The sequence below is a fragment of the Vreelandella halophila genome (assembly GCF_019903425.1).
GTDB lineage: Bacteria > Pseudomonadota > Gammaproteobacteria > Pseudomonadales > Oleiphilaceae > Halospina > Halospina halophila.
In genome coordinates this window covers 616,415-729,627 of record NZ_JACHUZ010000013.1, presented here as the reverse complement: position 1 = coordinate 729,627, position 113,213 = coordinate 616,415, and the positions used below count along the sequence as shown (strand labels likewise).

Genomic DNA, 113,213 nt, shown 5'->3' with positions numbered 1-113,213 from the left:
CGGGCACTGCCTGGCCACGCAGATTGCGCGGACTGGCAACATCACCGGGGTCAATGGAGTCGGTGGCCACCACGACCATGTAGCGCTTCTCGCTCTCCCCGGAGGTGTATTGCTCCCGGAGTTCAGCCTCTTTCTGGTCGAGATAGACCTTCGTCAGTCCGAGCGCCACGATTCCGGCCACGCCGGCGAGAATCAGGACCGTCCAGGACCCGAAAGCGTTGACTCCTTTCATGTACTGCTCCATTTAAAAAAATCGAAATTTGAAGTTGGTTACAGCGGTAAGGACGTTGCATGCATGTAGGCCGCATGCTGTTCCTTTATGGCATTCACCAGCATTTCGAACGCGCTATTACCATCATTGATGGGCGTCATGATTACCAACACAAAGAACGTCAGTCCCACGACGTATTCTGCGGTAACCGAGCCTCTTTGCCTTATTCTCTTAAAAGCCATGTTGATCCTCCCTATTCAACGAAAACCATAACCGTATAGGTCTTTCCTTCTTTGCGGGAAAACGCCATATCCAGACGCCGGCTACCCTTTTGAAAGCCAAGCGCCCGGACATCCACTTGCCCGATGCCAGGCACAAGATCACCGACGTTACTCAAGGTCCTGTTCCAGCCCTGACGTTCATATAACGCGCTATAGTAATCTGCCGTTCTCTGAACGCTGTCCGGATGCTCCAGCACCAGCGTCCTGCTGCTTTTACCGCCATCCACTGATTGGATATCGTTGATCACCTTGGCACCGGGCATCGTATCCACGCCCCGTCCCAGCTCTTCGTCAAGTTCGGGGGAATCCGAAAAGACCGGCGCAATGGACAGGGTGCCGTGGGTCGCAAGCTCCTGTTCCTTACGGATCTGAACCGTCAGCAGGAAATCGCCCTCACGGTGAGAAAGAATCTTCCATCTCTCAACATCCTTTTCGGCAATCTCACCTTCCCACTCATCGTTATAGAAAGCCCTAACTGCCTCCACCGATTGGCCGCTGCGGAAATTGAAAATGCGCATGGGGAGATGGTTGTACTGGATGTTCTCGGCCACGACCTTCACTTCCATGAAGTCCGCCGCGGGAAACTCCGGGTATTCAAAAGCCCAGAGACTGTGGTACGGCAGTAACAACGCCACACCAACCATCATTCGTGTAAATACAGACATCTTCAAAGCAGCCACTCCATGGCGTTTATCGCGCTAACCGGTTACTTGTTCTCCAGGTATTGTTCCGGGACAGGCTCCACGTCCACATGCCCCGGTTCATAATCATCGAGGATTTCAGCAGGCGGATAAAAAAAGCTAAGGCCGCTTGCTGCACCAGTCGTTATCGCATCGACAATGTCATTATCCATGATGCTGGTAGGCACCAGCCCCTTCACTCGACGCTCGTTATGCTCGGGACCGCCAACATTCCAGCCATCCGCCACGAGCATATTGTGCCGGCTCAGATCCAGATCCAGGTTTTCAAACTCATCAATACCCCCAGGTGTACGCAACGAGACAGTTACCCGGCCTTCATGGGAACCACTGTGTGCGCCAACATCAAAGTTCCCGCCAACAGGCAGGTTGCTGACGATCCTGAATGCATCCTCGACATCTCCGCCAATTCCCGGCGTTTGCGTCCCGTCGACCTCGGTGGCCACGTGTCTAGTCGAGTTATTGTCGGAATCGCGCTCCTCGAGCACAGGCCCGTATTCGCTATAATCCGCGTAAGCATACATCAGCAGCGGGTCCAGGTCCGGATCATCCCCAGCCTGGCCCGTATAGACCGGTGCCTCGCGACGATTGAAGACGCGATACTGGACCTCATCACGGATCACATTCCGATTCTTCACGGCGCCGAAACCACCAGTGCGTTCACTGGGAAACCAGGCAGTGCGTTCCCAGGCGGCATACCGGGCGCCGACTTCCACCTTGTGCTTCGCATCCAGGTACTTGCCCAACGTTGGCAGCAGGATCATAAGTGGCAGCACCACAAACAGCACAGTGATCACAAACTCGGTGGTCACCTGGCCCTCGCTTCCCCTGTTCGCACGGTCGCCGTTAATCATCATTCCCTGTCCCCACTCCATGGTGGGTTACTCCTTCTTTTTCTCCGGGTTCGGTTTCTTACCTGGAAAGACATAAAACGGATCGTATTCCTGACACTTTTCCCAGACAAGTTTTCCCACTTCCTCCGCCGATTTACCCGCCACGGTTGCATCAGTGGCAAGCATATTCAGCACATAGCCCACGCTACCCTCCGGAAAGTGCATGCGAATAGACTTCTTATACGATTCAGGTGTCTGCCCCCCCTCATCCGTAAATTTCTTATAAATCCCTCGGGCCTCATGGAGCCACTGAAGGCAAATATGATCCTCTGGCGTTTTCTGCTCCCACTTTATAAGCTCCCAAGAATCCATTATTAATTCGTACGGTTCTTTTCCCTGCAATGATGGCGCACTCTCCGCTACAACGCTTCCAGAAAAAAGCCCCAGCATCAGCGCTGTGGCCAGACATTGCCTCATTCGCTTGACCCCCCGCGGCATCGGCTCAATGACCATCCTGTATCCTCCTCTTCTCGCAACTGCGTAATTAAGAGCCCGGGAAGTTTTCCTTCACAAAGCGCCCTATAGATTCCTCGCCTTCATTAAACTTTTTCTTTCGCTCCCAGGACACGAACACGCCGTCCAGGAAAAAACCGGACTGTTCAAAGGCGATCTTGATGGTGTTGCCATCTTCCGCGGTTATATGAACCTCACCATCAATGGGATTAGTATCCGTTGTTTCAGTTTCCGCATAACGAATGGGCTCCTTGGTTTCAACGATCCAGTGCCCATACCAGCCGTTGTCCGGTATCTCCGCGGGCGGCGTAGCCTGGATGTCGACCTCCATCCGACCGCTGACCTTGGTTCCTTCGAGCCCATCGGGCTGCCATGCCACATCCACATTTGTATAGTCCCGAAAGGTGAGTTCCGTGGGCGCCTTTGTATTAACTGACCTATTCGGCTTTGTATTTGTAAGAACCGGCAATAAAACGCCTGCTCTCAGGGAGCCCTCAAACTCAATGTCATTGATAGCATTGTATCGAACCATCATCCCCCCCCCATCGAACACCATAAACGGGGTATCCGCGCCCTCGACGGAAAACGTCATATTGTCATGTTCTATTGCGTAAACGCGCTTCCAATCGGGGGTATTCAATTGACGCTCAAAGCGCTGGGTCCCGTTCCAGACCTGGGGCTGATCAAGACCCAGTTCCATAAGGGCACCCCCTATGCCCGGTGCCGTTACGTCCGGGGCAGGGATACGACAGTCTGTATAGACGGCCTCGAAGCTCTTACTTGAATCGGCAAAGTCAACCGATCCCTCACTGCAGTCCGGTTTCACGGGACCGCCCTCGGGCGCGATAGTGTCAACCCCTTCCGGTGCAAGGAGCTGCCGCCAAAAAAACCATTCAATGGGCTCTTCTCCCATATGTCCGAGAGCCACTGCCTGCATCGGAATCGAAAACACCTCAACAGAAACATCGAACCAAATGGAGCGACTGGCCAGGCTCACAGCCGACTCGTGATCACTGACCGTATTGGCCTCACTCTGTTCGGATCCGGCGCCCTCGCCCCCCCCACTCGATGACCCCAGACACCCCGCCACCAAAACCATGCCGCCCAGAACCGCCGGCCGGATCAGAATCTTGTTCCATTTCATCATTACACCTCCCTTGCGTGTTGGATTAAAAGCGGTTCTGGGCACCGCACGACTGAGTCAGTTGTTCATGAAAGAAAGATTGCTCAGTCCGAAAGCTCGGGCCACAGCAACTGCCCGCTGTACCGAGGTGGGCTCCGTGAGGCGAACCTGCCAATAGGGGTTGTAAAGGTTACCGTGTTCGCGCTTTCCTACGTAGCGGCCCTCCCGGGTTCCGCGTTTCGGCCAGAGGTTGCTCGGTCGCTTGAAATACAATTCCGCGCGCGAGAGGGCACCAATCATGTTGCTGGCCGCCCCGCCCTGCTCTTCGACATCAAGGGCAGCGCTGTCCGGGAATCCCTCGTGCTTGTCAGCCAGGGTTCTGGTGGTGGTTATGTCGCTGGCACGCTTGTGAGCAAATACCCCTAGCGAAGGGCCATCGCTGGTATCGCCAGGCTCCAGGTCAGCGTTGTATTTCGGGTCTTTATCGCGGGCAAAATCATAATAACCCTTGAGGCCACTAATCTTACGAATGTTGTTCGTGGCAAACTGGACGCTCGCGAGTCCTGCTGAGGTCGAGTTGTGCCACGCATCGCCCCATTTATTGGAGGGCCGATAAATAAAACGCCTGCTGAAGGTTTCATGGTCCTTGCCATGGGCCGCTCCCCAACCAACGGGAAGGATTTCATTGTAACCGCACCAGCTGAAACCAAGCATGCCGCACCCTTTGTGATCGATCCAGAAGCTTTCGGTATCCATGGCGCTCCAGTTCCATTCCAGGCGATTCCGGGCACGATTATCCCGCATCTCGAACTCGTTGCCACCACGCTTGTCCATTCTGCCCCTGACACCTAAAAACCCCGTAGGAGGATCCAACCATCTTTTATTTCGTTCATGAGTGAAATCATCGGTCGAGTGGTTCACGATTTCGGTGAATTCCTCGAAACGTTCGACCATAAAGTCTCTTCTTTCGCCCCTTCTTGGAAGACCACGGTCATGCTTGTTGTGGCTGACATACCCCTCCCAGGCTTCAAAAAAATTCTCCCAGAACAGCGCATTGCCCGCCAGACCGAGCCGTGCGTCCGGGTCATTCTCCTGAAGGACTGCGCTCAGTGTATTGGGGGCAGTAGCAAGCGTCGCACCATGGTGACCCAACTGGGCACGGGAAAGCCCGAAATTGACAGCATCAAGGCCGCTGATCAGCACGGCGCCGACCCTTTCCACGACCCGATTGAGTATGTCCGTGACTTGATCGAGCACTTGAGCTGCTCCCCTGACAATCGGCCCAACAACCGGAATGGCGGCAGCAACGTTGGAAACGCGCCGGATATTCTCAGTGGTCTTGTCGATCTGCGCTGTCCACGAAGCCATGCCAATCACCTGCCCAATAGCGGCCTGATTGGCGACCATCGCCCTATTGGTGTAGGCCATAAAATTAAAGTCACGGGCCATCATATTGGCGCCGCTATAGGCAGCTGCATCGGCAGCATTCTGAAGACGAACCTTGTCAGTATTGGTCTGGCCGACGTCGTAGATGGAGAAAACGACAAGCGCTACCGCAACAAAAAGCAGCAGCGTAAAAATCGTAGCGTAACCACGCTGTCGACTTGAGGGAGGGTTTTTAATGGTCAGCAACCTGGCACGCATCTTTCTTCATCCTTGTGCGGTTCGTCCGTTTACCCCAGAACGCTCCCTCCCGGCACAAGCCGGAAGGCGAGCGCCACCCGTTGCGGATGGAATTATCTGTCAGTCTGCGGCGCTTGACCCTGTATCGTTATAGTCGCCGAGATCAACTGTTGTGTCGGCCGTATCTGTGGCGTCATCAGCAGCATCCCCTGCCGCATCAATTTCGTCCTGCGCGTCTTCACCGCGCATCTCCTGCGCCATACCGGCAACCTGGTTCCGAACGGTTTCGCCGAACATGCTGTAGACGCCGATTGCCGCGATCGCGATCAGGGCGGTGATGATAATGTACTCAGTCATGCCCTGACCCAGATTGCGCTTCCTTGTCAGGATGGATTGTCTCATGCCTAGATCTCCTTTTCGTCGCTATCATGGGGCTCCGCCCCTGTATTAGCCCGGCGCCGTGTATACAGCGCCGTGCTGCTCCCTAGCCGATCACAAACAAAAACGCTCGGCATGCAGTAAAAGGATGATTTAATAGAAGGATGGGGAGGGTTAAGCGGCGAGCGGTATGACTCTCACGCTCTGAAAGCCGGTCTGTAGTGACCGACCGCCCAGCATCCTGCCAAGCTAAACCGTTTTCTTCCTTTTCGCCAAGCACTCCTTGTTTGCCGGGCCGACGCTGATCGTACAGATCAACATGCTAATTTTATTAAGGTGGTGTTCGAACCATCTATCCTCAAAAGAGGATAAGTGAAAGACGTTATCACTTGCTTAAAGCTGATTGCAAACCAGCAGTCCACTTTTGAGAATCGGACCAAATCCTACCAAACCATTCATAAAACTCAATCTGCGCCCAAACCTCCCTCTTCAGCTCGCTATCCTAGACTTCCTTCAGAACACAGGCCTCTCTACGCCTCAAAAGCCCGTGATCTGATGGGCTGGCGCGACTGAGAGCGGCGCCTCAGCCGTGCTTCTGCTTCAGGCTCTCCAGCAGATCCACGTACTGCTGCATGGCATCCTCGGAGCTGGTGCCTTTGACCTTTTCCCAGGCGCTGTACTTGGCACGGCCCACCTGGTCCAGCATGCCGGGCTTCTTGCCCTTAACATCGCCTTCGGTGGCCTGCTTATACAGGGCATAGAACTGGAGCTTGAGGTCATTGGAAGGTTTGAAGTCACCCTCCGCTGTCTGGACGTAGTTGACGGCTTCGTCGAACTGCTGTTTCAGGTCACTCATGCGCTACCTCTTTGTTATCGGTCGTTTTCCCGGAAACTACCAGAAAAACCCATGAATGACACTGGCTGTTACTCCCGCACCTGTGTGCTGGTTGTGGAACCTGGATCATAGGCTCGGTTCTGGAAACCGGGATACTGGACCTGCGGTGGTGTTGCGGGCCTGTCCAAATTGGGCCCGATCAACTGCTCGCGCTGGCGCTCCAGTTGGCTCCGTTCCAGGTCGAGAGAGCGACGCAGTTCATCACTCAGGTAAACGGGTTCCACCAGGACCTCCGTATCCGGGCCCACCAGGCCCGCGGAGGGCGGCCCCAGTGCGCCCTGGATGGTAGTGTCGCCCAGCTGTTCCTCGCCCACCGGCGCGAACTGGATGCTTTCGGGAGTCGAGCGCTCGCGCGGGGAGGCAAAGCTGTTTTCCCCGTCCTCAACCGCCTCCTGTGCACACAGCGCCCCCGTAAACGCCATCATGAGGGCGCTGAGCCAGTAAGCGCGACTGCGGTGTTGGGCCGGCATACCGGATACTCCCTATCCAGCGGATTCACCCCATGATAGCGCGCCTGCGTTCAGAAAATCGCCAACACTCTCGCATTCCCGGCATTCAGGGGTAATCGATCGCTGTGATGATCCACAGCCGTTCGCCTTCACTGGTGTTCTGGACCACTTCGTCGTCCACACGTTTCCGCAGCATGGCCCTGGCAAAGGGCGCATCCACACTCAGCAGCCCCTGGCTCACATCGAACTCATCGGGCCCGACAAGGCGGTAGCGTACCTCAGCGCCGGTTTCATCATCCTCCAGGGTCACCCAGGCGCCGAAGAAGACGCGGCTGGCGTCCCGGGGGGATTCACGCACCACGGTAAGCTCATCCAGGCGTTTACTGAGAAAGCGTACCCGGCTGTCGATCTCGCGCAGCTGCTTCTTGCCATAAATGTACTCGGCATTCTCGGAACGGTCCCCCTGGGCGGCCGCCTCCTTGACGGCCTGGGTCACCGCCGGGCGTTTCTCCTTCCAGAGATAGCGCAGCTCCTCTCTCAGGGCCCGCTCCCCTTCGGGTGTGATATAGCGGGAACCGCGCTCGCGCGGTGGTCGATAGCGTCCCATGGCTTCTCCCGTGGATCACTGATCCGTAACGGCGGTTGTTATAGGTTGTGCACTCTAATCATTGGCAGTAATCTTTCGCCAGACTGAAGCAGGAACCCAATAAGAGGTGATTCCCATGGATACCAAGAAACTGACCGCAGTGGCGCTGAACGGCCTTGATCGTGTCGGCTACGAACTCGAAAACTTCGGCATCACCAACCGGGTTAACCGTCATACGCTGGCGGCTTTCATGATGGCTGAAAAGAACCGGTTTGAGGGAGAGATGGACAGCCTGAACGCCCGCACGGCACGCTACCGGGCCATTGCCGAGAATGCGGCCGAACTGGCGTTCCGCCCGGCCCGCGCTGCAACCGAGACGGTACGCAGCCTGATCAGCGGCAAGAGCGCCTGAACCAGCGCCCTTTACTGCTCCCGTTCGCTGCTGTCCTCGGACGGCGGTTGGGCCGGAAGATAGAGTGTGACCTTCAGCCCGGGCCTCTCGGCGTCGGGTTCGGCATCCGAGAGGCCAATATGGCCCTCGTGCAGCTCCACCACGGCACTCACCAGGCTGAGCCCGAGCCCGTTACCCGGCTGTGACCGGCTCTTGCCCACCCGGTAAAAGCGGCCGAAGATGTTTTCCTTTTCGTGGTCCGGTACACCATCGCCGCTGTCCGCCACTTCCAGAACCGCCTGACCGCCTTCACGCCGCACGGCCACACCGATGCGCCCACCTTCGTCGGTGTACTTGATGGCGTTGTCGATAAGGTTACTGACCGCCTGGAACAGAAGGTCCCGGTCGCCAAGCAGTGGCACATCTTCCTCAGCCTGGTAATCCAGAACCTGGTCCTTCTCCTCGGCCAGCGCCTCGTAGAGTTCAACCGCGTCTGTTACCAGTGTGCCCAGCTCCAGAGGTTCACTCTGCAGCGTCTTGCCACCGGTCTCCAGCCGGGCGATGCGAAGCAGGGCGTTGAAGGTCCCCAGCAACTGGTCCGCTTCGGCCACCGCCTCGCCCACCTGTTCCTGGGCATCCGTATCCTTCAGATTGATCAGGGTATTCTCGAGCTGGCTGCGGAGCCGGGTCAGCGGGGTCCGCAGGTCATGGGCAATGCTGTCTGATACATGGCGGATACCTTCCATCAGGTACTCGATGCGGTCGAGCATCTGGTTGAGGTTGTCCGCCAGCTGGTCAAAGTCGTCCTGGGTCCCGCGTGTGGGCACACGCTGGGAAAGATCACCGTGCATGATCCGGTAGGCGGTCTGGTTGATGACCTCGATCCGTCGGGTGGTACTCCGGCTCATGAGAAAGCCGCCGATCAGTGCCAGCCCCAGGGAAATGCCCATGCCCCAGTTCATGGCCGTCTCGATCAGGCTTTTCACCCGGTTGAGTTCACTGATGTCCTGCCCCACAAGCAGGCGCAGCCCGCCCTGGACCTCGAACACCCTTGCCCGGGCCCGCCGCTCTTCGCCTTCATAGCCCATGGAGTCATCGAGGGTGAAGTCGATCCAGCCGTTGTCCGTGCGCGCGCTCTCCGGCCACTCGGGCAGGTTACCGGCAAGCTTGAGGTAGTCTTCAGTGGCGAACAGATACAGGGACTGACCGTCCGGATCACGTGCCACCCGCTCGCGCACCACGTTCATAAGGCCATTGATGCCCCGCGAGCGGTACTGCTCCGCCAGGCCGGCGATTTCCGCCTCGATGGTCTGGTCGGTCTGCTCCATCATGAACCCGGCAGTACGCCAGTAGATGAACGCCAGCAGTATGAACACGGAGGTGGCGAACACCACCATGTAGAGCATCGCGACCTGGAACGTGGAGGTTCGGAGCTGGCTAAGAATCGTCACGAAGCATGTACCCGGCGCCACGGATGGTCTGCAGCAACGGTTTCTCGAACCCTTTGTCGATCTTGGAACGCAGGCGACTGATATGCACGTCGATGACGTTGGTCTGCGGATCGAAGTGATAATCCCAGACTTTCTCCAGCAGCATGGTGCGCGTCACCACCTGATCGGCATGGCGCATCAGGTATTCCAGGAGCCGGAACTCACGGGGCTGGACGTCGATGTTCATGCCATTGCGCTTAACGGTGCGTGCCAGAAGGTCCATTTCCAGATCCGCGACCTTCAGCACCGTCTCGGTCTCCCCGCCGCTGCGCGCCCGCCGTGCGAGCACATCCAGCCGCGCCAGCAGCTCTGTGAAGGAAAACGGCTTGGTGAGGTAGTCATCACCGCCACCACGCAGGCCTTCCACCCGCGCATCCACATCACCCAGCGCGCTCAGGATCAGCACCGGGGTCTGGTTGCCGGTAGCACGGATGGTCTTGATGATGTTGAGACCGTCCATTCCCGGCAGCATACGGTCGATGATCATCACGTCGTAGTCCCCCGACGCCGCCATAGTCATGCCCTCCTTGCCATCGGTGGCATGATCGACCACATAATCGCTCTCGCGGAGCCCCTTGTTGAGGTAATCCGCCACATCCTGATCGTCTTCAATCACCAGTACACGCACCCTGAAATCCCCCTTTCCAAAAGGCCATGATAAACATTAACAGATCGCCGGCAGGTTACGGGCGAGGCACCTTACCGGCAAAGTTACCATGTTTTAAGGCTGATGAGCCCCAAACAAGAAGGCCGCTCCCGGGGGAGCGGCCTTCTTGCGGATGCGCGACTGGCGGCGGCGTTCAGGCCACCATGCTGGTACGAATCTTCTTCATGGCGTTTTTCTCCAGCTGGCGGATCCTTTCGGCGGAAACGCCATACTCATCGGCCAGCTCATGCAGGGTGGCCTTGTTCTCACCAAGCCAGCGCCGGCGCAGGATGTCCTGGCTGCGTTCGTCCAGTTCCGACAGGGCATGGCCAAGGCGTTCGCTGGAATCCTGGCTCCAGTCTGCCTGCTCGAGCTGGCTGGCCGGATCGTAGCGCTTGTCGTCCAGATAATGGACGGGCGACTGCCAGCCGGTTTCGTCGTCGTCATCCGTTGGCGCATCAAAGGCCATATCGTGGGAGGCCATACGACCTTCCATTTCACGGACAACCTTCGGCTCAACGCCCAGATCCTTCGCCACGGCCTCGGTCTCGTCGTTGTTGAGCCAGGCCAGGCGCTTCTTGGAGCTGCGCAGGTTAAAGAACAGCTTGCGCTGGGCCTTGGTGGTGGCCACTTTCACAATGCGCCAGTTGCGCAGAATGAACTCGTGGATCTCCGCCTTGATCCAGTGTACGGCAAAGGAAACCAGGCGCACGCCATAGCCCGGATCAAAGCGCTTGACCGCCTTCATCAGGCCAACGTTGCCTTCCTGGATCAGGTCCGCCTGGGCCAGACCATAGCCGGAATAGCTGCGTGCAATGTGCACCACAAACCGCAGATGCGACAGAACCATCTGCCGTGCGGCTTCGATATCCCCGTGCTCCTGGAAACGCTGGGCCAGGTTCTGTTCCTCGTCCACACTCAGGACCGGAATCTGACTGACAGTCTGGATGTAGCTCTCCAGGTTGGCACCCGGCACCAGATTGTGGCTGAGCTGAAGTTCTGTACCCATGGTGCTCCCCCTCTGTTCATTGTCTCCCGACAAAGAGTCTGAATCCAATATATGATCATTTATTACGTTTTCAAGCCCTGTATGTCCATACGGACTATCCCTTACAGGGGATCATTCCGGCTCCACGGCCCGGAGGTGGCGGTGCACGGCCCACCAGGCCCCAAGCCATCCCAGCACCAGGGCGCAGCCGAGCAGCAGGACCACTTCATCAATGCCCGGCCTCTGGAGTTCAAACCCACTGTTGTAGAGCTCCGCCAGGCGGCCAACCGGGCCGCTCAGCCACCAGAATGCCACTTCCACCAGCCACCACGCCAGCAGCCCACCAAGAGCACCGTACCAGAGGCCTGTGTAGAGGAAGGGCCGGCGGACAAAACTGTCTGTTCCTCCCACCAGGCGCGCCACGATGATCTCGCGGCGGCGGCTCTCGATGGCCAGCCGCACGGTATTGGCAATGACCAGAACCACGCCGATAACCAGCAGTAGCGCCAGTGCCTGCGTCGCTCGGCCGAGCACCTCCGCCATGGCGTTGAGACGCTGCAGCCAGGCCAGGTCCAGCTTCACTTCGCTTACCCCTTCCGCCTGGCGCAGGCGCTCTGCCAGATCCTCAAGGGCGGCGGCTTCCCGGTAGGCTCTGTCCGGCGTCAGCACCAGGGTGTGCGGCAGCGGGTTCCCATCCAGAAAGTCCAGCGTGCCGCTGAGTCCTTCGCTGGAGCGCATGGTTGCCATGGCCTCATCCCGGGGGATGACCGTCACATCCCCCACTGCTGCGTTCTCAATCCAGCGCCCGGCCAACTCTTCCACCCGTGCCATGCCGGTCTCGGGCGTGAGATAGACGCTCAGGCGACCGGCCTGCTCCCAGCCGCCACCAATCTGCTGGATGCTGCCCATGATCAGGAACAGGGCCGTGGGCAGGGCCAGGGCAATGCCCATCACCAGCCCCGTCATCAGGCTGGAAAGCGGCGCATTACGCAGGCGTGCCGCACTGTCCCGAGCGGAACGCCGGTGGTGACTGAACCAGCTCCGGAGCTGGTCCCGCCAGGGCGTGCGGGCCCGGGCGGCGCCGCGTGAGGCCTGCTGCCGTGTTTCAGCCATGCCCGATCTCCACCCCGGCCGGCAAGCCGTCGTGCACCAGTTCGCCCTGCGCAAGTTCCAGGGTGCGCTGGCCCATGGTCTCGATCAGCCCGATGTCGTGGGTTGCCACCATCACGCAGACGCCCACGCGGCTGAACTCCCGGAACAGGTCCATGATCTCGGACGACAGCGCCGGATCCAGGTTCCCCGTGGGCTCGTCCGCCAGCAGCAGTGGTGGCTTGTTCACCACCGCCCGGGCAATCCCCACGCGCTGCTGCTCCCCGCCGGAGAGGCTGATGGGGTTGAGCTGCTCCTTTTTCAGCAGGCCCACCTTGTCCAACGCCGCGCGTACCCGCCGGCCGATCTCATTGGGCGGCACGCCCGTCACCTGCAGGGGCATGGCCACGTTATCGAAAACGGTGCGATCAAAAAGGAGCTGGTGATCCTGGAAGACAACCCCGATATGACGACGGATGTAGGGAATGCGCCGGCGCGGGGTCTTCTCCAGCGCCTGGCCGCCAACCAGAACCTGCCCGGCGGTAGCGCGCTCCATCAGCATGATGAGCTTGAGGAGGGTACTCTTGCCAGCGCCGGAGTGGCCGGTAAGGAACGCCATCTCACCACGCCCGAGCGCGAAGTTCACCCCCCTCAGGGCGGTGAACTGCTGTCCGTAGCGCTTGGTTACCTGGCGGAATTCAATCATCGCGCCTCATCTCTGGAAGCCGGGTCATTCCCGACCGTCGAACAGGGCCTGGACAAACTCATCCGCGGCGAAGGGGCGCAGGTCGTCGGCCGTCTCACCCACGCCAATGTAGCGTATCGGCAGCCCCAGCTGACGCGCAATGGCGAAGATGATGCCGCCCTTGGCGGTGCCGTCGAGCTTGGTCAGGGTCACGCCGCTCACGCCCACCGCCTCCTGGAAGGTCTGGGCCTGGCTGAGCGCGTTCTGGCCGGTGCCCGCATCCAGCACCAACATGATCTCGTGTGGGGCCTCGGGGTCGAGCTTCTTCATCACCCGCACCACCTTGGCCAGCTCGTTCATCAGGTTGTCCTTGTTCTGGAGCCGCCCGGCGGTATCGGCGATCAGCACGTCCGTGCCCTTGGACTGGGCGGACTCCAGCGCATCGTAGATGACGGAGGCGCTGTCGGAGCCGGTGTGCTGGGCCACCACCGGCACGTTGTTGCGCTCGCCCCAGACCTGGAGCTGTTCCACCGCCGCAGCGCGGAAGGTATCGCCGGCTGCCAGCATCACGCTCTTGCCATCCCTCTGGTAGCGCTGTGCCAGCTTACCGATAGTGGTGGTCTTGCCCACGCCGTTGACGCCCACCATCAGGATGACGAAGGGTTTGTTCTCCGTTTCCGGCTCCAGCGGCGTGGTGCAGGGTTCCAGGATGCCGTGCAGTTCCTCGCGCAGGGCTTGGAACAGGGCATCCGAATCCCTGAGTTCACTGCGCTCGAGCTTTTCCTTCAGGCTGTCGATGATCTCCGTGGTCGCCGTCATGCCCACGTCGGCAGTGAGCAGCAGGTTCTCGATCTCTTCCAGCAGGTCCTGGTCAATCTTCTTATTGCTGGCGAACAGGCCGGCCAGGCCATCCGCCAGTTGGCCCCGGGTACGGCCCAGACCCTCGCGCATGCGCTGGAAGAAGCTGACCGGCTCTTCGGGTTCCGGCTCAGGGGCCGGGGCCGGCTCAGCCTCGGCGGGCGCCTGCTTCGAGGGTGCTTCCGCCTCGGGGGCCTGTGCCTCTGCCCCCGATTCGCGCTGCTGGCGCTCGGGCGGTTTGGGGGGCCTCGGGATCTGCTGCCGGCCTCGCACCAGGTCCACCACAAACCAGGCAACAAGAAGCACGAAGAGGGCGTTGAAAATCAGTTCTGCGTTCATGGCGATCAATCCTGCCCATGGTTCATCGGTGCCATTGGCCGACCATCAGGGAAACTGGTCGGGCGCGGTCAAGGCGGGTTATTCTACCGGCCCGCAACAGGGCCGTCCAAAAAGCGAACACAGCATGGCAATACGCAACCAGCGCCGGGGCCGGCGTAACGACCAGGGCCAGGTCCGCCTGATCGGCGGTGACTGGCGGCGCCGCACACTCAGCTTCCCCGCTGTCGACGGCGTGCGCCCCACGCCGGACCGAGTGCGCGAGACCCTGTTCAACTGGCTGATGCCGGTGCTTCCTGGCACTCACTGCCTGGACCTGTTCGCCGGCAGCGGCGCCCTTGGGCTGGAAGCCCTGTCGCGCGGAGCGGACCGCGTTACCTTTGTAGAGCACAGCGCGGAGCTGGCCCGCGCGCTCTCGCAGAACCTGGCCACCCTCAACGCCAACGGTGGGGCCGTGGTCAAACAGGATGTCCTGAACTGGCTCAAGGCGCGGGAACCAACCGGACCCTTCCGGATCGTCTTCATGGATCCGCCCTTCCGGGCCGGCCTGGTGGAACCGGTCTGCGACGCATTGGCGGCCTCCGGCCTGCTCGCGGACAATGCCCGCGTCTATGTGGAACACGAAAGCGATCACGAGCCCTCGATGCCGCCGGGCTGGGCACTGGCCCGGCGCAAGCAGGCGGGGCAGGTCGCCTACAGCCTGTTCGAGGTGGCCTGAACCCCATGCCAGAACTCCCTGAAGTTGAGACCACGCGCCGCGGCATCGCGCCCTGGCTGGAAGGCGTATCGCCCCGCGAGGTCCGTCTGCACAACCCGTCCCTGCGCTGGCCCATCCCGCCGGAGCTGCCGGAGCGCCTGACCGGCACGCCCATCACCGCCGTGGACCGGCGCGCCAAGTACCTGCTGCTGCGGAATGAACGCGGCACGGCCCTGGTGCACCTGGGCATGTCCGGGAGCCTGCGCCTGAGCCCGCCGGACGAGCCCCGCCGTCCCCACGACCATGTGGAGATCCCGCTGGCGGAACGGATTCTTCGGTTCAATGACCCGCGCCGCTTCGGCGCCTGGCTCTGGAGCACGGACCCGGAACAGCATCCGCTTCTCGCGCCTCTTGGCCCGGAGCCCCTGGGTCCGGACTTTGACGGCGATTTTCTCTACCGGCGGAGCCGGGGTCGCCGGGCCTCGGTCAAGGCCTTCATCATGGACGCGAAGATCGTGGTGGGCGTGGGCAACATCTACGCCTCCGAGGCCCTGTTCATGGCCGGCATCCACCCCCAGCGCCCGGCCGGCCGAGTGGGCCGGGCCCGCTACCGCCGGCTCGCGGAGGCCATCCGGGAGGTCCTGGCGAACGCCATCGAGCTTGGCGGCACCACCCTGCGCGATTTCACGGACAGCCAGGGCAACCCCGGCTACTTCCGCCAGTCACTGACCGTCTACGGCCGCGAGGGGGAACCCTGCCACCACTGCGGCCAGCCACTGCGCCACCGTGTCATCGGCCAGCGCGGCACCGTGTTCTGCAGCCGTTGTCAGCGTTGAGCCCGCTTCCGGTAGCGCCGGGGCTTGAAAAAACGCGCATCTGGGCCATAGTGAAGGCAGTATCACACAGTCCCGGAGACACCTGATGAAAAAGCTGAGCACACTGGTTACCGTTGCCCTCCTGAGCGGTTTCATGGCGTTTGCCGGTCCCGCACAGGCCCAGCGCGTTGAGGAAAAGCCCTCCGCCCTGGCCATGGTCGGTGATGCCGTCATCGCTCGCCCGCTGCTGCTGGGCGCCACCGTGGTGGGCAGTGTCGTGCACACCGTCACGCTGCCGTTCTCGGCACTGGGCGGCAATGCCGATGAAGTGGGCGAGACCCTGGTGGTCGGCCCGGCCAAGGCCACCTTCGTGCGCTGCCTGGGCTGCACCCAGTCCGGCCGCAATGCCAGTGAGGTCGTCAACGAACCCAATGATTGACTGGGGGCGGGTCCAGACCGTCCTGCTGGATATGGACGGCACCCTTCTGGACCTCCACTACGACACGCACTTCTGGCTCACCCACCTCCCGGCCCGTTATGCCGAGACCCGGGGCGTTGATCCGGAGCAGGCCAGCCGGGAGATCCACGAGACCATCCAGAGCCTCAAGGGCTCCCTGGACTGGTACTGCCTGGATTTCTGGAGTGACCGCCTGGGCATGGACGTGAGCGGGCTCAAGCATGAAGTGGGCGACCGCATCCGCTTCCGGGCGGATGCGGTCGCCTTCCTGCGCGCCCTGAAAGCGTCCCACTGCCGCACCGTGATCGTCACCAACGCCCACCCGGGCGGACTGGATCTTAAGCGCGAACGTACCGGCCTGGACCAGTGGGTGGACGCCATCCACAGTACCCACAGCTTCGGGCGCCCCAAGGAGGACCCGGCGTTCTGGCCGGCCCTTCATGCCAAGGACCCCTTCGATCCGGCCACCACTGTGCTGATCGACGACAACCACACCGCCCTCAGCGCCGCCGAGACTTTCGGCATCAACCACCTGCTGAGCATCCACCAGCCGGACAGCCAGCGCGAGCCCGTCCCGGCGGGCCGCTGGCCGGCGCTGGAGCGCTTCGAGACGCTCCTTCCGATCACGCCGCCCCAGACGGTACAATGAGCCCATGAGCAAAAAGGGCGACCAATCCGACTCCGGCTCCGAGCGCGTGCGCCTCGACAAATGGCTCTGGGCCGCGCGCTTCTTCAAGACCCGCACCCTGGCCCGCGAGGCCATTGAAGGCGGCAAGGTCCGCTACGAGGGGCAGCGCCCCAAGGCGGGCAAGTTCGTGACCCAGGGCGCGAAAGTGCAGGTGCACAAGGGCTCGACCACTTTTGAGGTCATCATCGATGAGCTCAGCGAAAAGCGTGGCAGCGCCCCCCAGGCCGAGATGCTCTACACCGAGACCGAGGCCAGCAAGGAGAAGCGCGAGGAGAACGCCTGGCGCCGCCGCATGATGGTGGCCGCCGAGCATCCGCCAGCGCGCCGCCCGAACAAGAAGCAGCGCCGCGAACTGCAGCGCGTAAAGAACCAGATGTCCCACTAGCGAGCCAACATGACCGATACCCTGCAGCGTTTTGTCTTCAACGAGGGCGAGGTCCGTGGTGAGCTCGTGCTGATCGAGGAGACCCTCAAGACCGCCCTTGAAGGACGCGACTACCCTGAGCCCGCCCAGCAGCTGCTGGCCCAGAGCCTCAGCGCCGCCGTACTGCTCGGGGGCGTGCTCAAGATGAAGGGCCGCATCAGCCTCCAGGCCAAGGGGCAGGGCCCGGTGACCCTGCTGATGGCGGACTGCAGCGATGAGCGTGGCGCGCGCGGGCTCATCCACACCGAGGACAGCATCCAGCACGGCTCCATTGGCGATCAGCTCGGTCACGGCCAGCTCGTCATCACCATCGAGCCGGAACAGGGTCAGCGCTACCAGGGCATCGTGCCGCTGGAATCCGACACCCTCCAGGAATGCCTGCAGGACTACTTCACCCGCTCGGAACAGCTCGACACCCTCATCCTGCTCTTTGCGGACAGCGAGCGCGCCGGTGGGCTGATGCTGCAGAAGATGCCCGGCTACGAGACCACCGAGGACGATGACCTCTGGAACCGGCTCACCCAGCTGGCCAGCACCACCGGCCAGGACGAACTGCTTTCAGTGGCGCCGGAAACGCTGCTGCACCGCCTCTTCCATGAGGAGTCCATCAGCCTCTACCCCGAGGAGCCGGTGTTCTTCCATTGCCACTGCACCCGCGAGCGCACCGCCAACGCCCTGGAGACCCTGGGCGCCCAGGAATGCTACGACCTGCTGGCGGAACAGGGCGAGATCAGCGTGGACTGCCAGTTCTGCAACCAGCAGTACCGCTTCGGCCAGGAAGACCTGGAAGCCCTCTTCGGCCCCCACCAGCGCCACTGACACTGGCCCGGACACCGCCCGGCACGCTAGAGTAACGCCCTCACTGAACAGCGGCCCCACTCAACAGCGGAGCAAACCATGGAATACCTGGAATGCGTGGAAAAGACCACCGGCGAGAACCCGGATGCCAGCGTCATCTGGCTGCACGGCCTGGGCGCCAGCGGGCATGACTTCGAGCCCGTGATCCCGCACCTGGGGCTACCGCAGGATGCCAGCGTACGCTTTGTCTTCCCCCATGCCCCGGAGATTCCGGTTACCCTCAACGGCGGCATGGTCATGCCCGCCTGGTACGACATCCGTTCCCTGGACCGCCACAACGACACGGACGAGCAGGGCATCCTCGCCTCCGCTGGCCGCACCCGGGACCTGATCCAACGCGAGATGGAACGCGGCGTGCCCAGCAACCGCATCGTCATCGCCGGCTTCTCCCAGGGCGGCGCCGTGGCCTACCACACCGCGTTGACCTTCGAGAAGCCGCTGGCCGGGCTCATGGTCCTCTCCAGCTACTTCGCCACCATGAAGCTGACCACGCCCTCCGAGGCCAACAAACAGCTGCCCATCTTCATGGCCCACGGCACCAACGACTCCATGCTGCCCGAATTCCTCGGGCAGGAAGCGCTGCAACACCTTCGCAAGCTGGGCTATGAGCCGGAGTACCGCACCTACCCCATGGAGCATGAGGTGTGCCTGGAAGAGATCCAGGCGATCGGGGCCTGGTTGCGGTCGGTGATCTGAACTGGGCCACACAGGCACTAAAGTGGAATCAGGGCCCCAGTAATAATCATGACGGCCTTATGGCCAGTATGTAGAAGCAGCCCAGATTAAGGGGCGGCGGCAACCTGATGGATCAGGCCCGTACTATCACTTCCGACAGATTGCGGAAAACCACTGCCAGGCTCAGAATACCGCCCCAGCCAGATTACTCAGATGCAACAGGGACCCGTTTCATGACCCACCTCTGCTCCCACCCCGGGCGTTACCTCTGGATACCGGTCATCCTGCTGCTGCTCGGCGGCTGTGACGGCAATTCAGGCAGTACCCCGGCCACGAACGACGAAAAGCCCATCCGGCCTGCCCGGATGATGACCCTCGAGACCCCCTCTGAACTGGCCTCACGCCGTTTCAGTGGCCGCGTTGAGCCCGCCGAGACCACAACCCTGAGCTTCCGGGTGCCCGGCCAGATTGAGACGCTCAACGCGGACGTTGGCGATGAAGTCAGTGAAGGGGACACCCTCGGCCAACTGGACCAGAGGGACTTCCGCCTGCAGGTGCGTGAGACCGAGAGCCAACTGGACTCGGTCCGGGCCACACTGGAAGAAGCCCGCAAGAACTGGCAGCGCGGGAAAGAACTGGTGGACACCGGCGCGATCAGCGATGCCGAATTCGACCGACTCGAAAGCGCCTATGAACAGGCCCGCGCCAAACGCAATGCCACCCGGGAAGCGCTTGAAACCGCCCGTTCAGCCCTTGATGACACCGTACTCGAAGCCCCGTTTGATGGGGTGATCAACCGCCGCATGGTGGAGCCGTTCGAGCAGGTCAGCCCGCAACGCCCGGTATTCTCGATTGACAATATCGAGACCGTGGAAGTCGAGGTCAGCATCCCGGAGCGCCTGATGCAGTTCCGCAATCACCTGGAGGACGTCCACGTCTACATGCCCGTCCTGGATAACCGGATCTTTGACGCTCGGGTCGAGAACGTCCGCCTGGATGTCTCGCCGGACACCCAGGCCTATCCGGTCCGGGTTGCTGTGAACAATCCCGAGCGCGAACTGCTGCCGGGTATGACCGCCGAAGTCTCGTTCAAGGCCAGCCTCACGGACACCCCCTGGGATGACAGTTTCCTGATCCCGGTGGAGGCCCTGTTCGAGAAAGAGGATCAACCCCATGTCTGGGTCTGGGATCCGGACTCCGGCGAGGTGGCGTCCCGCCCGGTCACCACGGAATCCCTGGAAGCGGACAGTGTCAGGATTACCGGCAAGATCAGTGCCGGCGAACAGATCGTTGTCGCTGGTGCCCAGCACCTGGAGGAAGGCCAGAAGGTCAGCCGCCTTGAAGGCGGGGTGGTCCAGTGATGCTGGGGCAACTGGTGCGCGGTGCGATCAGCCGCAATCGCTTTGTCGGATTTCTGGTCCTTCTGGTAACCCTTCTGGGAATCATTGCATTCACCCGGCTGGGGCAGCTTGAGGATCCCGAATTCACGATCCGCACGGCTATCGTTATGACCGGCTATCCGGGAGCGGATGCGGAACGGGTGGAACAGCAGGTCACCGAACCCCTTGAAAAACAGATCCAGCAACTCGGTGAGCTGGAAAGCATTGAATCGATGAGCCGGAACGGAACCTCCATCATCTACGTTGAGGTGAAGGACCAGTACGGTGGCGAGGAACTGCGCCAGATCTGGGATGAACTCAACAAGAAGGTCCTCACGGCCCGCGCCAGCCTGCCCGATTCCGTGAAAGGCCCGCGCGTGAATGACGACTACGGCGATGTCTACAGCATGCTGCTGTCCGTGGAAGGAGCCGATTACAGCTACGCCGAGCTCAATGACATTGCCGATCATCTCCGGCAGCGCCTGCTGCGTGTTGATGACGTGGCCAAGGTCGACCTGTTCGGCGACCAGGGTGAGCGTGTCTACATCGAAACCAGCCGCGCCAAGATTGCGGAACTGGGGCTGACCCCGGCCCTGGTGGTGAATGCCCTCAACAAGCAGAACGTGGTGGCGCCCAGCGGCTTCACTGAGATGGGCTCCCGGCGGCTGCAGATCAACGCCACCGGCACCTTTGAGTCCGTGGACGAGCTGGCCAGACTGAACATCCGCAGCCCGGTGACCGGCGGGCTCGTTCAGCTGCGCGATTTTGCGGAGGTCAGGCGCGGTTACGCCGACCCACCGGACGCCAGCCTGCGGCATGAGGGTGAGTCCGCTCTCGCGCTTGGCGTGGTTCCGGCCGAAGGCGCCAACGTGGTGGAGCTGACCGAACGGGTCCAGAAGGAGCTTGAGCGGATCGAAGCTCGGATGCCCGTCGGCATTGAGTTTGGCGGCATCGCACTGCAGTCCGAAGAAGTTGAACAGGCCGTTGGCGAATTCCTGATCAATCTCGCCACTGCCGTAGCCATTGTCCTGGCCGTACTGATGGTCTCACTGGGTCTGCGCACCGGCTTTGTGGTCGGGCTCGGGGTCCCGTTGACCATTCTCGCCACCTTCATGGGCATGTACATGATGGGCATTGAGCTTCACCGGGTATCCCTTGGGGCCCTGGTGATCGTCCTCGGCATGATTGTGGACAACGCCATCGTCATCTCCGAGCTGATGCAGGTGAAGATGCAGCGCGGCACTGAGCGCCTGAAAGCCGCCGTCGAGTCCGTCCAGGAAACCGCCTGGCCCCTGCTGGCAGCCACCGCGATCGCGGTTCTGGCATTCGCACCCATTGCCCTGACCAACACCGCGACGGGCGAGTTCACGCGCTCCCTGTTCTGGGTCATCGCCATCAGCCTCGCCATATCCTGGCTTCTGGCGGTCTTTGCCACACCGTTGATGAACTACTGGCTCCTGGACAGCAAGAGCAGGCTTGGCGACCCGGCGGATCGGCCCTTCTATCAATGGGCCCACAGCCTTATCGGGGGCTCGATCCAGCGACCCTGGATCCTCACAACCGGCGCTCTCGTGGTCTTTGCCGCCAGTGCCGTTGCCTTCAGTTTCGTGCCACAGACCTTTTTCCCTCCGGCCGAGCGCTCCCAGTTCATGGTCGATTACTGGCTCCCGGAAGGCAGTCGCATCGAGCAGACCAGCGAGGACATGGCTCGGATTGAGGAACACCTTCTGGAAATGGACGCGGTGACCGACGTAACCGCCTTCATCGGAGAGGGCGCTCCGAGGTTTTACCTGCCCATGATTCCTCGAACACCCAACCCGGCGTTCGGCCAGATCCTGGTCAATGTTGAGACCAAGGTAGATGTCGATCCGGTCATGGCCAGGGTCCGGGATCACCTGGCCAAGGGCTACCCCGAAGCCGAACCAAGGGTGCGGCCGATGCAGCTTGGCGAGCCCGTGCGATTCCCGCTCCAGCTGCGGGTCACCGGACCGGATCGGGAGCAGCTGCTCGATACGGCCGGAACGCTGCAGGGCATCATGGCTGAGCACCCGGGCGTCACGAACCTCCGGCACAACTGGCGCCAGAGTCAGCCCCGGGTGACCGTTGATGTGGACCAGGATCGGGCCCGGCGTGCCGGGGTCACCACGGAGAGTATCAACCAGGCCCTGAACACGGCCTTTGCGGGGCAGGGTGTCGGCATCTTCCGCGAGGACGACAAGCAGATCCCCATTGTATGGCGCTTCCCGCTGCCCGAGCGGACGGACCCGTCCGAGCTTGAAACCATGGTCGTCTGGCCTGAGAGCGGCGGTAAGCCCGTGCCCATCACCCAGGTCGCCGATATCGAACTCAACTGGGAGCGCCCGGTGATCTGGCGGCACAACCGGGAACGGGCCATTACGCTCCAGGCGGACCTGGCCCCCGGCACTACCGCGTCCGGCGTGCGGGCATCACTGGCCTCCGAAATCGAGGACGTAGAGCTGCCCTCGGGCTACGAGACACAGTGGGACGGCGAGGTGCACCAGTCCGCCGAGGCGCGTGCGAGTGTTCTGAAACCCGTCCCCGTGATCCTTGGCCTGATGGTGCTTGTGCTCATGGCCCAGTTCAATTCATTCCGGCGCACCCTGCTGGTCATGCTGATGGTGCCTCTGGGGCTGGTTGGTGTCAGCATCGGGTTGCTCCTGTTCCAGCAGCCGTTCGGCTTCATGGCCCTTCTGGGAACCATGAGTCTCTCCGGCATGATCATCCGCAATGCTGTGGTCATGATCCAGAAAATGGACATGGCGCTGGCCGAAAGCGGTACGCTGGAGGCCATTGGCGAGGCCGCAACCAGCCGCGTGCGGCCCATCCTCCTGACCGCCGCCACGACCATGCTCGGCATGCTCCCGCTGGCGCTTTCCGGCCCCTTCTGGGCCCCCATGGCGCTGGCGATCATGTTCGGGCTGGCCTTCGCCGCGGTTCTGACCATCCTGGTGCTGCCGGCGGGCTATGTGCGGCTCATGGGTATCCGCGCCAAGGAGTAGTGGGGCCTTAATGGCCCCTCAGCACACCCGATAGGTGCACATCTTGCAGGTGTTGCCTTCCTCGATCTGGTAGGGCGTGTCGTAGAAGCTCACCAGCTCCCAGGTGCCCTGCACTTCCAGATCCAGCATCTTCTTCCGGTAACCGTATTCCTCGTAGGCGCCCTCGCGCACGGTGAACACGATCATGCCGCCCGGGCGGGTAACGCGGATCTGATTACTTCTGTCGGTGTGATCTACCCCAAAGCTTTCCCGCGGGTTTCTGACGGGGTTTCACCAAAGAGCTGCTTGTAATCCTTAGCAAACTGACCTCCATGCCAGAATCCCCAATAAGCTGCTATGTCTGCAACAGACACGTGGGGCTCATGGGTGAGGGAGCGGCGAACGCGATTAAGTCGGGTCATCCGCAAAAACTGCATCGGGCTGATACCAATAATGGATTCGAAACTGTATTGGAGCGTTCGACGACTCACATTCGTGAGCTTGCACAGGTCGGTCATGGTGATTGGCGCATCGTTATATTCGTTGATGTACTCTTTCACCCTACTGACCACGAATTTGCGGTGGCGATAGCTCGGGACTGCTTTCATGTTGGGAGCTTTCTCATGCAAAAGCTCCATGAGGGCAAGTATTACCATTTCCTGTTGAAGCTCGGGCAGAACAGGCGACTCTTTTGCATTCAGAATCTGGTCCAGCAGCAACCGAATCCTTCCCAGAGTTCTAGCTGGCACAGCCAGACGCGGGCATTGGTGCTCCGCAGCCTCCCAGAGTTTGATGCCTTGAATCTCTGCTGTACGGTTCAGCACTTGTTGGTCAATAACAATGCCGAAGATATCGAATCCAACGGGAGTAACCAACTCAAAGTCATATCCCCCAGGGCGGCAGAAGATATCATTAGTATCAATGACAAGGCCGTTGATCCGACTGCTTTCCTTTCCTTGGAAGGCAGGAATCCCCAGCCAGAGTCCATTCGGCCAGACGCTGCACTGTTGGCGCAAAGCTTGGCTGGTGTGTTCCTTGAAAACCTGAACATGTGACAGCTCGAGTTCATCCAGACGGCCATAGAAATGGCCACAACTGATCTGGTCATATTCCTGGCGCCAGTGGGTCAGGTTGCGGGCGTGCCTGTCCGCATCATGGGCTTTCATTGTGCAAAGGCCCGTTTCAGCCGCCTCATTATCGGGTTGCATCAACACAGCCTCCTTTTCCTAGGGCCACACCCCAACCCAACATAGCAGAATCTCAGCCCGGTCAACGCCCCTTTCGATGCCGATCCTCACGCCCGGTCATTAATTTGCCAAATCTTGATACCACCCAGGATGTCGAGCTCTTTAGGGTCGTTTCCAAGGGCATTCAGATTGACGTCCAAAGGTGATCTCACAATGAGCAGGACATACAGCTATACGCTCGGACGAAAAGCTTACCGGTTCGATGGACTTGCGCAACTCATGGCGAAAGCAACGCCCGGGCGCTCCGGTGATCGCCTGGCAGGCGTTATCGCACTGACAGCCGAGGAGCGTGTTGCAGCTCAGATGGCGCTTTCAGACGTGCCACTCAAGACCTTTCTTGAGGACCTTCTGATCCCCTACGAAGACGACGAGATAACGCGGATGATCATTGACGGGCATGACCCCGAGGCTTTCGCCCCCATTTCACACCTGACGGTGGGCGACTTCCGCAACTGGCTGCTCAGCGACCAGGCAACGCCTGATGTGCTGGCATCAATAAGGCCCGGCATCACGCCAGAGATGGCAGCCGCGGTCAGCAAGGTTATGCGCAATCAGGACCTGATCATGGTCGCCAGCAAGTGCCAAATCCAGACGGCATTTCGAAATACCATCGGCTTGCCCGGCCATCTCTCAACCCGGCTTCAACCCAATCACCCCACTGATGACGCCACCGGAATAGCCGCCAGCATTCTGGATGGGCTGCTGTACGGCAGTGGTGATGCGGTCATCGGTATTAACCCGGCCCGGGATAACGTGCCCCAGGCTATGAAGCTCATGCAACTCATGGACGAGGTGATCCAGAAGTACCAGATACCAACCCAATCCTGTGTTCTGACTCACGTCACCAACACTCTCGAAGCAATTGAGCAGGGAGCACCGGTTGACCTGGTCTTCCAGTCCATCGGTGGAACGGAAGCCATCAACAGCAGTTTCGGCTTCAATCTGAACACACTGGCGGAAGCCGAAGATGCCGCACTGTCGCTCAACCGTGGTACCGCCGGCAACAACGTTATGTACTTTGAAACCGGCCAGGGCAGCTGCCTCTCCGCCAATGCCCATCACGGACTGGACCAGCAAACGTGCGAAGCGCGCGCCTACGCCGTGGCCCGCAAGTTCAATCCATTACTCGTCAATACCGTGGTTGGCTTCATCGGACCCGAATACCTGTTCGATGGCAAGGAAATCATCCGGGCGGGGCTTGAAGACCACTTCTGCGGCAAGCTCCTGGGCGTTCCGATGGGGTGCGACGTGTGCTACACCAATCACGCCGAGGCCGACCAGGATGACATGGATAACCTGCTGACCCTGCTGGGTGTAGCTGGCTGCACCTTCATCATGGGGATTCCCGGCTCCGACGACATCATGCTCAATTACCAGACCACGTCATTCCACGATGCGCTCTACGCTCGTCGGGCTCTCGGTCTCCGCCCCGCCCCTGAATTCGAGCGCTGGCTCACCGAAATGGGCATCTTCACGGATGCCAACGGCCCCCACCTTAACGATCTGATACCGGAACAGTTCGCGCGCTCATTGGGCAATGTTCCAGGAGTTACCTCAAATGACTGAAGGCAATCATTCTCCCAGTACTGACAGCCTCTGGGACCGTTTACAGGCGTTCACGGATGCGCGCATCGGCTTGGGCTGCACCGGGGTAAGCCTGCCGACGCATCAGCTTCTGGCGTTCCAGATGGCCCACGCCCAGGCGCGCGATGCCGTCCATTGGCCGCTGAACGTGGAAGCGCTCTGTGAGCAGGTTATGGCGATTGAGTCGCCCTTCACCATTGAGCCGCCTTTACAGCTGCAAACGCAGGCCGCCGACCGGATGACCTACGTGCAACGTCCTGACCTGGGCCGAGTGCTGTCTTCCGAATCCCGACAACGCCTACACCAACAGACTGAGCAACCAGCAACCGCCTCTGACCTGGCCATAGTCATGGTGGATGGGCTTTCGGCACTGGCGGTACAGACGCATGCACCGCCATTTCTGGAGGCTCTGCTTGGGGAGCTAGAGGCGGATGAGCATCGCGACTGGCAATTGGCTCCCCTGACCGTGGTCCAGCAGGGGCGGGTCGCGATCGGAGATGACGTGGGCGAGCTACTGAATGCCAGGGCGGTGCTGGTGCTCATCGGTGAACGCCCGGGCCTGAGCAGCCCGGATAGCCTCGGGCTTTATTTGACCTGGGGGCCTTGTCGCGGGCTGACCGATGCCGACCGGAACTGTGTCTCCAACGTCCGACCGGCCGGCCTTCGATATCCGGAAGCGAGCAGCAGAGTCGTGCACCTGCTGAGTGAGTCTTTCCGGCGGCAACTGAGTGGCGTCCAACTGAAGGAGAGGACTGACGATGATGTGATAGAGCATAAGGCCGGGTCCAAGAACTTCCTTGTCTCCTAGTTATTTTTCCAAAAACAACAAGAGGTTTGAAAATGTCTGAACAATCGGTTGATCAGGAATACCTTGCCCAACGTCAATTGAAACGCGGCAGCGCCGGATGGATTCTTTTGGCAGGCTTGGGCGTCTCGTACGTTATCTCCGGTGACTTTGCTGGTTGGAACTTTGGAATTGCTCAGGCGGGTTGGGGCGGTTACGCCATCGCTGCGGCCCTTATGGGCACAATGTACTTCACCCTGGTTTTATCCCTCGCTGAAATGTCAGCGGCAATTCCCACAGCTGGCGGCGGTTACAGCTTCGCAAGGCAAGTCATGGGCCCCGCAGGTGGCTACCTGACTGGTCTTGCAGTGCTGATTGAATACGCACTTGCGCCGGCGGCAATAGTGACCTTTATCGGCGCTGCTGTTGAAGAGCTTCTTGGCATTAATGGCCCCTGGGTTTACGCCGCGTTTTACGGTGTTTTCATAGGCATCCACATCATTGGTGTCGGTGAAGCCCTGAAGGTCATGATGGCCATCAGTGGACTGGCAGTTTTTGCGATTCTCGCCACGGCTGTCGCATTGGTGGGTGATTTTGACACCGCCAACCTGTTCAACATCCCGGTCACCGATGCCGCCGGTGCCTCGGCGTTCCTCCCGTTTGGCTGGTATGGCATCTGGGCCGCCTTGCCATTTGCGATGTGGCTGTTCCTCGCGGTGGAAGGCGTACCGCTTGGCGCCGAAGAGGCCAAGAACCCAGCCAAAGACGTGCCCAAGGGGATCATTGGAGCCATGGGGTTCCTGGTGTTCACAGCCCTGCTCGTCGTCTTCCTGTTGGCCGGTGCGGCCGGCGCCGACATGATCGGCGAAAGCGGGGTGCCGCTTGTTCATGCCCTCCAGGCCACCGGTAACGAGACGCTGGCAATGGTAGTCAATGTCCTCGGGCTGGCCGGTCTGATCGCGTCCTTTTTCTCGATCATATTCGGTTACAGCCGCATGATCTTTGCTCTCTCACGTGCAGGGTATCTCCCCAAAACTCTCTCACTGACTGGTAAGCGCAAGACGCCCTACTGGGCTCTGATCGTGCCCGGCCTCCTGGGCTTTTTGGTATCACTGAGCGGCAAAGGGGATCTGATCCTGGCCATGGCTGTAGTTGGCGCAACCATGTCCTACGGACTTATGGCACTGAGTCATATCCTGCTGCGTGTTCAACAGCCTGACCTCGAGCGGCCCTACAGGACACCTGGCGGTGTCTTTACGTCAGGGGTGGCATTGGTGCTATCGCTGGTAGCGTTTACCGGCGTCTACGCCTTCGACCCGAAAGCGTTCTACTACACGATGGTGCTCTACGCACTCGGGGCGCTGTATTACTTCCTCCACAGCAGAAATCACCTGGTGGCCAACACGGCCCAGGAAGAGTTCGAACTCCTTGAACATGCAGAGCATGACCTAGAAAGCGAGTTAACAGCCGGCACTGTTTCATAGGAACCGGAGCCGCCAACGGATCAGGAAAAACATTCCGTGCACCGGTCATTCGAGCCAGCACTCTTGCAAGGCTGGAATGACATCTTCCCCAAAACCGCCCCGCCGCGAATGGCGGGGTCAAACAATAAGGATGAGACATGATCTATAAAAATCCAGGCGAACAAGGTTCGACCGTCTCTTTCCAATCACGCTATGGCAACTTCATTGGTGGTGAATGGGTTGCTCCCGTTAAAGGCGCCTATTTCGAGAACATCACACCAGTCACCGGTAAGACCATCTGTGAGATACCACGCTCGACGGCGGAAGACATAGAGCTTGCCCTCGACGCCGCCCACAAGGCCGCGCCGCAATGGGGAAAGACTTCGACCACCGAACGCTCGAACCTGCTCCTTAAGATTGCGGACCGCATCGAGCAGAACACCGAAATGCTGGCCGTTGCCGATACCTGGGATAACGGCAAGGCTGTACGCGAAACCCTAAACGCCGATGTGCCTCTGGCTGTGGATCACTTTCGCTATTTCGCCGGCTGCATCCGGGCCCAGGAAGATACCTCCAGCGCGATCGATGCTAATACGGTGGCGTATCACTACCATGAGCCGCTCGGGGTTGTAGGCCAGATCATCCCCTGGAACTTCCCTTTGCTGATGGCGGCCTGGAAGTTGGCACCCTGCCTGGCTGCGGGCAACTGCACCGTCATGAAACCGGCAGAGCAGACACCGGCCAGTATCCTGATCCTGATGGAACTGATTGCTGACCTGCTGCCCCCGGGCGTACTCAACATCGTCAACGGCTACGGTTCGGAAGCGGGGCAGGCCCTGGCCACAAGCCCACGCATCGCCAAGATTGCCTTTACCGGCTCCACACCGGTGGGCGCTCATATCATGAAAGCCGCCGCCCAGAACATTATTCCCTCCACTGTCGAGCTGGGCGGCAAGTCCCCCAACATCTACTTCTCTGATGTGATGAAGGCTGAGCCGGAGTTCATCGACAAATGTGTGGAAGGTCTCGCGCTGGCCTTCTTTAACCAGGGAGAGGTCTGCACCTGCCCATCACGGGCGCTTATCCAGGAAGACATGTATGACGAATTCATGGCAATGGTGATCGAACGCGTCAAGAACATCAAACGGGGTAACCCGTTGGATACGGACGTTCAGGTGGGTGCACAAGTAAGTCGCGAGCAGTTTGACCAGATCATGTCCTACCTAGAGATTGGCAAACAGGAAGGCGCCGAAGTGCTGACCGGAGGCTGGCATGAAGAACTGGGCGGCGAGTACGCCAACGGTTTCTACATTCAGCCAACATTGCTCAAGGGCAGCAACCAAATGCGCACCTTCCAGGAAGAAATCTTTGGACCCGTGGTCGGTGTAACAACCTTCAAGGATGAGGAAGAAGCGCTGAAGATCGCCAATGATACCGAGTTTGGACTAGGTGCAGGCCTCTGGACCCGGGACATCAACCGGGCGTACCGCTTGGGTCGAGCCATTCAGGCCGGGCGTGTCTGGACTAACTGTTACCACCAGTACCCTGCTCACGCCGCCTTTGGCGGTTATAAGAAATCCGGGGTGGGTCGGGAAAACCATAAGATGACCCTGGACCACTACCAACAGACCAAGAATCTGCTGGTGAGTTACGATACGGACCCCATGGGTTTCTTCTAGGACAAGTGGCGTTGAAAGGGCTCTTGGGCCAGCCAAGGGCCCTTTCACTCTGCCCCTTTGGTCGCCACATCAGGCGGGATCGCACACCCGGTAAGTGCACATCTTGCAGGTGTTGCCTTCCTCGATCTGGTAGGGCGTGTCGTAGAAGCTCACCAGCTCCCAGGTGCCCTGAACCTCCAGGTCCAGCATCTTCTTCCGGTAGCCGTATTCCTCGTAGGCGCCCTCGCGCACGGTGAACACGATCATGCCGCCCGGGCGGGTAACACGGATCAGCTCGTCGAAGCCATCCGCGGTAATGTGGCCGTAGGTAAAGGTGCCGGTGCAGACGACGGCATCGTAAGCACTGTCTTCCAGCGGCAGGGGTTCCTTCATGTCCGCCTGGATCAGCTTGCGGTAAACGTTCTTGGTCTCCGCCTGGTCCAGCATGTCCTGGGAATAGTCCAGCGCATCCGTGGTGCGATAGCCCAGCTTGCCCAGCTCTTCGCCCACCAGCCCCGTACCGCTGCCGGCGTCCAGGATCACTGCATCATGATTCCCGCCAAGCGCCTGATCCAGGGCCTTGGCGCTGGTGATGTGAGCCACGTAGCCCAGCTCTTCCAGGTCGCTGTCGTAATCGGCCGCCCAGTCCTTGTAGGCGTCCATCAGCTTTTCGTGGTCATCCGCCGTGTAGACCTTGTTGAGGATCTCGGTCTTGGTGATGGTCCTGTCCGTCATGGCATTCGAGTCCTTTTCCGGTTGTTCTGCGTTTGTTGGTTGGCGCCACTATACCAATGATCGATGCCCTGCCATTGATTCCATGCTTGCGATTTAATCGCGCGCTATCTAAAATGCGATCTATGACTGACAGCAACGACTCACAGGAAAGCCTTCTGGCGCTGGACCGACAGGTCTGCTTTGCCCTGTATTCCGCGCAGCTGGCCATGAGCAAGGTCTATCGGAAGCTGCTGCGGGAGCTGGACCTGACTTACCCGCAGTACCTGGTCATGCTCGTGCTTTGGGAACAGGACGGCCAGACCGTCTCGGGCATCGGCGAGCGGCTCTTCCTGGATTCGGCCACGCTCACCCCATTGCTCAAGCGGCTGGAAGGGGCGGGCCTGCTGCAACGCCAGCGCAGCCGCCAGGATGAGCGCCAGGTCGCCGTGGTGCTCACGGAGCAGGGCCACAAGCTCCGCGAGAAGGCCGAGGCCGTGCCGGAGTCCGTCATGTGTGCCGCGCAGTGCAGCCCGGACGAGCTGGAACGGCTGCGGGACGACCTGCACAACCTGCGGGAGCGGCTGGCCAGCTGAGGCATTTTTTGGATTATTTAAATCGTGCGCGATTTAATCGCGTACAATCGAAGCGAAAGAGAGAGGAGAAATCATCATGGGTGCAGAAAAAATCCTTTATCAGGCCCAGGCAACCGCCAGCGGCGGCCGTGACGGCAAGGCAGCCAGTGACGACGGTCAGCTCAGCGTCAAGCTCACCACACCCAAGGAGCTCGGTGGCGCCGGCGGGGAAGGCACCAACCCCGAACAGCTCTTCGCCGCCGGCTATTCCGCCTGCTTCCTCGGCGCGCTGAAGCTGGTCGCCAGCAAGGCCAAGGCTGAGCTGCCGGAGGAAACCGCCATCACCGGCCAGGTGGGCATCGGGCCGGAAGGCGAAGGCTTTGGCCTGGCCGTGACCCTGAACGTGCACATCCCCGGACTTGAGCAGCAACAGGCCGAAGAGCTCGTACACAAGGCGCACCAGGTGTGCCCATACTCCAACGCCACCCGGAACAACGTGCCGGTGGAGCTGGTGGTGACGGTCTGAAGCGCCGATTCCACAGGACTGGGTCGCCGGGCGGCGGCCCTAGTCTCCCCTTGCCACCAGCATCTCCGTAGCGCCCTTCTGGAAGCGGTAATCCACCGGCTCAAGCGACGTACGGATTCCCTCATCAGCCAGCGCCGCCATGACGGCCTCCAGATGCCTGGAGTGGTTCCCGTTCAGCGCCACCAACGGAAAGACCCTCACCTCTTTCGCAACCCGACAGAGCTCCCGCATGCCCTGAAGATGCCCTTCTTCATCCAGGTGGTCGCTGTAGAGGAACAGGTAATGGGAACAGAGCGCGAGGTCGAAGGCCGCATCCTCAAACGGCAGATCAGGCAGCGCCGCATCCCGGTAACGCCCCTGTTCACACCCCTCGGGAAAATCCGCAAGGAAGTCCGTCATCGCCGCCATCCGGACCTCGCCAAGCTGCTCCACAGTACCGAGTTCATCCCACAGGTAACTCGAAGCGTTGGCCCCCACCTTCGCGAGGATCTCCGGATAGACCGCATTCACCCGGCGGCGGATCGCTTCCGCGCTGAAACGGTAGACGGGGTCGCAGGACACCACCCGGCCACCGCGGGCCGTGAGCGTGGCATTGAAGCTGGCGGGGCCATCACCGCAGCCCAGGATGCGCTTATCCAGGTCGGCGGGCGCCAGGTTAAACATCCGCTGGTATTCCGCGAAGGACCGCCCCCAGGGGACGACATGATCCAGTTCCACAACAATGCTCCCTGTTTCCGACCAACATGAATAGGATCAGGTCTCTTCCTCCCAGATATCCACCAGGAACCGCCCGATGGAGCCTATCAGCATGAGAAAGGAACCAATGATGAACAGCCAGACGCCCAGCACTTTGTACTCTTCCAGGGACGGGAGGAAGAGGGCACTGCCAATGAAAAACGTCAGGTTGCCGAGCAGGCCCAGCGTCAGGTGGATCCAGCTGTAGTCCTGCACCAGGACCTTGATGACGTTTCGCGTATCACGTTCGATATCCAAGAATCCGCCTCCTGCCTCGTCTAACTGGCGCCAATCATGCCTAAAACCGTGCCCTCACCGCCAACGGTTCATGGCTTCCAGCTGGGCTCGCATCCGCCGCACATGGCTGCCCTCCCAGAACAGCTGGCAGCAACTCGAACAGGCCCAGACACTCTGCCCATCCAGCCGGATGGAACCGGGGTAGTAATGCGCCACTTCCCAATCGCTGGCCTCGTGCAAAAGGGCGTTGCAGTTCTTGCAGCGCGTGAAGGGCGCCCGGCACCAATCCAGGTCCAGCCTCTGGGTCAGCTCCCGCAAACGCGCCTCGTCATCGCCGCCCTGCAGATAGATGACATAATCGGCCGCCTCCGAAAACCCCAGCAGATCGGAATCAGCAGTCACCAGCCAGCGCCCCTCGGCACGGGCGCGATTCATCAGTTGATCGTCTGGGAGCCCGGGCGTGGGCACCGTGGTGTCATACCCTGCAACACGCAGCCACTGGGCGATGCCGTTGAGCATTTCGTCGCAGAGTATTCGCACGGATACCAGCTCCGACCTCTAAACACCCAAAGCTTTACTCTAACGCATAGCGAGCAGGTTTGGCGCCTGAGGGGCAACTGGACTACCCCGTTGCTGCGTACTCCCTGATCTTCGCGGCAAGCGCTCCCAGTACATCGTCATCAGCACGCCTGTAATCATGCGAGGAAATGTACCCCTCATAGCGCTCAAAGTACTTGTCGACATTGGATTCAACGGGCCTGAACGCCGAACTGTCCCCCGTACCATGCATCGGGAACAGCTTCGCGTGCAGATGATCAACGCCATAACCCTCAAAGATCAGACCCGTTCGCGCAACGCCCTCCAGGGCCTGATCAAGCAGACGCCCCACCCGCTTTGAGGCCAGGACCAACCCGGAAACCACCTCATCTTCCTGATCAAACAGGTAGCTGGAGACATGACGTTTCGGGATAACCACGGAAAAGCCGGGCGTATTCGGAAAAATCGAGAGGAAGGCCATATGCTCCGCGTCTTCCCATATCTTGTGGCACGGGGCTTGGCCCGCTGCGATCTCGCAGAATGGACAGGTCACAGCTCACTCCTTGTTAACCGGGCCTCGGATAACGAATGGATCATCTCCACATCGTCCACCGGCGTCGCTTTCTCCCGGTTCAGCCAGATACCGCGAACACCCGCTGACAGGGCACCTTGTGCATCCTTATCCAAACGGTCACCGATGTGGCAGGCCTCAGAAGGAGGAACACCGACCTGATCACACGCCGACTCGAAAAGACGGGCATCCGGTTTGCCAACACCAACCCTTTCCGCCGTAACCACTGCCTGGAAGAAATGCCGGATACCAGTCTTCTCCAGCTTCCGCTCCTGTTGGGCCTGGGAGCCATCCGAAAGGGCCACAAGAACTTTCCTATGTGACCAATACTCAAGAAACGGCAACACGTCCGGAAACAGCTCCCAAGCGGCCTCGTAGAAGGCCAGATATCGGCTGAAGGCCGCATCCACATCGCGCTCTGATAGCGATGGGTCATCAAGCACCGTCCGGATCCGCCTGGCCCTTTGCTCGGCAAAACTGATGTCACCGGCCAGGAACTCAGCCATGTGCTTTTCCGACGCCCCCCGCCAGACCCCAGGAAACGTAGCGGCCGAGTATCCCGGAATCGCATCGGCATAGAAGGCGCCGAATTCCCGGGCGGCCTGCTCTTCAGCGGAGTCGTGGTCGATCAGGGTTCCGTCGATATCCAGAATGATCATCCCTATCTTGCTCCAAATCTCCCTGACTCAAACCGGTTTATCCATCATAATCCTGAGCCGCTAAGGCTGAACGATAGGCTGTTATTCCATTCATGCAGGCAGGGATACCCGCATAGACTGCCATCTGGATAATGACCTCAAGCAGCTCCTCTTTGGCCACGCCTACGTTCAGGGCACCACGTATATGGAACTCCAACTGTCCCTGAGCTGTTCCCATAGCCGTAAGGGCCGCAACCGTGAGCATCTCGCGTGTCTTGAGGTCCAGCCCTGGCCGGCCCACCACATCCGCGAACGCATAGTCAGTAATCAGCCTGGGTAAGTCCGGATCCAGTTCAGCCAGCCGATTGGTAACACGCTCACCTGCTCCCGCTTCGAGCCGATCCATGATCCGTTTACCCTCGGCGGTCTTGCCGTTCGTCGTGCTATTCCCCTGCTCACTCATGGTTCGCGGAAACCCGAGGGATGAAGACAGCATGCATGATCATGATTTACCTCCTTGCATTAACCTTGCAACCAACGTTTCCACGCAATAGTAGGCTTTCTCCGTTAACCGCAGAATTGCGGATTCTGTAATACGTTTATTGCATCGCAAATGAAGGGGAAACCAGAAGTGAGCAGGTCAGAATGTGTGATCTTGAGGAAAGCGGACAATATCAAGCGGGCGTGACACACTACTGGCCTCCACGGGGTTGTCACTGATTTGGAAGGAGCCTCTCTATGGCAATTCTCTCTCGCCGAATGCCAACCATTAAGCAGCTACAGTGTTTTGTCGCCGTAGCCCAGGAGCTTAACTTTCGCCGTGCGGCGGAACGCCTGAATATGTCTCAGCCACCGCTATCCAGGCAGATAAGCAGCCTGGAGAACCTGCTCAGAGTAAAGCTCATTGAGCGTGATACCCATAAAGTAAGTTTGACCTCGGCAGGCGAAGCCTTTGAGCGTGAGGCACATGCGATACTGTCACGAGTCGACGCAGCCACTAATTCGCTACGCCTGAAAGAGAGCGGTGAGGAGGCGGATGTTCGGCTGGGTTTAACCAGTGTGATCGATTTCAGCCTATTACCAGGCATTCAGGAAGCTCTGACTTCCCCGAGGGGATCAGCTCAGATTCGCACGGAATATGCGTATTCAAAACAACTTCTTAAACGATTGCGGAACGGAGAAATCGACCTTGCTATTGTCGGGAACATCCCAAGCCAGGGAAGAGAGCTGGAGGTACGACAGATCGCGGGCGATCCACTGATGGTTGCGCTTCCGGAAGCGCATAGCGCGAGCCGAAAGGAGCAGGTCTCATTTGAAGACCTGGCCGGGACCACCTTGTTTTGGTTCCCTCGAAACGATAACCCTGCCTTTTACGATAAATGCGAGCAGGTTTTTACCGATTTTGAGTATGAACCACCCCGAAAGCCGGAACCCAGCGAGCATATGACGTTGCTATCGAAGGTCGCTGCCGGGGAAGGAATAGCCTTCTTCCCCGCCTCCATGCGTGCGGCAAGCCGCCTTGGGGTGGTCTATCGGCCATTTGTCCCTGACATTGAAGACCGGTTGAATATTGAGCTTCAGTTAACATGGCGCTCAAGCGAGACGCGCTCCGAAGTCCTTCGGACAGCTGACCGGTTCATCAATGTAGCCTCAGCCCTATAGCGTGCCTCGACTCTATCCACACCCTAGGCATTAACACCCTTCATGCCTTCCTGGGTGTACCGTTCCCCATGGGTAGCATTGATCGGCAGAGATGCCTCGAGACCCGCCAGGTCAGAGGCTTCCAGTTCCAGGTCAATGGCCCCCAGGTTTTCCTGCAGGTAGCGCGAACGACGCGTGCCTGGAATCGGCACAATGCCGTCATCCTTGGCCAGAAGCCATGCGAGAGCGACCTGACCTGGCGTAGCGTTATGTCGATCAGCGACCTGATGCACCTTTTCCAGAAGGGTCAGGTTGTGTTCCAAATTCCTGCCCTGAAACCGCGGATTGCTGCGCCGGAAGTCGCCTTCCGCCAATGTCTCGGTTGAAGTGATCCGACCGGTCAGGAAGCCGCGGCCCAATGGGGAGTACGCCACGAGCCCAACGCCCAGCTCGCGCGCCATGGGCAGGATTTCAGGCTCTATATCACGGGTCCAGAGCGAATACTCGGTCTGCAGAGCGGTAACAGGATAAACATTGTGGGCCTTGGCAAGAGTCTGCGCAGAAACTTCGCACAAGCCTACGCGGTCAATCTTGCCTTCCCTGGCGAGCTCGCCGAGACATTCCATGGTTTCAGAGATGTCTGCGTCGGGATCGACACGGTGGATATAGTACAGATCGATACGGTCAACACCCAGTCGCTTAAGTGACGCTTCACAGGAAGCTCGGATGTATTCCGGCCGGTTATTGATTGACCTCCCGGAGCTACCATCGCTTCTGTCAATTCCACACTTGGTGGCAACCTTAAGGCTTTCAACACCAGGTTCTCCACGCCGCTCCTTGAGAAACTTTCCAATCAACGCCTCATTATGGCCTTGCCCATACATGTCCGCGGTATCGAGTAAGGTTATCCCACTGGCAGCCACTTGTGAAAGGATATCAAGCGAGGTTGCATCATCTGATGGGCCATAGAACTCACTAATCCCCATTGCCCCGTAGCCCAATGCAGAAACCGTAAAGTCTTTGCCCAGGGTTCGCTGCGGAATGGTTGAGGCTACTGTTTCGTCCCAGGTCATTATCAATCCCCAATTGTCAGCTTATTAAATGGCTGGGCAACTTTGTGCCTGTCGCCCCATTGGGGAGAGTGGACTGCGGGGAGGGCTCAGGGAATAACGCTTACGGTAATACCATTAGGGTATCAGGAAATCAGAACATGCCTGTGCTGATAAACCCGGTTTCCCCTTCACCACATCAGACTAAGGGTTAACGTCATGATCCATTTATTTGGTGGTCGTATTGGGAAGAAGTTGTGCTCCAGGAAAACGCGGTTCACTTGATTTCCAACTCATCGGCGCACGGAGCCATTCACCGGCCCCCGCTCAAGCAACGCGGCTGTTCCAGAAACCACACTCTCAACTACCTCCTGTGCCGTCTGCACACGGTCAATCAGATCCACCGCCTCACCTACAATAAGCGGAGCGAGGTCGAAATCCGCATCCCGTATCGCGGCCTGGAACCGTTCGCGTTCATCGGTAAGGTTTTCCTCCAGATCGGGCAGATGGCCGTGCCATTGGTCGGTCATGCGATTACGCACGCTGCGCAGCGTGTAGGGCTCCGGCCAACCGTAGCCCCTTAACCGATCAAATACGGAACTGCGAACCGTATCGTCACCATGGGCGTCAGCCGCGCCCGCCTTGGCGGTGGGATGCGCCAGGGATTCCTCGGTGGCGTAGAAACGGCTTCCCATCAGAACCCCACTTGCCCCGAGCATCATCGCCGCCGCTGCGCCGCGCCCATCCGCGATACCGCCGGCGGCGACCACGGGGACGGAACCAACGGCATCCACCACGGCGGGAACCAGGGGCAGCGTGGCCCGGTTCGCACCGTGCCCGCCGGCCTCGGTGCCCTGGGCGATGATGACGTCCGCCCCTTCATCCACGGCCTTCTTTGCCTGCTCCACGGTCTGGACCTGGGCCAGCAGGCAGCAGCCGGCTTCCCTGATCTGCTGGGCAAACCCAGCCAGCTCCCCGAACGACAGCATCATGGCCCGGGGGTGATGTGCCAGAACCTGGTCAAGCAGTTCCGGCTTCTGCTTCAGGCTCCAGGTGATGAAACCAACGCCGACGGGCGTGTCACCCGCGTTGGCCAACTCCCGCTCGAGCCATTCCGCATCACCGTAGCCACCTCCGATCAGGCCCAGCCCGCCGGCTTCCGAGACTGCAGAGGCCAGCTGCCCACCTGCAACCCAGGCCATCGGGGCCGAAAGAATCGGGTGGCGGATGCCCAGAAGGCGCGTAAGCGGTGTTTCGAGAGACTCTTCGTTCATGCCCATGTCAGTCATCAGTGGATTCAACCAACCTCACAGCGACACCAGTATGATGCGTCCCCGCATCACTTTCATTACGCGAGCCATAAAGCTGGACCCATTCACCTTTAACCAAGGCCGCTTTCCCCTGGGCCGTACTCCAGTCACTACTCCGTGAGTAGCTGCTGGCCCAGGTCAGCTTGAAGGTTCCCGGTTCGTCCGCAACAGGGCTAACCCTGTAACCCAAGGAAAACGCATCGAACGCCACGAACCCTTCATCCTCACTGGCAACCCCGACCTTCAGGGAATTCGACGCTTCCAGAAAACCTGGCAGCAACTCACTCGATGGGCTGTCCAGCTTAGTGGCTTGACACTCGCAGTATCGGACTTCCAGCAGCATCGGCTTGCTGGCAATATCGTCGGCTGGATTCGGTTGGCTGGCCAAGGCCAGACCCGGAAGCAGGCATAAAAAGAAAAGCGCAGATTGCCGGAAAAACTGAAATATCGTCCCTGGCATGTTGCCTCCTCTCAATCAGTTCATCAGTCGGATGTCACAGGGGAATGTTCCCGAAGCGCGACGACTGCCAGAACCGCCATGACAACTTCCGCCGCCAGCAACAGGACCATAAACGCATTGGGGGAGCCATCAATGACTATCCCCAGCAACCGGGATAGCGCTAGGAAAACCATCACGCCCAGCACCCCGCGAATACCGATAGAGACACCCTGCTCATCCCGGGCGCAGAGCCAGAACAGGGTAGCCAGACCGAGCGCCATACCACCGTACGTCGCCCGCATATCAATCACCGCACTCGGCGTTGCCGGCTCTGCCCCGGTCACCACAGAAGCCAGAAACGCAGGGGCAAACGTGAAACCCAGCCCGAAGGCAATAAACAGGGCGCAATTAATCCAGACCAGCGTTCTTGCGAATGTCATCGTTATCCCTCTTCCTTGTGGATTTTTACCATAGCCACCGCCCCTGAATCGTCCCTATCTTTTATCTCAAATCCCAACGATTGATAAAGCCGAACTGCCGCTCTGTTCGATTCATACACATTAAGCGTGACGTATTCGGCAGGCTGGCTCGCGGAACCAATATCCATGAGAGCCGCGCAAAGGTCCCGGCCGACACCCTGGCCCCGAAGCCTGGGCTCAACAATCAGGCGCGCCAGATGAAGGGCGCTGCCTCCACTGGATAGAATCTGGCCAAATCCAACGACTTTGGAAGCAGGATCAACCAGAACATAAGCGTTCCCCTCGGAGGCCTCCATATCCCGCCATGCCGTCTCAGGCGTTGCGGGATACTGTATATTGGGCCCTGCCCACATAAGGCATTCATGTTCACCATTGACCCAGCTAAGCACCGTTAAAAGATCTGATTGCTGAGCAGGGTGTAACTCCATTTGAACTGCTCCCTCGTAATCCCCTCTAGATAAAGGGCGAACCGACACCCAACTAACCCTGTTCAGATACGATAACAGGCTTAAAATCCTGAACGCCCCTGAAAGCAGCGGTGGCAAGTGCGCCGATGGCCAGTAGAACTGCTGCGGAGAGGAAAGCAGGAGCGTAGGTACCTGTTGCTTCCCTCACGGCACCGCCCACATAGACGCCCATGGCGGCAAGGATTTGATGGGCAAACCACGCGGATCCAAGAATAGCGCCCAGCCCCGCCGCTCCGAACCTGTCCCCGATAAGCCCTGTCTTGAGCGGAATAATAGGGATCGAAGAGACACCATAGACAACCGCGAAGACATAGAGCTGCCAGATCTGCCCCGACATGGCCAACCAGGCAAGCGCAAGCGCGCGGACCACATACAGCCCGATCAACACTGGTTTCTTCCCGATACGAGGCGCTACCTGGCCAAGCGTCCACATGCTCACAGCACTGGCACATGCGGCTACGCCCAACAGGTTGCCACCCAGTGCCTTGGTGCCACCAAGATCAACAGCGAAGCCGGGAAGGTGCATCGCGACCATGTAGAGCGAGTAGCCACAGGTCACAAAGCCAATCGTCGCACAATAGAAATCGAATGAGCGGATCGCTTCTGAAAAGGTGGCATTTCTGGATTGGGTTCCACCACCTGCCTGGGCGGTATCCCCATCAGGCAGCTGCCCAACCTCATGCGGGTTGTTCCGAACACCGAAGAACACGATGGGAGCCACAATGAACAGCATCCCGGCCCCCAGAACGGCAAACGCCATTTGGGAACCTCCGAGATAGATCAGCCAGCCTGCAAGGGGAAGAAGCAGTAACTGACCTATATTGATCCCCATTGAGCTGCGGGCAAGCATCCTGCCCCTGCCCTTCACATACCAGCGGGATACCAGAACCGCATTTGCCATGGAGCCACAGCCGGCAAACCCGATCGCGGTTAGAACCCCGTAATACAGAAAGAACTGCCACTGGTACTCAATGGTCGCGGACATCAGGAACGCAAATCCCATCAACGCGGCCGATGCGGTAATGACGGGCCGGGGCCCGATCCGGTCAACGAGCCTCCCAAGGAACGGCTGTAGCACGCCCCATACAATCATGTTCACCGAAACAGCCATGCTGAGCGTCGACAGAGACCAGCCGTGAACCTCATGCAGTTCCGCGAAGAACTGCCCGGCTGAAAGGTTCAGTCCAAACGCGCCCATCAGCACCAGGAATGAAATCGTGACCATCCGGCCACCGATGAATTGGCTTCCTGCCCCCATTACTTAACCTCCATAAAAGTTAAAGATGGTTAGATTCAATCAGGGTCCATATAACCTGTCAAATGTGCGATGATGGTTATATGACAGAGACGCCTTTACAGAGCAGACCTCTTGAGGGCGAGCCAATCGCCCTGGACCTGGTGAATACACAGTGGAACGAACGCGGCAGTCGTATGGACCTGTTGGCAATGGAGGGCGGCGTGGCGCAATGGCTTTCTGAGCACGGCCTGCAGCAGCCGCGGGATTCAAGTACGACCCAGGCAACGCTCATTGAAGCGCGAACAGCGCTACGGCAGTGCCTTGAAGCGGATGACGGGGACGACAGTGCCAGGGAGGCCCTGAATCAGGTTCTGGAATACGGCCGAATCGTTCCCCGACTGGGAAGCGAAGGACCTGGCGAGAGAGTCGAGGTTGACGAGGTACAGTATCCGGCGTGGGTCGCTGCCAGAAACTATCTTGAACTCAGGAACAAGTGGTCACGCAAGCGTATCCGCGCCTGTGCCCATCCCGATTGTATTCTCTATTTCCTGGATGCAACCCGCAGCGGCACACGCCGTTGGTGTGACATGCAGACCTGCGGAAACAGGGCCAAGGCCAAGCGGCACTACAACCGCCATGGCTGATCAGAACTTGAAGAAATAATGCGCCACCCCAAACACCAACGCCCCCAACAGGGTCGGCAATGCGATGCCCCCGAAATACCTTTTATAGAGTGCAATGGAAAGCAGCGCCGCACAGGCACCCAGGCCTTTTGTCCCCAAAGGGGACGTGGATACCATCGGGACCAGCGATACGGTCAGCAGTGCCGCGATAGCGGCAGGCCCGATAGCAAGCAATACCTTCTGAAGAGTGGGTGGTAAAGGCTTTCGCTCGTCACCCTGGTACCGGAAGGGTAGCCACCGCAGGAGGAAGGTAATCAGGCCTGCAAGGAGTATGGTCAGCGTCAGCTCCGAACTCATGGCCTCCCTCCCAGCAGGTTGAACGCACCGCCCGCGAGCATTCCCAGCACGAGGGCGTGATAGCCCGGCAGCACCGTCATCAGGGCCGCTGAAACCAGAGCCGTGGTCAGGATGGTGCCGAGCCACTGCCGCACGCCGACCTCGAGCAGCAGCACAAAGAACAGCGCCGGCAGAATGAACTCCAGCGCCGCATCCACGGCCGGCGGCAATGCGTCCATGCCAGCCCCCAGTGTTACCCCCAGAAGCGTACCGCCAACCCACGCCGAATAGGCACCTGCCTCAAGGCCCAGAAGCCAGGTCTCCCGCGCTTCCGGGGTGAGTTTTTCAAGGTGGCCCGATGCGGTGGCAAAGACCTCGTCGGTCAAGCCGAAGGCCAGTAGCGGCGTTGGCAGCCCGCGTCCGGCAGCCTTCAACCTGGGCAGGATGGCCGGCCCATAGAACAGGTGGCGCGCGTTCATCATCAGCACGGTACCCAGCGTACTGACAATTCCCGCCCCCGACGCCAGTAACGCAACAAGTATGAACTGGCTGGCGCCGGCAAACACAGCGATGGACACCAGCAACGTAAGCTCGGGCGACAGCCCAGCCTCCATGGCCGTAAGGGCAAACCCGAAGGCAATGGGAATATACCCGGCGGCAATGGAAAGGCTGCTGACAACGCCCTGAAACAGGCTTTTCATCAATGAGCTTCCGGCTTTCTCAGGGTGATCACATGGGTGCCGCCCTGCCAGTCATCCGTGCCTGACGTCGCGAATACCCGCCTGTGCTCCAGAAGCTGGAAGCCATTCATCCGGGCCATCTCCAGAAACCGCCGGGTATAGGTCTTGCGCTCCACCTCGTAATCAAACCCGGCCACCATGGCCTGGATTTCGAGGCGGAAAAAGCGCACGTAGGCATCAAGCGGGCTGCTGGCAGAGGCACTCCATCCCCCCTCATTCAACCGTAAGTACAGCGCCCTGCAACGGGTGACGGCTTCCTCAATCAAGCCGCGCTGTGCTTCCAGTACCGCCAGGCTCAGAGACTGCTTGATGTCCTCGTAATCATCCAGAAGATCGGGGTTCGTATCCGTGAGATCGCAGCGATCCAGAAAGGCGGCCGTGGTCAGTATGTAGGCACTGTGATGACGAACCAGGGCCCGCAGACGCGTCTGCCGATCATGGAACTCCGGAAGGAATTCATCGGCAACACAGAGTATCCCTCCGGGCTTCAGCAGCTCATGGCTTTTCTTCAGCATGAAGGCCGTATTGAAGTGATGGGAGGCACCGACCGAGGTCAGCAGATCCTGGGACGCCGCTGGCGTATCAAAGGCCAGAAAATCGCCCTTCTGAGGCAGGATTCGAGGCTGGATCCCGGCAACAGCTTCAAGGTGAGCTATAGCGACACCATCAGGCTCGACAGCATTTACCCGCAATTCAGGAATCAGCTCACACAGCATCAGCAACGCCGTACCCGGGCCGGTGCCAATATCAATCACCTCGCCCGAAACCCTATCCTGGCCATGCGCCAGAATACCCTCCGCCATTGCCACAACCTGGCGGGCATAAGCCGGGTGCAGCAGCTCATAAGCAGCGTACTGATCAACATCAATCCGGCTTGAAAAGGCTTCTGCATCTTCGGAAGCAAGATGCTGCCCGGGTGAGATCAAGCCGGAAACACCGGAGGCCCGGATAACGCCATGATGGAGCGAAATTTCACTGAGCAGGCAATCCAGGGTCCGGCTCCCGGACTGACCGACCTCGGTCATTGCGGTTGGAGCCGGTAGAAAAGGAGATTCAGCCAGCGCTGCCAACCGCATGGCCTCACTCAGAACGCCACTTTCAATCTCGCCAGTGTCACCCGTAAACGCGGCAGTGGATGTGAGCGGAAGCGCCGCCCAGAAAGCCCCGCCTGCGTCCTGCCCAACGACGGAGACAATGGGCCAGGGGCCGTCCAGGCAGTGGCCGATCTGTTCGGTGATCGAGTTATGCAGGACACCTGGGTCAGCCGGCGCGTGCCGCAGGCCCAGCAGCGTCCCGTTCAGGCCGGTGGCCACTTCTACGGCCATGCGCTGCACAAGACTTCGAACGCCCTCCCACTGTTCGGATGAATCAGGCCAGTCGACGACCTGATCCGCCAGCTGCTGGGACGTCGCCTGACTGGGATACTCGATGAACACCATGGCCACGGCGGACGCATCCATAGCGCCGTAAAGGTGTTCCACATCAGCAGGGTATTCGCAGGACTCCCCCGGATTCAGCCGTTGAGGGCGTGCCGCACTGCCTGCCAGCAGGCAGCCCTCCAGTACGACCACCCGTTCCCGCACACCGGGCGCGTGAGCGTTTGAACGCCGGATATGGCCGGCGGGAAGCTCCATGCGATAGGTTTCGATGAGTCTCTCGCCAAACGTTCGTTCCATTAAACGAACAAGCGCACCATGGTCATCGGAAGACTGAGATTCAGAAAGGCTACCCTCTCCGCCCGCTACCAGCTCCCCGAAAGGCACCTTGAGCGCATTGGCCAGAGCCCAGAGCGTATCGATCGTCGGGTTGCCCTCGCCTGTTTCCAGGCGGGAAAGCGTCGATTTTGCGATACCACTCTGCTGGGCCAGGCCTGATAGGGTCAGCCCTTGGAGGAGTCGTGTGCGCTTTAGATTGCTGGCCAGAGAGGTGAGGTAATCCATGCCCGAATTGTTCCATAAAAAGAACGGATTCGTTTTATAGCACTCCAAGAAGACGCGATCAACAGACTCTCGAGAAAGGCCCAGAGCTGACCACATCCCCGGAGGCAAACAGGCGGCCGCCTATACTGACTTCAACGCGGCAAGTGCGCTATCCACTACCTGGTCCGGATCCGCATTGGGGTTGGCAGCCACCGAGCGGAACCAGTACTCGCCACCTACCTGCGTGAGCGACACAAAGGCATCCTGCATACGCGCCCGAACCGCCTCGGCCGAACCATGGCGCGGGCGCCACAGCACAACCCCGGTTTCAGGCTGCCCGAAAAGCGCCAGCTCCGGTTCCTCAGCGACACGGGACGCCAGCCGTTCCGCCAGTGCCATACAATGCTCAATCCGCTCCGCGATGCCTTTCCTGCCCCACGACAGCAGGGTCGCCGCCAGTGGCAGTGCCGTTGCCCCGTGTGAGCCCAGCAGGCCTACATTGGGCACAGCCAGGTAACCGCCACCGAAGCTCATCGCCTCATGTGCCTCGCCGGGTTTCTGAAACAGCACGAGCGCGCTTTCCTTTGGCTGAAAAAGCCATTTGTGGGCAGACACCGCTACGGAATCAGCATCCTGGATACCTTCAAGCAGCCCCGCATGACGCGTCAGGCGAAGCGGACCGGCCCAGGCAGCATCCACATGGCGCCACGCCGCCTCCGGGAACGCATCCAGCGGATCAATCGCCCCGGCCGCAGCAGTACCAGCGGTAATAACCACGGCAGCCTCACCCAGGTCGATCCCGTTGAGCGCCTCCGGCCGCAACCGCTGCTCAGTGTCCACAGGCACTTCATGGAAAGCCAGGTTCAGCAGCGACGCCGCCTTCCGGATGCTCAGGTGCGCCACCTCACTGGCAACAACCCGGCGCACCCCCTTGAGTTCGCGTGCCGCCCACAGGGCCGTCAGATTGGCCAGGGTTGAGCCGGGAACCAGATGCCCGCCGCTCATGCCGAAAAAGGTAGCGAGCCATCCAACCACTGTCTCTTCCAGGTCGCGCGCACCACTGCCGGTATCCTGATGCAGAAGATTCTGGTTGCAGGACGCGGCCCAGAGCGCCCCTACCCAGGACACCCAGGGCGTGGGCGGATCCATATGCGCGAAATAACCCGAATGCCCCAGGCGGGCTGCCGAAGGGAAGAAGCCATCCGCCAGTTGCTTCAACGCGACGGTTCCCCCGAGGCCCTCAACGGGAATCTCCGCTGGAATATGGAACGCAGGCTGTTCCGGCAACACATTGTTTTCATCCGCGAGATGCCTCGCACACGAAGATAGGGCGTCTACAAGTTTCTCGGATTGGAACAGGAAGTCGTCGTCTTTCGACATGGTCACCATCTCCCCAGACCTCACATTTCGACGATTATCACCATATATGGAACCGCTGGGCATGGGCACGCATCCCTGCAGACAGTGCTTGCATATTTAATGTTACTCGTTATCATTCGTATTAATTTTTAATTACCAACTGTGGTATTTCATGGACAGTGTACAGACCAGTATTACCGCCCTATATCGGGAACATCATGGCTGGTTGCACCACTGGCTGTGCGGGAAGCTCGATTGCTCGCAAAATGCTGCGGACCTGGCTCAGGATACCTTCGTCCGGCTATTGCGCCGCAAACGGAACGCATCTCCCTTGGAGCTGGAGCAACCCAGGGCTTACTTGCAGGTAATAGCTAATGGGCTAGTGGTGGATCACTATCGCCGCAAATCCCTGGAGCGAGCGTATCTGGACGCGCTGATACACATGCCCGAGCGCGAGGCCGTTTCGCCTCAGGAAAAGGAGGCGCTGCTGGAAACTCTCGACCAGATTGATGGAATGCTGGACCGGTTGCCTGCACGTGTGCGCCGGGTTTTTCTGATGTCGCAGCTGGATGGCACCCCCTACGCCGAAATAGCGCTAATGCTGGAGATTTCCACCCGGACGGTAAAACGCGACATGAGACACGCATTTTCCAGATGCCTGGCATTGATGGTTGAAGAATAAACCATGTCAAAACCAAATAATCGGATTCTCGAAGAGGCCGCAGAATGGCTTGTCAGGGCTGATTCTGGTGATCTGGATGACGATTCCGGGCGAGATCTCGCTGAATGGCGGCGACAAAGCCGCGAGCATGAGCAAGCCTGGCAGGCTGCCAGTAAACTCAGGTCGATGCTGGATTCTGTACCTCAGGAGCTGGGCTCATCTACTCTGGGTCGTGAACGGATAGACCGGCGTACCCTACTGAAGTCCTTTGCGGCGGCTGCCATCGTGCCAGCCGCTGGCTGGCTCGGCTACACCAGGCTACCTTGGGAGCTTTGGCAAGCTGACATCCGCACTGCGAAAGGCGAGCAACGGACGGTTCCTCTTCCCGACGGCGGTGAACTCGTATTGAACACCAATACCGCCGTAGACGTTTTTTTCAGCGAGCATGCCCGGATTGTAAGACTACACCGAGGGGAGATCCAGGTCACCACTGCATCGCATCCAACGATCACCCCAAAGCCTTTGCTTGTGGAGACTGGACAGGGGCGCATTCGTGCATTGGGAACACAGTTCATCGTTCGCACTGGCGCTTTTGGCTACCCTCAAGGCAAGAGTCACACCGACGTTACTGTCCTACGCGATACCATAGCCATTCGCCCCAAAAACAGACGATCGGAAACGTTTCTCGAAACCAACTTCAGGGCCGCGTTTTCTGCAGCCAAGGTTTACCCACCAACACCAGCCTCAGATAACGCCGAAGCCTGGGTCAAAGGGCAATTGATTGCGGATAACCAACGCCTTGAGGAATTCCTTATGGAGTTGGCGCGTTACCGACCGGGCGTCTTGCGCGTGGATCCGGAGGTGGCTGATCTAAGGATTTCCGGTGTGTTTCAGCTGCAAAACACCGATCAGGTGCTCGCCACTATTGAGGGTACCCTCCCCGTCCATATCAGCCGGATGACGGATTATTGGATCACTGTTGTACCGGCATAAAGACCCGCCAAGCTATTGTCTCCACTCCGCAAACTTTCTTTTTTGTCCCCTTTCCCCTGGGCGTACGGCATACCTTATACAAACGTTAATCATTCTTGATTTAGTCATACGGAGATTCAGGGTATGCCATCAACACCCAAGACACTATCCCGGCTCGCTGACCCCAGCCCAGACCACTGTCGCCCTAGCCTCCTGGCTTCTGTCCTCAGGGTAAGCCTGTTGGGAATAAGCCTGTCGCTGGTTTCTACCCCACTGCAACTGGCTCAGGCCCAGCAACAGGCTGAGACACAGAAACACTACACCATCCCCGCTGGCCCCCTGAATCAATCCCTCAGCCGCTTTGCCAGTCAAGCAGGGATCACCCTGTCTTTTGAACCTGACTTGGTTAAAGGTAAACAGGCCCCGTCACTCACCGGAAACTACTCAGTGGAGCAGGGGCTGAAGACACTTCTGGTGGGCACCGGGATCAATACACGGTTTGTAAACCCCAACACCGTGGCGCTGCAGGGCGGTCAAACCGGTACCAATAACATGGCGCTGGATACTCTGGATGTGACGGCAAGTCACTTTGGAGCAAGCACCGAACAGACAGGTGCGTACACCAGTGAGCTGACCAGTACCGCGACCAAACTACAGATGACACCCAAGAATACCCCAAGGATTGTTAATTCCGTTACCCACAAGGTGATCGATGATTTTGCCATGCAGGATATGGAAGACATCCTGAGCGTAGCGCCCGGTGTCAGCGTGAGCCATACGGATGATGACAGGAGGAACTATACCGCCAGAGGGTATCCCATGGCCATTCAGTACAACGGGATGCCATCAACATCAGGAATTGATGGCGGTGTTGTTGCTGGTCCGGACAGTGCGGTGATCGACCATGTTGATGTGCTTCTTGGGCCATCTGGCCTGATGAGTGGAGCCGGGGAGCCCGGTGGTGTGATCAACATGGTATACAAGCAGCCCACCAAAGAGTTTCAGGCGTCCGCCAAAGCAAGTGTGGGTTCCTGGAATATGCAACGGATGGTCGGCGATATTTCAGGCCCCCTGAGTGATTCAGGCGATGTCAGGACCCGTCTCATTGCTGTTGACCAGTCCAGTGATTCATTCCGTGATTATGAGAAGCAAAAGAAGTCATTTTTCTATGGCGTTGTTGAGGGCGACATAACCGACACCACAACGCTGTCTCTGAGCATGCAGAGGCAGGACATCTATGACAACGTCACGGATCGTAGCGGCCTCCCCACGGACAACGATGGAAACGACATGGGCTGGGACCGCTCGACATTTCTTGCCCCTGCCTGGAACCGCTGGGACAAATACGGCACTACCTACAAGCTGCGACTGGAACAGCAACTGGCAGCTGACTGGCAGCTTATCACCCAGGCGTCGCGCATGAAGTCCGAAGCCGACTGGCTTTTCGGGACCTATTCGGATTTTGACTCAACCACGGGTGATGCGACGTTTAGACGGTGGGCTCAATACAACAAAGAAACCAGTGAAGACCTTGAGCTGTTTCTGAGGGGACCGTTGCAACTCTTCGGGCGTGAACACGACCTCGTCCTCGGTGGCAATTGGACAGAACGGGTCTGGGGCGGCAGAGAGGGTGAAGGAACTGACGTTGTCGCCAATCTTTACGACTTCGATCCGCGGACCAGCGTACCCAGACCCGAGATCGTCGTTGATACCGAACTCAACGACCAGATCACCGAGCAGTTTGGCGGGTATCTTGCTGGTCGTTTTAACGTAACCGATCCGCTTGACGTCATTATCGGCAGTCGTCTGAGTTGGTATCACTATGAGTTTGGCGACACCGTTCGCGATGAAGATGCCGTTTTCACCCCTTATGGAGCTCTCGTCTATGAACTGAACAACTGGTCATCCGCTTACGCCACGTACTCCGAGATTTTCAATCCGCAGTCCAACAAGGGGGTCGATGGCAACACCCTTGAGCCGGAGGTTGGCTCCAACTACGAGGTGGGCGTTAAAGGTGAGTTTTACGATGGTGCCCTGAATACCTCCCTGGCTTTGTTCCGAATCCGTAAAGACAACGAGGCCCAATTGCTGCAGCCCTACGACGCCAACAACATCTGCGGCGGATGGTGTTACGAGGCCAAGGGCGAAACCATCACCAAAGGCGTTGATCTGGGTCTCTCGGGAGAGGTTGTGGAAGGCGTTCAGGTCATGGCCGGCTTCACCCAGTACAAAAAAGATGACAACGACGAAACGGTCCGCATCACCAAGCTCTCGGGCAGCTATTCGCCGGAAGGCGCGAGGTGGAGCCTTGGCGCCAGCATTGATGACAGCACCAAAAGCTATGGGCAATGGGGGATGTCCCAGGATGCCCGAACCCTGGTTGGCCTCTTTGGCAAGTATCAGATCAACCCGCGGGTAAAGGTTGCCCTGAATGTCAAGAATGCCCTGGACGAAGAATACTATGCCAACGCGATTGACTCCGGTTATGGCAACCAATATTGGGGTGAACCCCGTTCCGGGACTCTCTCGGTGACGGCGGAATGGTAGCCGCCATGCAAATGATCATAATTCACCGACTATTGGAACCCCTGAATATGCCCGTATCGCACCAACACCAGACGGAATACAGCGACCGACATTCGAAGCCGTGTATGCCAACCCCCCTCACCTTTTCCCTTCGGGCAGGCCTGCTCGGACTGGGCCTTTCTCTGATTTCCGCCCCGTTAGCCCTGGCTCAAGCCCAGGAACGGGAACAAGAAGGGACAGGGAAACACTACACCCTGCCAGAACTGATGATAAGCGGCGATGATGTGCCTGGCTCCTCCGGAGCCGGTTACCGGGCACAAGCCGCGCCAGTCGGCGTGCTGGGCGACAAGAGCCTGCAGAACACGCCCTACAGTATTGATGTCTATTCCAGGGAATTGATGGACAACCTGCAGGCCCGGTCCATTTCCGATGTGACCAAACTGGATGCTTCCGTGAGTCCTTCATCAGGAGATCTGGTTACGGAAAACAATGCCCTTGCGATTCGAGGGCTCTCACCGGATTCTGAAACAGGCCAGAAACTGGATGGCATGAACTTTCGCAGCAGGGCAAAAGACCTGCCCCTGGAGCACATCGAGAGCGTGGATATCCTCAAGGGGGCTGGCGGCTTCCTCTACGGGTTCGGGGCCCCGGGAGGCATCATCAACTACAACCTGAAGCGCCCCACGGAGCAACCGACACGCACCCTCAACCTCCAGCTCATGGACAGCGGACTTCCGCTGGTACACGGGGATCTGGGTGGCCGCTTCGGTGGCAATGACCAGTTCGGGTACCGGATCAACGCCGTCCATGAATCCGGCGATACCTATATTAATGATGGCAAATCGCGACGACGCTCAGCGTCCATCGCATTGGACTGGCGCATAACACCGGACCTCGTTTGGCAGGTGGACGCCCTGAAAGCGAATCACAACCGCAAGGGCGGCCAATGGTCGGTAATACCCAATGCCGACGGAGAGAGCAGTAACTTTACGCCCGCTGCCCCCCTCGATGCCATCGATGGAGACAAGCGTCTGGCACCTGAGTGGACCAGCTACGAGTCGATCCAGGAAACCTGGGGCACCGACCTTAACTGGCAAATCTCGGAACGCTGGAGCCTGCAACTGGCCCACCGGCAATCCGACAACTATCGCCTGTTCCACCTCCCCGGCATTTTCGCCAATGCTGAAGGTGACTACTCGGCGTACCTTTACAACTACAACAACCTCTTTGAAAGCGAACAATCGCAGCTAAAGCTCTCTGGCAAGGTAAACACCGGATTCATCCGCCATGAACTGGTGGCGGGGGTCTCCCATACCGAAACCGTGTCATCAAACAGTGGCCCCCTGAACCAGTTTGTCGACCTGGGTTCCGGCAACCTGTCCGACCCTGAGGAATTCACAGAACCATTGGGTCGCCTTCCTAAAAGCGCCGCTGAAACTGAGGAGTATTCCCGGGTCAAACGGCGGGAACTCTTCCTGTCCGACACCCTGAAAGTGGGCCAGAACTGGGACCTGATCATTGGTGCACGCCACGGAAACCTGAAAGACGAGTTTGGCGATTACGACGAGTCCGAGATTACGCCAAGCCTGGCGGTTATCCATCGTCCCGTTGAGTGGCTTTCCCTTTACGCCAGTTATATCGAAGCGTTCGAGCAGGGCGAAGTCGCTCCGGAAACGGCTGCAAACGCCGGGGAGGTTTTCGACCCACTTGTCAGCGAACAGCAGGAGCTGGGCATCAAGATCGAGCGGAACGACTGGTCCGCGAATGCCGCGATTTTCCAGTTACGGAGGGGGTTGTCCTATACAGACTCCAACAATGTCTTTACCCAGGACGGGGAGGCCCACTACGAGGGCGTGGAGCTATCGACCAAAGCCCGCTTAACCCCTCAGTGGATGCTCTCGGCGAGCGCCTTGTGGCTTGATGCCCAAAATGAACAAACCGGGGACACCAGCCGTGACGGTGAGCGCATCCAGGGTGTCGCCAGTGAGCAATTCAAGCTCTACGGGGAATACCGGGTATCGGGTATGCCGCTGACGCTCACCGCTGGCGCGCAGTATGTGGGTGAACGCCCCGTGGACCCGCAGGGCCAATGGGAGGTTGACGCCTACACGCTCGTCGATGCCGGCGCGCGGTACGACGTAAAGCCGGGCGGGGTTCCTGTCACGCTGCGCCTGAATGTTGAGAACCTCGCTGATGAAGCCTACTGGTTAACGTCATCCGGCAGCGGCTCACTGGCCCAGGGAGCCCCGCGCACAGTCAAGCTGGGAGCACAGATTGATTTTTAATGCCTGGCTGAGCCAACCACGACCGGTTGGCTTGCCCTCAACATTCGCAACTTCAGGAAACTGACCCATGGGATTGTCTGGATGGCGCCTTTTTTCACTGATCTGTGCGGCGCTGATCGGCGGATACGCCCTGGCCGCCGCTTCTGGCATCTTTCTCGGTGGTGCGTTGCCTGCTTCACGCGGGCCCGCGGCACTGACCGGCACCATGGCCAGCTTTGCGGTTTATGCCGGTGCCATCATCTGGGTGTTTGCCATGCGTCGGCCTGCGCGAGCCTGGGCGAGTCTTATCCTGGCCAGCCTGGTGCTGGCCACCACCGGCTTGATGCTGAGAGGACATGGTCTGTGAGTAAACGTATCCCTCGCCCGGGAAAAGCGGCGGATAACGACGCTCCCAAAGGCGGTTTTCGACAATCCATGGCCTGGCTGCATACCTGGGCCGGGCTGACCCTGGGTTGGCTGTTGTTCCTGATGTTCCTCACTGGAACCGCAGGGTACTTTGATACCGAGATCGACCGCTGGATGCAGCCGGAGTTGCCCCGCGCACAGACGGACCTGGAAGCCACGGACACTGCCAGGGTCTTGTTGGCCCGGCTGGAAAAGGAGGCGCCCGAAGCAGAGCGCTGGTTCCTGCGGCTGCCAACCGGCCGCAACCAACCCTATCCAGAAGTCTTCTGGCAGGGCGCCTCCGTTGATGCCGGCGCCAGTGCAGCCAGCGACAGCCTGCAACTGAATGGTAAAACCGGCGAGACCTTCCAGGCACGGGACACCGGCGGCGGCCAGTTGCTTTATCAGATGCACTGGCGGCTGCATTACCTGTCCAGGACCCAGTCGGATGTCATCGTGGGTTTCGCAACGCTGTTCATGCTGGTGGCGTTGATCAGCGGTGTGATTATCCATAAGAAGATCTTCAAGGATTTCTTTACCTTCCGGCCAGGTAAAGGTCAGCGCTCCTGGCTGGACGCCCACAATGTGCTCAGCGTGCTCGCCCTGCCGTTTCATCTGATGATCACCTACTCGGGGCTGGTTTTCATGGCCTTCTCCTACATGCCGCTGGTGGTGGCAGCGCATTACGGCATTGACGGTGACGCCCGCAGCCAGTTCATCGCGGATGTCTTCGAGCCGCCCGGCCTGGTTGAAGCCGCCAATGAACCCGCTGCACTGGTGCCGCTCACTGGCCTTATCGCCAGAGCAGAACGCCAATGGGGTGACGGCCGGGTCCGCAGCATTGACATCCGTCACCCGGGGGATCGCAATGCCCGCATCATCCTGAGCGAAAACACCGAACAGTCGGTAGCCAGCAATGCCGGGCGACTGGTGTTCAACGGCGTCAACGGGGAACTATTGCATACAGTCCCGTCTGCGTCCTCAACGGCCAGGGGGGCGCGGGATCTGTTCATCGGCCTGCATGAAGGATTGTTTGCAGGGCCGGTATTGCGCGGGCTGTATTTCTTTTCCGGGTTGCTGGGGACCGGCATGATCGCCACCGGCCTGCTGCTGTGGGCAGTCAAGCGACGCCAACGCGCCGAAACGGCAGCGGGCTCGGAGAACCGGGGATTACGTCTGGTTGAGAAACTGAACGTGGGCACCATCGTCGGACTACCGATCGGGATTGCCGCCTATTTCTGGGCCAATCGGTTGCTGCCGGTTGGCATTGATGGCCGTGCGGACTGGGAAGTACACATTCTCTTTATCACATGGGCCACGATGTTGCTGTATGGAACGTTTCGACCAACCAACCGGGCCTGGATCGAAGCGCTTTCGCTGGCAGCCACCGCCTTCGCATTGCTTCCGTTGGTGAATGCATTGACCACGGATCGCCACCTCGGAGTCTCTCTGAGTCAGGGCGACCTGGTGATGGCCGGGTTTGATCTGGCGATGTTGGTCATCGGTGCGCTATGGGCGGTTATTGCCTGGCGTCTGATGCGCAAATGGTTCCCCGAATCCAGCGACCAAAGAACACCGCGGCATTGGTTCAAATCACAGGGCCTGGTGAGGTCAACCAAATGATGCCGTTAATGGCCTCCACTATTGCGTTCGCCGGCTTTCTCGCACTGTCACTGTCAATGAACCGGCACTATCGCCAGGTTTTCCATCGCTCGGTTCCCCGGAAGGCCAGCCTTTGGTTTCGCGCCCTGGGTTGGTCCGGGCTGGGGGCGGCGTTGACGATCTGCGTGGCCCATTCAGGCTGGGCCCTGGGCATACTGCTCTGGCTGGGGATATTGAGTGTTGCGGGCCTGATCAACGTTCTGTTGCTTGCCTATCGTTGAGTCATGCGAGGCGCATTTTCCGGACCAGTGGATTCACTCCCTCGTCCCGTATCGGCAACGATGGTGCGCCCCCATAAGCCACCCCACGCCCCGCCCGATGGTCGTAATTACCGAAACGTTCTGGCATACTGTCGCGCCTGTAGACGACAGGAATGCTTTCCCGCACCCCGTCACATCGCGAACGTGGCGGGATGCTACCGCTTAGAGGGGTGCGCCCCGAACAACCATCCGCACCCCGGGCCGCCGCGCTGCCCTTTCATCCCGGCAGCCGCGCGCCGCAACCGATTTGAAACATCTGAAAGTGAGGTCATCGTGAGTAAAACCTACACGGATCTGTGCCCGGCCCGGCTTGTTGAGCTGGCGCTGGAAAGGAATGAGGGCAAACTCGCCTCCAATGGCTCACTGGTGGTGACCACCGGCGAACGCACCGGTCGCTCCCCGGTGGACCGCTTCATTGTTGAAGAGCCCAGCACCGTTAACCAGATCGACTGGGGCAAGATCAATCACCCCTTCGACGCGGACCGATTCGATGCGCTCTGGGAGCGCGTGAAGACGTACATGGGTGAGCGCGAGCACTTCACCTCCCACGTGCACGTGGGCTCGGACCCGAACTACTACCTGCCGGTGAAGATGACCACCGAGACGGCCTGGCAGAACCTGTTCGGCCTCAACCTCTTCATCCGCCCGGATCAGTACAACCCCATCGATAACCCGGAATGGGAGATCCTGAACGCGGCGAACTTCGAGTGCGTGCCCGAGCGCGATGGCACCAACAGCAACGGCACCGTCATCATCAACTTCGCGCGCAAGCGCGTGCTGATCGCGGGCATGCACTACGCCGGCGAGATGAAGAAGGCCATGTTCTCGGTGCAGAACTTCCTGCTGCCGGACCATGACGTGCTGCCCATGCACTGCTCCGCCAACGTGGGCGATGACGGCGATGTCTGCCTGTTCTTCGGTCTTTCCGGTACCGGCAAGACCACCCTCTCCGCGGACCAGAGCCGTTACCTGATCGGCGACGACGAGCACGGCTGGGGCGAGGACACCGTCTTCAATCTCGAGGGCGGCTGCTACGCCAAGACCATCGACCTGACACGCAAGAACGAGCCCATCATCTGGGATGCCATCAAGTTCGGCGCCCTGGTCGAGAACGTGGTGGTGGATGAGGAGACCCGCGAGCCGGACTACACGGACACCTCCCTCACAGAGAACGGTCGCTGCGCCTACCCGCTGGACCATGTTGAGAAGCGGGTGGTGGAGAACCGTGCCGGCGAGCCCAAGCACATCATCTTTCTGACCTGCGACATGACTGGCGTGCTGCCGCCCGTGTCCATCCTCTCGCGCGAGTCTGCGGCCTACCACTTCCTGAGTGGTTACACCGCGCTGGTGGGCTCCACGGAGATGGGCTCCGGCGAGGGTCTGAAGTCGACCTTCTCCACCTGCTTCGGCGCCCCCTTCTTCCCACGCCCGGCCGGCGTCTACGCCGAGCTGCTGATGAAGCGGATGGATGCGTTCGACAGCAAGGTCTTCCTGGTGAACACCGGCTGGACCGGCGGCCCCTACGGCGTGGGCACCCGCTTCTCGATCCCGACCACGCGGGCCATCATCAACGGCATCCAGGACGGGGAGCTGGACGACGTCGAGACCGAACACCTGGAAGACCTGAACCTGGACGTGCCAACCTCGGTGCCCGGCGTTGAGACCAAGCTGCTCAACCCCCGCAACACCTGGGACGACCCGGCCGAGTACGATAAGAAGGCCCAGGAGCTGATCCGCCAGTTCGTGGAGAACTTCAGCAAGTTCGACGTGCCGGATTCGATCGTCAATGCCGGCCCGAAACTGCGGCAGTAACACCGCTCAGGCGCCCTGCGGGGCGCGTCCAGAAAAAGGCCCCGGTCGTGTCATCACGCCGGGGTCGTTCCGGTTCAGCTTTTCACTGGGATCCTTGGCCACCCCTGCGAACCGACTTTCCTGAATCCCAATACCCCCTACAGAACAGCCCCCATCACTGATCTTTACAAAAAGCACGCGCGACCCCAGACATCTCGGTTTATCATTATTCCTTTCGGCTACTTTTACCCTTATTTTTAGACGATAAAAGAATACCACTTTCTGGACCCAGTGCCGAAGTAACGACCACTGCGTTCAGAAAGTATGACGTTGCTTAAGATGGAGTTGTGAATGAGCTTGAAATTAAAAATGGCGTCGGCTTTCGCCGTCGTTATTGCGATCAATGCGATTGTTGCCGTATTGGTCATCTGGATCATGTCGATCGTTCGCGATGAGGCGGCTCAAGTGCCCCAGGAGGAATTACCTCTTTTGGCGGAATTTGACAGAGCAACCAGCTCCATCGAAACGTTGTATCTCCTGTCGCAGCAGTATCGCTACTCGGAGGATCCAAACTACAGGGAACGATTCCGGGAGGTGCAGGAAGACTGGCAGAAAGTTGCGGATAACATTCAGTCATCGTTCAAAAGATTGAACCATAGCGAACTTTTGGGTGATTTCGGGGAGGTGGTCAAAGCCGAAGAGAAGTTTGCCAGCACTTTCAAGCGTCTGGTGAAACTCAATTCGGATTCCCGGAAAGCTGTTGAGAATTTCGAGGCAATGGAAGATACCATCAACGGCCTGCTGGCCGATGCCCGCATTGGGGATTTTGCTAATGACGCTGATGAGCAGGCCCTTTCCACCCTGTTATCGCGCCAACTCAGCGTTGGTGCCCTGACTGCCGAGTATGGAAACGTTGCCGAAACGATCAGCTTCGCACTGATGGAAGGCAATGTGGAAGCGCTTAAATCAAGTTCGGAGACTCTTGAAAGGCTCCGTGACAGCATTGATGGACGAAAGCTTGGGATGTCCGCGCAAGAGCAGGAGACACTACAGGCGAACCTGCAGGGGATGAAGCAGAACGTGAATGAGCTTGCTGCGGTAACTGATGCACGGCAGGCCCTCAACGAAGAAATGGTGGCTTCATACCAACAGTTTATAGGCAAAATGAGTGACTTAGGCAAACGGGTTGAGTCCCGAGTCGCTGAAGATGCCACGGCAATCTATAACGACGCGCGGGCAGCAGGCCGTATTTCGGGGGCAGGGACACTTGCCGGTTTACTGGTCGCAGTGATCATGGGGATATGGATCACGCGAACGGTGATGCAGCAGTTGGGTCGTGATCCGGCTGAACTGAACGACTTGGCGAACCGTCAGGCCAAGGGTTATCTGGATGAAACGACCGGAGAAGACCGGGGCGTGGCAGGTGCCATGCAAACGGTTAGCCGCAAGCTGCGTGAAACCGTTGGAGTGGTCCAGGAAAGTGCGCAGGGCGTCGCCTCCATTGGGGATCAGCTGAGCACTTCTTCTCAGCAACTGCGAGAAGGAATGTCAAACCAAGCCGAGCGCGCTTCCATGATAGCCACCGCGTCCACACAGATGTCGCAAACAACAAACGAGATCGCCCAGAACGTAAATACGGTTGAGCAGAAAGCAGGAGAAACCCTGGAGGTGGCCCAGTCAGGCGGATCGAAAGTTCAGGAGTCCGCCCGGTCGACACAAGAGATACTCAGTCATGCGACGGAAGCGTCGGAGCAGGCCAATGCTCTGGAGGCAAAAGCCAAGGAGGTTCAGGGTGTGGTCGATATCATTTCCAACATTGCCGACCAGACGAATCTGTTGGCCCTGAATGCGGCCATTGAGGCGGCCAGAGCCGGTGAAACAGGACGAGGTTTTGCTGTCGTCGCCGATGAGGTGAGAAACCTTTCTGTAAGAAGTGCCGAATCAACTAAGCAGATCAATGACATTATCGGGGGCATGCAGGAAGGAGTCTCGAATGTAGTGGGGTCTATGACCCGAGTAACCTCCAGCGCTCAGGAAGGCCACGAGATTGCAAAGGATACGGCTACATCATTCGAGGGAATCGTAGACGCTATGCGGGGCTTGCAGGAGCATGTAGCCCAGAACGCGGCGGCCATTGATGAGATGTCGTCGACAGCCGAACAGATGTCCAGCGATATCGAATCAGTGTCGAATATTGCCACAGAGTCGTTGAAGTCAGCGTCCCATATAGAGGATGCCTCGAGTCAGTTGGTGAGAAACACTCAGATACTTTCGGACAGCGTCTCTTTTTTCAAGTTATGAAAAAAGAGCTCTCCAGTGTGTGAGTCTTGAGAGTTTGAGTGACTCTAGTGGCGCATTGAAGTAAAAACGCACGGAACGCAACCGAGGGGGTATCCCGCTCCAAAATCTTCAGAGGGCGTACACCAGAAGCGGCACAAAGGCCACCAGCACCAGCGCCGTGCCCATCACCACCATGGGCATCACGATACGCTCATGGCGTTGATAGAAGCTGCCCCCGCTGGCCTCCGTGCGCGCCAGGCGGACCTCCTCGTCGCCCACTACCTGTCGTGTAAGGAGGTGGTTGAGGGAGACGGGCGGCGTCAGGTAGCCCAGCTCGAACGCCACCAGCGTCACCATCCAGAAGTGTACCGGGTCGATGCCGCTCTGGTAGGCGAAGCTGGCCACGGTGGCGCTCACCAGGATGACAGCGCCGAAGGCATCCATGATCATGCCCAGCCCCACCAGCAACAGCACCATCAGGCCCATGGCCAGCCAGGGGCTCGCCACGCTCTCCGGGAACAGCTCCATGAGTTCCGCGCGCTCGATTACGCCGCCCAGGCTGATGGAGAGCCCGAACAGCAGCAGCAGTGCCCCGATCTCGATGGTGGTGTCACTCGTGGCGTGGCGCAGGCTGGGCTCGAAGCCGCTGTGGGCCTCACCACCGGCGGTTTGGGGCAGCTCACGGCCCCGGAAGCGGATGGCCTCAAACACCAGGATACTGATCAGCATCACCGGAAGGATCCGCGGCGCGGAGAATTCGTCCAGCCCCACGCCCAGCCCCCAGCTGTAGGCCAGGACCACCGCTGCCACCACCAGCGCATAGGGAATCAGCGGCCGCAGGGCCTGGAGCATCTCCGGGATGGCCTCACCCATTGGCGCCAGCTTCATCTCGCTCTGGCGGTTGAACAGCATGGTCACCAGGAAGAACAGCACGGCCGAGAGCGCGAAGACAATCGCCCCCCAGCTGAAGAGTTCATCCGTTGTGACCTCGCGGTTGAGCATGGCAATAACCACCACCAGCAGGCAGGGTCGCAGCACCACGCCCATGGAGCCGGACATGGCGGTGGCCGCCAGCGCCAGCTGCCGCCGGGCACCGGCGGCGCGCAGCTCGTGATAGATCACGGCGCCGGCGGCAATCACGAAGATACCGGAGGCCCCCGTATAGGCGGTCGGGATGGCGGCCACCACAACGGCCACGGTCGCCAGCAGTTCCGGCGGCATGCGCAGAGGTCGCAAAACGTCGAAAACCAGGGTCGCCACCCGGGTCTGCTTGAGCATCATGCCCGCCCAGACGTAGAGCGCTACGTTCACGAAGATCTCCGCGTGCTCCATGAGTGCGCCCAGGTACACACCAATGCCCTGCATATAGCCGAAGCTCAGGAAATAGGCCCCGGAGATAAAGCACATCACCGAATACAGCGGAATGGTGGCCAGAGCCTGCAGGATGCCCCCACCGGTGCGCAGGTCCGCCGGCTCACGCAGCAGTCGGTAAATGCTGACAGCGCTCAGCACGGCAAAACACAGCACCCAGAGCAGGTTCAGCATGTCCCGGCCCGCCGGCACCACATCCATGGCCTGGTGCACGTGGTTGCGGTAGATCCAGCTGGAGGCCAGCAGCATCATGTTGGCGATGGTCTGGGCGCTGTAGGAGACCCGGTAGTCCGTACGGGTCTCGATGCCCCGGATGGCGATCTGGTGCCGCCCCAGGGTGGCCGTGGCCGCGCAGATGGTCACCAGCAGGATCAGCAGCGGGCGCTGCCAGTTGAGCCCGACTGCCGTCAGCTCCGCCAGGCCCTGCTCCATGCTCCGGTAGACGCGCACCGGGGTGGTGATCCGCTCCTTTGTCGCCTGGTACTGGAGATGGCTGGCTTCGCAGGCGCGCTGGGCAGCGATCACGGAACGGCGTATGGCCTCACGGTCCACCTCGGATTCCCCGAGCAGGCCCGCGATCTCGTCGTCCATCTTGCGTTCCGCCACCCGGTCCACTTCGGACTCGATGTCCACCATGGGGTTGCAGTCCGGGCGCTCCGGGTCCTCCCGAAGCTGGTAGTAGCCGGACCAGAAGTGTTCCCCGAGCTGGAGCGCCTTGTTATGGAAGTCCGTGGTCGTGGCGAGGAACACGAACAGCAGCAGAATCAGGCAGGCCGGCAGCGAAGAGAGCCATTCGGTGCCGGTACGGCGTGGCAGACCCATACAACAACCCTGGTCAGTTGGTGGCTTCAGCCCTCAGAACGGGCGCATTCGGCCCGCGAGGGATCCACCCGGCAGCGGATGCCGCGCATCAGCTTCAGGGCCGTCTCGTCGAACTCGCCTTCCGCGCGCAGCTGCTGGCGCACCTCGCGCAGCATGGCGTTGTACTCCTGGCGTTCCTGCTCGGTCGGGCGCATCCAGTACTTTTCCTTCACCTTGGACTCGGCGTCCTCGATGATCCCGTAGGCCTGGTCCACACGGCTGAAGGCATAGTCGCGCACCTGGTTCACGTATTCCTCAGGGAAGCGGTCGCGCCGTACGATGATCTGGAAGTTCATCTGCGCCAGGGTGTAGTCGAGGATGGCCCCGTTCTCGCCCAGGCCCTTGTAGAGCTCCAGCGGTTCATAGGCCACGGCCGGGGCGTAGGCGGCATCCACACTGCCGTTATTGAAGCGCCCGGAGAAGTTCGAGGTACTGGAGCCGACCACCGAGGCCCCCACGTGCCGGACCATGGTGATGGAGGCCTTGTCGTGATCCAGAGTGGCGATGCGCTTGCCCTGGAGGTCCTCGACGGTGTCGATGGAACGGTCATCCAGGAACAGGTAGACCGCGCCCGCCGGCAGCACGCCCACCACTTCGTACTTTTCGGTCTGGAGATACTGGCGGGCGTTGTCCTGGCTGAGCACCTGCATCAGCATGCGCATCTCCTCCTCGCCGGGAATGGCGCCCATGGCCTCCAGCGAGCCGGTGAAGCGGTTGAAGTCCCGGGCCATGGTGCCGGTCAGCAGCACGGAATCGCACTGGCCGTTGCGGAATTCCTCGGCGGCGATCTTCTCACTGGTGTAGGCGCGCATATCCAGCTCCACGCCGCGCTCCAGCGCCATGGGACGGGCGGACTGCATCAGCTCGAACAGCGGGCCGTTAGCCCCCACGGGATCGAACACGCAGAAGCTGCGCTTGATCACCTCCTCTTCCTGGGCCGTGGCGTTGACGGCGACTCCAAGGGTCAGGGCGGCCAGCGCACTCATCAGTGTGCGTTTCAGGGTCTTCATAGCCATTCCTCCGGCGCCCGTTACATCAGTTCATTCAGGTCAATGGTTTCGGATTCGGGTTCCGGGTCATCCCAGAACTCGCCCAGCCGGCCGGTGGGGGTCCGATGGCCGGTGGCCCGCGTCCACATCCGGTCCGAGATGGCACGAATGTGCTGCGTGGCGGTCTCATCGAGCATGACCCAGTCCTTGGCGGCGGGCTTGTTCTCGATGGCGCGGGCATGGCGGCGGATCACATCACGCACCATTGCCTCGTCATCCGCGTTCAGGGCGGCCACGGCGTGGAAGACGTGGGCAAGCCGCACCCCGGCCTTTTCACCCATGCGGCTGGCCGCTTCCAGGCGCTTGAAGGGCTGGACATCCTCGGGCGCTGCGGAAGGAAGCATCGCCCAGACCGCAGCCTGCATGGCATGGGGTGTGCCCCACCAGCGCTCGTTGTCCAGGCATTCGGTTCCACGAGCCACACGGGAGCCGATATTGTTGGGCACGCCGATCTGCTCGCCGGCTTTCACCTGGGTACTCATGGCCTGGAGCCCGGAAACCAGCCCGGCCAGGTACATGAACTGGTCGGTCTCCGTTTCGAGCCAGCCGGTGGGACATTCGCCATTGCCAACGTCACCGTAGTAGGCGTTCATGCGTTTCCAGGCGGCGTGGAAGCGCTCGGCGGCGATCCGATACTGGCGCTGGGCGGCAAAACGGGCATCGCGCGCGGCATCGGTCCGCCGGTTGCGCATGTGCTGTTCGTACTCGAGATCAAGCTCACGCGCCCGGCTCTCGGCACAACCGGCGGCGGAAAGGTGCATCATGATGCCGAGCTGGTTGGGTTCGTCCGTCACCCGCCCGAACGACATCATCAGGGGTGTGTTGGACTCGCTCATGGCGCAGGACATGCCGATATCGGACTGCTGCAGCACGTAGGGGGTGGTGTGCTCCTTGGCCAGGCCCTGCATCACGCTGCCGCTGGTGGCGTACATGTGATGGCGGATCATGGAGCAGCCGCCGAGCATGGCCATCAGTGCCAGCAGCATAATGGCCCGCCCCCAGAACCGTGGCCGGGCCACGGAGGAGAGGATTGCGGTCATGGTTGGTCCTCAACCTTTCTTGTGGTTGTTGTTCAGTTGTGTGCAGCGAATCCTCGCCGCGCCGTCAAAGCCTGTCAAATCCAGGGCGGCATTATGCGCAACCCTTCGCCCAATTTGTGAGATCAGTACCACAAAGCCCGGTATGCGGCTGCCTGGCGGAGGAAGCAATTTCATTACAGGGTTTGACAGCGGAGTCTGGTGGGCTATATCTGAACGGTGTCGACCGCGACCATCAAAAGGAGAACCAGCTATGCGCAAACCGGAACTGGCAGCAGCCGTTGCCGAGGAAACGGGCCTCTCAAAGAGTAAGGCCCAGGAAGTCCTGAATGCCTTCACGGATCAGATCAGTGCGGCACTGGCGAAGAACGAAGGCGTGACTCTGCCGGGCTTCGGCAGCTTCAACGTGCGTGAGCGCAGCGCACGCACCGGGCGCAACCCGCAGACGGGCGCCTCCATCCAGATTCCGGCGAGCAAGTCGGTGGGCTTCAAGGCGGGCAAGCCTCTGCGCGAGGCCATCAAGTAAGATCCGGACCCCGGGGTCTCACCCGGGGTTCTCCTCCTTCCCCGCCTCAAGCCGTGCCAGCCGCCGCTCAATGGAAGTCAGCTCCGTCTGCATCGCGGCCTGGCGATCCAGTGCATCCCCGGTATTACGGGCAATCCGCCACAGCAGCCAGACGATAACGGCAAGCAGCAGTGTCGCGATCCAGCTCATGATCCGTCTCCTTTGTGCTCGTGCCGGATGCGCCCATCCACCGCCGTCAGCATGACCACGCCGGGCAGTTCCCGTTCCATGACCGGCAGGTGTGGGCCCGCGGAATACAGACTCCGGGCGGCCGGCATCCAGTGCTGTTCCGGCGCCACCAGGGTGAGATCCGCAACGCGGTCCTCGGCAATGGTCGGCGCCTCCAGGCCCAGAACCCGCGCCGGCCCGCAGGTGAGCGCCCGCAGCAGAGCCCTGCGGGAGAGTTCCCCGGCGGCGACCCGCTCCAGCCCCAGCGAGAGCGTGGACTCCACCGTTGAGAGCCCGGGCTGGGTCTCCGGGAAGGGCGCCAGCTTGGCGGCTTTGTCCGAAGGCCGGTGCTGGCTGACGATGGCGTCAATCACGCCACTTTCCACGCCCTCGAGCAGGGCACGCCGGTCCGCTTCCGTGCGCAGCGGCGGACGGCTGTGGAAGGTGCCGTTGTAGCCCTCAATAGCCGCCTCCGTTGCCTCCAGATGGGCGATACCCACCTCGGCAGTAACATTGTGCCCGGCTTCCTTGGCGGCACGGACCAGGGTGACCGAGCGGGCACAGCTGAGCGGCCCGATATGAAGGTTCGCCCCGGTCTCCTCCGCCAGCATCAGCAGTTCGTTCACAGCGGTGGTCTCCGCCACTTCGGGGATCCCAGGCAGGCCAAGGCGGGCGGCCACGAGGCCGTCATGGGCACAGCCATCCGAGGCCAGCGAGGCGTTCTCCGGCTGCAGGAAGAGCCGGACGCCAAAGGTATGGGCATAGGCCATGCAGCGGCGCAGTACCCTTGAGCTGGCGGTGGTGTGGCCGCCATTGCCCAGCGCCACGCAGCCGGCACGGGTCAACCCGGCCATATCGCTCAGGCGTTCGCCTTCCAGGCCCCGGGTCAGCGCCCCCACCGGCAGCACCCGCGTATGGCCGTTGCGCTCGGCGACATCCAGGATCAGATGGGTTACGGCGCCGGAATCATTGATCGGGCTGGTATCCGGCGTGGTGCAGACGGTGGTGAAGCCGCCACGGGCGGCGGCCCGGGTTTCACTCTCGATGCTGCCACCGCGGTCACTGCCCGGCTCCGGAAGATGGCAGTTGAGGTCAATAAGCCCGGGCAGCAGCCACTGGCCGGCCCCATCCACCTCACGTTCCACCCGTTCGCCCGAAAAATCCGCCCCGAGTGCGGCGATGCGGCCATCGACCACCAGTACTGAGGTGGGGTTTGCCGATGGTTCACCATCAATGACGGGATGAATGTTGTCGACACGCCACTTCACGATGAAGCCACTCCCTCGCTGGTTCCCGACTGGCGCTCATTGAGCTGGCCACCCATGGCCATGGACATGACGGCCATGCGCACGGCGATGCCATTGGTCACCTGCCCCAGGATCACGGACTGGGGCCCGTCCGCCACGGCAGACTCAATCTCCACGCCCCGGTTGATCGGCCCCGGATGCATCACCAGCGCCCCCGGGTTGGCATAGGCCAGCTTCTCACGGGTCAGGCCGTACATGCGGTAGAACTCGCTCTCGCTCGGCAGCAGGGCGCCTTCCATGCGCTCGTGCTGGAGCCGCAGCATGATGATCACATCCACATTGCGCAGCCCCTCCTCCATGCGATGGAAGACCCGGGCGCCCAGTGCTTCGGGCTCATGGGGCAGCAGCGTATCCGGCGCGATCAGCCGCACCTCGTCCACGCCCAGGGTGTTCAGTGCCCGGATCTGGGAGCGCGCCACCCGCGAGTGCTGGACGTCACCGACGATGGCCACCCGCAGGCCACTGAAGGTCTTCATGTGCTGGCGGATGGTCAGCATGTCGAGCATGGCCTGGGTGGGGTGTTCATGGCGGCCGTCACCAGCGTTGATGATGGCCACGTCCGGCGTGACGGACTGGGCCACGAAGTGCGGCGCCCCGCTCTGGGAGTGGCGCATCACGAACATGTCGCTGGCCATGGCGCGCAGGTTGAGCAGGGTGTCCGAGAGGGATTCGCCCTTGGAGGTGGCGGAGGTGCCGATGTCCAGGTTGAGCACGTCCGCCGAGAGGCGCTTGGCGGCCAGTTCAAAGGTGCTGCGGGTGCGGGTGCTGGGCTCAAAGAACAGGTTCACGACGGTGCGCCCGCGCAGCAGCGGCACCTTCTTGATGGTGCGCTCGCCCACCTCGATAAAGGAGTCGGCGGTGTCCAGGATGCGGGTGAGCAGGGGCTCGTCCAGCCCCTCGATGGCCAGGAAGTGGCGCAGTTCACCGTCGGCGGTCAGCTGCAGGCGGCGGCTGCTGTCAGGCATCGGGCACCTCCTCCACCGTCAGTTCCAGTGGCTCCGGCCCCCTCAGCTTGATGCGCTGGCGCGCTCCCAGGCTCTGGTGGGTGCCGGTCACGTCCGGCTGTATCGGCAGCTCGCGCCGGCCCAGATCCACCAGCGCCGCCAGGGTTATGGACTCGGGCCGGCCGTAATCGAAAAGCTCGTTCATCGCCGCACGGATGGTGCGCCCGCTCATGATGACGTCGTCCACCAGCAGCAGGTGCTGGCCCTCGGTCTCGAACGGCAGCCGCGAGGGGCTGACCCGGGGATGGAGCCCGATACGGCTGAAGTCGTCCCGGTAGAAGGTGATGTCCAGTTCGCCGCACTCGGTTTCAATGCCGAGGCGGCGGCGCAGTGCCTGCGCGACCCAGACACCCCCGGTGCGAATGCCCACGGGGCACAGGCTGGAAAGACCCCGCGCACTGATGTGCGCGCGCAGGTCGTCGGTCATCCGGTCCAGAAGCTGTTCAATATCCTGCACGGAGGCTCCTGTAGTCAGTCACTGGCCGAGGCGCACCAGGTCTCGAGGATCAGCTCCGCCGCGCGCCGGTCCACGCCTTCATCCGCGTGATCCGGCACCCGACCCTGTGCCAGCGATTCCTGCTTGGCCTCATGGGTGGTCAGGCGTTCATCCACCATGGTTGCGGGGCGATGATAGCGCCCTTCGAGCCGTCGTGCGAACTTGCGCGCCAGATGGCAGAGCCAGGTCTCGGTACCGTCCATATTCAGGGGCAGCCCCACCAGGAACAGGTCCGGCTGCCAGGTCTCGACCAGCTCGGCCACCTGGTTCCAGTCCGGGATCCCGTCCCGCGCCTTCAGCCGCGCCTTGCCGGAGCCATGCCCGAGCATCTCCTGCCCCACCGCCACACCGATCCACTTCTCACCGAAGTCGAAGGCCATCAGGCTGCGACTCTCAGGCATGCCCCACACCCCCGGTGAGGTGCCCCGGGCTCACGCCCAGTTTCTCCAGGGCGGCATTGAGGCGCTGGGCCGGCTCACGCTCGAACAGGATGGTTTCGTCCGCCGGGCAGGTAAGCCAAGCGTCTCCGGCCAGCTCTTCCTCCAGCTGCCCCGGCGACCAGCCGGCATACCCCAGCAGCATCAGGAAGTCCGCCGGGCCTTCGCCCACGGCGATGGCACTGAGAATGTCCCGGGAGGTGGACAGCGCCAGGGTGTCGGTCAGTGCCAGCGAACTCTGCCAGTGGCCCACCGGCCGGTGCAGGACAAAGCCGCGTTCGGGCTGGACCGGCCCACCCTGGTAGACGGGGGCATGGGGAGGCTCGCCCTCCATCGACAGCTGCGAGAGAAGATCCCCCAGGTCGAGATCCAGGGGGTGGTTGATGGTCAGGCCCATGGCGCCCTCATCACTGTGCTCACAGATGTAGGTGAGCGTCCCCTCGAAGCGTGGATCCGCCAGATAAGGGGTAGCGATGAGAAACTGGTTGGTCAAGAATGCCGGCTGCGTGCTCATGGCCGCAGTATTCCTTGCCTGCGGCGTGCGTACAAGAGGGGTTATCCCCTATCCGGGGCGCTGCCGCTGAGACCACGGGGCTGGAACGACCAGGTACGAATGATCTCAAGCACATCCTGCTCCTTGGCCATCCGTCCACTGAAGGCCTCGAACGGGCTTGCCTGGCGCACGATGCGCCGGGCTGCATCGTCCAGGACCGCGTATCCCGAGGACTGCAGGACCTCCAGCTCGCGCAGGCTGCCGTCTTTGTTAATGGCAACCAGCATCCGGACCTCACCATGCAGGCCCCGCCGGCGCGCCTCCTCGGGATAGTTGAGGTTGCCCGTGCGCTCAATGGTCTGCTGCCAGTTGCGGACATAGGCGGCACCGGCATCCTGCATGGTGGACACGGAGGTTACCCGGTTCACCCTGGGGCGTTTGGCGTACTGGTTCTGCTGCTGGCTGAGACGGGCCTCCAGGCTGGCGATGTCCCGGCTGCGTTCCCTGAGAGTCTCATGGGGGTTATCCCGTTCCGGGGCCTCCCGGTCCTCCTCGCTGTCCTCCGGCACCTCGCGGGAGGATTCGGCTTCCGTGGTGACACGGTTGGTGGTACCCCCGCTTTCTGGTCGGGGCTCAGGCCGGGGCGGCGTGGCCTGCTGCGTCTCGGAGGCGGAAAGCGGGGCCGGCTCGGTGGTGGTCATCTCCTGGACCGATTCGGCCTCGCCACTGCCCTTCTGATCCGCCTCGGCGAGAAAGTCCGCGTCCTCCGGAGCCTCGGCGCTCGGCTGTGTCGCCAGGGTGACGTCCATGCTGGGATCCGTGGTACTCGGGTCTTCGGGCGCAAACCCCACGCCGAGGATCAGCACCCCGTGGAACACCAGGGCGGCGAACAGGGTCAGCCCCAGGCGGTCCGCGTGCGTTACCTCGGCCACGACTGCCCTCCTCAGAGCCCGCGCTGGGCATCCAGGCGGGTGGCGATGGCGTCCATCAGGCGCCCGCCGATGTCATCGTCAAAGGCCTGATCAAGCTCGCGCACACAGGTGGGGCTGGTCACATTCACTTCCGTCAGGTAGTCGCCAATCACGTCAATGCCCACGAACAGCAGTCCACGCGCCTTCAGGGCCGGGCCCACCTGCTGGCAGATCCAGCGGTCCCGGTCAGTGAGTTCGCGGCCTTCGCCGCGCCCGCCGGCGGCCAGATTGCCCCGGCTCTCGCCCGCCCCCGGGATACGCGCAAGAGAGTATGGCAGAGGTCCGCCGTCAATCATCAGGATGCGTTTGTCGCCGTCGCGGATCTCGGGCAGGTAACGCTGGGCCATGGCGGTGCGTGTGCCCTCCTCCGTCAGGGTCTCGAGGATGACGCTCAGGTTCTCGTCGTCCGGGCGCACCCGGAAGATGGACTTGCCGCCCATGCCGTTCATGGGCTTCATGATGACGTCGCCGTGCTCCCGGTGGAATTCGCGCAGCCGCTGCGGGTCCTGGCTAACCACCAGCGGCGGGATGCACTGGGGGAAGCGCGTTGCGAAGAGTTTTTCGTTGCAATCCCGTAATGTATGCGGCGGATTGAGCACCAACGCGCCCTGGCCTTCCGCCATCTCGAGGATCCAGGTGGCCATGGTGAAGGCATCGTCCACCGGCGGGTCCTTGCGCATCAGGATGACATCCAGCTCGCCCAGATCCTGGTCCCGGGTGTCGCCGAATTCATGCCAGTGCTGCGGGTCGTCGAACACCTCCAGACCGCGCGTCCGCGCCCGTGCCCGGCCATCGCGCACATAGAGATCGTCCAGCTCCATATAGCGCAGAGCCCAGCCACGGCGCCTGGCCGCCAGCAGCAGCGCCAGCGTGGTGTCTTTCTTGAAACTGATCCGTTCGATCGGATCCATGACCACACCCAGGGTCACACTCATCAGGGGGCCTCCCGGAGACGGATTAACGAACTGGCAATGTGCCGGAAATGCGTGCCAGAGAATACCTGCTATGCTGGAAAAAGGGCAGCCGTTCTGCAAGCGGGTTTTACAGGCTGCTGCATAGCGCCCATACAGTGAGACTGATCACAATCAGTGACACGGCACTGGTGGAGGCCGGGCCCAGGGTTCGCTATAACAGTAGGGCAATATAGAACACGCACGGGATCTATGTTAAAACGGCGCCTCATTGCTGAAGCACGGGCACGGAACGCCATCCGGGGCGCCGACGACAATAACGATCTCTATCTCCAGCGCAGGGCTTTTGGACAATGGACGAGAACTTCGAAAACCTCAAAGTCATGGTGATCGACGACAGTAAGACCATCCGTCGCACCGCTGAAACCCTTCTCAAGAAAGTGGGCTGCGAAGTCATCACTGCCACCGATGGTTTTGACGCACTCGCCAAGATCGCGGACTCCCAGCCGGACATCATCTTTGTGGACATCATGATGCCGCGGCTCGACGGCTATCAGACCTGCGCCCTGATCAAGAACAACGATGCCTTCAAGCAGACACCCGTGATCATGCTTTCGAGCAAGGACGGCCTCTTCGACAAGGCCAAGGGCCGCATCGTGGGTTCAGACCAGTACCTGACGAAGCCCTTCAGCAAGGATGAACTGCTCGGCACCATCCGCGACCACATGCCCGCACGCCAGGAATAACCGCGACGGCATGACCCATCATTTGACGACCCAGAGTAGAGGAACCCATGGCTCGCATCCTGATCGTTGACGACTCACCCACAGAGGTGAAGAAGATCTCCGGACTGCTGACCAAAAACGGCCACGAAGCGCTCAGTGCCGATAACGGCTCCGACGGCGTCGCCATCGCCCGTTCGGAACAGCCGGATCTGGTCCTGATGGACGTGGTTATGCCCGGGCTGAACGGCTTCCAGGCAACCCGTCAGCTGACCCGCAGCTCGGAAACCCAGCACATCCCGGTGGTCATCGTGACCACCAAGGACCAGGAAACGGACCGTGTCTGGGGCACTCGTCAGGGCGCCCGCGGCTATCTGGTGAAGCCGGTGCCCGAGGACGAGCTGCTCAAGACCATCGACGACCTGCTGAGCTGAACGGGAGCTCCGGATGTCCGCGCAGGCCACCTCCCCTGAAGTCGATCCGTTCAGCGTCCTTACGGATATCGCCCAACGCAGTCTTGAACAGGCCGCCGGCCTGCCCAAGCAGGAAGAAGCGGTTGAATTGTTCAGCGGCATCGGGTTCACCCTGGCCGGCCAGCGGTATGTGGCGCCCATGGGTGAGGTGGTCGAAATCCTGGATGTACCCCGATTCACTCCGGTCCCCGGTGTCCGCACGTTCATGCTCGGGGTCGCCAACGTCCGCGGCCGACTGCTCCCGATCATTGATCTCGCCGTCTTCTTTGGCCTTCCCAGGCCCACTGGCACCCTGCGTGAGCGCCGGGTGCTGGTCATCGAACAGGGCAACCTGTTCAGTGGGCTGGTGGTTGATGACGTGCTCGGAATGCAGTATTTCAGCGTCGACAGCCATGTGCCGGACCCGGAGGATCCTCCCGCGGCGGTGAAACCCTTCCTGCGGGGGGCTTACCAGCGCAGTGACGAGGTGTGGAACGTGTTTTCCACACTGGCGCTGGCCGAGAATGAACAGTTTCTGGATGTGGCGCACTGGTAGTGCGCGTGTGATAGCCACCGAATCCATCAATCAAAAACATCAGTCAGAGTGACAGGCCAGGAGCCGAAAATGCAGAACCGTGCCGGAAAATTCATCTCAGCGCAGAGCGCCAACCGGCCCATTGTTGGGCTGATTGGTCTGCTCGGGGTGCTGACCATTGCGCTGGTGGTGGTGCTGTTCCTGATCAACCGCAACAGCAGCCATGATGCCCAGTACATCGACTACGCGGGTGACCTCCGGGTGCTCTCCCAGGAGATCGCCAAGAATGCCACCGAGGCGGCCGGCGGCACCGAGGCGGCTTTCGACCAGCTCCAGAGCTCCCGCGACCGTTTTGATGAACTCTGGGGCTATCTGCGCGAAGGCAATCCGGACACTGGCCTGCGCCCGCTCGAGCTCACTGGGGAAACCGAGGTACAGCAACGCTGGAACGAGGTGCGCACCAACGCGGATGAGATCCTCGCCACCCGCGGTGCCGTTCTGGAGCTTCACCAGGTGGCGGGCGAGCTCAACAGCATCATTCCGGACCTGCAGGTGGAATACGAGGACGTGGTGGACATCCTCATCAACACCGAGGCGGCCCCCCAGCAGATCTCGCTGGCCCAGCGCCAGTCGCTTCTCGCTGAACGTATCGCCCGGAGCGTGAACAATATCCTCAGCGGTGACGAGGACGCGGTGGTGGCCGCCAACCAGTTCGGCCAGGACGCCCAGCGCTTCGGCCGGGTGCTCAATGCCCAGCTGCGTGGCGACGAATCCATGGATGTGAGCGCACTGGAGGATCCGGATGCGCAGTTCATCCTTGAGTACGTTGAGAACGAACTCTTCAGCGTGGTGGACGAAAACGTCGATCGGATCCTCAATTTCTCCCCGGATCTGTTCCAGGCGCGGGAATCCGCCAACACCATCTTCAACCAGAGCCCTGAACTGCTGAGCGAAACCTCGGAGCTGGTCTCCCTGGTCCAGAACCGTAGCCACCTCGTCACGCCGCTGTGGGCCTACGTGATTCTGCTCGCCATCCTGGCCAACATCATCGCCATCGGTGTAGCCCTCTATCAGGCATCCCAGCGCCGCCTGCGCGAAACTCAGGAGCAGAACGAACAGAACCAGAACGCCATCCTGCGACTGCTGGACGAACTGGCCGACCTGGCGGATGGTGACCTGACGACGGAGGCCACGGTCACCGAGGACTTCACCGGCGCCATCGCCGACTCCATCAACTACGCCATCGACCAGATGCGGACCCTGGTGCAGTCAATCCGCGATACGGCCGTGAATGTGGCCTCCTCTGCCGAGCAGACCCAGGCCACGGCCAAACAGCTGGCCGAGGCCTCGGAGCACCAGGCCCAGGAGATTGCCGGTGCCTCGGCGGCCGTGAACGAAATGGCAGTCTCCATCGATCAGGTGTCGTCCAACGCCTCCGAATCCTCCTCGGTTGCCGAGCGCTCGGTATCCATCGCCAAGAAGGGCGCCGAGGTGGTTCAGAACACCATCAAGGGCATGGACGACATCCGCGAGCAGATCCAGGAAACCTCCAAACGGATCAAGCGCCTGGGTGAATCCTCCCAGGAGATCGGCGACATCGTCTCGCTGATCAACGACATCGCCGACCAGACCAACATCCTGTCGCTGAACGCCGCCATCCAGGCCTCCATGGCCGGGGACGCGGGACGCGGCTTCGCGGTGGTCGCGGACGAGGTCCAGCGACTGGCGGAGCGTTCCTCGGCGGCTACCAAGCAGATCGAAGCCCTGGTCAAGACGATCCAGTCGGACACCAACGAGGCCGTGATCTCCATGGAACACACCACCTCCGAGGTGGTCCGTGGTGCCCGCCTGGCCCAGGACGCCGGCGTGGCGCTGGAGGAGATCGAGAACGTATCCACCAACCTGGCGGAACTGATCCAGAACATTTCCAACGCGGCGCGCCAGCAGTCGTCCTCGGCGGCCCACATCTCGAACACCATGAACGTGATCCAGGAGATCACCTCGCAGACCTCTTCGGGCACCAATCAGACCGCCGAATCCATCGGCAACCTGGCGGCGATGGCCGCCGAGCTGCGTGAGTCCGTAGCCGGCTTCAAGCTGCCGGAGACGGCCGGCGAGGTTGAGGACGAACAGCCTGCGCAGGAAATCCCGCAGGCTCCCGAACAGAATGATTCCATGGATGATGGAGATGACAGCGACCAGGATGTCCCGACAGTCCGTTAATCAGAACCACCGCTCAGGTGCGGGCGTACCATGGTCAATGCTGAAAACGACAATCCATCCACAGCGGCCATGCCCGGCTTCGCCCCGGGTATGGCCATGGATGACGCCCAGTTCGAGCAATGGCGGGACCTGCTTGAGTCGCGTACCGGCATGACACTCACCTCCGGGCGGCGCTCTTTCCTGGAGGCCAATGTGGGAACCCGGGTCCGGGAACTCGGGTTCCCCAGCTACCAGGCCTACTACGAGAAGGTCATGTACGGGCCTGGAGCCATTGCCGAATGGGCGACCCTGGTCGACCGGCTGACCGTCCAGGAAACGCGCTTCTTCCGCGATGGGGACGCTTTTGTGCTGGTTGCCGGTTACGCCCGTGACCGTTACCGGGAACAGGACTGCAGAACACTTGAGGCCTGGAGTCTGGGCTGTGCCACCGGAGAGGAAGCCTACACCCTGGCCATGATCCTGCACCAGGCGGCCAGTGAAGCCCCGGGGCGCCGCTATTTCGGCGTCACTGGTACTGACATCAGCCTGGTAGCGCTGGAGAAGGCTCGCCGCGGTGTTTACGGACCTAGACGGTTGGCGGGCACGGACCCTTACTGGCAGTCACACTATTTCGAGACCCTGGCGGACAACAGTGTTTCCGTGATCCCGGAGCTCAGGAAACGGGTCAGCTTCTCACAGCTCAATATTCTTGAACTGCGACACGCACCCATGCACGGCATTGACATTATTTTCTGCCAGAATGTGCTTATCTACTTCCGCCGCTGGCGGCGGCGGGACATCGCCAACCGACTGGCCGAGCTGCTCGCCCCCGGCGGACTCCTGATCCTGGGGCAGGGCGAACTGACAGACTGGCAGCACCCGGAGCTGACCCCTGTGGCAGCCCGCAAGGTTCTCGCCTGGCAGCGGTCGGACCCCCAGCATGGCAACCGGAGTGATCATGGCCCAGCACGATGACAGCCTTTCCCTCCACTGGGTGAGGGGTGAAATCCAGGAGACACTCAGACAGAGCCAGCAAGCGCTGGAGGCCTTTGCCGAGAACCGCGAAGATCTGGCGCAGCTCCGGTTCTGCCTGAACCATCTGCACCAGGTCCACGGCACGCTCCGGATGGTCCAGCTCGAAGGCGCCAGCCTGGTCGCGGCGGAAATGGAAGCCCTGGCTGAAGCCCTGCTCAACCGTGAGCCGGGGAACAACGAAACGGCTATCGGCAGCCTGATGCAAAGCATCCTGCAACTGCCGGATTACCTCAGCACCCTGCAATCCCGCAGTGAGGATGTGCCGCTGCGGCTGCTGCCACTGCTCAATGAACTGCGGGCCGCGCGCGGCGAAACCTTCCTCTCCGCCAGCGCCCTGTTCAACCCGGACCTGAGCCCCGCACGTTTCGAGGCTCCGGCCCAGGCCAACCAGCGCCTCACCGCCTCCGGCGTGCTCGACAAGGTGCGCAAGCTCCAGCAGATGTTCCAGTTCGCCCGCGCGGGGCTGGAGCGCGGCGTGGATGTGGATACACACCTGGATTACCTCGACAAGGTCATCACCCGCCTGATCAAGCTCTGCCAGAGAACCCCCCAGGGTGAGATCTGGCAGGCCGCGGGCGCCCTCGTTGATACCCTGAATTCCGGCCACAACGCCATGGGCGCAGCCACCCTGGCCCTGATCAGCGATCTCGATGGCGAACTGGAACGGCTGATCAGCGAAAGCGACACCACCCTCAGTCAGTCCGTGCCCGAGGACACCCTCAAGAACCTGCTCTATTACGTCGCCCGTGGCGCGGACTGCGAGAGCGAACGCGTCAGCACCATGGTGGAGCGCTACCGCCTGCGCGAAGCCCTCCCGGACGACACCGGCGATCACGGCCAGAGCCAGGCGCCGGCGCGGGCAGCCATGGCCTCCGTAGTGGATGTGCTCACCGAGGAACTCAACACCATCAAGGACCGGCTCGACCTGTTCGTGCGTGCCCATCAGCGCAGCAATGCCGATCTTGCGGAACTGCTGCCGGGGCTCCGGCAGGTGGCCAACACCCTCGCCATGCTGCGCCAGGGCACCAGCCAGCGAGTCATCAACGACCAGATCGATCGGGTCAACCAGCTGGCAGCCAGCACGAATACCGTGGACGACGGTACCCTGATGGACATCGCCGGGGCACTGCTCTATGTGGAAGCCTCCATTTCCGGACTTTCTGACCACGACGGCGCTCAGGAGGACCAGCAGCCCACCGGCAGCGGCGAAGACGCCCACCGGATAACCGGTCTCCAGGCCACCGAGGCGGGCAGCGCGGTGCTGCGCGAATCCCGCAACGCGCTGGAGCAGGTGAAGACGGGAGTGGTCAACTTCATTGCCTCCCAGTGGAATACTGAGGCCATCAGTGGCGTGCCGGAACTGCTCTACAGCATCCGCGGTAGTCTGCACCTGATCCCGCTGGAGCGCACCGCCACCGCGCTGGCAGCCTGCGAGCGCTTCATCCAGGACGTACTGATCGACGGCGTCTGGACCCCCAACTGGGAGCAGCTCGATACCCTCGCGGACGCCATCACCAGCATCGAATACCACCTTGAGCGGCTGATGGAGGGCATCGACGACAACGATGCCATCCTGGCCATGGCCGAGGAGCGGCTGGAAAGCCTTGGGTTCCCGCCCGGGCGCGAACCCACCTGGCAGGCCCCCGAACCGGAAGCTGATGAAGCCACCCAGACGGCGCCCGCCGACAGCGCTGCCGCCGCGACCGCGGAACCGCTCAAGGAACGCGATTCCGAGCTGCTGGATGACGATATCCTTGAGATCTTTGGGGAAGAGGCCGACGAGGTGCTGGAGACCATCCAGCAGCACTACCCGACCTTCCGGGCCGACCACGACAACCATCAGGCGCTCGGCGAAGTACGCCGCGCCTTCCATACCCTCAAGGGCAGCGGCCGCCTCGTGGGCGCAACCAGCATCGGTGAGCTGGCCTGGTCGGTCGAGAATCTTCTGAACCGTGTCCTCGACCGCTCCATCCAACCCGCCGAACGCATCATGAACCTGCTCGACCGGGTGATCGAGCGACTCCCGGGTCTGATCCAGTCCTTCCGCGATGGTGAAACCAAAGGCAACGTGGACGATCTCATGACCGAGGCGCACGGCCTTGCGGATAGCCGCAACGCCGAAGAGCCCGAGGATACGGACTCGGAACGCGCTGTACGCGAAGAGCCTGAAACGTCGGCAGGACCCGAACCTGAATCAGAACCTGAACCCAAAGGCGGCCACACGGTACCCGAGCCGCAGGCTGAAACAAACGCCGCGCCGGCTCCGGAGACCGAGACGGAAACCGCCGACGAGCCGCTTGTAGACCAGGAGATCCTCGACATCTTCATCGAGGAGGCGGAGGAAGTTCTGGAAACCATCCATGAATACCTGCCGCGGCTGCTGGAAAGCTACGAGAATACCAACGCGCTCACCGAGGTCCGCCGGGCTTTCCATACCCTCAAGGGCAGCGGGCGCATGGTGGAGGCGCAACGCATCGGCGAGTTGGCCTGGGCGGTGGAAAATGCTCTCAACCGCATCCTCGACGGTACTCTTTTCATGAGCGATGACATGGCATCAGTGCTGCAGCAGGTGACCGATGCCATCCCCACCCTTGTGGAAGACTTCCGCCACCAGCGTGCACCCTCCCTGGACACAGCACGGCTTGAGGAGCGTGCCAATGCCCTGGCCCGTGGCGAGGTTCTGGACGCCGAGCCCATGCCGGAGGCCGAGCCTGGAACCCAGCCTCCCGAGGCAGCGCCGGAGGACGTGGACAAAACCGCGGATTCTGAGCTCGACCCGATGCTCATGGACATCTTCCGTTCCGAGGCCGACAGCCACCTGGATTCACTGAACGACTTCCTCGCGAACGCCGAAGGTCAGGAGACAACGGACTATACCGACGACCTTTCCCGCGCGCTGCATACTCTCAAGGGCAGCGCACACACCGCCGGCATCGAGCCCATCGCCCGGGTCACAGCCCCCATGGAGAAGTTCGTCAAACGGGCGCGGGCGGCGGGCGACCCGGCCGACCCCAAGGTGATCGGCCTCATCCGGCGGGTGCGCGATTTCGTACACGCGGGGCTGGAGCATCTGACCAGCGACCCCCTAACCACCCTTGAAGGGACGGATGAGTTCCTGGCCGATCTGCGCACCCTGCACCAGGAGCGTTATCCCGACGAGGCACCCCCGGCCGGCACCACCACGCCCGAGACCGGCGCGGCCAGCGACAACAGCCTGATCAGCATCTTCCTCAATGAAGGCATTGAACAGCTGCTCGACGCCGATCAGACCCTGGAAGAATGGCTGGAAGGCAACACCGGCGAAGCACCCCTGCAGGCCCTGATCGACAGCCTGGGCACGCTCAGCGCCAGTGCCGACCGCGCCCAGGTGCAGCACGTCAGTGAACTCGCCGGGGCGCTGCAGCACCTCTACGAGGAAGTCATCGAAACCACGGATCTGCCCGTGGATCGGCTGACGCCGCTACTGCGGGAAGCTCACGAGGCCATGATCAACCTCATGGACCAGCTGGCTGCCGGGCTCGCCACCGAATCCCCGGCCGGCCTCGTCACCCGCCTCAACGAACAGGCTGCCGACCTGCGTCAGGCTCGAAGTGACGCCGAGCAGCAGGTCTTCGAGGAACGCTTTGGCGGTGACCTGGCGTCCATGGACGAAGCCCTGGACGAAGACATCGAAGCTGAGCCTGAGCCTGTAGAACAGCATGGGACCGGGAGCGCAGAAGCAGAAGAAGCCAGCGCGGATATCGATCCGGAGCTGGCGGAAATCTTCCTCGAGGAAGCCCATGAACTGATCGACAGCACCGGCGAGGCCCTGCACCAGTACATCTCGGAACCGGACAACACCGAGCTGGCCAAAACGCTCCAGCGCGAGCTGCATACCCTCAAGGGCGGCGCCAGAATGGCCGAAATCGCGCCCATTGCGGACCTGTCGCACTCACTGGAGGACCTGTTCGAACGCGTGGCCCAAGGCCGTCTGGCGCTGGGGGAGGCCACCGGCGACACCCTTCTCGCCTGCCATGACGCGCTGGCACGCATGGTGGATCAGACCAGTGCCTTCCAGCCCTGTGAACCGGCGGACGAACTGATCGAAAGGGTGCAGGCCCTGATGCGCGGCGAAACAGCTCCCCCGGCGGCGGAGACCGAAGCCAAAGAGCCCGAGTCCGAAACATCAGAGCAGGCATCAGAACCGCAGGCGGAAACCACCGCCGAACCCGAAGCGGAGCCCACAAGCGCGCCCGAGAGTGAACTCAGTGTCCTTTTCCTGGACGAGGCCCGCGAGATCGAGAATGCCCTTGAGCAGGCCGTCCAGGACTGGGAAAGCGACCCCGAACAGGGTGAGCCCATGGCGCGGATGCGCGAAGAGCTCCACACCCTCAAGGGCGGCGCCCGCCTGTCCGAGCTCGAACCCATTGCGGAGCTCGCGGATACCTGGGAAAGCACCCTCGACAGCGTCATCGAAGGCGCCGGCGACAGCCACCAGGCCCTGAGCTTCAGCCAGCAGAGCCTGACCCGTCTGGGCGGAATGCTGGACCGTGTCGAGGCCGGTGAACCACTGGAGGCCGTTGCGCCCGGTGCGGAAGCCAGCGAGGCCACAGCGGGCGACGACGCGGAAGACGACCCCAGCAACGTGGATCCGGAAGTCCTCGAGATCTTCCTGGAGGAAGCCGGCGAGCTGGTGGACACCCTGGATCACACCCTGGCCGCCTGGCAGAGAGCCGAGGACGGCGACGAAGCCACCCATAGCCAGGAGGCGCAGCGCGCCCTTCACACCATCAAGGGCGGAGCCCGGCTGGCCGAACTGACCACCCTGGGTGAAAAGGCCCACCGTTTCGAGAGCCTGCTCTCGCGCATTGAATCCGAAGGCAACCAGCCCTCGGAAGCCCAGTGGGAGGAAATCCACGGCCTCCACGACGAGATCATCAGCCGCGTGGAACAGGTCCGCCGCACCTGGCAGGGGGATGCCGGGGAAGAGCGGCCCGAAGCGGCGGCCGAAGCCCCGCCGGCACAGGAGCCGGAAACACCCGCGGGAACCGCTGAGTCGCCGCAGGAGCCCACGCAGCCCGAGGCACAGACCACGCCGGAACCGGATCCCGCCGCCCAGGAAACCCAGCCCCAGCAGCAGGCGCGCGACCAGCGCCGGGCGGAGCTGGCCCGCAGTGCCCAGGAGACCCTGCGGGTCAACGCCCAGCTCATGGACGAGATGGTCAACCTCGCTGGCGAGACCAGCATCACCCGTGGCCGGCTGGAACAGCAGATCAGCGACTTCAGCCACACGCTGGACGAAATGGCCGCCACCACCGACCGCCTGCGCGAGCAGCTGCGGCGGATGGAGATCGAGACCGAGGCCCAGATCCTGCATCGCGCCGAACAGGAGTTCGGTCCGGACTACGAGCAGGACTTCGACCCGCTGGAAATGGACCGCTACTCATCCATCCAGCAGCTTTCCCGGGCCCTGTCGGAATCCGCCTCGGACCTTGCTGATCTGCGCGAAACCATGAGTGACAAGGTGCGCGATGCCGAGACCCTGCTGCTGCAGCAACAGCGCACCAACACCGAGCTCCAGGAGGGGCTCATGAAGACGCGCATGGTGCCCTTCTCCTCCATGGTGCCGCGCCTGCGCCGGATCGTGCGCCAGATCTCCGGCGAAACCGGCAAGAAGGCCCACTTCGAGGTGAACAACGCCGAGGGCGAGCTGGACCGGACGGTACTCGACCGGATGGTGGCGCCACTGGAGCACATGCTGCGCAACGCCATCGACCACGGCATCGAGGATGCTGGCGAGCGTGAGCAGGCCGGCAAGCCCGCCACCGGCAACGTGCGCCTGGATCTCAACCGCGAGGGTGGCGAAGTGGTGCTGCGTCTGAAAGACGACGGCGGCGGGATCGATACCGAGAAGGTCCGCCAGAAAGCCATCAAGCAGGGCCTGCTCGACAGCGGCGAGGACCTGACCGACCACGAGATCCTGCAGTTCATCCTGCAGCCCGGCTTCTCCACCGCCGCTTCCGTGACCCAGATCTCCGGGCGCGGTGTGGGCATGGATGTGGTCGCAAGCGAGATCAAGCAGCTCGGCGGCAGCCTGGACATCGACTCCACCCTGGGAACGGGCACCATCTTCACCGTACGGCTGCCGTTCACCGTCTCGGTGAACCGGGCGCTGATGGTCACCATCGGCGAGGACTACTACGCCATTCCGCTGAACACCATCGAGGGCATCGTGCGGGTCTCCACTTACGAGCTGGAGGAGTACTACCAGCCCGACGCCCCCCTGTACGAATACGCCGGCCAGCAGTACCGCCTGCAGTACCTGGGCGCGCTGCTCAACTCCGAGAGCCAGCCCAAGCTCCAGGGCCAGGCCCTGCCGCTCCCAGTGATGCTGGTGCGCGGGGCCGACCAGCCCATGGCCCTGCAGGTCGACAGCCTCATGGGCAGCCGCGAGATCGTGGTAAAATCCCTGGGACAGCAGTTCGGCAGCGTGCGTGGCGTCTCCGGCGCCACCATTCTGGGCGACGGCAACGTGGTGGTGATCCTCGACCTCCCGGCCATGATCCGTGGCGACATCCTGGCCCAGCGTCAGCGCATGCTGGCCCAGGTCGAGACCCGCGAGACCCCTCGCGAGCAGCGGCCCACCCAGGTCATGGTGGTGGACGACTCGGTCACGGTCCGCAAGGTCACCTCGCGCCTGCTGGAGCGCCACGGCATGGAGGCGCTGCTGGCCAAGGACGGGCTCGACGCCGTCGGCCAGCTCCAAGACCGGCGTCCGGATATCGTCCTGCTGGACATCGAGATGCCGCGCATGGACGGCTTCGAGGTGGCCAGCTTCATCCGGCATGACAGCAAGCTCAACGACGTGCCCATCATCATGATCACCTCTCGGACCGGTGATAAGCACCGGGAGCGGGCCGAGGCCATTGGCGTCAACCACTACCTCGGCAAGCCGTTCCAGGAGCAGGAGCTGCTGGACACCATCATGGAGCATGCAAGCGTCGGAGCGGAGCAATGAGCACGGACAGGGGCGTGACCGTCATCGCCGACGACGTGCTCCAGCGTCACCGTTTGCAGCAGGCGCTGGACCGGCACGGCCTGCCCGTTGCATTCATCGGGGACCCGGAGCGTTTTGCCGCCCTGGATCAGGCCCCCGAGGCGGACCTCTGTCTGGTGGAGCTCACTGATGAGGAGGAATACCCAGAGCTGGTCGAGGCGCTGCTGGCGGAGGAGGAACAGCCCATGCTGTTCGGGCCGGGGGCTGCACCGGAGCCCGGCCGCCAGGAATACGTGCGCTGGGAGCGGCGCCTGGTCGCCAAACTGGAGGACCAACTGGGGCGCCTGGAAGCGCTTGAGGATGAAGGCAGCCTGGATGCGCTGGCGGTGCAACCGGAAACCCGGGAACGCCTGCCCATGCCCAACTGGCTGGGACCCGCGGGGGAAGACGACCCCGCCCGGGAAATCTGGATTCTGGGGGCATCACTGGGTGGCCCGGCCGCCGTCAAGGCATTCCTCGATGCCCTGCCCGGCCGTCTGCCCATTGCCTTCGTCTACGCCCAGCACATCGATGCCCATTTCAGCAGCGTGCTCAGCCGGGTGCTGACCCGCGACTCGGAATGGTCCCTGGTCACCGCCGAACAGGATCGCACACTGCGGTGCGGTGAAATCCTGCAGGTGCCCGTGGAACAGGAATTCTGGCTGGACGCGGAGGCCCGGATCCAGCTCCGCGACGAACCCTGGTCCGGCCCCTACGGCCCCTCCATCGACCAGGTGATGACCAATATCGCCCGGGTTCACAGCGGCCACTGTCACAGCATCATCTTCAGCGGCATGGGCAACGACGGCGCCCTGGCCGCACCGGCGCTCCACCAGGCGGGCGGCCACATCTGGGTGCAGCGCCCGGATAGCTGCGCCAGCCCGGCCATGCCGGAATCGGTCCAGGCCACCGGCACGGCGGATTTCCAGGGTGATCCCCGCGAGCTGGCGACACGGCTGCTGCGCGTGCTTGAGGAACAGACCCTGCTGGCCGGCCGCTCGCGATACCATTCAGCCTGATTCGACCTGCAAGGAACCCATCATGGCGGAGAACCCCGAACAACTGTCCTGCGTGCTGATCCCGGTCCAGGACACCACCTTGCTTCTGCCCAACGTTTCCATTGCCGAAATCGTTGACTACGAGCCCGACCCGGCGGACGAGGATCAGGAATGGGTGCTTGGCCGGCTCCAATGGCGGGGCGTGAATCTGCCGGTGCTGTCCTGGGAAGCGGCCAACGGCGGTGATCCCTTCCCCCCCGAGGGCCGGCGCGGGCGTATTCTGGTGCTCAACACCATCACCGAGCGCCACGAGGCCATGCCCTTCATGGCCATGGCCACCCGCGGCATCCCAAGACAGGCCAAGGTCAGCCCCGAGGAACTGCGCCGGGAACCGGACGCCGACGGCGACGCAACGCTGATGACGGTCATCTTCGAGGGAGAGCACTGCGTGATTCCGGACATGGCGGTGCTTGAGGACCTGGCCCAGCGCGCCGCCGGCTGAGGTTCCGTCTCTGTGGGGCCAATGTTACCCTGTAACGTATGACTCATCCGCTACCCTACCGCTCCCATGACCATCAGGCCTGCGTCAGCCAGGCCCTCACCGACGCCCGGCGCATCTGTGCCGAGAAAGGCGCACGCCTCACACGGCTGCGGGAACAGGTGCTGGAGCTGGTGTGGCAGTCCCACCGCCCCCTCGGGGCCTACGACATCCTCGATATCCTCAACGGCGAAGGCCGCCGCTCGGCACCGCCCACCGTCTACCGGACCCTGGACTTCCTGTTGCAGATGGGCCTGGTTCACCGCATCGCCTCGCTCAATGCGTTCGTGGGCTGTAACCAGCCCGACCACCGCCATACCGGCTGCTTCCTGATCTGCCGCCAGTGCCATAACGTGCTGGAGATTGAGGCGTCCGGCATACAGAAGGCCATCGACAGTGAGGCCCGGAGCCACGGCTTCCTGAATGAGGAGACAGTGGCCGAGGTGACCGGGCTCTGCCCGGCCTGCCGTGAGGAGGGCGACGATGACTGAGCCCGTGGTATCACTGGAGGACGCCGGCCTGCGCTATGGCGAGACACACGTTCTGCACGACCTGACCTTCAGCATGAGCGAAGGCGATATCGTCACCGTCATCGGCCCCAATGGCGCGGGCAAGACCAGCCTGATCAAGCTCATCCTTGGCATCGAGAAGCCCAGCTCCGGCCATGTCCGCCAGCGCGCCGGTACCCGGGTGGGCTACGTGCCCCAGCGCATGACCCTCCAGCCTACCCTGCCGCTGACGGTGGGGCGCTTCCTCGGGCTTGCCGGCGGCGACAACAGCGCCATTGAGGCGGCCCTGGCCCGCACCGGTGTGGCCCATCTGGCGAATGAATCCGTCCATTACCTGTCCGGTGGCGAGTTCCAGCGCGTGCTGCTCGCCCGCGCCATCCTGCGCCGCCCCCAGCTTCTGGTGCTGGACGAGCCGGCCCAGGGGCTGGACGTCAACGGCCAGTCGGCGCTCTACGAGCTGATCCAATCCCTGCGCGATGAACTCAACTGCGCGGTGCTGACCGTCTCCCACGATCTGCACGTGGTCATGGCGTCGACGGATACGGTGCTTTGCCTGAACGGCCACATCTGCTGCCGTGGCCAGCCGGAACAGATCTCCCGGGACCCGGCTTTCACTCAGTTGTTCGGCGAACACCTGGCCAATACCCTGGCGGTCTACCATCACCACCATAACCACAGCCACGACGTGCACGGAGACACCGTGCCATGATCGACCTGATCCTGAACGACTTCTTCTGGCGCGCCATGGCCGGCGGCCTGATGGTCGCGCTGGTGGCGGGCCCACTGGGATGCTTTGTGGTCTGGCGGCGCATGGCCTATTTCGGAGACACGCTGGCGCACTCCGCCCTGCTGGGAATCGCCCTGGGCACCGCCTTCCAGGCCAACCTCAACCTGAGCATCGCGTTGGTGTGCATCCTGCTGGCGGTGGTGCTGATGCTGCTCTCGCGTCAGCAATCGCTGGCCAGTGACACCCTTCTGGGCATCCTCTCCCACAGCTCGCTGGCCATCGGGCTCGTGGTGCTGGGCATGATGCAGGATTTCAGTATCGACCTGACCGGTTACCTGTTCGGTGATCTGCTGGCCATCAACCAGCGGGACCTGCTCTGGATCGCCCTGGGCGGCGCCCTCATCCTCGCGCTCACCGTCTGGCTCTGGCGCGGCCTGCTGATGATCACCATCCACGATGAGCTGGCGGCGGTGGAAGGCCACCGAACCGGTCTGCTGCGACTGGCGCTGATGCTGATGCTGTCGCTGGTGATCGCCACCGCCATGAAGATCGTGGGCGTTCTGCTGATCACCGCGCTGCTGATCATTCCCGCGGCGGCTGCCCGGCCGCTGGCCGCCACCCCCGAGCGCATGGCGGTGATCGCCTCGCTGCTGGGCATGGGGTCGGTGGTGGCGGGCATGACCCTGTCCTGGCACATGGACACCCCGGCCGGCCCGTCGGTGGTGGTCTCGGCTTTCGGTTTCTTCCTGCTGCTCTGGCTTGCGCGGGCGCGCTCGCCAGCCTGAGACACCCACCGCTTGGTCTGCGCACAGCACTGCGCTACAGTGAAGCAAGGCAGACAGCGCGGGAGCCAGGACGATGGAACCGGAAAGCGTACCCGATACCGATCAGCCGGGCTGGTACCGTGCACTGCCCCCGATCGTGCTGGGTGTGGGGCTGGCGCTGAGCCTGCTGCTTTGGTCCGAGACCCGCCAGGCACTGACCCACGCCGCCACCACCGGAGAAGACCCGGTCTTCCCCGGCCTCCTGCTGCTGTGCGGTATCCTTCTGAGTGTTGGCCTGGCCCTGGCTACCTGGCAGATCGTTCGCGCCCACCGGCTCATGATCCGCCGTGAGGTGCGACTGGAGCGCCTGCGTCAGCGCGACAGCCGCGCGCTGGATAACAAGCGTCTCGAAAAGGAAGTGATGAGCCGGGCGCTTTCGGACAGTGAGCAGCGCACACGCGACTTCATCCGCCTGGGCACCGGTATTGCCCTGGAGCTGGACGATGCCCATGCCATTGGTTACGTCTCGCCCCAAGTGGAAACCTGGTTGGGGCATACCCCGTCCAACCTTGCAGGTGAGCGCTTTTCCATCCTCCTTCCGGGATCCGAACACCACCGCCTTGATGAGGCCTTGGAGACCAGTCGCCGCGAGGCCCGCCACACCAGCCTCGACACCTGGCTCACGGAGCCCGGGGGCAGCACCCTGTCCGTCCACCTGCGCATCTGCGCCATCGTGGACGCACTGTCCCACTGCCAGGGCTTCCGTGTGATCGCCTCACCACGGGGCCCCATTGAATAGCGGCGATTCGCCACCACCTCTGTATGCAGAGATAACCTGAATACGGCGCCAGATTCTGAACAGAGGTCCGCCAATGGAATTCAAGGATTACTACAAAATACTGGGCGTGGACGAGGACGCCTCCAAGTCCGAGATCAAGTCCGCGTACCGCAAACTCGCGCGCAAGTACCATCCGGACGTGAGCAAGGAGGCGGACGCCGAGGACCACTTCAAGGACGTGAGCGAAGCCTATGAAGTCCTGAAGGACGACGAGAAACGGGCCGAGTACGACCAGCTGCGCAAGTACGGGCAGACGGCGGACGGTGGTTTCGATCCACCGCCTGACTGGGAGTCCGGCGCCAGCTTCTCGCGCGGCGGGTTCACCGGTGCGGACAGCATGGACTTCAGCGACTTCTTCGAATCCATCTTCGGCGGCGCCGGCGGCGGCTTCCGGCAGCAGCGTGGCCAAGGCTTCGCCATGCGCGGCGAGGACCTCCACCATCAGCTGTCGCTGTTCCTGGAGGAGGCCTACAACGGCTGTGAGAAATCCCTGCGCCTGCAGCAGCCGGAGCCCGGGCCGGACGGCCGCGTCCAGCGACGTGAGCGCACGCTGAAAGTGAAGGTGCCCGCCGGCGTACGCGACGGCCAGACCATACGCCTGCGCGGCCAGGGCGGGCCCGGTATCGGCAACGGTCCGGATGGGGATCTTTACCTGGACATCCAGATCGCGCCCCATCCACACTTCCGGCTGGAAGGCGGTGATCTGTATGTGACCGTCCCCGTGACCCCCTGGGAGGCAGCGCTGGGCGGTCGCATCACGGTGCCCACCATGGGCGGCCGGGCCACGCTCACCGTTCCGGAAGGCGCGCGCGAAGGCCAGAAGCTGCGCCTGCGTGGCAAGGGCATGCCCGGCAAGACCCCGGGTGATCAGTACGTGGTGCTGCAGGTCGCCATGCCACCGAAACAGACGGAGCGCAGCCGCGAACTCTTCCGCGAGCTCAGCGAGGAAGTGCCGTTCAACCCACGTGAACACCTGGGAGTCTGAACATGAGCAGCAGAACGCCCCAAGCCGAGATGATGGACGAACTGGTGCGGCTGACACTGCGCGATCTCTGCCATGACTGCCAGGTCAACGCCGAGTACGTGATCGAGCTGGTGGAGTTCGGCGTGGTACAGCCACGCGAGGGCCGGAGCCCGCGGGAATGGGTCTTTGCCGGTGAAGACCTGGTTAGGGTCAAGAAGGCGGAACGGCTGCGGCGGGATCTCGAGGTCAACCTGCCCGGTGTGGCCCTGTCACTGGACCTGCTCGAGGAAGTCCGCGAGCTGCGCCGGCGGGTTGAGGACATGGAGCAGGATCGCAGGCGTGACTGAACCTCAGCCCAGCTCGGACAGCGGCCGCGCCACCTGGGCCACGCGGTCGTTGTCCACCAGCTCCAGAAAGTAGTCACCCAGCCGCTGGCTCTCGGCCATGGCCCGGCGCCAGTTAGCCTCGCGCGTTTCGTCATCGTCCCGGTAGGCCGGGAAATCCCGCCGGTCCGGCAGTTTGCCGTCCGGCAGCCGCTCCAGATACGACTGTGTGGGCGCGATCAGAACCAGGTTGCGCAGGCGCTCGGGGTCGCCGTTGCGCCAGGGGAGGCTCTTGTCGAACCAGCCCGGCACGATCCGCTGGGTAAAGTGCGGGTAGAGGACGAGATCGTCCCCGGCGTAGGGCAGGTCCAGATGGTAGTCGGTCAGGCCGCCGTCCCGGAAGGCGCGGCCCGCCACACCAGGAATGGACGTCACCGCATTCATCACGAAGGGAATCGAGGCCGAGGCCAGCAGCGCAGCCTGCAGGTTGCCCGCGTTCAGGCCCTCATGGCGCCCCGGGAAGTCGCTGAACGCCTCCAGAGGGGGCTTCGCACGCTCATCGTGCATCACGATCCGCTCAAATCCCAGCCGGATCCAGGGCCGGTGAATGGCATTGGCCATCACCACCGGCGCCAGGCCAGCCATCAGCAACGGTTTGCGGTCCGAGGCCACCAGCCCCTTTGAGCGCGCCACCATCACGTTCAGCCGATAGCGCTGCTGCTCAAGGATGGCAGCCTCATGCCCGCCCAGCAGCGCCTGGAGCATATCCCGGCACTGCTCGGAGACCTGCGCCGGGGTTATGCCCCTGGGGAAACGCTGGGTGGTGTAGAGTTCCCCGAGCCGCTCCAGCGCCGCCACCGGCTCCGGCGTGCAGGCACAGGCAAAACGCCAGCTGCCGATGGAGGAGCCGATGAGCGCGCGCTCACGCGGCGCCCGTTCCAGCCAGTCGCCGAATAGCACCCGGTCCAGCCCCAGCAGCCCCAGTGCCTTGGGGCCACCCGCCGCGCCGGGCATGGTGCCTACGTCCCCCGGCTGGAGTCCGCGTTCACGGATACGTGCCAGGGCGCGGTCGCCGGCATGGATGCTCAGCGGTGGTGTGGAGTCGATCATCAGTGTGGTCAGTCATTACCCAGTGCAATACGACGACGGAAGGCCAGGTAGTGCTGCAGCGTTTCCGCGGGCGCCTCGAAATGCGGATAGTGACCAATGTCGTCCAGCAGTGCAATCCCGCGGTCACTCACCAGCTCCCGGTAACGCTGGAGCATGGCCTGCCCGGAGACAGGGTCCGCGCCGCCCCAGATCAGCTGCGCTGGCTGTTCCATGGCCTGGAGCGCTCCCACCCAGCGGTGCCGGTGGACCCGGCGCTCCTCCATGTAGTGGATGATGCGATGGATGACCCCGCGCCCGTTGTTGTGGATCAGCAGCTGCCAGAAATCCTCAATGTCCCGTGCCGTGGGCTGGGTGGCCGCACCGAAGATACGCCCCAGGCTGTTCTCGAACACCCGCCGCGTCAGTGCCCGGCTCACAAGCCCACCCAGCGGCCCCAGAAGCAGCTTCTGGATGAGGAGGGGCTGGTGTACCTCCGGGAATAGCGCCGCATTCATCAGGGCGATACTCTCTATGCGGAATCCGAGGCTGCCCTCGCGCTCACGGGCCAGAAGCTCCTGGGTCACGGTCGCCCCATAGTCGTGAGCGAGGACGTGCACCCGTTCCTCGCCCATCTGCTCCAGCCAGCCCTGGATCAGGTCCGCCTGCTCGATGATGGAATAGTCGTGGTCCTGGGGCTTATCCGAGAACCCGAACCCCAGCATGTCCGGAGCCAGCAGCCGGTAATGCTCACTCAGCGCCGGCCACAACCGGTGCCAGTCCCAGGAGGCCGTGGGAAAGCCGTGAATCAGCAGCAGGGGGTCACCCCGACCGCCAATACGGCTGAACACGGCATGTTCGCCGTACATGAACCAGCACCCGGCCTCCTGCCAGCGTTGCAGTCCATGGGACTCCCCCTCGACCCGACCGCCGGGGGGAAGATCGTCTGTATTCCGGTGCATCACGCCTCTCCCTGTCTGTTATGTGATGGTTCTGTCTTCCGGCGGCTGAGTCTATCGCAATGTGCAACCTGCAACACTCATCCAGTGGCTTCATTGCGTCGTAAACTGAGAAAAAGAGATAATCCGTCGGCCGTCTTCCATTGAGCCTTTCTATGATGGGATTCGCGCTAACGGCATAATGGATCGCTGATCAACGATGGGTTGAACCCGGGAGTACACCATGGAGCACAACACCGAGGGGCTGGCAGCGGACTACCGGGACATCATCCGCCGCCTGGGTGAGGATCCGGAACGCGAGGGCCTCGCCGAGACCCCCGAACGCGCCGCCAGGGCCATGGAATTCCTGACCCACGGCTATCATCAGGACCTGGATTCCATCGTCAATGGCGCCATCTTTGAATCGTCCAATGACGAGATGGTGGCGGTACAGGACATTGAACTCTATTCCCTGTGCGAACACCACCTTCTGCCCTTTGTGGGCAAGTGCCACCTTGCCTACCTGCCCAACGGGCGGGTACTGGGGCTGTCCAAATGCGCCCGCATCGTGGACATGTTCGCCCGCCGCCTGCAGATCCAGGAATCGCTCACGCGCCAGATCGCCGAAGCAATCCAGGAGGTCACTGGTGCCAAGGGCGTGGCGGTGGTCATCGAGGCCCATCACATGTGCATGATGATGCGCGGCGTGGAAAAGCAGAACTCCACCATGAAGACCTCGGTGATGCTGGGCACCTTCCGTGAATCCCAGGCCACGCGCATGGAATTCCTGACCCTGCTCAAACGCAGCTGACCACCACGGGGCCGCCATGATCGACGCACGCACCGCCACCATCCGCATCAAGGATCTCCGCCTGCGCACCTACGTCGGCATCAAGGAAGATGAGATCAACAACCGCCAGGACGTGGTGATCAACATCCGGCTGCTGTATGACGCCGACCAGGCCATCCGTAACAACGACATCGAGGCGGCGTTGAACTACCGCACCATTACCAAGAACATCATTGCCCATGTGGAGGGCAACCGCTTCTCGCTGCTGGAACGGATGACCCGTGAAGTCCTGGATCTGGCCATGGCGCCCGAAGCGGTTCTGGAGGCGGAGGTGGAAATCGACAAGCCTCATGCCCTGCGCTTCTCGGACTCGGTATCCGTTACACTGGGAGCCTCCCGCCAGCGCTCATAGCAGCCGTGGACATTTGTGCACAGTTGCCTACACTGAGGAACCACCGCTTCCGGCCCTGAGGCCCAACCGCAATGCCACTGCGTTCGCTGTTCAGTGCTGATACCCGACCGCCGATTCTGCTCGCCCTGGCATGGCTTACTGCCCTGTCGCTGGTCGCTGCTGGAACCGTACTGTCGTGGCGCGCAGGGCAATTCTGGCCAACGCTGATCCTCACCTGCGGGACCCTTGCCACCCTGGCGCTGGCACTGGGACGGGGCCTGCAACGCCGCCACCAGCTGCTGGAAAAAACCCGCGCCGCCCTGCGTCAGGAAACCGACCGGCGGGTGAGCGTCGTGGCCGACCTCGAACGCATTGCCAGCAATGACCCGCTGACAGGCCTCGCCAACCGCCACTTCTTCATGGAGGATCTGGATTACGCGGTCCAGCGCGCACGCCAGTCAGGAGAGAAGATCGCAGTCATCGCGATCGACCTGGACGGCTTCCAGACGCTCAACAATGCCATGGGCCACGATTACGGCGACCAGCTGCTGATGGCGGTGGCCGAGCGGCTGCGCACCCTGGAGGACAGCAACCACCTGTTCTGCCGGGCCAGCAGCGATGACTTCTACCTGCGCTGTTATCCGCTGCCGGAGCTGGAATCACTCATCCACCTTATGGATCGCATCCGGGCACTCTTCCACCGCCCCATACCCATGGACGACGAGGACCGCTACCTCTCCGCCTCCATCGGCGTGGCGCTCTTTCCGGATCATGTCGGGGATGCCCAGTCCCTGATCGCCAGCGCCGAAGCGGCTCTCAACCAGGCGGCGGAGCTTTCCGGCACCCGTTACCAGTTCTACAACGAACGCCTGCACGAACGGATCCGGGAACGGATGGAGCTGCACTGGGGACTGCATGACGCCCTGGAGCAGAAGCGCTTCCATCTGCTCTATCAGCCACAGCAGGATCTGGCCACCGGGCAGTGGGTCTCGGCGGAGGCCACGCTGAACTGGGAGCATCCGGAACGCGGGGACCTGGGGCCCGAATCCTTTATGGAGGCGGCACTGGAAACCGGATTGACGCCTGCCATCACCCGCCACACGATCACGCTGGTCTGCGACCAGCTGCGACGCTGGCGCCAGAGCGGAGCGCAGCACCTGACGATAGCCGTTAACCTGTACGGCCCGGAGCTGGAGGACAGCGGCCTGGTGGAACACATCGCGGGATCCCTGAGACGCTGTGAGATCGCCCCGGAAGCCCTGGAACTGGAGCTTGCAGAAGCCAGCCTGGCCAGCAACGGCCACCAGCGGGAACAGCAGCTGCGGGCGCTGAGTGAGCTCGGCCTGCCCATCAGCATCGACGGCTTCGGGCGGGGCACCGCCTCTCTCGCCTGGGTCAGGGACTTCCCCGTGCATCAGCTCAAAATCGAGCCGGGCTTTGTACGGCGCGTCACCAGCCGGCATAATGACAGTGTGATCGTCAGGGCGATCATCCACCTGGCCCACAATCTGGGCATGCAGGTCACCGCAACGGGTGTCGATACCGATGCGCACCTGACGTTCGTCAACGCACACCGGTGCGATTTTGCCCAGGGTGAACGGATCAGCCCGCCCCTGGCCCCGGATGAGCTGGTGAAACAGATCAGCTTCAACCGATCCAATACAACAGAGTACTCCTGACCATCATGCGCCGTCTGATCATCACCGTACTGAGCCTGGCCGCCATCGCCGCTGTTGCCCTTGGCGCCACCCAACTGGTTTCCGGCAACGGAGGGGAAACCGCCACAGCGGAGAAGGCGCAGGAAAGTGTCGCTCCGGAGCAGACGCTCACCGTCTTCGCCTCCCCCACCTGCGGCTGCTGTGGCGACTGGATCGAGCACATGCGCGAGGCTGGATTCCAGGCTGAAAAGCGGGAAGTCAGCAACATCAACCGCGTCAAGCAGGAAGCCGGGCTGCCACGGTCACTCGCCAGCTGCCACACCGCCTTCATCGGCGGCTACCTCATCGAGGGCCACGTTCCCGCCTCCGACGTGAAGCGCCTTCTGCGGGAACAGCCCGAGGCCGCCGGCCTGAGTGTGCCGCGTATGCCGGTAGGCTCACCGGGCATGGAAATGGAAGGCCGTGGCCGAGACGCCTTCGATGTGATTCTTTTCCGGGACAACGGTGATCAGGAAGTCTTTGAACACTACCCCGCCCAGACCAGCCTCTGACTCCGCACTACTGACAGGTTATTCTCTCAATGCTGAACAGCGACGCCCTGAACCAGCTCCAGCAGCTCCGTTCCGACATCCAGTCCGACAAGGAGCTGTTTGCCGGCACTATCAAGCGCGTCACCGGACGCTTCGGTTTCGTCACCCTGGATGACGGCCGCGACATCTATCTGCCAAAGGATGAAGCCCAGAAGGTACTGCTGGGCGACCGGGTCCAGATCCAGATCACCCAGGGCAACGGCGGCAAGCAGGCAGGAGAGCTTGAGACCGTCGACGAGCGGGTTCTGGATACCTTCATTGGCCAGTACGTGGTCCGGGGCAAGGGCCACTTTGTGGCACCGGACATCAACGGCCTCAGCCGGTGGTTCTTCGTGCCCCCGAAACAGCGCAACCAGGCGAAGCACGGCGACTTCGTCCACGCCCGGGTCACACGCCACCCCTTCAGCAGCGGCAATGCCCAGGCCGAGGTGCTGAGTGTCATCGGCAACGAGTCGGACCCGGGCATCGAGCGTGGCTACGCCATGGCCAAGTACCAGCTGCGCGACGAATGGCCCGAGGCGGTGAACGAAGAGGTCGCCACCCTCTCGGAGTCGGCCATTGAGCAGGCCACCTCCGGGCGCGAGGACCTGACGGATCTGCCCTTTGTGACCATCGACGCCCCCAGCACCCAGGACATGGACGACGCCGTTATGGCCCAGGCCCTTCCCGGGGCCGGCTGGCGCCTGTGCATCGCCATTGCGGACCCGGCGGCACTACTGCCGGAGGACGGCGCCACGGAGCAGGAAGCGCGGCTGCGCGCCAGTTCCGCCTACTTCCCCGGCCAGCCCAGGGCCATGCTGCCCTCGGCCATCAGCCAGGACCTGGGCTCGCTCATGGCGGGCAGGGACCGGCTGGCCCTGGTCTGTGACCTGCAGCTGGACGCCGAAGGCAACATGGGCGATTACCAGCTGCGCGCCGCCACCATCCGCTCCCGCGCCAAGCTGGCCTATGAAAGCGTGGAGGCCCTGTTTGAGGGCCGGACCGACGAGGAGATCCAGGCGCTGGACGATACCACCCTGGAAAGCCTGAACCAGCTCAAATCCGTGGGCGAAGCCCTGCGGCAATGGCGCGAAACCAACGCCCTGGTCAACGAGGAACGACCGGATTACCGCATCCGACTGGATGAGAACCGCAAGATCCGCAGCATCGAGAAGCGCTACCAGACCAGCGCGCACCGACTGATCGAGGAATGCATGATCGCCGCCAACCGCTGTGCGGCGGACTTCCTGCAACAGCGCAGCGGGGATGGGCTCTTCATCACCCACGCCGGCGTGCGCGAGGGGAAGGCGGACAACATCCGCCAGCTTCTGGAACAGCACTGCCCGGAGCTGCTGGACATAGACCCCACCACGGCGGAAGGCTTCACCAGCCTGGTACGTCGGGCCTCGGCGCTGGATACGGATCTTCCGGTGAAGGCCATTGTCATGCGCCAGCTGGAACGCGCCGAAATGGCTACCCAAGCGGCGCCCCACCAGGGCATGGGGCTGTCTCTCTACACCACCATGACCTCACCGCTGCGCAAATACAGCGACTACTTCGTGCACCGGCTGATCCGCCATCACCTGGGCCTTGCCGGCAAACCCGACTGGGATGAATCCGTGCTCAAGGCCCTGCAGGAATCCCAGTGGCAGCTGCGCCAGGCGGTCAACGAGATGGAGCACAGCCTCAAGTGCCAGTTTGCGCCCAGCCTGGGCGACGAGGCGCATCAAGGCACCATCGTCCAGGTGAACGCCGGAGGCTTCCAGGTGAAGCTGGATGAAACCGGCCTGGTGGGCTTTGTAGCCGCACGTGACCTGCCCGAGAAGTTCAGCTTCGACCCGGTCACCCATACCATCGCCAGCGACCAGCGCCGTTTCAGGCTGGATCAGGTGGTGACGGTTCGGTTCAAGGAAGTGGATGAGGAGCGCCGCCAGATCCGCTTCGATCTGGTCGACGCCTGATTCCGGCCGACCCTACTGGTCGGCCCCGAGCGCCTCGGCGCGCTCGCGGCTGGCCGCCAGCTCGTCCGGATTGTTCTCGGGAAGGGTCCATCCCTGAAGGTGCTTCTCCACCAGGGTAGTGATCATATCGATGTGATCCTCGTCCGAGTTCAGCGCCGGAATGTAGTGGAAGTCCTCGCCTCCGGCTTCCATGAAGTACTCGCGATTCTCCTCATCGATCTCCTCGATGGTCTCCAGGCAATCCGACGAAAAGCCGGGGCAGACCACATGGACCCGCTTCACGCCCTGGCCGGGCAATGACTTCATGGTTTCGTCCGTATAGGGCTGGAGCCACTCCTCGTTGCCGAAACGGGACTGGAATGTGGTCATGTACTCACCTTCGCGCAGCCCCAGGCGCCTGGTCAGCAGCCGCGTGGTCTTGTGGCATTCGCAGTGATAGGGGTCGCCGTTGAGCAGGTAGCGTTTGGGCACTCCATGGTAGGACAGCACCAGCATGTCCGGCCGGCCATTCTCTTCCCAATAACGCTCGATCTTGCGCGCCACCGCCTCGATGTAGGGCTCAAAGTCGTGGTAATGGCTGATGAAGCGCAGATCCGGCAGCCAGCGCCGCTGCTGGAAGTCCTGTGCCAGCGCATCGAATGTGGAGCCGGTGGTGGAGGCGGCGTACTGCGGGTACATGGGAAGCACCAGAAGCTGACGCACGCCACGGCGCTGCAGGTCATCAATCGCGGAGGCAATCGAGGGGTTACCGTAACGCATGGCGTAGGCCACCTCGATGTTCTGCCCGTAGCGGAACTGCAGGCGCTGCTTGACCCCCTCGCTCTGGCCCTTGGTGTGGACCAGCAGCGGCGAGCCCTCCTCGCTCCAGACGCTGCGATAGCCCTCGGCGGATTTTTTTGGGCGGGTCCGAAGCACAATGCCGTGCAGGATCAGCCACCAGAGAAGGCGCGGCAGCTCGATCACGCGGGGGTCGGAGAGAAACTGGTCCAGATAGCGGCGCAGTGCCGGTGTTGTGGGCTCATCCGGCGTGCCCAGGTTGGTGATGAGCACGCCCACCCTGGCCGGCTGGTCGTGGGTGAAATGCTCGCTCATGCCACGGTATTTCATACGGTTGGATTCCCCGTTGGGCTGGAATGGATTGACTTGCGTTTCATACGCACCACCATGAAAACTGGTTCCCTGCAGAAGGTGACTCAATGACTGCCAGGCAGCTTCTGATCGTTGCCCATACACCCTCACCCAATACGTCCCGCATGGCGGAGGCGGTTCTCCGGGGCGCACACCATGAGGATATCGAAAACGTCGACGCACGGCACATACCCCCACTGGAAGCCGGCCCGGAAGACGTTCTCGGGGCAGATGCGATCATTCTGGGCACCACCGAGAATCTCGGAACTATGAGCGGTGCGCTAAAAGATTTTTTTGATCGGATCTATTATCCCTGCCTGGAAGAGACTCAGGCCCTGCCGTTCGCCAGCTTTGTGCGGGCGGGCAAGGACGGTACGGGAACGCTGAAAGCCATCGAGACGATTACCACCGGGCTCCGCTGGCGGGCGGTTCAGGAGCCACTGCTGTGCCACGGCGAATTCCGGGAGGAATTCATCACCCAGTGCGAGGAGTTGGGTCTTTACCTGGCCGCGGGCCTGGATGCGGGCATGTTCTGAAGGCCATCCGCCCGGCCACTTTCCCGGCCGGGCGAATCGCCACTCAGGGGCGAGCAGGTTGTTTTACTGCTGACCCTGGCCGCTGCCCTGACCCTGGCTGCGCTGCTGCATCTGCTGCTGCATGCGCTGCATCTGCTGGCGCTGCTTCTGCATCTGCTTCTCCAGCTCCTTGCGCTGTTCTTCGGTGAACACCGCTTCCACGCGGGACTGGAGCAGGATGCTTTCCGCCGTCATCTCACCGGTGAGATTACCCAGCTTCTCGGCATCCTCGCGGATGGCTTCCTCGTCATAATCCGGGCCGACACGACCGTCCAGCTTCTGCTGAAGCTGCTGGATCTGCTTCTGCGTGTCCTGGATGTCGCCCTGCATCTCGTCCAGGATGCCGCGGATCTCTTCCTGCTGTTCGTCGGTAAGATCAACCATGCGCGCCAGCTGGTCTACCTGGTCGCCACCCTGCTGACCCATCTGCTGGGCGCCGGCGGTAAAGGCCATAAGCATGGCGAGGCCGGCGGCGAGGAGTCGGAAGGTCTTCATAGGGAACACTCCGGTTGTGGTGTTAATGATGTATGAGCCCGCGAGCATAACGCGACTCAAGGGGGTGTTTCACGCCCAAAGGCCACGAATTCATTAACACTTTTACAGATAGGGCGACATCAGCCTCGCAATGCCATTGCGCAGACGCACCGGCAGCCGGGCGTTGCGCAAATCAGCCAGCTCAAGGGGCTCGGCACGCGCCCGCACCTGATCAACCATCCGTTCCAGCGAGCGGGCGAGGCGCGGATCGTAGCATTCCAGGTTGCATTCAAAGTTCAGCCGAAGGCTGCGCGGGTCCCAGTTGGCCGAGCCCACCATGCACCAGCGCCCGTCCACGGTGAACAGCTTGCTGTGATCAAACTCGCCGGGGCTGTACCAGACCCGGACGCCCCACTGGAGCAGCCCTTCGAGTTGGCCACGACAGGCCCAGTCGACCATGGGCAGGTTGTTCCGCAGTGGCAGCACCACATCCACGGTTACCCCACGCAGGGCGGCGGTCTTCAGAGCATCCTGGACGGTGGCGTCAGGCAGGAAATACGGCGTCATGATCCGCACATGACGCCGTGCCACTGAGAGGGCGCCCACGATCACCTGGCGCAGGCAGTCCAGGTTCTCGTCCGGTCCATCCGGAATCACACGGCTGAGCGTGGTGCCCGGGGCATAGGGCTTGGGGAACCAGCGTTCGCCGTTGAGCTGCTCGCGGCAGGAAAAGGCCCAGTCCTCGGCGAACACTGTCTGGAGCTCCGACACCACCGGCCCTTCAACGGCAAAGTGCATATCCCGGATGGGGTGACGGGGCTGGCTCTCCACGCAGTTGCCGGCGGCGATGTTCATGCCGCCGCTGAAGCCCAGCAGGCCATCAACCACCAACATCTTGCGGTGGTTGCGCAGGTTCATGAAAGGCATGGCCAGGGGGGTGCGTGTGGGCATGAAGCGCGCGTAGGGCACGCGCTCCCGACGCAGATGGCGGATGATCGAGGGCACGGAATAGCGCAGCCCCACCGCGTCCACCAGCACCCGTACGCTCACGCCCCGGCGCACGGCCTGCCCCAGGCTCCGGGCGAAATCCCGACCCACGGCGTCATTGCTGAAGATGTAGGTGCTCAGGGTGATGCTCTGGCGGGCCCCGGCAATGGCCTCGAGCATGCGGGGATAGGCCTCGTCGCCGTTGCTCAGCGGCGTCAGGCGGTTGCCGGTCAGAAGCGGCTGGCGCGAGACCCGGTCGGCCAGGCGCGCCAGGGCCTGCATCTCCCTGGGCAACTCCCGGCCCATATCCTCGGGAGCATAGGCACGCACCGCCGACCCCTGATCCACCCGCGGCATCTCCCCACGCAGCTCGGCCGCCCGGCGCCGGATGCGGTTGATACCGAACATCAGGTAGAGGATCGAGCCCATCAGCGGCGCCAGCCAGATGACGCCCACCCAGGCCACCGCCGCGCGGCTGTCCTGCTTGTTGAGAATGGCGTGCCCGGAGGCTGCGATGGCCAGGCCAACATAGAACACCGCGAACAGGGCAGCCAGGATGCCGCTGTCCGCTTCAACCATCTCGGGTCTCCGTGTTGCTGGCCGCCACGTGCCACTCCTGCAGGGGACTGTTGCCGGCATTCTAGCCGGGCCCGGCGCAACCGGCCAATCACGCATTGCAATAAGACGACACAGCCGCTACGTTTGCGCTCCCGAAACAGCCAGTCCGGAGCCTCCATGACCTTCACAGTGGGCCAGCGCTGGGTCAGCCAGACCGAATCCGATCTCGGCCTTGGCCTGATCACCGACGTCAGCGGCCGCCGCGTCACCATTGCCTTTCCCGCCGCCGAGGAAGAACGCACCTACGCCATGGAAAACGCCCCGCTCGCCCGGGTGCGCTACCGCGTGGGCGAGACCCTCAGGGACCGCCACGAACGCCCGCTCACCGTGTGCGAAGTGGAGGACTCCGAGGGCCTGTTCACCTACGAGTGCGAGGACGAGGCCGGCGAACCAGTCACCCTGACCGAGGTCATGCTGAGCCCCCATGCGCGCTTCGTGCACCCGGAGCAGCGCCTGTTCTGCGGCCAGTTCGACCGCAACGGCGACTTCGAACTGCGCTACGCCACACTCCAGCACCAGGCACAGCTCCAAGCATCGCCCGTGCGCGGGCTGTTGGGTACGCGCACCCGGCTGCTGCCCCACCAGATCGCTATTGCCGACCAGACCGCACGCCGGCCCCATCCCCGGGTACTGCTGGCGGACGAGGCCGGCCTGGGCAAGACCATCGAGGCCGGGCTGGTCCTGCACCGCCAGGTCCTCACCGGCCAGGCCCGGCGCATCCTGGTCCTGGTGCCCGATGCCCTGCTGACCCAGTGGTTCGTGGAGATGCGCCGGCGCTTCAACCTGCATTTCGCGCTCTTCGACCAGGAACGCCTTAAAGCGGAAAGCGAGGGCAATCCGTTCGAGAGCGAACAGTTCGTACTCGCGCCACTGTCCCTGCTCAGCGGGGACGAGGCCACACTGGAACAGGCCGTCGGCGCCGACTGGGACCTGCTCGTGGTCGACGAGGCGCATCACCTGCACTGGTCCCCCGAGGGCGCTGACGCCGGTTACCGGGCGGTGGAACAGCTGGCCGGCGCCATCCCCGGTGTGCTTCTGCTCACCGCCACGCCTGAGCAGGTGGGCCTGGACAGCCACTTCGCGCGACTGCGGCTGATCGACCCGGCCCGCTTCAATAACTTCCCCGCCTTCCAGGAGGAAGTCCGAGCCCACGGTGGCCTGCCGGAACAGCACCGCCTACTCTTCCGTCACACCCGGGCGGACGTGGGTGGCTTCCCCGAACGGGTGGTGGAACCCGAGCCGCTGGAGGCGGATGACAGCTATCGCGCCGCCGTCCCTTTCAGCGACCATGCGGGCCTGTTCCCGGAAACCGCTTTGGACGGCGACACCTGGCTCGACCAGGATCCCCGCGTGAGCTGGCTGGAGCGGACCCTCAAGGCATACAAGTCGGAGAAGGTGCTGGTGCTGTGCGGCCACGCCCAGACCGCCGAGACCCTTGAGCATTACCTGCAGCTGCGTGCCGGCATCCGCAGTGCCGCCTTCCATGAAGGGCTGAGCATCATCGAGCGTGACCGCGCCGCCGCCTGGTTCGCGGACGAGGAACAGGGCGCCCAGGCGCTGATCTGCTCCGAGATCGGCGGCGAGGGGCGCAACTTCCAGTTTGCCCACCGGCTGGTGCTGTTCGACCTGCCCGCCAACCCCGACCTGCTGGAGCAGCGTATCGGCCGGCTGGACCGTATTGGTCAGGGGGAGCGTATCCACCTGCACGTGCCCTACATCACCGGCTCCGCCCAGGAGGTACTGTTCCGCTGGTACCACGAGGGCCTGAACGCACTGGCCGCATACTGCCCCACCGGGGTTGCGGTTCAGCAGGCCGTTGCGGGCGAACTGGAGGAAGCGCTGGCGCACCCGGAACAGGCCCCGGACGCCCTCCTGGCAGCCACCGGCGAGGCCCGGGACCGCCTCGAAAAGGAACTGGCGGACGAACAGGCCACCTTCGCGACCCTGACACGGGATGAAAAGGAAAGCGCCGAGGCACGGATCGCCGAGATCGAGGAAGCGGACGAGCCCGAAGCCCGTTCGGCCTACCTGGCCCGCCTGTTCGACCAGTACGGCATCCACTACGAGGCCGAAAGCGACGCCCACTGGATCGTCCGCCCCACGGACCACATGAAGATCGACCAGTTCCCGCACCTGCCGGACGAGGGCCTGAGCCTGGCACTCAACCGGGACACCGCGCTGGCCCGGGAAGACCTGGCCTTCGCCAGCTGGGAACATCCCCTGGTGCGCGAGGGCATGTCGATGGTGCTGGATTCCGAGCTCGGTAATGCCGCGCTGATCACGCTCGAGCTCAAGAGCGTGCCCGCCGGCACCCTGATGCTGGAGGCCATCCACCGCATCAGCACCGCCGCGCCCGCCAGTGTTCCCGTGGGCCGCTTCCTGCCCCTGGCGCCGGGCCGGCTGCTGCTGACCGGCGACGGCCGCGACCTGAGCGAGATGCTGGACCACGACAAGCTCAGCGCCATCGGGGGCCGAATCAAGCGCAAGGATGCCCACCAGATCCTGCCGCAGCTGCGCGACAACATCGAGGCACTGCTGCCCTCTCTCAGGACCCGAACCCAGGAAGGGCTGCCCGAAACCATCGCCAACGCCCGACAGGAGCTGGAAGCCCACTACAACGCCGAGATCGAGGCCCTTCGCAACCTGCAGGCCACGAGCGATGAGCTGAAGGACAACGAGATCCAGGCACTGGAACAGCAGCGTGACCAGGGCGTGGCGGCCATCGAGCGGGCCACGGTGGAGCTGGAAGGGTTGCGGGTCGTACTGACTACCTGACCCTTCGGGGTCAGCCGGACGCCAGCTTGACCTTTTATAGGAGACTAGTCTAATATCTCCTCTATGACTCAGAATGGGACCCGAGAGCACATCATCCAGACCGGCGCGGAGCTGATCCTACGCAATGGTTTCCGGGCAACCGGCATCAACACGGTGCTGGATGAGGCTGCTGTGCCCAAGGGGTCGTTCTACTACTACTTCAAGAGTAAGAACGAGTTTGGCCTGGCAGTCATCGAGTCCTACGCGGCCAGCTATGAGGAACGACTGGACGCGACGGTAGGCGATAGGAGCCGTACCCCGCTGGAACGGATCCGGCGCTATTTCGACGAAGCCACCAGCGACATTGTCGCCAACGACTTCTCGAAGGGGTGCCTGATCGGCAATCTCGGTCAGGAACTGGCGGCACAGAACGACACCTTCCGGGAACGACTCAACCGGGTTTTTGCGGACTGGGAACGGCGCTTTCGGGATTGCATCATCGAAGGGCAGGAACGGGGCGAAGTCACTCCGACGGTCGATCCTGACGCAGCCGCATCACTGTTGCTCTCCGGCTGGCAGGGGGCCCTGCTCCGGTCCAAGCTGACCCGTTCCACGACGCCCCTGCAGTACTTTCAGGAGTTGCTGTTCACACGGGTTCTGGAAGCCTGAGTTTTTTTGAGGGATGACTAGTAGACTAGTCTAATTACTTGCAATCCATAATTGGGAGTCAGACGCATGAGTGATACCACCAACCCCCTTCTTGAACCCTTTACGCTGGGGGATCTTGAACTGCCCAACCGCGTCGTCATGGCGCCCCTGACCCGGGCACGGGCCAGCCAGCCGGGTGACGTACCCAGCGACATGAACGCGCGCTACTACGCGCAGCGCGCCAGCACCGGACTGATCATCAGCGAGGCGACCCAGGTTTCCCAGCAGGGCCAGGGTTACGCCTACACGCCGGGCATCTACACCCCGGAGCAGGTGGCCGGCTGGCGCAAGGTGACGGACGCAGTCCACGCCGCCGGCGGCCGCATGCACGCGCAGCTCTGGCACGTGGGCCGCATCTCCCATCCGGCACTCCAGCCCGGTGGCGGACTCCCGGTGGCGCCTTCCGCCATCCAGCCGGAAGGCTCCCAGGTCTTCATCAGTGCCGAGTCCGGCATGGTCGACATTCCGACACCGCGGGCGCTGGAAGTCGAGGAGCTGCCGGACGTCGTGGAGCAGTTCCGCAAGGGAGCTGAAAACGCCCGCGAGGCCGGCTTCGACGGTGTCGAGATCCACGCCGCCAACGGCTACCTTCTGGACCAGTTCATCAAGTCCGGCAGCAACCATCGCACGGACGACTACGGTGGCTCCGTGGAGAACCGCCTGCGCTTTCCGATGATGGTGGTTGAAGCCGTGAAGCAGGTCTGGCCCGCGTCGCGCATCGGCATCCGGGTCAGCCCCACCGGCAGCTTCAACAGCATGTTCGACGCAGATCCCCACAGCACCTTCCGGGCCCTGGCGCGCAAGGTACAGGAAGCAGGGCTTGCCTACATCGAGGTGGTCGAGGACTCCTTCCAGGGCAACCACGAAAACGGTCGCCCGGAATCCGTTATCGACGCGATCCGCGAAGAGTTCAACGGGACCTACATCGGCAACGGCGCCTACAGCCAGGATGAGGCCAACGAGCGCATCAATAACGGACGTTGCGACCTGGCCTCCTTCGGCCGTCCCATCATCGCCAACCCGGACCTGGTGGAACGCTTCCGGAAAGATGCACCACTCAACGAGTGGGACCACAGCACCTTCTACGGCGGGGATGAGCACGGTTATACCGACTACCCGAGGCTTGAGGAAAGCCGGTAACACCCTTCCCGGGGCCGTCTAGGCCCCGGTTTCAGGACCTTCCTTCCTAGAGGTTCCCCACCACGAAGATCAGCAACACGATCAGCATGAAAACCAGGGTCACGACGATGAGGGCATCCCGCAGCCAGGCGAGGCCGTACCAGCGGCCCTGACTGATCTCCTTGCGCACCCGGAAGAATTCCCAGGTCCCCAGCGCCACCATAAGCGCGCCCAACACGAAGAACAGAATCGGCACCCAGAAGGTAACCAGCGAGGACACGGCTACGGCCGCCTCATCACCGCGAACCATCATTCCGAAGCGCTGAACAATGAAACCAAGCGTGATCAGCGCCAGGCTGGTACGCACCCAGTTGAGGAAATTGCGTTCGTTGGAAAGGCGGGTACGCTCAACGTTCTGGAACAGCATGGCATGCTGCCAGTCGCTCAGCTCCGGGTCCTCAAGCACCTGCAGTGGTGATCTGGACATGACGCGGACTCCTTGGGTGATCGATCAGGTTAAGACCCAACCATACCGCAAAGAGGTCATTGTCCTAAAAGCCGGAAAGGGTAGAGCGGATTGGGGAGGCCCTCAGGCCTCCACATCGATGTTGGTGCCAAGCTGGTCGTTCGCACTGACGGACTGATTGCCGGCAACAGAACCGCCATCCGGACTGTTGGTGGCTTCAGCGCGGCTGCTGGCACTGCCACCCACCTCGCTGGCATTGCCAAGGTCACCACTGGCAAGTGTCGCCGCAGTGTTGGTGTCCGTCGCGGAGGCATCCGGTACGGCCTCACCACTGTTAGCGCCGGCGGATTCCAGCCCCTGCTGGGAAATCTGGACGCTCACGTCCTGCGCGGGCCGGGCATCCCCGTTGCCAGCGGTGTTCTGCCGGGCTTCGGCATCAGGCCCGACGCCTGACTGGCCGCCACGCCCTTGGGCCGACTGGGTGCCGGTATCACGGGCCAGGTTGGCTGCCTGCGGGTTCATACCTTCAATCATGCCTTTCACCCTGTTCAGGTGGATTGATTCTCTTCCATGCTGGACAACTTTTGATCAGAGGTAAACCCCGAACAGCGGTAGGCCGGGTTGTGATTTGTAACCGGGGATGGCGTTCCGGGCTGGCCCGATTGCCGCACAGACCTTGCCCCCTGAGGGTCCACCGGCGATACAATCCGTCTCATTGCTGGTATCGTATACAGCCGAACAATCCAATTCCAAGGCCAACACAGGGAAACGCTATGGATCTCCTTATTGTTGTTCTGCTCGCGCTCGCCGGGCTGCTGTTCGTGCTGCGGCGCGAGTCCGGCGCGGTGGCAGCCATCACGGTCATGGTCGTGGTCGGCATCATCGGCCTGTTCATGCACACCGGCTGGTTCAGCCTGCTGCTGTTCATCGGCGCCGGCATCACCGCCCTGGCCGGGCTTCCGGGCCTGCGCCGGCAGTGGCTCACCCCTCGCGCCTTCGCCATGTTCAAGAAGGTCGCCCCCAAGGTCTCTGAAACTGAAAAACAGGCCCTGGACGCCGGTACCGTTGGCTGGGATGGCGAGCTCTTCACCGGCCGCCCCGACTGGCACCGCCTCCTGACCAACCGCAACACCGGCCTCTCCCAGGAGGAGCAGACGTTCGTGGACAACCAGTGCGCCGTGGCGGCCAGCATGTGCAACGCCTGGGACATCGGCTTCGAGCGGGCGGACCTGCCCAAGGAGGTCTGGGACTACCTCAAGAAGGAACGTTTCTTCGGCATGATCATTCCGAAGGAGTACGGCGGCCTCGGCCTCTCCGCCCGCGCCCAGTCCGCGGTGCTGCAGAAACTTTCGGTGAACGAGTCGCTGATGACCACCGTGGGCGTGCCCAACTCGCTCGGCCCCGGCGAGCTTCTGCTCAAATACGGCACCGAGGAACAGAAGAACTACTATCTGCCCCGTCTCGCCGACGGCCGCGAGATTCCCTGCTTCGGCCTGACCGGCCCGCGCGCCGGATCGGATGCCACCTCGCTGCCGGACACCGGCATCGTCTGCAAGCAGGAGATCGACGGCCAGGAAGTGGTGGGCCTGCGCCTGAACTTCGAGAAGCGCTGGATTACCCTGGCCCCCATCGCCACCGTGGTGGGCCTGGCCTTCCGCATGTTCGACCCGGACAACCTGCTGGGCGAACAGAAGGATCTGGGCATCACCTGCGCCCTGATCCCGCGGGACACCGAGGGCATGGAAATAGGCCGCCGCCACGCGCCCGTTGGCAGCCCCTTCATGAACGGGCCCATCAAAGGCAAGGACGTGTTCATTCCGCTGGACTACCTGATCGGCGGACCGGACATGGCCGGCCAGGGCTGGCGCATGCTGGTGGAGTGCCTCTCCGTGGGCCGTTGCATCACCCTGCCCTCCGGCGCCAGCGGCAGTGGCCGCTACGCCGTGGGCCTGGCCGGCGGCTTCACCCGCATCCGCCGCCAGTTCAACACCCCGGTGGCGGACATGGAGGGCGTTCAGGAGCCCCTGGCGCGCATCGCCGGGCGGGCCTACATCGCCCAGTCCGCGGTGATGCAGACCGCCAACATGATCGACAACGGCGAAAAGCCGGCGGTGCCCTCGGCCATCCTCAAGAGCCAGATGACCGAGTACCAGCGCGACATCCTGACCGACGCCATGGACGTGCACGGTGGCAAGACCGTGACCCTGGGGCCGCGCAACTACCTGGGGCTGTCCTTCGCCGGCTCGGCCGTCTCCATCACGGTGGAAGGCGCGAACATCATGACCCGCAGCCTGATGATCTTCGGCCAGGGTGCGATCCGCTGCCACCCCTATGTGCTGGATGAGCTGGCGGCCAAGGACAACGACGACATCGATGCCTTCGATGACGCCTTCTTCAACCATGCCGCGCTGGTCTTCGGCAATGCCGCCCGGGCCTTCACACAGGCGATCGGCATCGGCCGCGGCGATGTGCCCTTCGACAACGCAGCGGCGCCCTACGCCCGCGCGGTGAACCGCTTCAGCGCCGCCTTCGGGCTGGCCTCGGACGCGGCCATGAGTACCCTGGGCTCGGACCTCAAGCTGCGTGAGCTGCTTTCGGCCCGGCTGGGTGACGTGCTCTCCAACCTCTACCTGACCTCCATGGTGCTCAAGAACTGGCACGAAGGGCAGGCCGTGGAAGGCGAACGCGAACTCATGGCCTACAGCTGCGAGTTCCTGCTGAACCGGGCCGAGAAGGCGCTGGACGAGCTGCTGGACAACCTCCCGAACCGGGCGGTTGCCGTGGCCCTGCGCTGGATCACCATGCCGCTGGGTCGGCGCTGGAAGGCACCCTCGGACAAGCGCACCCAGGCCATTGCCCGCGCGATCAGCACGGACTCCGCCCTGCGCACCAAGCTCACCAGCAACACCTGGAACACGCTTGAGCAGAAGGGCGAGGTCTTCAACCCGCTGGCCCACTACAACCAGCTTCTGGCGGACTACCCGCGCGCGGACAAGCTCTACAAGACACTGGACAAGGCACACGCCAAGGGCGAGCTGCCCGCCGAGGCCCTGCACCCCGAGCAGAAGTTCGAGGCAGGGCTGGAAGCCGGCCTGATCTCCGAAGACGACGCCAAGTTTATGCGCCAGTACGAAGAGGAAGTGCTGGAGATGCTGAGCGTGGACGACTTCCCGTTCGACGGGCTCGCCCACAACAAGCGCAAGCTGGTGAAGCACAACGTGCTGTAACCGGCACCAGAGCGTTAAAAACCCCGGTCAGGTCGCCCTCCGGGGTTTTTTGTGTCCAGGTTGTCTCAGTTAACAGGGATATTTCAGGTCTTCCTAAGGATTGAAGAGCTCAGCCTGGATCAGGCCTGAACCCTCTACGTCATAGGCAACCAGCAATTCGTAATCACGATAGTTGCCAGCCTTCGCCTCATCCACAAGCCATAAAAGCCAGTCAGCCCGCCCGTTGCCGTTCAGGTCTCGTGATGCAACAACCTCCAGGGCGAAGTGCCAGCTCTTCGAATCGAGGACGACGCCATACCGGGTATGATCCACACCTTCCGATGCAACATCCGCCAGAGTGGTCTGCTCATCCGTTACTCTGGGCCCCAGGGACGAGGGAATCCCCCTGAGATCCAACCGAGTCATAAGCTGCTTGCCGTAGGACTCGGGGCTGTACTGGATTCCACCTGCTTCGTTACCCTGATGGAGCGCGGCAACCGAATCGCATACCAGGTACTCCCCGGCTACGGTCCGGTTATCAACACCGTCAGCCAGCGCATCCGTATCGGATTGCGAAAGATAGTCGCGGCATGTCTCAACCGTGGTACCGGATGAGAAAGTGAGCGGTGAACGTTCCTTTTCCAGTGTTTGCTCGTAGTTCTGGGACGCCTCCTTGAGTTCGGCGTTAAAGATGCGCTCCGTTTGCGGGGCCTGGCCAGCCAGACTGCATCCAGCAATAAACGCTAGTGCGCAAAGGATACCGCGTCCTGCATTACTCATTGAGAACCCTCTCCAAAAGTCGTGCTTCCTTTCTACGCCGCGTCGGATAGGCATCTCTAAAATTCCTCAGAATGGAAACCGACTGTCGCCAATTCTGGGATGACGCCGCCTTCCAGAATTTCGGGGTCGCCACCTTCAGATTGACGCCGTATTGGAAGGACACCGATGCGATGACGGTCTGGGCTTCGGCAGGAATCTCGAAGAAGGGTTTACCAGAGGTATTGCCTGAAGCAGAACGGTACCGGGTTCTCAGCTTCCCGATGTGTTCCGTCTTAACTGCCTGGTCAATGGTCTCCGCTTGGGAATCGGTAATCGTCAGGGGGTTATTTCGAATCAGAGCCGCTGCGGCTTCCCCTTTAACCCCAAGATACGGCTTCAGGGTGGCGATCAGGGATTCACCCAATTCAAGTTGCCTCAGCCCATCCTCGTCACGCTGACCCAGATCAAAGCCGGTGGCGATGGTCACACCGCTTTTGCTCGATTTGGGCACTGGCGCGTACCCACTGGTCCTGCTTCCACCTTCAAGACGACTGAGAAACTCATAATTAATACGGTTGGGCATTCCTCACAACTCCCTGTGATTGGGCTTTCCATGGAGATTGCCCCCAGCGGCTTTAAACAGTCAAGCTTCAGGACAGCGCCACATCCTCCCGCTCAAACCGACCCTCCTGATAATCGCGGATGGCCTGCTCAATCTCCTCCCGCGTGTTCATCACGAAGGGCCCGTGCTGGGCCACGGATTCCTTCACCGGAGTCGCGGCAAGGAGCAGCAGGCCGGCGCCATCCTGTCCGGCGCGGAGCCGCACCTCATCGCCCCTTGAGAGAAGGCCGGCGTGACCGGCGGAGACGGGCGAGAAGCCGTCATCGCCGGCGGATACCTCGCCGTCGTAGACGTAGAGCATGGCATTGCGGCCGGTCTCGATGGGCAGTGTCAGCTCGCTTCCGGGCGCCAGTATCAGGTCCAGGTAGGTCGGCGCGGTGGCCACACCTGAAACCGGGCCCACCAGGGTGTTGCCTTCCAGTTCAATCTCACCGGCAATCACCCGTACGCGGCCACCCTCGAAGGGATACTCCGGCACGCGTTCTGCCTGGATATCCTGGTAGCGCGGCGCCTTCATCTTGTCCGCGGCCGGCAGGTTAATCCAGAGCTGGAAGCCGCGCATCCGTCCCTCCCTGAGCTCGGGCATCTCCGAGTGCACAATGCCGCCGGCAGCTGTCATCCACTGAACCCCGCCAGGGCCGATGAGGCCACTGTTGCCCAGTGAGTCCCGGTGGTGCATGCTGCCTGCGAGCATGTAGGTGACGGTCTCGAAGCCCCGGTGTGGATGGGGCGGGAAGCCGCCGATGCGGCCGCCGCTGTCATCCGCCTGGAATTCATCCAGCATCAGGAAGGGGTCCAGGCGTGCAAACGGGCCCTGGCCCAGGCTGCGCCTGAGCCGGACTCCATCACCGTCAGAGGCGCGCTCGCCCCGGATAAGGCGTTCAACAATGCGTTCGGTCATGTCTGACTCCCTGGGTTCATACCGGTTACTTATGGGACCAGTATTCCCCAGCGCCGACCGCCAGACAATCAAAGGATTCTGTTCGAATCGTTCAAATGGATTGGGGTATTCCTGGTGCTGACGGGGCTGATCCTGACACTGCTGGTGGTTCTCACCTGTGTGGGGCTGTACCACCGCACCAAGCCGTTGCCGAAGGCCATTGCCATGGAATCCGCCTGGTTCGAGCCGGGCGAGGCCCGTTTTCTGGTGGATCATCGTTACGTGGATGCGCACGGGCGTTCCCGCAGCCGCCGCGAGCTGGTCCCGGCAATGCTCGAGCTGATCCATGGCGCGCGGGAACGCCTGGTGATGGACATGTTCCTGTTCAACCCGGATGGCGCCGATCCGTCCGAGCACCATCCGGTCACGGAAACCCTGACCCGGGCCCTGGTTGAGCGCCGCCGGCAATGCCCCCGGCTTCGCGTTACCGTGCTGGTGGACCCGATCAACAGCTATTACGGCGCTCACTGGCCTGACCACCTGCGACGACTGGAGGCCGCCGGTGTGGAGGTGCTGGAAACAACGCTGGCACGCCTGCGGGATTCCAATCCCAGCTGGTCCGTGCTCTGGCGCCTGCTGGTCCAGCCCTGGGGCCGCTGGCGCCAGAAGGGCTGGCTTCCCAATCCCATCGGGCCCTGGCCGGTGACCCTGCGCAGCTGGCTGACCCTGTTCAACTTCCGCGCCAACCACCGCAAGGTCATGGTGGCGGACAGCGGCGATGGCTGGCTTGGGCTGGTCAGCTCCGGCAACGCCCACGACGCCAGCAGCGCCCATTCCAATGTGGGTCTCCTGATCAGTGGCGAGGCCGCTCGAGCCCTGCTCGACCAGGAACACGCGCTCCTGGCCTGGGTTCGGGGCCATGCGAGTGATTTCATGGCGCCAAGGGCGCCCCGCGCCGCGCTGCCCGACGGCGCACCGGCACTGCGGCTGCTGACCGAATCCCGCATCCGCGAGGCGAGCCTGGCCCTGATCCGGAGTGCCGAGGCCGGGGATGCGCTGGACGTGGCCATGTTCTACCTGAGTCACCGGCGCATCATCCAGGCCCTGAAACGGGCCCATGCCCGGGGCTGCCACCTGCGGGTGCTGCTGGACCCGAACAAGGACGCCTTCGGGCGCGTGAAGGGCGGCCTTCCCAACCGTCAGGTTGCGCTGGAACTCCATGCCTCGGGCATCCCCGTGCGCTGGTACCGGACCCATGGTGAACAGTTCCACTGCAAGTTCCTGCGGCTGGAGCGGCGGGACGGGCGTGTCGGGCTCATCCTCGGGTCGGCCAATCTGACCCGGCGCAACCTGGATGACCTCAACCTTGAAGCAGGCTGTGAACTGGCGGGCGGCGAGGAGCTGCCGGCACTGCGCGCCGCCGGTGACTGGTTCGAGCGCTGCTGGAGCAACCCCCCGGGGTTCCAGTGCAGCGTGCCCTACAGCGTCTGGGCGGACCGGCGCTATCGGCGCTACCTGTTCTACCGGATCGCAGAGTTCACGGGCTGGAGCAGCTTCTGATCAACCCGTTTCGATCCCCTTAAGCGCGTTGATAAGGGTGGCGACCTCCGGGTCCGGCTCCTCGTTGTGGAGCTCCAACCCTTCCTCGGTAAAGACCCTCAGGTCGATTCCGTGGCTGCCCAGTGGAAGTTCGCGGTTGATCTGGTAAGGCATGCCCGGGCGGTGTTCATCCCGGCGCCTCAGATCGACAACGCGCTGTCGACAGGGATTGCCATCAGGGTCGCGCACCACCAGAACGCGTGGCCGAAGCCGGTTCAGGGCGTAGGTGGTAATCACGATCGCCACCTCGCCGCTGTTGAGCGCCACGATGGAACCTGCGGGATAGACACCGATACACTGGATGAACTCGATCGCCAGGTCCTCGTCAAACTGATCGCCCCTCCCCTGGTAGATAGCCTCCAGTGCTTCCTTGGACGACTGCGCGCGCTCATAGACCCGGTGGCTTGTAATCGCGTCGTAAGCATCCACGATGGCAATGAGCTTGGCGAAATAGGGAATCTGGTGGGCCAGCAGCCCGCGCGGGTAGCCGGTGCCGTTCATCCGCTCATGGTGGGCGTGTGCCACATCCACGGCGGATGGGTCCAGTCCCTTGACGCTCATCAGCAGGCGCCGGCCATGCTCGGTGTGCTGCTCCATGACGCGACGCTCTTCGTCGGTCAGCGAATCCGGCTTCCTCAGGATTTCGGTCGGGACGTGCATTTTTCCCACGTCATGCACTAGGCCACTGAGCGCCAGCTTCTCGATCTCACCACTGAGAAGCCCCAGGTGACGACCGAAAAGAGCGGCCATGATGCAGACGTTCAGCCCATGTTCCGCAGTGTAATCGTCCTTGCTGCGCACCTGAAGCAGCATCTGCAGGGCTCCTTGGTTGCGCATGACGCTGTCCACGCAGGCTCGCACCACCGTGCGCGCCCGGCGGGCATCAATGGTGTGGCCCAGGCGGGCGCTTTCCATGATCTCTTCGGCAAGGGCGCGGGTCTGTTCAAAGGCCTCGCGGGCGCTGGGCATCTCCGCTTCGATGTCCACAGTGGTAAGGCGGGGCACCTGCCGTTTGCGTCGGCTGTTGCGAACACCGAAGCGGCTCGATCTGTTGTCGGAAACCTCCTGCCCCTCGACATACACATAGCGGCACTGCTCCTGGAGGGCCTGGATATCCGCGGCGTGACGGATGACGACCCCCTGCACCGGAAAGTTCGTCTCAAGCCAGGACCGATCCAGGCGCGTGACCGTCATGCCGAGCTGCAGCTCGGTTACGGAGACACGTATTTCCACCGGCTCGGTTTTGTCCATGGGTACTGCGCAGCCATTACATGGATCGTAATGCATGGTAGCAACCCTGATCCCTCGACACACTGACGGTTTCGTGCAGAATGCGTAAACGAACCCGCATAAAGGACGCTCCGAATGCGCACTTACCTGTTAACGGCACTTGTGCTCGCCACCGGTGTTGTGACACCGGCAATGGCCGCCGAGGATTTTGATCGCTGCGTCTCCGACCTGCGTAATCACGCTGTCGAGCAGGGTATTGACGAGTCCGTGACCGAGCGGGTCCTGGCGGGGATCGAGCCGCTGGAGCGCGTGATCGAGCTGGACCGGAGCCAGCCGGAGTTCACCCGCTCCTTCCATGACTACCTGGAACCGCGCGTGACAGAGCAGCGCATCGAGAAAGGGCGGGCACTCTACGAAAAGCATTCGGATCTGCTGGAGCGGATCACCCGGGAAACCGGGGTCCCGGGCCGTTACCTCATTGCCTTCTGGGGGCTGGAAACCAACTTCGGCAGTTACACCGGCAAGATGCCGATCCCCCGCGCCCTCGCCACCCTCGCCTGTGACCAGCGCCGTAGTGACTATTTCACCGGGGAACTGGTATCCGCGTTGCGCCTGATCGAGCGTGGCGACGTGGAAGCCGAGGCCATGGAAGGCTCCTGGGCCGGCGCCATGGGGCAGATGCAGTTCATGCCCTCGGTCTACCTGGAACACGCCGTGGACGCGGACGACTCTGGTCGGGTGGATCTCTGGAACAGCATCCCGGATGCGCTGACCTCCGCCGGCTACCTGCTGGAAAGCCTGGGCTGGAACGAGGGCGAACGCTGGGGCCGGGAAGTCCAGCTTCCGGAAGGGTTTGACTACAGCCTCGCCGAGGGCCTTGGCCACAAACGCCCCCTTTCGGAGTGGCGCGAACTGGGCCTGCGGAACGCGTACGGGGGTGAGCTGCCGCGGGCGGAGTTGCAAGCGGCCCTGCTTCTGCCTTCCGGGCACGAAGGGCCGGCCTTCCTGGTCTACGACAACTTCCGCGTGATCATGGGCTGGAACCAGTCCGAGTTCTACGCCCTGTCCGTGGGGCACCTGGCGGACCGGATCGTTGGCGCGGGCCCCTTCCAGACACCGGCGCCGGACCATGACCCCCTGAGCCGGGAAACCATCGAGGCACTCCAGTCGGCGCTGAAGGAAGCCGGCCATGATCCCGGCCCGGTGGATGGCATCCTGGGCTCCGGCACCCGGTCAGCCCTGCGGGATTTCCAGAAGGATGAAGGGCTCAGGGCCGATGGCTACCCCGACCCGGAATCACTCAGTGCGCTCGGCGTCGACTGAGGCGTGGATGAGCCCGATGCGCTCATCCTTCCGCTGCCACAGCTCGGTGATCCACTGCTGAAAAGGCTGATGGGGCAGGATCAGCATCACCAACAGTCCCAGGACTGCGCGGATCGACGCCATCATCGCCGGTTCCCGTTATTCCACCGTTACACTCTTGGCCAGATTGCGCGGCTGGTCCACGTCAGTACCCTTGAGCACCGCCACATGGTAGGACAGCAGCTGCAATGGCACTGTGCACAGCAGTGGCGCCAGAATGGGGTCGGTATGGGGAATGGTCATGACGTGCGTGCCTTCGCCGTCTCCCATGGCGGTTTCACTGTCGGCGA

At 61.8% G+C, this 113,213-nt stretch carries 113 protein-coding genes (2 of these 113 running past the window's edge); 54 read left to right on the top strand and 59 right to left on the bottom strand.

The window, feature by feature from the left end:
• From cpaB to greB, 10 genes are all read right to left on the bottom strand, one after another.
• Window positions 1-232 carry the start of a Flp pilus assembly protein CpaB gene (gene cpaB / locus H4I92_RS07715; RefSeq protein ID WP_179105653.1) on the bottom strand. Its footprint begins 821 nt before the window's first position, so 232 of the gene's 1,053 nt are visible here — the first part of the coding sequence; its start codon is at window positions 230-232; its stop codon lies off the left edge, out of view.
• 232 nt (window positions 233-464) lie between these two features.
• Window positions 465-1,163 carry a hypothetical protein gene (locus tag H4I92_RS07710; protein WP_143512630.1) on the bottom strand — a complete coding sequence of 233 codons (699 nt, stop codon included), beginning with the start codon at window positions 1,161-1,163 and terminating at the stop codon, window positions 465-467.
• 35 nt (window positions 1,164-1,198) lie between these two features.
• Window positions 1,199-2,002 (bottom strand): hypothetical protein, encoded by an 804-nt coding sequence (locus H4I92_RS07705; protein ID WP_218668172.1) that lies wholly within the window; start codon window positions 2,000-2,002, stop codon window positions 1,199-1,201.
• Between the two features lie 69 nt (window positions 2,003-2,071).
• Window positions 2,072-2,536, bottom strand: a complete 465-nt coding sequence (locus tag H4I92_RS07700) for a hypothetical protein (RefSeq protein ID WP_077530056.1) — start codon at window positions 2,534-2,536, stop codon at window positions 2,072-2,074.
• 31 nt (window positions 2,537-2,567) lie between these two features.
• Entirely contained in the window at window positions 2,568-3,683 is a 1,116-nt protein-coding gene (locus tag H4I92_RS07695; RefSeq protein ID WP_077530055.1) for a hypothetical protein, read from the bottom strand.
• 54 nt (window positions 3,684-3,737) lie between these two features.
• On the bottom strand, window positions 3,738-5,303 hold the full coding sequence (locus tag H4I92_RS07690) for a pilus assembly protein TadG-related protein (RefSeq protein WP_077530054.1): 1,566 nt from the start codon (window positions 5,301-5,303) through the stop codon (window positions 3,738-3,740).
• Window positions 5,304-5,402: 99 nt separating this feature from the next.
• Window positions 5,403-5,684 (bottom strand): pilus assembly protein, encoded by a 282-nt coding sequence (locus tag H4I92_RS07685; protein WP_077530053.1) that lies wholly within the window; start codon window positions 5,682-5,684, stop codon window positions 5,403-5,405.
• A 559-nt stretch (window positions 5,685-6,243) separates the two neighbouring features.
• Window positions 6,244-6,516: an acyl-CoA-binding protein gene (locus H4I92_RS07680; protein WP_077530052.1), complete on the bottom strand. Its 273-nt coding sequence runs from the start codon at window positions 6,514-6,516 to the stop codon at window positions 6,244-6,246.
• A 68-nt stretch (window positions 6,517-6,584) separates the two neighbouring features.
• A complete protein-coding gene (locus H4I92_RS07675) occupies window positions 6,585-7,025 on the bottom strand; it encodes a hypothetical protein (protein ID WP_077530051.1) in 441 nt (146 codons plus the stop codon).
• An 85-nt stretch (window positions 7,026-7,110) separates the two neighbouring features.
• A complete protein-coding gene (greB, locus tag H4I92_RS07670) occupies window positions 7,111-7,611 on the bottom strand; it encodes a transcription elongation factor GreB (protein ID WP_077530050.1) in 501 nt (166 codons plus the stop codon).
• A gap of 115 nt (window positions 7,612-7,726) precedes the next feature.
• On the opposite strand from greB, the gene H4I92_RS07665 reads away from it, so the two are divergent.
• Entirely contained in the window at window positions 7,727-8,002 is a 276-nt protein-coding gene (locus tag H4I92_RS07665) for a hypothetical protein (RefSeq protein ID WP_077530049.1), read from the top strand.
• An 11-nt stretch (window positions 8,003-8,013) separates the two neighbouring features.
• Here H4I92_RS07665 and H4I92_RS17060 read toward each other — a convergent pair whose 3' ends face one another.
• The 6 genes from H4I92_RS17060 to ftsY form a co-directional block, all read right to left on the bottom strand.
• Complete coding sequence (locus tag H4I92_RS17060; protein WP_077530048.1) at window positions 8,014-9,432, bottom strand: HAMP domain-containing sensor histidine kinase; 1,419 nt, start codon at window positions 9,430-9,432, stop codon at window positions 8,014-8,016.
• Entirely contained in the window at window positions 9,419-10,099 is a 681-nt protein-coding gene (locus H4I92_RS07655; RefSeq protein ID WP_077530047.1) for a response regulator, read from the bottom strand. The genes H4I92_RS17060 and H4I92_RS07655 overlap by 14 nt, the downstream gene beginning before the upstream one ends.
• A gap of 172 nt (window positions 10,100-10,271) precedes the next feature.
• Window positions 10,272-11,126 (bottom strand): RNA polymerase sigma factor RpoH, encoded by an 855-nt coding sequence (gene rpoH / locus H4I92_RS07650; protein WP_077530046.1) that lies wholly within the window; start codon window positions 11,124-11,126, stop codon window positions 10,272-10,274.
• Between the two features lie 111 nt (window positions 11,127-11,237).
• Entirely contained in the window at window positions 11,238-12,218 is a 981-nt protein-coding gene (gene ftsX, locus H4I92_RS07645) for a permease-like cell division protein FtsX (protein ID WP_077530045.1), read from the bottom strand.
• Window positions 12,211-12,900 (bottom strand): cell division ATP-binding protein FtsE, encoded by a 690-nt coding sequence (ftsE, locus tag H4I92_RS07640; protein ID WP_077530044.1) that lies wholly within the window; start codon window positions 12,898-12,900, stop codon window positions 12,211-12,213. Before ftsE ends, ftsX begins: the two co-directional genes overlap by 8 nt.
• A gap of 24 nt (window positions 12,901-12,924) precedes the next feature.
• The gene (gene ftsY, locus H4I92_RS07635) at window positions 12,925-14,076 is read right to left on the bottom strand and encodes a signal recognition particle-docking protein FtsY (RefSeq protein WP_077530043.1); all 1,152 of its coding nucleotides are present in this window, start codon (window positions 14,074-14,076) and stop codon (window positions 12,925-12,927) included.
• Window positions 14,077-14,200: 124 nt separating this feature from the next.
• On the opposite strand from ftsY, the gene rsmD reads away from it, so the two are divergent.
• The 9 genes from rsmD (at window position 14,201) to H4I92_RS07590 (ending at window position 23,086) form a co-directional block, all read left to right on the top strand.
• Window positions 14,201-14,791, top strand: a complete 591-nt coding sequence (rsmD, locus tag H4I92_RS07630) for a 16S rRNA (guanine(966)-N(2))-methyltransferase RsmD (RefSeq protein WP_077530042.1) — start codon at window positions 14,201-14,203, stop codon at window positions 14,789-14,791.
• Window positions 14,792-14,796: 5 nt separating this feature from the next.
• Window positions 14,797-15,606 (top strand): bifunctional DNA-formamidopyrimidine glycosylase/DNA-(apurinic or apyrimidinic site) lyase, encoded by an 810-nt coding sequence (mutM, locus tag H4I92_RS07625; RefSeq protein WP_077530041.1) that lies wholly within the window; start codon window positions 14,797-14,799, stop codon window positions 15,604-15,606.
• Between the two features lie 85 nt (window positions 15,607-15,691).
• Entirely contained in the window at window positions 15,692-16,024 is a 333-nt protein-coding gene (locus tag H4I92_RS07620; protein WP_143512628.1) for a hypothetical protein, read from the top strand.
• The gene (gene yrfG / locus H4I92_RS07615; RefSeq protein WP_077530039.1) at window positions 16,017-16,691 is read left to right on the top strand and encodes a GMP/IMP nucleotidase; all 675 of its coding nucleotides are present in this window, start codon (window positions 16,017-16,019) and stop codon (window positions 16,689-16,691) included. The genes H4I92_RS07620 and yrfG overlap by 8 nt, the downstream gene beginning before the upstream one ends.
• A gap of 4 nt (window positions 16,692-16,695) precedes the next feature.
• Complete coding sequence (locus tag H4I92_RS07610) at window positions 16,696-17,115, top strand: RNA-binding S4 domain-containing protein (RefSeq protein ID WP_077530038.1); 420 nt, start codon at window positions 16,696-16,698, stop codon at window positions 17,113-17,115.
• A gap of 9 nt (window positions 17,116-17,124) precedes the next feature.
• Window positions 17,125-17,973, top strand: coding sequence for an Hsp33 family molecular chaperone HslO (gene hslO, locus H4I92_RS07605; RefSeq protein ID WP_077530037.1), 849 nt, complete (start codon window positions 17,125-17,127; stop codon window positions 17,971-17,973).
• A 78-nt stretch (window positions 17,974-18,051) separates the two neighbouring features.
• Complete coding sequence (locus H4I92_RS07600; protein WP_077530036.1) at window positions 18,052-18,708, top strand: alpha/beta hydrolase; 657 nt, start codon at window positions 18,052-18,054, stop codon at window positions 18,706-18,708.
• A gap of 212 nt (window positions 18,709-18,920) precedes the next feature.
• A complete protein-coding gene (locus H4I92_RS07595) occupies window positions 18,921-20,048 on the top strand; it encodes an efflux RND transporter periplasmic adaptor subunit (RefSeq protein ID WP_179105652.1) in 1,128 nt (375 codons plus the stop codon).
• Window positions 20,048-23,086 carry an efflux RND transporter permease subunit gene (locus H4I92_RS07590; protein WP_077530034.1) on the top strand — a complete coding sequence of 1,013 codons (3,039 nt, stop codon included), beginning with the start codon at window positions 20,048-20,050 and terminating at the stop codon, window positions 23,084-23,086. The genes H4I92_RS07595 and H4I92_RS07590 overlap by 1 nt, the downstream gene beginning before the upstream one ends.
• 18 nt (window positions 23,087-23,104) lie before the next feature.
• Here H4I92_RS07590 and H4I92_RS07585 read toward each other — a convergent pair whose 3' ends face one another.
• Both H4I92_RS07585 and H4I92_RS07580 read right to left on the bottom strand, forming a co-directional pair.
• Window positions 23,105-23,272: a hypothetical protein gene (locus tag H4I92_RS07585; protein ID WP_218668171.1), complete on the bottom strand. Its 168-nt coding sequence runs from the start codon at window positions 23,270-23,272 to the stop codon at window positions 23,105-23,107.
• A 47-nt stretch (window positions 23,273-23,319) separates the two neighbouring features.
• Window positions 23,320-24,273, bottom strand: coding sequence for a helix-turn-helix domain-containing protein (locus tag H4I92_RS07580; protein WP_077530033.1), 954 nt, complete (start codon window positions 24,271-24,273; stop codon window positions 23,320-23,322).
• Between the two features lie 192 nt (window positions 24,274-24,465).
• Here H4I92_RS07580 and H4I92_RS07575 point away from each other — a divergent pair, with 192 nt between their 5' ends.
• The 4 genes from H4I92_RS07575 to exaC all read left to right on the top strand — a co-directional run bounded on the left by H4I92_RS07575 (window position 24,466) and on the right by exaC (window position 29,822).
• The gene (locus H4I92_RS07575) at window positions 24,466-25,878 is read left to right on the top strand and encodes an ethanolamine ammonia-lyase subunit EutB (protein ID WP_077530032.1); all 1,413 of its coding nucleotides are present in this window, start codon (window positions 24,466-24,468) and stop codon (window positions 25,876-25,878) included.
• Complete coding sequence (gene eutC / locus H4I92_RS07570; protein WP_077530031.1) at window positions 25,871-26,704, top strand: ethanolamine ammonia-lyase subunit EutC; 834 nt, start codon at window positions 25,871-25,873, stop codon at window positions 26,702-26,704. Before H4I92_RS07575 ends, eutC begins: the two co-directional genes overlap by 8 nt.
• Window positions 26,705-26,736: 32 nt before the next feature.
• Window positions 26,737-28,164 (top strand): ethanolamine permease, encoded by a 1,428-nt coding sequence (eat, locus tag H4I92_RS07565; RefSeq protein ID WP_077530030.1) that lies wholly within the window; start codon window positions 26,737-26,739, stop codon window positions 28,162-28,164.
• A 137-nt stretch (window positions 28,165-28,301) separates the two neighbouring features.
• Window positions 28,302-29,822, top strand: coding sequence for an acetaldehyde dehydrogenase ExaC (gene exaC, locus H4I92_RS07560; RefSeq protein ID WP_077530029.1), 1,521 nt, complete (start codon window positions 28,302-28,304; stop codon window positions 29,820-29,822).
• A 69-nt stretch (window positions 29,823-29,891) separates the two neighbouring features.
• On the opposite strand, the gene H4I92_RS07555 is transcribed toward exaC, so the two are convergent.
• Window positions 29,892-30,536 carry a class I SAM-dependent DNA methyltransferase gene (locus tag H4I92_RS07555; RefSeq protein ID WP_077530028.1) on the bottom strand — a complete coding sequence of 215 codons (645 nt, stop codon included), beginning with the start codon at window positions 30,534-30,536 and terminating at the stop codon, window positions 29,892-29,894.
• A gap of 122 nt (window positions 30,537-30,658) precedes the next feature.
• Here H4I92_RS07555 and H4I92_RS07550 point away from each other — a divergent pair, with 122 nt between their 5' ends.
• Both H4I92_RS07550 and H4I92_RS07545 read left to right on the top strand, forming a co-directional pair.
• Window positions 30,659-31,108 carry a MarR family winged helix-turn-helix transcriptional regulator gene (locus tag H4I92_RS07550; RefSeq protein ID WP_143512626.1) on the top strand — a complete coding sequence of 150 codons (450 nt, stop codon included), beginning with the start codon at window positions 30,659-30,661 and terminating at the stop codon, window positions 31,106-31,108.
• 76 nt (window positions 31,109-31,184) lie between these two features.
• Window positions 31,185-31,613: an organic hydroperoxide resistance protein gene (locus H4I92_RS07545; protein ID WP_077530026.1), complete on the top strand. Its 429-nt coding sequence runs from the start codon at window positions 31,185-31,187 to the stop codon at window positions 31,611-31,613.
• Window positions 31,614-31,652: 39 nt separating this feature from the next.
• On the opposite strand, the gene H4I92_RS07540 is transcribed toward H4I92_RS07545, so the two are convergent.
• From H4I92_RS07540 to H4I92_RS07515, 6 genes are all read right to left on the bottom strand, one after another.
• A complete protein-coding gene (locus H4I92_RS07540; protein WP_077530025.1) occupies window positions 31,653-32,330 on the bottom strand; it encodes a class I SAM-dependent methyltransferase in 678 nt (225 codons plus the stop codon).
• Window positions 32,331-32,366: 36 nt separating this feature from the next.
• Window positions 32,367-32,606, bottom strand: a complete 240-nt coding sequence (locus tag H4I92_RS07535) for a YrhK family protein (protein ID WP_245800862.1) — start codon at window positions 32,604-32,606, stop codon at window positions 32,367-32,369.
• Between the two features lie 54 nt (window positions 32,607-32,660).
• Window positions 32,661-33,125, bottom strand: coding sequence for a DUF5615 family PIN-like protein (locus H4I92_RS07530; RefSeq protein WP_143512625.1), 465 nt, complete (start codon window positions 33,123-33,125; stop codon window positions 32,661-32,663).
• A gap of 82 nt (window positions 33,126-33,207) precedes the next feature.
• Entirely contained in the window at window positions 33,208-33,675 is a 468-nt protein-coding gene (locus H4I92_RS07525; RefSeq protein ID WP_077530023.1) for an HIT family protein, read from the bottom strand.
• Window positions 33,672-34,352 (bottom strand): HAD family hydrolase, encoded by a 681-nt coding sequence (locus H4I92_RS07520; protein WP_077530022.1) that lies wholly within the window; start codon window positions 34,350-34,352, stop codon window positions 33,672-33,674. The genes H4I92_RS07525 and H4I92_RS07520 overlap by 4 nt, the downstream gene beginning before the upstream one ends.
• Window positions 34,353-34,389: 37 nt before the next feature.
• On the bottom strand, window positions 34,390-34,794 hold the full coding sequence (locus H4I92_RS07515) for a carboxymuconolactone decarboxylase family protein (RefSeq protein WP_077531696.1): 405 nt from the start codon (window positions 34,792-34,794) through the stop codon (window positions 34,390-34,392).
• Between the two features lie 275 nt (window positions 34,795-35,069).
• Here H4I92_RS07515 and H4I92_RS07510 point away from each other — a divergent pair, with 275 nt between their 5' ends.
• Window positions 35,070-35,993, top strand: coding sequence for a LysR family transcriptional regulator (locus H4I92_RS07510; protein WP_077530021.1), 924 nt, complete (start codon window positions 35,070-35,072; stop codon window positions 35,991-35,993).
• A 23-nt stretch (window positions 35,994-36,016) separates the two neighbouring features.
• On the opposite strand, the gene H4I92_RS07505 is transcribed toward H4I92_RS07510, so the two are convergent.
• The 6 genes from H4I92_RS07505 to H4I92_RS07480 form a co-directional block, all read right to left on the bottom strand.
• Window positions 36,017-37,045, bottom strand: a complete 1,029-nt coding sequence (locus H4I92_RS07505) for an aldo/keto reductase (protein ID WP_218668170.1) — start codon at window positions 37,043-37,045, stop codon at window positions 36,017-36,019.
• Between the two features lie 269 nt (window positions 37,046-37,314).
• Window positions 37,315-38,310 (bottom strand): NAD(P)H-dependent flavin oxidoreductase, encoded by a 996-nt coding sequence (locus H4I92_RS07500; RefSeq protein WP_077530020.1) that lies wholly within the window; start codon window positions 38,308-38,310, stop codon window positions 37,315-37,317.
• Window positions 38,303-38,791, bottom strand: a complete 489-nt coding sequence (locus H4I92_RS07495) for a hypothetical protein (protein ID WP_077530019.1) — start codon at window positions 38,789-38,791, stop codon at window positions 38,303-38,305. The genes H4I92_RS07500 and H4I92_RS07495 overlap by 8 nt, the downstream gene beginning before the upstream one ends.
• A gap of 23 nt (window positions 38,792-38,814) precedes the next feature.
• Entirely contained in the window at window positions 38,815-39,210 is a 396-nt protein-coding gene (locus tag H4I92_RS07490) for a DUF4345 domain-containing protein (RefSeq protein WP_077530018.1), read from the bottom strand.
• Between the two features lie 2 nt (window positions 39,211-39,212).
• Window positions 39,213-39,677 (bottom strand): GNAT family N-acetyltransferase, encoded by a 465-nt coding sequence (locus H4I92_RS07485; protein ID WP_077530017.1) that lies wholly within the window; start codon window positions 39,675-39,677, stop codon window positions 39,213-39,215.
• Between the two features lie 52 nt (window positions 39,678-39,729).
• Window positions 39,730-40,974: an MFS transporter gene (locus H4I92_RS07480; RefSeq protein ID WP_077530016.1), complete on the bottom strand. Its 1,245-nt coding sequence runs from the start codon at window positions 40,972-40,974 to the stop codon at window positions 39,730-39,732.
• Window positions 40,975-41,054: 80 nt separating this feature from the next.
• Between H4I92_RS07480 and H4I92_RS07475 the strand changes: the two genes are divergently transcribed.
• Window positions 41,055-41,597 carry a CGNR zinc finger domain-containing protein gene (locus H4I92_RS07475; RefSeq protein WP_077530015.1) on the top strand — a complete coding sequence of 181 codons (543 nt, stop codon included), beginning with the start codon at window positions 41,055-41,057 and terminating at the stop codon, window positions 41,595-41,597.
• Here H4I92_RS07475 and H4I92_RS07470 read toward each other — a convergent pair whose 3' ends face one another.
• The 4 genes from H4I92_RS07470 to H4I92_RS07455 form a co-directional block, all read right to left on the bottom strand.
• Window positions 41,598-41,933, bottom strand: coding sequence for an AzlD domain-containing protein (locus H4I92_RS07470; protein ID WP_077530014.1), 336 nt, complete (start codon window positions 41,931-41,933; stop codon window positions 41,598-41,600).
• Window positions 41,930-42,613: an AzlC family ABC transporter permease gene (locus tag H4I92_RS07465; protein ID WP_077530013.1), complete on the bottom strand. Its 684-nt coding sequence runs from the start codon at window positions 42,611-42,613 to the stop codon at window positions 41,930-41,932. Before H4I92_RS07465 ends, H4I92_RS07470 begins: the two co-directional genes overlap by 4 nt.
• Window positions 42,613-44,592, bottom strand: a complete 1,980-nt coding sequence (locus H4I92_RS07460) for a helix-turn-helix domain-containing protein (protein ID WP_179105651.1) — start codon at window positions 44,590-44,592, stop codon at window positions 42,613-42,615. The genes H4I92_RS07465 and H4I92_RS07460 overlap by 1 nt, the downstream gene beginning before the upstream one ends.
• 120 nt (window positions 44,593-44,712) lie before the next feature.
• Window positions 44,713-45,951 (bottom strand): pyridoxal phosphate-dependent decarboxylase family protein, encoded by a 1,239-nt coding sequence (locus H4I92_RS07455; RefSeq protein WP_179105650.1) that lies wholly within the window; start codon window positions 45,949-45,951, stop codon window positions 44,713-44,715.
• A 151-nt stretch (window positions 45,952-46,102) separates the two neighbouring features.
• Between H4I92_RS07455 and H4I92_RS07450 the strand changes: the two genes are divergently transcribed.
• From H4I92_RS07450 to H4I92_RS07410, 9 genes are all read left to right on the top strand, one after another.
• Entirely contained in the window at window positions 46,103-46,612 is a 510-nt protein-coding gene (locus H4I92_RS07450; RefSeq protein WP_077530010.1) for a sigma-70 family RNA polymerase sigma factor, read from the top strand.
• Between the two features lie 3 nt (window positions 46,613-46,615).
• Window positions 46,616-47,584 carry a FecR domain-containing protein gene (locus tag H4I92_RS07445; protein ID WP_077530009.1) on the top strand — a complete coding sequence of 323 codons (969 nt, stop codon included), beginning with the start codon at window positions 46,616-46,618 and terminating at the stop codon, window positions 47,582-47,584.
• 123 nt (window positions 47,585-47,707) lie between these two features.
• A complete protein-coding gene (locus H4I92_RS07440) occupies window positions 47,708-50,110 on the top strand; it encodes a TonB-dependent siderophore receptor (RefSeq protein ID WP_077530008.1) in 2,403 nt (800 codons plus the stop codon).
• 245 nt (window positions 50,111-50,355) lie between these two features.
• Entirely contained in the window at window positions 50,356-52,374 is a 2,019-nt protein-coding gene (locus tag H4I92_RS07435; RefSeq protein ID WP_179105649.1) for a TonB-dependent siderophore receptor, read from the top strand.
• A gap of 67 nt (window positions 52,375-52,441) precedes the next feature.
• On the top strand, window positions 52,442-52,720 hold the full coding sequence (locus tag H4I92_RS07430; RefSeq protein WP_077530006.1) for a hypothetical protein: 279 nt from the start codon (window positions 52,442-52,444) through the stop codon (window positions 52,718-52,720).
• Complete coding sequence (locus H4I92_RS07425; protein WP_218668169.1) at window positions 52,717-54,381, top strand: PepSY-associated TM helix domain-containing protein; 1,665 nt, start codon at window positions 52,717-52,719, stop codon at window positions 54,379-54,381. The genes H4I92_RS07430 and H4I92_RS07425 overlap by 4 nt, the downstream gene beginning before the upstream one ends.
• Before the next feature lie 8 nt (window positions 54,382-54,389).
• The gene (locus H4I92_RS07420; protein WP_179105648.1) at window positions 54,390-54,641 is read left to right on the top strand and encodes a DUF3325 domain-containing protein; all 252 of its coding nucleotides are present in this window, start codon (window positions 54,390-54,392) and stop codon (window positions 54,639-54,641) included.
• 312 nt (window positions 54,642-54,953) lie between these two features.
• A complete protein-coding gene (locus H4I92_RS07415) occupies window positions 54,954-56,492 on the top strand; it encodes a phosphoenolpyruvate carboxykinase (RefSeq protein ID WP_077530003.1) in 1,539 nt (512 codons plus the stop codon).
• Window positions 56,493-56,822: 330 nt separating this feature from the next.
• A complete protein-coding gene (locus tag H4I92_RS07410; RefSeq protein ID WP_077530002.1) occupies window positions 56,823-58,772 on the top strand; it encodes a methyl-accepting chemotaxis protein in 1,950 nt (649 codons plus the stop codon).
• Between the two features lie 108 nt (window positions 58,773-58,880).
• On the opposite strand, the gene H4I92_RS07405 is transcribed toward H4I92_RS07410, so the two are convergent.
• From H4I92_RS07405 to H4I92_RS07395, 3 genes are read right to left on the bottom strand one after another with little or no spacing between them, the layout of a single operon-like run.
• Complete coding sequence (locus H4I92_RS07405; protein ID WP_077530001.1) at window positions 58,881-60,944, bottom strand: TRAP transporter large permease subunit; 2,064 nt, start codon at window positions 60,942-60,944, stop codon at window positions 58,881-58,883.
• Window positions 60,945-60,970: 26 nt separating this feature from the next.
• On the bottom strand, window positions 60,971-61,993 hold the full coding sequence (locus tag H4I92_RS07400; RefSeq protein WP_077530000.1) for a putative solute-binding protein: 1,023 nt from the start codon (window positions 61,991-61,993) through the stop codon (window positions 60,971-60,973).
• Window positions 61,994-62,013: 20 nt separating this feature from the next.
• Window positions 62,014-63,072, bottom strand: a complete 1,059-nt coding sequence (locus H4I92_RS07395) for a hypothetical protein (protein WP_077529999.1) — start codon at window positions 63,070-63,072, stop codon at window positions 62,014-62,016.
• A 250-nt stretch (window positions 63,073-63,322) separates the two neighbouring features.
• On the opposite strand from H4I92_RS07395, the gene H4I92_RS07390 reads away from it, so the two are divergent.
• Window positions 63,323-63,595: an HU family DNA-binding protein gene (locus H4I92_RS07390; RefSeq protein ID WP_077529998.1), complete on the top strand. Its 273-nt coding sequence runs from the start codon at window positions 63,323-63,325 to the stop codon at window positions 63,593-63,595.
• A gap of 18 nt (window positions 63,596-63,613) precedes the next feature.
• On the opposite strand, the gene H4I92_RS07385 is transcribed toward H4I92_RS07390, so the two are convergent.
• From H4I92_RS07385 to gshB, 8 genes are read right to left on the bottom strand one after another with little or no spacing between them, the layout of a single operon-like run.
• Window positions 63,614-63,784: a hypothetical protein gene (locus H4I92_RS07385; RefSeq protein ID WP_179105647.1), complete on the bottom strand. Its 171-nt coding sequence runs from the start codon at window positions 63,782-63,784 to the stop codon at window positions 63,614-63,616.
• Window positions 63,781-65,070, bottom strand: a complete 1,290-nt coding sequence (locus tag H4I92_RS07380; RefSeq protein WP_218668166.1) for a dihydroorotase — start codon at window positions 65,068-65,070, stop codon at window positions 63,781-63,783. The genes H4I92_RS07385 and H4I92_RS07380 overlap by 4 nt, the downstream gene beginning before the upstream one ends.
• Complete coding sequence (locus tag H4I92_RS07375; protein ID WP_077529996.1) at window positions 65,067-66,074, bottom strand: aspartate carbamoyltransferase catalytic subunit; 1,008 nt, start codon at window positions 66,072-66,074, stop codon at window positions 65,067-65,069. The genes H4I92_RS07380 and H4I92_RS07375 overlap by 4 nt, the downstream gene beginning before the upstream one ends.
• Window positions 66,067-66,570: a bifunctional pyr operon transcriptional regulator/uracil phosphoribosyltransferase PyrR gene (gene pyrR, locus H4I92_RS07370; protein WP_281247513.1), complete on the bottom strand. Its 504-nt coding sequence runs from the start codon at window positions 66,568-66,570 to the stop codon at window positions 66,067-66,069. Before pyrR ends, H4I92_RS07375 begins: the two co-directional genes overlap by 8 nt.
• 14 nt (window positions 66,571-66,584) lie before the next feature.
• Window positions 66,585-67,010 carry a Holliday junction resolvase RuvX gene (gene ruvX, locus H4I92_RS07365; protein ID WP_077529995.1) on the bottom strand — a complete coding sequence of 142 codons (426 nt, stop codon included), beginning with the start codon at window positions 67,008-67,010 and terminating at the stop codon, window positions 66,585-66,587.
• Window positions 67,003-67,560, bottom strand: a complete 558-nt coding sequence (locus H4I92_RS07360; protein ID WP_179105646.1) for a YqgE/AlgH family protein — start codon at window positions 67,558-67,560, stop codon at window positions 67,003-67,005. Before H4I92_RS07360 ends, ruvX begins: the two co-directional genes overlap by 8 nt.
• 41 nt (window positions 67,561-67,601) lie before the next feature.
• Window positions 67,602-68,471 carry an energy transducer TonB gene (locus H4I92_RS17055; RefSeq protein ID WP_077529994.1) on the bottom strand — a complete coding sequence of 290 codons (870 nt, stop codon included), beginning with the start codon at window positions 68,469-68,471 and terminating at the stop codon, window positions 67,602-67,604.
• Window positions 68,472-68,482: 11 nt separating this feature from the next.
• Window positions 68,483-69,445 carry a glutathione synthase gene (gene gshB, locus H4I92_RS07350; protein ID WP_077529993.1) on the bottom strand — a complete coding sequence of 321 codons (963 nt, stop codon included), beginning with the start codon at window positions 69,443-69,445 and terminating at the stop codon, window positions 68,483-68,485.
• A gap of 329 nt (window positions 69,446-69,774) precedes the next feature.
• Here gshB and pilG point away from each other — a divergent pair, with 329 nt between their 5' ends.
• The 14 genes from pilG (at window position 69,775) to H4I92_RS07280 (ending at window position 87,067) form a co-directional block, all read left to right on the top strand.
• Window positions 69,775-70,167 (top strand): twitching motility response regulator PilG, encoded by a 393-nt coding sequence (pilG, locus tag H4I92_RS07345; RefSeq protein WP_077529992.1) that lies wholly within the window; start codon window positions 69,775-69,777, stop codon window positions 70,165-70,167.
• A 47-nt stretch (window positions 70,168-70,214) separates the two neighbouring features.
• Window positions 70,215-70,577 (top strand): twitching motility response regulator PilH, encoded by a 363-nt coding sequence (gene pilH / locus H4I92_RS07340; RefSeq protein ID WP_077529991.1) that lies wholly within the window; start codon window positions 70,215-70,217, stop codon window positions 70,575-70,577.
• Window positions 70,578-70,590: 13 nt separating this feature from the next.
• Window positions 70,591-71,151 (top strand): chemotaxis protein CheW, encoded by a 561-nt coding sequence (locus H4I92_RS07335; protein WP_077529990.1) that lies wholly within the window; start codon window positions 70,591-70,593, stop codon window positions 71,149-71,151.
• 69 nt (window positions 71,152-71,220) lie between these two features.
• Window positions 71,221-73,353 carry a methyl-accepting chemotaxis protein gene (locus tag H4I92_RS07330; RefSeq protein ID WP_077529989.1) on the top strand — a complete coding sequence of 711 codons (2,133 nt, stop codon included), beginning with the start codon at window positions 71,221-71,223 and terminating at the stop codon, window positions 73,351-73,353.
• A gap of 30 nt (window positions 73,354-73,383) precedes the next feature.
• Complete coding sequence (locus tag H4I92_RS07325; protein WP_077529988.1) at window positions 73,384-74,307, top strand: CheR family methyltransferase; 924 nt, start codon at window positions 73,384-73,386, stop codon at window positions 74,305-74,307.
• A complete protein-coding gene (locus H4I92_RS07320; RefSeq protein WP_080506799.1) occupies window positions 74,291-81,364 on the top strand; it encodes an Hpt domain-containing protein in 7,074 nt (2,357 codons plus the stop codon). The genes H4I92_RS07325 and H4I92_RS07320 overlap by 17 nt, the downstream gene beginning before the upstream one ends.
• Window positions 81,361-82,401, top strand: a complete 1,041-nt coding sequence (locus H4I92_RS07315; protein WP_077529986.1) for a chemotaxis protein CheB — start codon at window positions 81,361-81,363, stop codon at window positions 82,399-82,401. Before H4I92_RS07320 ends, H4I92_RS07315 begins: the two co-directional genes overlap by 4 nt.
• 22 nt (window positions 82,402-82,423) lie before the next feature.
• A complete protein-coding gene (locus H4I92_RS07310; RefSeq protein ID WP_077529985.1) occupies window positions 82,424-82,882 on the top strand; it encodes a chemotaxis protein CheW in 459 nt (152 codons plus the stop codon).
• Window positions 82,883-82,920: 38 nt separating this feature from the next.
• The gene (locus tag H4I92_RS07305) at window positions 82,921-83,409 is read left to right on the top strand and encodes a Fur family transcriptional regulator (protein WP_077529984.1); all 489 of its coding nucleotides are present in this window, start codon (window positions 82,921-82,923) and stop codon (window positions 83,407-83,409) included.
• A complete protein-coding gene (znuC, locus tag H4I92_RS07300) occupies window positions 83,402-84,136 on the top strand; it encodes a zinc ABC transporter ATP-binding protein ZnuC (RefSeq protein ID WP_077529983.1) in 735 nt (244 codons plus the stop codon). The genes H4I92_RS07305 and znuC overlap by 8 nt, the downstream gene beginning before the upstream one ends.
• A complete protein-coding gene (locus tag H4I92_RS07295) occupies window positions 84,133-84,939 on the top strand; it encodes an iron chelate uptake ABC transporter family permease subunit (protein WP_077529982.1) in 807 nt (268 codons plus the stop codon). Before znuC ends, H4I92_RS07295 begins: the two co-directional genes overlap by 4 nt.
• Before the next feature lie 73 nt (window positions 84,940-85,012).
• The gene (locus tag H4I92_RS07290) at window positions 85,013-85,717 is read left to right on the top strand and encodes a PAS domain-containing protein (RefSeq protein ID WP_077529981.1); all 705 of its coding nucleotides are present in this window, start codon (window positions 85,013-85,015) and stop codon (window positions 85,715-85,717) included.
• 73 nt (window positions 85,718-85,790) lie between these two features.
• Window positions 85,791-86,741 carry a DnaJ C-terminal domain-containing protein gene (locus H4I92_RS07285; protein WP_077529980.1) on the top strand — a complete coding sequence of 317 codons (951 nt, stop codon included), beginning with the start codon at window positions 85,791-85,793 and terminating at the stop codon, window positions 86,739-86,741.
• Window positions 86,742-86,743: 2 nt separating this feature from the next.
• Window positions 86,744-87,067 carry a chaperone modulator CbpM gene (locus tag H4I92_RS07280; RefSeq protein WP_077529979.1) on the top strand — a complete coding sequence of 108 codons (324 nt, stop codon included), beginning with the start codon at window positions 86,744-86,746 and terminating at the stop codon, window positions 87,065-87,067.
• Window positions 87,068-87,070: 3 nt separating this feature from the next.
• Here H4I92_RS07280 and H4I92_RS07275 read toward each other — a convergent pair whose 3' ends face one another.
• Together H4I92_RS07275 and H4I92_RS07270 are read right to left on the bottom strand one after the other, a co-directional pair.
• Window positions 87,071-88,153 carry a patatin-like phospholipase domain-containing protein gene (locus H4I92_RS07275; RefSeq protein ID WP_218668165.1) on the bottom strand — a complete coding sequence of 361 codons (1,083 nt, stop codon included), beginning with the start codon at window positions 88,151-88,153 and terminating at the stop codon, window positions 87,071-87,073.
• Between the two features lie 8 nt (window positions 88,154-88,161).
• Window positions 88,162-89,091 carry an alpha/beta fold hydrolase gene (locus H4I92_RS07270; protein ID WP_077529977.1) on the bottom strand — a complete coding sequence of 310 codons (930 nt, stop codon included), beginning with the start codon at window positions 89,089-89,091 and terminating at the stop codon, window positions 88,162-88,164.
• A 220-nt stretch (window positions 89,092-89,311) separates the two neighbouring features.
• Here H4I92_RS07270 and folE point away from each other — a divergent pair, with 220 nt between their 5' ends.
• The 5 genes from folE to H4I92_RS07245 all read left to right on the top strand — a co-directional run bounded on the left by folE (window position 89,312) and on the right by H4I92_RS07245 (window position 94,436).
• Window positions 89,312-89,878 carry a GTP cyclohydrolase I FolE gene (gene folE, locus H4I92_RS07265; protein ID WP_077529976.1) on the top strand — a complete coding sequence of 189 codons (567 nt, stop codon included), beginning with the start codon at window positions 89,312-89,314 and terminating at the stop codon, window positions 89,876-89,878.
• Window positions 89,879-89,894: 16 nt separating this feature from the next.
• A complete protein-coding gene (gene folX / locus H4I92_RS07260) occupies window positions 89,895-90,269 on the top strand; it encodes a dihydroneopterin triphosphate 2'-epimerase (RefSeq protein WP_077529975.1) in 375 nt (124 codons plus the stop codon).
• A 71-nt stretch (window positions 90,270-90,340) separates the two neighbouring features.
• Window positions 90,341-91,927 carry a putative bifunctional diguanylate cyclase/phosphodiesterase gene (locus H4I92_RS07255; protein WP_077529974.1) on the top strand — a complete coding sequence of 529 codons (1,587 nt, stop codon included), beginning with the start codon at window positions 90,341-90,343 and terminating at the stop codon, window positions 91,925-91,927.
• A gap of 5 nt (window positions 91,928-91,932) precedes the next feature.
• Window positions 91,933-92,457, top strand: a complete 525-nt coding sequence (locus H4I92_RS07250) for a DUF411 domain-containing protein (RefSeq protein ID WP_077529973.1) — start codon at window positions 91,933-91,935, stop codon at window positions 92,455-92,457.
• Between the two features lie 29 nt (window positions 92,458-92,486).
• Window positions 92,487-94,436: a VacB/RNase II family 3'-5' exoribonuclease gene (locus tag H4I92_RS07245; protein WP_077529972.1), complete on the top strand. Its 1,950-nt coding sequence runs from the start codon at window positions 92,487-92,489 to the stop codon at window positions 94,434-94,436.
• A gap of 12 nt (window positions 94,437-94,448) precedes the next feature.
• Here the strand turns inward: H4I92_RS07245 and hemH are convergent, their stop codons facing one another.
• The gene (hemH, locus tag H4I92_RS07240; protein ID WP_077531692.1) at window positions 94,449-95,543 is read right to left on the bottom strand and encodes a ferrochelatase; all 1,095 of its coding nucleotides are present in this window, start codon (window positions 95,541-95,543) and stop codon (window positions 94,449-94,451) included.
• A gap of 89 nt (window positions 95,544-95,632) precedes the next feature.
• Here hemH and H4I92_RS07235 point away from each other — a divergent pair, with 89 nt between their 5' ends.
• Window positions 95,633-96,100, top strand: coding sequence for a flavodoxin family protein (locus tag H4I92_RS07235; RefSeq protein WP_077529971.1), 468 nt, complete (start codon window positions 95,633-95,635; stop codon window positions 96,098-96,100).
• A 63-nt stretch (window positions 96,101-96,163) separates the two neighbouring features.
• Here the strand turns inward: H4I92_RS07235 and H4I92_RS07230 are convergent, their stop codons facing one another.
• Complete coding sequence (locus tag H4I92_RS07230; RefSeq protein WP_077529970.1) at window positions 96,164-96,634, bottom strand: Spy/CpxP family protein refolding chaperone; 471 nt, start codon at window positions 96,632-96,634, stop codon at window positions 96,164-96,166.
• 102 nt (window positions 96,635-96,736) lie between these two features.
• Window positions 96,737-98,179 (bottom strand): phospholipase D-like domain-containing protein, encoded by a 1,443-nt coding sequence (locus H4I92_RS07225; protein WP_077529969.1) that lies wholly within the window; start codon window positions 98,177-98,179, stop codon window positions 96,737-96,739.
• Window positions 98,180-98,335: 156 nt separating this feature from the next.
• On the opposite strand from H4I92_RS07225, the gene rapA reads away from it, so the two are divergent.
• From rapA to H4I92_RS07210, 3 genes are all read left to right on the top strand, one after another.
• Entirely contained in the window at window positions 98,336-100,993 is a 2,658-nt protein-coding gene (gene rapA / locus H4I92_RS07220; RefSeq protein WP_077529968.1) for an RNA polymerase-associated protein RapA, read from the top strand.
• A 63-nt stretch (window positions 100,994-101,056) separates the two neighbouring features.
• On the top strand, window positions 101,057-101,641 hold the full coding sequence (locus H4I92_RS07215) for a TetR/AcrR family transcriptional regulator (RefSeq protein WP_077529967.1): 585 nt from the start codon (window positions 101,057-101,059) through the stop codon (window positions 101,639-101,641).
• A 66-nt stretch (window positions 101,642-101,707) separates the two neighbouring features.
• Window positions 101,708-102,820, top strand: a complete 1,113-nt coding sequence (locus H4I92_RS07210) for an alkene reductase (protein WP_077529966.1) — start codon at window positions 101,708-101,710, stop codon at window positions 102,818-102,820.
• 46 nt (window positions 102,821-102,866) lie between these two features.
• Here the strand turns inward: H4I92_RS07210 and H4I92_RS07205 are convergent, their stop codons facing one another.
• Window positions 102,867-103,286 carry a YidH family protein gene (locus H4I92_RS07205; protein ID WP_077529965.1) on the bottom strand — a complete coding sequence of 140 codons (420 nt, stop codon included), beginning with the start codon at window positions 103,284-103,286 and terminating at the stop codon, window positions 102,867-102,869.
• Window positions 103,287-103,388: 102 nt separating this feature from the next.
• Window positions 103,389-103,799 carry a hypothetical protein gene (locus tag H4I92_RS07200; protein WP_077529964.1) on the bottom strand — a complete coding sequence of 137 codons (411 nt, stop codon included), beginning with the start codon at window positions 103,797-103,799 and terminating at the stop codon, window positions 103,389-103,391.
• 239 nt (window positions 103,800-104,038) lie between these two features.
• Here H4I92_RS07200 and H4I92_RS07195 point away from each other — a divergent pair, with 239 nt between their 5' ends.
• Window positions 104,039-106,492, top strand: coding sequence for an acyl-CoA dehydrogenase (locus H4I92_RS07195; protein ID WP_077529963.1), 2,454 nt, complete (start codon window positions 104,039-104,041; stop codon window positions 106,490-106,492).
• Between the two features lie 93 nt (window positions 106,493-106,585).
• On the opposite strand, the gene H4I92_RS07190 is transcribed toward H4I92_RS07195, so the two are convergent.
• From H4I92_RS07190 to H4I92_RS07180, 3 genes are all read right to left on the bottom strand, one after another.
• Window positions 106,586-107,251: a hypothetical protein gene (locus H4I92_RS07190; protein ID WP_077529962.1), complete on the bottom strand. Its 666-nt coding sequence runs from the start codon at window positions 107,249-107,251 to the stop codon at window positions 106,586-106,588.
• The gene (locus H4I92_RS07185; RefSeq protein ID WP_077529961.1) at window positions 107,244-107,813 is read right to left on the bottom strand and encodes a pesticin C-terminus-like muramidase; all 570 of its coding nucleotides are present in this window, start codon (window positions 107,811-107,813) and stop codon (window positions 107,244-107,246) included. The genes H4I92_RS07190 and H4I92_RS07185 overlap by 8 nt, the downstream gene beginning before the upstream one ends.
• Before the next feature lie 67 nt (window positions 107,814-107,880).
• Window positions 107,881-108,753, bottom strand: coding sequence for a pirin family protein (locus H4I92_RS07180; RefSeq protein ID WP_077529960.1), 873 nt, complete (start codon window positions 108,751-108,753; stop codon window positions 107,881-107,883).
• 114 nt (window positions 108,754-108,867) lie between these two features.
• Here H4I92_RS07180 and H4I92_RS07175 point away from each other — a divergent pair, with 114 nt between their 5' ends.
• Entirely contained in the window at window positions 108,868-110,292 is a 1,425-nt protein-coding gene (locus tag H4I92_RS07175; RefSeq protein WP_143512623.1) for a phospholipase D-like domain-containing protein, read from the top strand.
• Here H4I92_RS07175 and H4I92_RS07170 read toward each other — a convergent pair whose 3' ends face one another.
• Window positions 110,293-111,582, bottom strand: coding sequence for a cyclic di-GMP phosphodiesterase (locus tag H4I92_RS07170; RefSeq protein ID WP_077529959.1), 1,290 nt, complete (start codon window positions 111,580-111,582; stop codon window positions 110,293-110,295).
• Window positions 111,583-111,696: 114 nt separating this feature from the next.
• Between H4I92_RS07170 and H4I92_RS07165 the strand changes: the two genes are divergently transcribed.
• On the top strand, window positions 111,697-112,884 hold the full coding sequence (locus tag H4I92_RS07165; RefSeq protein WP_077529958.1) for a lytic murein transglycosylase: 1,188 nt from the start codon (window positions 111,697-111,699) through the stop codon (window positions 112,882-112,884).
• Here the strand turns inward: H4I92_RS07165 and H4I92_RS07160 are convergent.
• Complete coding sequence (locus H4I92_RS07160) at window positions 112,858-113,010, bottom strand: hypothetical protein (RefSeq protein WP_179105645.1); 153 nt, start codon at window positions 113,008-113,010, stop codon at window positions 112,858-112,860. The two genes, H4I92_RS07165 and H4I92_RS07160, sit on opposite strands and share 27 nt — an antisense overlap.
• A gap of 12 nt (window positions 113,011-113,022) precedes the next feature.
• Window positions 113,023-113,213 carry the 3' end of a glutamine--fructose-6-phosphate transaminase (isomerizing) gene (gene glmS, locus H4I92_RS07155; RefSeq protein ID WP_077529957.1) on the bottom strand. Its footprint extends 1,642 nt past the window's final position, so the window shows 191 of its 1,833 coding nt (coding positions 1,643-1,833); the start codon falls outside the window, past its right edge; the stop codon is at window positions 113,023-113,025.

Excerpts from the sequence above, each read along its gene's own strand:
- H4I92_RS07700 (WP_077530056.1), bottom strand. The coding sequence starts at position 2,536 with ATGGTCATTGAGCCGATGCCGCGGGGGGTCAAGCGAATGAGGCAATGT.
- H4I92_RS07695 (WP_077530055.1), bottom strand. The coding sequence starts at position 3,683 with ATGATGAAATGGAACAAGATTCTGATCCGGCCGGCGGTTCTGGGCGGC.
- H4I92_RS07690 (WP_077530054.1), bottom strand. The coding sequence starts at position 5,303 with ATGCGTGCCAGGTTGCTGACCATTAAAAACCCTCCCTCAAGTCGACAG.
- H4I92_RS07685 (WP_077530053.1), bottom strand. The coding sequence starts at position 5,684 with ATGAGACAATCCATCCTGACAAGGAAGCGCAATCTGGGTCAGGGCATG.
- H4I92_RS07680 (WP_077530052.1), bottom strand. The coding sequence starts at position 6,516 with ATGAGTGACCTGAAACAGCAGTTCGACGAAGCCGTCAACTACGTCCAG.
- H4I92_RS07675 (WP_077530051.1), bottom strand. The coding sequence starts at position 7,025 with ATGCCGGCCCAACACCGCAGTCGCGCTTACTGGCTCAGCGCCCTCATG.
- greB (WP_077530050.1), bottom strand. The coding sequence starts at position 7,611 with ATGGGACGCTATCGACCACCGCGCGAGCGCGGTTCCCGCTATATCACA.
- H4I92_RS07665 (WP_077530049.1), top strand. The coding sequence starts at position 7,727 with ATGGATACCAAGAAACTGACCGCAGTGGCGCTGAACGGCCTTGATCGT.
- rpoH (WP_077530046.1), bottom strand. The coding sequence starts at position 11,126 with ATGGGTACAGAACTTCAGCTCAGCCACAATCTGGTGCCGGGTGCCAAC.
- ftsX (WP_077530045.1), bottom strand. The coding sequence starts at position 12,218 with ATGGCTGAAACACGGCAGCAGGCCTCACGCGGCGCCGCCCGGGCCCGC.
- ftsE (WP_077530044.1), bottom strand. The coding sequence starts at position 12,900 with ATGATTGAATTCCGCCAGGTAACCAAGCGCTACGGACAGCAGTTCACC.
- ftsY (WP_077530043.1), bottom strand. The coding sequence starts at position 14,076 with ATGAACGCAGAACTGATTTTCAACGCCCTCTTCGTGCTTCTTGTTGCC.
- rsmD (WP_077530042.1), top strand. The coding sequence starts at position 14,201 with ATGGCAATACGCAACCAGCGCCGGGGCCGGCGTAACGACCAGGGCCAG.
- mutM (WP_077530041.1), top strand. The coding sequence starts at position 14,797 with ATGCCAGAACTCCCTGAAGTTGAGACCACGCGCCGCGGCATCGCGCCC.
- H4I92_RS07620 (WP_143512628.1), top strand. The coding sequence starts at position 15,692 with ATGAAAAAGCTGAGCACACTGGTTACCGTTGCCCTCCTGAGCGGTTTC.
- yrfG (WP_077530039.1), top strand. The coding sequence starts at position 16,017 with ATGATTGACTGGGGGCGGGTCCAGACCGTCCTGCTGGATATGGACGGC.
- H4I92_RS07610 (WP_077530038.1), top strand. The coding sequence starts at position 16,696 with ATGAGCAAAAAGGGCGACCAATCCGACTCCGGCTCCGAGCGCGTGCGC.
- hslO (WP_077530037.1), top strand. The coding sequence starts at position 17,125 with ATGACCGATACCCTGCAGCGTTTTGTCTTCAACGAGGGCGAGGTCCGT.
- H4I92_RS07600 (WP_077530036.1), top strand. The coding sequence starts at position 18,052 with ATGGAATACCTGGAATGCGTGGAAAAGACCACCGGCGAGAACCCGGAT.
- H4I92_RS07595 (WP_179105652.1), top strand. The coding sequence starts at position 18,921 with ATGACCCACCTCTGCTCCCACCCCGGGCGTTACCTCTGGATACCGGTC.
- H4I92_RS07590 (WP_077530034.1), top strand. The coding sequence starts at position 20,048 with ATGCTGGGGCAACTGGTGCGCGGTGCGATCAGCCGCAATCGCTTTGTC.
- H4I92_RS07585 (WP_218668171.1), bottom strand. The coding sequence starts at position 23,272 with ATGATCGTGTTCACCGTGCGCGAGGGCGCCTACGAGGAATACGGTTAC.
- H4I92_RS07580 (WP_077530033.1), bottom strand. The coding sequence starts at position 24,273 with ATGCAACCCGATAATGAGGCGGCTGAAACGGGCCTTTGCACAATGAAA.
- H4I92_RS07575 (WP_077530032.1), top strand. The coding sequence starts at position 24,466 with ATGAGCAGGACATACAGCTATACGCTCGGACGAAAAGCTTACCGGTTC.
- eutC (WP_077530031.1), top strand. The coding sequence starts at position 25,871 with ATGACTGAAGGCAATCATTCTCCCAGTACTGACAGCCTCTGGGACCGT.
- eat (WP_077530030.1), top strand. The coding sequence starts at position 26,737 with ATGTCTGAACAATCGGTTGATCAGGAATACCTTGCCCAACGTCAATTG.
- exaC (WP_077530029.1), top strand. The coding sequence starts at position 28,302 with ATGATCTATAAAAATCCAGGCGAACAAGGTTCGACCGTCTCTTTCCAA.
- H4I92_RS07555 (WP_077530028.1), bottom strand. The coding sequence starts at position 30,536 with ATGACGGACAGGACCATCACCAAGACCGAGATCCTCAACAAGGTCTAC.
- H4I92_RS07550 (WP_143512626.1), top strand. The coding sequence starts at position 30,659 with ATGACTGACAGCAACGACTCACAGGAAAGCCTTCTGGCGCTGGACCGA.
- H4I92_RS07545 (WP_077530026.1), top strand. The coding sequence starts at position 31,185 with ATGGGTGCAGAAAAAATCCTTTATCAGGCCCAGGCAACCGCCAGCGGC.
- H4I92_RS07520 (WP_077530022.1), bottom strand. The coding sequence starts at position 34,352 with ATGATCATTCTGGATATCGACGGAACCCTGATCGACCACGACTCCGCT.
- H4I92_RS07515 (WP_077531696.1), bottom strand. The coding sequence starts at position 34,794 with ATGAGTGAGCAGGGGAATAGCACGACGAACGGCAAGACCGCCGAGGGT.
- H4I92_RS07510 (WP_077530021.1), top strand. The coding sequence starts at position 35,070 with ATGGCAATTCTCTCTCGCCGAATGCCAACCATTAAGCAGCTACAGTGT.
- H4I92_RS07505 (WP_218668170.1), bottom strand. The coding sequence starts at position 37,045 with ATGACCTGGGACGAAACAGTAGCCTCAACCATTCCGCAGCGAACCCTG.
- H4I92_RS07500 (WP_077530020.1), bottom strand. The coding sequence starts at position 38,310 with ATGACTGACATGGGCATGAACGAAGAGTCTCTCGAAACACCGCTTACG.
- H4I92_RS07495 (WP_077530019.1), bottom strand. The coding sequence starts at position 38,791 with ATGCCAGGGACGATATTTCAGTTTTTCCGGCAATCTGCGCTTTTCTTT.
- H4I92_RS07490 (WP_077530018.1), bottom strand. The coding sequence starts at position 39,210 with ATGACATTCGCAAGAACGCTGGTCTGGATTAATTGCGCCCTGTTTATT.
- H4I92_RS07485 (WP_077530017.1), bottom strand. The coding sequence starts at position 39,677 with ATGGAGTTACACCCTGCTCAGCAATCAGATCTTTTAACGGTGCTTAGC.
- H4I92_RS07480 (WP_077530016.1), bottom strand. The coding sequence starts at position 40,974 with ATGGGGGCAGGAAGCCAATTCATCGGTGGCCGGATGGTCACGATTTCA.
- H4I92_RS07475 (WP_077530015.1), top strand. The coding sequence starts at position 41,055 with ATGACAGAGACGCCTTTACAGAGCAGACCTCTTGAGGGCGAGCCAATC.
- H4I92_RS07470 (WP_077530014.1), bottom strand. The coding sequence starts at position 41,933 with ATGAGTTCGGAGCTGACGCTGACCATACTCCTTGCAGGCCTGATTACC.
- H4I92_RS07465 (WP_077530013.1), bottom strand. The coding sequence starts at position 42,613 with ATGAAAAGCCTGTTTCAGGGCGTTGTCAGCAGCCTTTCCATTGCCGCC.
- H4I92_RS07460 (WP_179105651.1), bottom strand. The coding sequence starts at position 44,592 with ATGGATTACCTCACCTCTCTGGCCAGCAATCTAAAGCGCACACGACTC.
- H4I92_RS07455 (WP_179105650.1), bottom strand. The coding sequence starts at position 45,951 with ATGTCGAAAGACGACGACTTCCTGTTCCAATCCGAGAAACTTGTAGAC.
- H4I92_RS07450 (WP_077530010.1), top strand. The coding sequence starts at position 46,103 with ATGGACAGTGTACAGACCAGTATTACCGCCCTATATCGGGAACATCAT.
- H4I92_RS07445 (WP_077530009.1), top strand. The coding sequence starts at position 46,616 with ATGTCAAAACCAAATAATCGGATTCTCGAAGAGGCCGCAGAATGGCTT.
- H4I92_RS07440 (WP_077530008.1), top strand. The coding sequence starts at position 47,708 with ATGCCATCAACACCCAAGACACTATCCCGGCTCGCTGACCCCAGCCCA.
- H4I92_RS07435 (WP_179105649.1), top strand. The coding sequence starts at position 50,356 with ATGATAAGCGGCGATGATGTGCCTGGCTCCTCCGGAGCCGGTTACCGG.
- H4I92_RS07430 (WP_077530006.1), top strand. The coding sequence starts at position 52,442 with ATGGGATTGTCTGGATGGCGCCTTTTTTCACTGATCTGTGCGGCGCTG.
- H4I92_RS07420 (WP_179105648.1), top strand. The coding sequence starts at position 54,390 with ATGGCCTCCACTATTGCGTTCGCCGGCTTTCTCGCACTGTCACTGTCA.
- H4I92_RS07410 (WP_077530002.1), top strand. The coding sequence starts at position 56,823 with ATGAGCTTGAAATTAAAAATGGCGTCGGCTTTCGCCGTCGTTATTGCG.
- H4I92_RS07405 (WP_077530001.1), bottom strand. The coding sequence starts at position 60,944 with ATGGGTCTGCCACGCCGTACCGGCACCGAATGGCTCTCTTCGCTGCCG.
- H4I92_RS07400 (WP_077530000.1), bottom strand. The coding sequence starts at position 61,993 with ATGAAGACCCTGAAACGCACACTGATGAGTGCGCTGGCCGCCCTGACC.
- H4I92_RS07395 (WP_077529999.1), bottom strand. The coding sequence starts at position 63,072 with ATGACCGCAATCCTCTCCTCCGTGGCCCGGCCACGGTTCTGGGGGCGG.
- H4I92_RS07390 (WP_077529998.1), top strand. The coding sequence starts at position 63,323 with ATGCGCAAACCGGAACTGGCAGCAGCCGTTGCCGAGGAAACGGGCCTC.
- H4I92_RS07385 (WP_179105647.1), bottom strand. The coding sequence starts at position 63,784 with ATGAGCTGGATCGCGACACTGCTGCTTGCCGTTATCGTCTGGCTGCTG.
- H4I92_RS07375 (WP_077529996.1), bottom strand. The coding sequence starts at position 66,074 with ATGCCTGACAGCAGCCGCCGCCTGCAGCTGACCGCCGACGGTGAACTG.
- ruvX (WP_077529995.1), bottom strand. The coding sequence starts at position 67,010 with ATGCCTGAGAGTCGCAGCCTGATGGCCTTCGACTTCGGTGAGAAGTGG.
- H4I92_RS07360 (WP_179105646.1), bottom strand. The coding sequence starts at position 67,560 with ATGAGCACGCAGCCGGCATTCTTGACCAACCAGTTTCTCATCGCTACC.
- gshB (WP_077529993.1), bottom strand. The coding sequence starts at position 69,445 with ATGAGTGTGACCCTGGGTGTGGTCATGGATCCGATCGAACGGATCAGT.
- pilG (WP_077529992.1), top strand. The coding sequence starts at position 69,775 with ATGGACGAGAACTTCGAAAACCTCAAAGTCATGGTGATCGACGACAGT.
- pilH (WP_077529991.1), top strand. The coding sequence starts at position 70,215 with ATGGCTCGCATCCTGATCGTTGACGACTCACCCACAGAGGTGAAGAAG.
- H4I92_RS07335 (WP_077529990.1), top strand. The coding sequence starts at position 70,591 with ATGTCCGCGCAGGCCACCTCCCCTGAAGTCGATCCGTTCAGCGTCCTT.
- H4I92_RS07330 (WP_077529989.1), top strand. The coding sequence starts at position 71,221 with ATGCAGAACCGTGCCGGAAAATTCATCTCAGCGCAGAGCGCCAACCGG.
- H4I92_RS07325 (WP_077529988.1), top strand. The coding sequence starts at position 73,384 with ATGGTCAATGCTGAAAACGACAATCCATCCACAGCGGCCATGCCCGGC.
- H4I92_RS07320 (WP_080506799.1), top strand. The coding sequence starts at position 74,291 with ATGGCCCAGCACGATGACAGCCTTTCCCTCCACTGGGTGAGGGGTGAA.
- H4I92_RS07315 (WP_077529986.1), top strand. The coding sequence starts at position 81,361 with ATGAGCACGGACAGGGGCGTGACCGTCATCGCCGACGACGTGCTCCAG.
- H4I92_RS07310 (WP_077529985.1), top strand. The coding sequence starts at position 82,424 with ATGGCGGAGAACCCCGAACAACTGTCCTGCGTGCTGATCCCGGTCCAG.
- H4I92_RS07305 (WP_077529984.1), top strand. The coding sequence starts at position 82,921 with ATGACTCATCCGCTACCCTACCGCTCCCATGACCATCAGGCCTGCGTC.
- znuC (WP_077529983.1), top strand. The coding sequence starts at position 83,402 with ATGACTGAGCCCGTGGTATCACTGGAGGACGCCGGCCTGCGCTATGGC.
- H4I92_RS07295 (WP_077529982.1), top strand. The coding sequence starts at position 84,133 with ATGATCGACCTGATCCTGAACGACTTCTTCTGGCGCGCCATGGCCGGC.
- H4I92_RS07290 (WP_077529981.1), top strand. The coding sequence starts at position 85,013 with ATGGAACCGGAAAGCGTACCCGATACCGATCAGCCGGGCTGGTACCGT.
- H4I92_RS07285 (WP_077529980.1), top strand. The coding sequence starts at position 85,791 with ATGGAATTCAAGGATTACTACAAAATACTGGGCGTGGACGAGGACGCC.
- H4I92_RS07280 (WP_077529979.1), top strand. The coding sequence starts at position 86,744 with ATGAGCAGCAGAACGCCCCAAGCCGAGATGATGGACGAACTGGTGCGG.
- H4I92_RS07275 (WP_218668165.1), bottom strand. The coding sequence starts at position 88,153 with ATGATCGACTCCACACCACCGCTGAGCATCCATGCCGGCGACCGCGCC.
- H4I92_RS07270 (WP_077529977.1), bottom strand. The coding sequence starts at position 89,091 with ATGCACCGGAATACAGACGATCTTCCCCCCGGCGGTCGGGTCGAGGGG.
- folE (WP_077529976.1), top strand. The coding sequence starts at position 89,312 with ATGGAGCACAACACCGAGGGGCTGGCAGCGGACTACCGGGACATCATC.
- folX (WP_077529975.1), top strand. The coding sequence starts at position 89,895 with ATGATCGACGCACGCACCGCCACCATCCGCATCAAGGATCTCCGCCTG.
- H4I92_RS07255 (WP_077529974.1), top strand. The coding sequence starts at position 90,341 with ATGCCACTGCGTTCGCTGTTCAGTGCTGATACCCGACCGCCGATTCTG.
- H4I92_RS07250 (WP_077529973.1), top strand. The coding sequence starts at position 91,933 with ATGCGCCGTCTGATCATCACCGTACTGAGCCTGGCCGCCATCGCCGCT.
- H4I92_RS07245 (WP_077529972.1), top strand. The coding sequence starts at position 92,487 with ATGCTGAACAGCGACGCCCTGAACCAGCTCCAGCAGCTCCGTTCCGAC.
- hemH (WP_077531692.1), bottom strand. The coding sequence starts at position 95,543 with ATGAAATACCGTGGCATGAGCGAGCATTTCACCCACGACCAGCCGGCC.
- H4I92_RS07235 (WP_077529971.1), top strand. The coding sequence starts at position 95,633 with ATGACTGCCAGGCAGCTTCTGATCGTTGCCCATACACCCTCACCCAAT.
- H4I92_RS07230 (WP_077529970.1), bottom strand. The coding sequence starts at position 96,634 with ATGAAGACCTTCCGACTCCTCGCCGCCGGCCTCGCCATGCTTATGGCC.
- H4I92_RS07225 (WP_077529969.1), bottom strand. The coding sequence starts at position 98,179 with ATGGTTGAAGCGGACAGCGGCATCCTGGCTGCCCTGTTCGCGGTGTTC.
- rapA (WP_077529968.1), top strand. The coding sequence starts at position 98,336 with ATGACCTTCACAGTGGGCCAGCGCTGGGTCAGCCAGACCGAATCCGAT.
- H4I92_RS07215 (WP_077529967.1), top strand. The coding sequence starts at position 101,057 with ATGACTCAGAATGGGACCCGAGAGCACATCATCCAGACCGGCGCGGAG.
- H4I92_RS07210 (WP_077529966.1), top strand. The coding sequence starts at position 101,708 with ATGAGTGATACCACCAACCCCCTTCTTGAACCCTTTACGCTGGGGGAT.
- H4I92_RS07205 (WP_077529965.1), bottom strand. The coding sequence starts at position 103,286 with ATGTCCAGATCACCACTGCAGGTGCTTGAGGACCCGGAGCTGAGCGAC.
- H4I92_RS07200 (WP_077529964.1), bottom strand. The coding sequence starts at position 103,799 with ATGATTGAAGGTATGAACCCGCAGGCAGCCAACCTGGCCCGTGATACC.
- H4I92_RS07195 (WP_077529963.1), top strand. The coding sequence starts at position 104,039 with ATGGATCTCCTTATTGTTGTTCTGCTCGCGCTCGCCGGGCTGCTGTTC.
- H4I92_RS07190 (WP_077529962.1), bottom strand. The coding sequence starts at position 107,251 with ATGAGTAATGCAGGACGCGGTATCCTTTGCGCACTAGCGTTTATTGCT.
- H4I92_RS07185 (WP_077529961.1), bottom strand. The coding sequence starts at position 107,813 with ATGCCCAACCGTATTAATTATGAGTTTCTCAGTCGTCTTGAAGGTGGA.
- H4I92_RS07180 (WP_077529960.1), bottom strand. The coding sequence starts at position 108,753 with ATGACCGAACGCATTGTTGAACGCCTTATCCGGGGCGAGCGCGCCTCT.
- H4I92_RS07170 (WP_077529959.1), bottom strand. The coding sequence starts at position 111,582 with ATGGACAAAACCGAGCCGGTGGAAATACGTGTCTCCGTAACCGAGCTG.
- H4I92_RS07165 (WP_077529958.1), top strand. The coding sequence starts at position 111,697 with ATGCGCACTTACCTGTTAACGGCACTTGTGCTCGCCACCGGTGTTGTG.
- H4I92_RS07160 (WP_179105645.1), bottom strand. The coding sequence starts at position 113,010 with ATGATGGCGTCGATCCGCGCAGTCCTGGGACTGTTGGTGATGCTGATC.